The sequence below is a fragment of the Roseburia sp. 1XD42-69 genome (genome assembly GCF_003612565.1).
Classification (GTDB): Bacteria; Bacillota; Clostridia; order Lachnospirales; family Lachnospiraceae; genus Roseburia_B.
On the sequence record NZ_RAZG01000010.1, the window covers coordinates 1 to 110,439 of the forward strand.

Sequence of the window (110,439 nt, forward strand, 5' to 3'; positions counted from 1 at the left end):
TAATCGCCTCTCTGAGATATTGATATCCTTTTATATGGGCCGGAACACCTATCTCATGAATAATATTTGTCACATCCGCCTCTAAATTCCTGGGCTTTATCTCCTCTTTCACAAAAGTGTGGTCATAGGAGACAGATTTTTGGATTTCCTTTCCCTGAACTGCCTCACCGGGCCTTCTGCTCCTTTTAATCTGGTTGATAATTGCCGCATGGTCAAAGGGCTTCATAAAATAGTAATCCACACCTCTGGCAAAGGCATCTTCCGTAATTTTTTCGCTGCTGATGGCAGTGACTATAATAAAACTTGGATGCTTTTTCATAGTGGTGTCATGGTTAATTTTATCCACCACCCCCAGTCCGTCCAGTTTGGGCATAATAATATCCAAAAGTACTACATCCGGTTCCTTTGACTTAATCATCTGATATGCTTCTTCCCCGTCCATGGCAGTACCTACCACCTGTAATTCATTATCGCTTTGTATGATATCTCCCAACAATGCCAACGTACTTTCGTTATGGTCAGCTATGGCAACATTCAATTTTTCCATCCAATTTATCCTCCTAACTATTAAAATGATATATCATATTCCATTTTTCACATTGGCCTTTGCGACTAAAAAAGAAACTATTTGTATTATAACATCCCCTTTTCATGTTTCAACTCAAACATTTCGCAGGAATCGACAGCTAAAGGGCTTTCGACAGTAGCGCATGTTTTTCGCAAGTTTCTATTTCGACGATTTAACTTTAAAATGAAATGCCAAAAAATGGTAATTTTTTCCCAAATTAACCCCTAAAATCCTTCCCTGTTTTTCTATGTATCTTCATCCCGAATTTTGTCAAACCCAGTCGCAAAGTTTTCACAAATCGACAGGATTTTTAAATAATGTCGATTTTTGCTATCACAATATGTTGATAAAACGCCAAAATCAACCACAAGAATTCTTTTGGGGTAGATTTTTTTCGACACATTCCTTATACTTATTTTATAAAAATTTATAAAGAATCAGAAAGGAACAGCGTATGCCATTTTCCGTTTTCTACAGTTTGACACTTACCGCCGCTTTAACCACCTGGTCACCTGGCCCCAATAATATACTGCTGTTAAGCAACGCCAGCAAATATGGGTTAAAAAAGAATTTAAAATTTATGTGCGGCATCTGGACCGGCTCCTTTTCCCTGATGCTTCTCTGCGGCGTATGCACAAAAGCCCTCACTTCCATTGTCCCAGGCATCCGCTCTGCAATGACATGTATCGGAGCCGCTTACTTATTGTATTTATCCTACGCCACATTAAAAAGGCTTCCCCCGGGAGAAGAAAGGGACACCAAAGAACCCACCTACAAAATGGGGGTGTTTTTACAGTTAATAAATGTAAAAATAATTATTTACGGCCTTACCATGTTTTCCTCCTTTATCCTCCCCTATGAGGGCAGGCCCCTGATTTTACTTCTCTTTGCCTTCTACCTGATGTTTATGGGTGCTTTGGGCAACATACTCTGGGCCTTTGCAGGAAATGTCCTAAAACAAAGCTATGAGAGACATTACAGGGGAATGAACGCCTGCATGGCCCTGCTTTTGGTGTGGTGCGCCCTTCGGGTATTAGGGATTTTGTAAAAAAAAGAAGCTGCGAAACACAGCTTCTTTCCCACATTAACACTATAGAGACAACGGTATTTAATCTCGGAAGGCTTTTACCAGCTCTTCCCCGTCCTCATAATTCTGATTTTTCAATTCTTCAATGTACCACTCATCAATGCCCTCCACAGCATCCTTAAAGGAATTAATATCCAAGTCCTCATAGGATACAAAGCTGACACCGTTTTTCTCCTGCCAGCGCCTCATAATCTCATCATCTCCGGCACGGTTGATATAGCGCTGATACTCCACCGCTTTCTGCCCGCATTCGTCCACCACGGCCTTCTGCTCCTCTGTGAGGGCATCATAGATATCCTGGTTCATACAGAAAAACAGGCAGTCATAGTTGGCGTTCCACAGAGAACAGTAGGGCTGTACTTCCTGGACAGAAGCCGCATCAATGGCAGGAAGGGGATTTTCCTCTCCCTCCACGGTCTTTTGCTGCAAGGCAGTGTAAGTTTCCGACCAGTTCATATTTGTGGCATCTGCCCCCCAGCGCTTATAGCACTCCATTAAAAGATTGCTTCCCGCCACACGGATTTTTAAGTTTTTCATATCTGAGACGCTTTTGATTTCTTTTACATTATTGGTAAGCTGGCGGAAGCCGTTCTCTGCAATTCCCATGCAGTGGAGATTGTACTCCGATAGAACTTCCTTCAGCTTCTCCCCTCCTGCACCGTCCAAAATTTCATCTGCCTCCTCCACGGAATCAAAGAGATAGGGAAGGGACACCACATTAAACCTGGGGTCAAAGGCTGAGTAAATTAAGTTGCTGTGCATGGATACCTGCACCGGATCGCCGTCCATTAAAGCCTGAATACCCTCAGACTGGTTTCCGTTGGTAAGCTGGTCCGCCGCATACACATTTACCGTAACCTTTCCTCCCGTGGCCTGATTTATAAGCTCCGCAAACTTCCTGCCGCCTTTTGCCCAGGTGCTTGTCTCTGTGGTGGAACAGGTAAAGTTCCAGGTCTGCTCTTCCCAGCCAAGGCTTGTGTAATCTCCAATGTCACCAAAAGCGGAATCCTCCCCGCCTTCCCCGGCATCCAGGGTTTTCGCCTGGACATTTCCCGAGTAGGACTCCCCTGCAAATGCTTTGGGCAGGAAAGTGGATATGGAAGGAATATAGGTGACAAGCAAAAGCACCACAAGGCTTGCGGCAATCATAGGCATAACCGCTTTTGAAATCTGCTGTATGGTCACTTTTACGCCGTTTTTCAGCTTCACCGCAATGGCCACAAAAAGGTTTACCCCCACAGGAGGCGTTACCTGGCCAATGGCAAGGTTTACCGTAGCCACCACGCCAAAGGCCACAAGGTCGTACCCCAGGGCCTGACACACCGGAAGCATAATGGGAATAAATATGTACATAGCTGAGTTTGCGTCAATAAAACACCCTGCCACAAGGAATATCACATTTACAATCAGAAGGAATACAAACTGATTGTGGGCAATGCTGCCAAGTAAATCCGATGCCGCCTTTGCAATGCCGAATTTTGTACATACAAAGGAAAACAGGGAAGCGCTTGCCACAATCAGCATAATTCCACCGGTGGTTTTTGCAGAATCCACAAAGATTTCCCACAAATCTGTCACTTTTACTTCTTTATATATAACCATTCCCACAAAAAGGCCGTACACTACAGACACAGCCGCAGCTTCCGTGGGGGTAAAAATTCCGCCGTAAATTCCTCCAAGTATAATCACCGGCATTAAAAAACCCCAGAATGCATCTTTAAAGGCATCCCACCGCTCTTTTCCCGAAGCCCGTTTTTGGGTAGGCTTTATATCATGTTTTTTCGCTTCCAGGAGTACCACCACAACCAGCGCAGCCCCCATGAGAAGCCCGGGAACGATACCTGAGGTAAACATATCTGCAATGGACACCCCGGTAATGGAAGCATACACCACAAAGGCAATGCTTGGAGGGATGACAATGGCCACGGAACTGGAAGTTGCAAGGAGTGCCGTGGAAAAAGGCGCCGAAAAGCCTCCGTCTAAAATCATGGCAGGAATCAGCACCGCCCCAAGAGCCGCCACGGTGGCAGGGCCCGAACCGGAAATTGCTCCAAAAAAGCAGGAAACAATTACACACACAATAGCAATTCCCCCTCTTCTATGGCCCACACAGGTGTTTACAAATTTAATCAGCCGTTTGGAAATTCCTGCTTTTGCCATAATATTTCCTGAGAGCACAAAAAACGGAATAGCAAGGAGCAGAAATTTGCTGATGCCGGAATACATATTGGTTGCCACAATGGTAAGTTCCGTCCCGGAATATAAAATGGCGCAGACGGAAGAGAGCCCCAGACACATAGAAATGGGAATTCCCATCAAAAGAAAAATAAAAAATGTAATAAAAAGGATTGCGCTAATCATTGTCTTCGCCCTCCTTTGTTTCCTCTGCACAGTAAGTGATAAAATACTCAATAAAATGTAAAATCATACATGCCGCACCAATGGGCACAAAAGACCAGAAAATCCATTCCGGCCAGTTTAAAACAAATGTCCGTTTCCCGTTTGCCAACTGGGTTATCACTTTGTCCACCCCGCAGACGAACAATATCCCGGTAAATAAAACACACAGACAAGTGTTGAGAAACAGCATAGGTTTCTTTGCCTTTTCCGGAAGGCGGTCTGTGAGCAGTGAAAGATTCACCAACTCTCCCTTCCTGCAGGCTAATGCCGCCGCCATAAGGGTAATCAGCACAAACACCGCCACCACAAGCTCCTCTGTAAATGACCAGGACTGGTGGATTACTTTACGTGAAAACACGTTGCCTACCGTGAGCACTAAAATCAGGACAAATGCCGCTGCTAAAATCAGTTTTTCTACGGCAGCGACTCCATCCATGACTCTTTTGTAGATTTTCATAAACTTTTCCTCCTTAGAATAGTATAGCCAACTATACTATAGTAGTGCATTTCTATCCATTCGTCAATGGGATTTTCTTAGGTTTCCTTCAGCCCAAGCATTGCCTTCATAGGGTTTACCTTCCTGGCATGTTCCATAATTTCTGCCTGGCTCCCTTTTACATAGATTAAGAGCTGATTTAGTTCCTCCTCTGTAAATCCCTGACTTTTTTCTAATCTGCACTCCGGTAAAATATATTCAGCCACATCTTTTCCTCTCTGAAAAGACACATGGACAAATTTTTCTCCCTTTTTGCGAATAATGCCGGATACCATCATATTTACTTCCTGCATGACAAATTTCTCCTTTCCACTGGCCTCTTCTATGATTATATCCCTGCTTTTCCCATCTTACAATGAATAAATCCAAATTTTTTATATAATCCCCTGGAAATTTTCTGCAGACATACACAGGGTAAGCAACCCCGCCGCACTTCATCCTGCCCAAAGGATAAAAATCGCAGGCAGCCACTCCCAAGACAAAATTTTTTTATCTTGGCGCTGTTTTACCTCATTACCTCCGGCCGCCGCACCGGTAGGCACAAACCTCTGCTCCGTCCCCCAGGGCTGTATGAACTATGGGGACCTCCTGGCACGAAATGGGTTTCTGCCACCTTCAATATGTGCCCTGCACATAAAAAAGGCGAAAATAAAATCAGATGTATGTCTGTTTTATTCAGTTGTCAAAATTCAAGTGGTTTTTGAACCTGAAACTATCATAAAACATTACATCTGATTATTTTATGGCATAAAATGGCAGATAGCACGTCATAATGTGACAAAACCCTACAGGATTCTGCAAAATTATACAACTATCCTCAAATTTTCCGCTATTACTTTTAAAACTTTTACCAGATACCATCTCTGGACATCATTGGTCCCCTTAATTATATCCAGAATATCTGTCTCGTCTGTACTTTTCACCCCAAATAATAGAAAATCTGTACTCACATCCAGAATCTGAGATATTTCCATTAATTTGTCTACAGAACATGCTGTTGTTCCGTTTTCAATTCTCTGTAACTGTCTTTCATTTGCATAATCCAGGCATTCAGCTAACTGAAATTGCGTCAAATTACTTCTCTTCCTCATTTGCTGTATTCTGTCCCCAACAGCTTTCTTGTCATAGTATTGCAATTTGCCTCATCTCCAGTATATGATCCATGGGATTTTTTGTTACTAAAAGCATCTTACACCATATCTGCCCATTTGGACAGTGACTAAACCCGCTATTTTCTGGCTGGTTTTGTACACCATTTGGCTTCTGCACAAATTTCCTTATGTGATCCGCCCATAAAAAAATCAGCCGTCCTGTCTTTTACAGAACGACTGATACCTGGTGCTTGAAAAAGCAGGCCACCTACTCTTTTAAGAATTGGGCCTGCCCTTTCAAAAGCTTTTCAATCATGTACAACACAAACTCCACTTGGTTTTCATTGCAATTTTTCGTCATAAACAGAAACCTGTCTATAAAGCAAGAGGAACTCTCACTTTGCATCAGCCCAAAAGGCGTGGAGCCAAGAGCATAGACAATTTTCAGATATGTACCCAAACTCATGGTTCTTCTTCCACTTTCAATACTCTTTATGGTATCCAGCGAAACCTCTGCCTCCTCCGCCAAACGACTCTGTGACATTTTCAGGCGTTTCCTCTCTGTTTTTACATTTTCTGCAATGACTTCATATAAATTATCTTCCTCTTTCATAATCCCATCCTTTCCAAAAAGGCATTATAGCAGAATCTTCTGCTATTTTTTCCAACATGTAACTTTATTTCATTTAAGTGTAACATTTTGTCACGCCTGCCTGCTTATAAAATTTAAATGCTTTTCCTTTAACTCCTGTTTATGTGACCTGGACACAATAAAATGTTCCCCGTCATCCAATACCACCTCATTTCCCTGAATGGCCTGAATATGCTGTAGATTAATTATGTAGGATGCATGTATGTGGGAAAATACCCGGCGGTCCAACTGCTGCCACAATTCCTCTGTTGTCATATTGGTTTTGTAAGATTCATTGGGTGTGTAAATCATAGCCTGACGGCCTCTCTTTGCAATATACAAAATATCATCATAATTTACACTGAATTGATTTTTCCTGTATTTAAATACAAATTTCTGTTTCAACAAATCCAAATATTTCATGGCTTTTTCAATTACGCTTTCCAGCTTATCCACTGAAATTGGCTTTATCACGAAATCAAAAGTAGAAACTTCAAAGACATCCATGACATAATACATATAATTGGTAAGAAACACAATCAGTGCCCTGCTGCCTTCTTTCCGTATTTCCCTGGCCAGCTCCAGACCGTTTTTCCCCGGCATCTCAATATCCAAAATGTACATTTGGTAAGAATCGCCATTTTCCTTAATATGGGTTAAAAGTTCATCTGCGCTGAAATATATGTCGTATTCCACCCTTTTATTACCCAACTGGTCAAAGGCAGATTCCAATATCTCCACATCATAGGGGCTATCATCACATATTGCTATTTTTAACATATAATTCCTCCCTGAAAAACAAATAGAAAGTGAGTCCAAATTTATAACTGTATCTCGGCATATATGCAAAATTTAACCTTTACCGGTTATTTTTTGGCCTTGTCCCAAAAAGTAAAAACCGGATAACAAGCTGCCTTGCCATCCGACTTTTACGTCACTATAAACCATCTAACAAATTATTGAATACTTCCAAATTTAGCATTTTAGGAATCAGTGTTCTTTTTCACTTGAAAATGAGCCACTTTCTTTTTTGCAATTTCCATCAAAAGACCCGTTACCACTAGGGCCATAGACATAAACACCGTCTTTGCATACAAATGTTTCTCCCACAGAAGAAACAAGACAAAAAGACCTGTTTCCCCCACAGCGATACACACGGAATTCCTGTGATAGACTTTTTTTTCTGTATTATTCAATGGTTTGTTTTCGCTTTGAATCGGTGTCATCAAAAAAATGGTGCCGATAAACACAGCAATCAGGACAGCGTAAATATATTTTGTAATCGGCAGTATAAAGATGATTATCATACAGGCTAAGGTACTGCTGTACGTAAAACCCAAACATTTTTTGGGAGTAGATGCATGATACCCTCCTGCATAAATGCGCAACACCATATAACAAAACTCAAACAAAATACCCACCAGGAAATTTCCTAATATACATGACAAAATAGAAGCAAAAAGGAAATCCAATAACAAATTTTCCAGTCTGGTGATGCCGGTCTTCACAATCATATCGTTTGTTTCATTTACTAACCCGGCCTTCTCAAAGAGATTCATGAGAAATTTAGTCATGATATTTCTTTAAAGAATCCAATTGGGAATCCAGCTTTTCTTGGTAAAAACGTGAAATACAAGCGCTGTTTACAGCCAAACTGGCCAAAGCGATTACTACGCCGTATAAAACCACAAGCCATTTTTCACTTACCGTTTTTAAACTATTCATTATCCTGCACCTCCTTTTTCTAAACCATAGCACACTTATGAGGAATCGTGTCGAAAATGGCAAAAATTGTGCAGTAATTGACAAAACTAGTGGATTTACTCTTCATTCACAAACAAAATGATACTGACGTAGAACTTATTTCCGCCGGTATCTATAGTCTTCTTCCCGTTATACTTCTTTACAATATATTCCACATTGCGCAGCCCCATCCCGTGATTTATCTTGTCCGCTTTTCTTGTAAAAAACACTCCGCCCTTTTTATGTAAGGTTCCGTCATAAGTATTGCAGATGTGAATCAGCAAAATTCCTTTGTTATACGTTATCTCCACTGACAGGTCTTTTTTCCCTACATGCTCTAACGCCTCTATGGCATTGTCCAAAAGATTTCCAAGAATCATATTCAAATCAAAAGCCGGCATAAAAGAACAGTCCGGCACTTTCAGTTTCATATCTATTTTGCAGCCCATTTTTTCCGCTTTTCTCAGCCTGTAATTCAATATAGTGTCCACCTCATGGTTGCCGGAATTGACGAACTGCCCTGGCACATGTATGTAATCTTCAATATTTAAAATATACTTGGATGCACCCTCATAATCCCTATCCTGCAGAAAGGTATCCAGCAAAAGCAGGTGATTCTTCATGTCATGCCACAAGGAATGGATGTTCTCCTGGGATTGTTTCATTAATTCCAGTTGATTTTCATGCATAAGGATTTTCTCTTCCATAACCTGGCTCTCCACCTTTTCCCGAAACACCTCATTTACCTTGTCATATAGAAAAAAAGTGCTTATGTTAATAAGGCAGATTGCACTTAATCCAATAAGAATCCACTCATATTTTTCTTCTACACTGGCTAAAACTTCAACCAATACAATACTTCCTAAAAGAATCAAAACAAAGTTATAATAACTGCTTTTCGATATGTACTCTGCTTTTTCTACATAAAAAATACGTTCAATTAAAAGAATTAAAACAATATATAAAAAAGAAGAAAGTAAACTACCTGCCGCCTTATTTGGACTGCCATCGCCTAACCAAGATAGTAACCTCCAAACAAATTCTTCAATCACTATTCCAAATGCAATAGTTGTTATAGCCGCCAGCAATTTTCTAATCAAACTTCCATCATATAGAACAAAAATTGCGATAAGTAAAAGAAAAAACAGAGAAAGCGTTGTCAAATACATATTATCAAAACTAAAATGTACAATACAATTTATTAACCAAACCATTCCATAAGTTATAACCTGCAAAAATAATGGCGTATCTTTCTTGGATACAAACATTTTAGCGACGCGGAAAAAAATGTATATATTCAAAACATTAAAAACCGCATTAAACATAAGTTCTATTAAACTCATTTTTCTTTCTTCCCTATCTATTTTCCAACAGTTTCTTATTCAAATTATCTTTCATTGCCCTGCTGACAGGTATAACCTCCCCGTTTGCCATAACAACACAATCTCTTTTGTATTCTGTGGCATAGCGCATATTAATAATAAAAGATTTGTGTACCATACAAAAATTTTTATCTTTTAACCTTCGCATAATCTCCGATAATTTATCATAAAATTCTACTTGGTCGTTGCGCATATACATGTGAACCTTTTTCGCCTGGCTCTGGAAATACAGAATCACCTGTTCATTAACCTTGCAGACACTTTTTCCTATATGGTACTCAAAGTATGAATTGTTTAAACAAAATAATCTCTCATACTCATCCAATATAAATTTTGTTTTGTCATAATTGATGGGCTTAATCAGAAAATTCATCGGGCGAAGATCAAATAACTGCATGGCATAGTTTTTTATGGATGACACAAATACGATCTGAATTGTTTCATTTTCCAAATTCGATCGTATCTTTTTCCCTACTTCCACCCCAGAAATCTCCTTCAACTGAATATCCAGAAAGATAAGGTCTAAATTGACTCCTTTTTCGATATCTGAGAGCATATCCTTTGAATTGTTATATGGATATATCATAATTTCTACATTTTTCTCCATAGAATATTCCAACAAGTTTTTCCTTAATTCTAAGACAAATCCATTTTCATCATCACATATTCCGATATTTATCATTTTTCTCCCCTGTAAAAAACCCAAAATTTTCCAAGTCTCTGTTTTTAGTATACTATCAATGTAATTGGATTTCAAGGATGAAAAGAGGAAAAAGCAGTATGCATTTTGCTTATTCGTTACTTTTCACGGCATGAAAGGCCGCACAAAGTTATATTCTATTAAATTTTTTTAATACTAGTTCCATGTCAAATTTATTTTCTTTAATAAATTCATTTCTGTATTCTGCAGTGGTAATTCCCTAAAAATCCATGGATACAACAATATAACCACCAGAAACCCTTGAGCCTGGCACTGGCTCAATGCTTCAGCATCTTCTCAATAAATACCCCATACCCCTTTGACGCATCTGATATAAATACATGGGTTACAGCCCCCACCAGCCTGCCGTTTTGTATAATAGGGCTGCCGCTCATGCCCTGGACAATCCCCCCTGTCTCCTGCAAAAGAAGGCTGTCTGTCACGTGAAAGAGAATCCCTTTATTTTCCTCTTTGCTGTTGTAATCCACATCATCAATCTCTATTTCGTATTTCCTTAATGTTCCGTCTAAGGAAGATAATATATAGGCTTTCCCTTTTTTTATGTTCTGCTTCATAGCGATTTCCATATATTCCCCGGACATTTCCTGGGGTATTTTATTCACACTCCCGTAGATGCCGGTGCGGGTATTTTTCTTAATTTTTCCAATGCAGTACTCCTCTTTGTAATTTATTACCCCGGTAAGTTCTCCTGGGACTCCGTCCTCCCCCTTCACAATTCCCACGATATTGGTCTCATAAATTTTTCCATCCTTCGTCTCCAGCATACTCCCTGTATCGGCGTCGCTGATGGGATGCCCCAGGGCTCCAAAGGACAAATCCTCCCGGATATATGTCATGGTGCCAACCCCTGCCATATCATCCCGCACCCAGATGCCAAGTTTGTAATCCCCTTCCTTGTCCATCACCGGCGTGATTTTTAACTGAATGGGCCTGCCATCTCGGCAAATTCCCAGTACTAAAGGCTTCCCGCCGCAGGAGGCAATGCACTCCATCAACTCCTCTTTTTCCAGCACTTCTTTTCCGTTCACCTTTGTAATGTAGTCTCCCCCCTGGACCAACTGACGGGCAGGTTCATAATTCATGCCGTCTTTTGCTGGAACTTTTCCCGTTCCAATAATTAAAATCCCCTGGGTTTTTGTGTAAATCCCAATAGGCATCCCGGAAGGGAGAACGAAATCCGGTTCCACCACATGGACAGCCACTTCTTTTACCGGAATAAAATCAAGGAATTTACAATTTAGAGTGTAATCACCATTTAAACCGGCAGTTACTTTCCCTGCGGTGCTGAAGAATGCCTCCACGCTCTCTTCCTCTTTTTCCACACTTACAGGGACAGAGAAAAATATCTCGCTCTCCTCTCCCTCCACCACGTAAAGCTCATCGGGAATCGAATCGTACAAAAGATTTATGGAAAAAAAAAGCAGATATGCCATACCTGCCAGAAAAACCTGGTTTTTATAACGCCATAATTTATGATAAAACATATGTGAATTTGCTCCTTTCGTACCTGAAATATGCGCATTTAAGGAATTTTTCCTAGATGGGACAGCGCATAAAAAAAGAAGGATACCCTTCGTATCCCTCTTAGTATGTGCCATTTATTTTTCTTCACACAATGTTTTTTTTGTATTTGCTGCCAATTCTTTCATTTCCCTGGCGCTCTCTAATACCGTATCCGTTATTTTCACGCCTCCAAGCATACGGGCCAGTTCCTTTACGCTCTCCTCCTCAGTTAAGTTCCGGATTGTGGAAATGGTGGTCTGGTTATTTACAGATTTTTCAATTAGATAATGGCTGTCCGCCATTGCGGCAATCTGGGGCAGGTGGGTGATGCAGATTACCTGGTGGTTCCTCCCCAGCACACTCATTTTTTCCGATACCATCTGGGCGGTTCTGCCGCTGATTCCCGTGTCAATCTCATCAAAAATCAGGGTCTCAATGGAGTCTGTGTCCGCCAGCACTGTCTTAATAGCCAGCATAATCCGGGACAGTTCCCCTCCCGATGCAATTTTTTCCAAGGGCTTTAAGGGCTCCCCCGGATTGGTGGAAATCATAAATTCCCCTTCGTCATAGCCGTTTTGTGTATAGTGCTCCAGTTTCTTAAATTCCATGGAAAAGGACACGTCCAAAAAATTTAATTCCATCAAAGCTTTTCCCACCGCTTCTGTGAGAACTTTCGCCTCTTTTTTTCTGATTTTGGAAACCTTTTCACAGCATTTTTCTAATTTTTCCTGGGCAGAAGTAAAATTTTTTTTCAAATTTTCCAGATAGGAATCATAATCCGCCAATTTTTCCAACCGTTCTCTTTTTTCTCCGCAGTTTTCCAAAATTTCTTCCACGGTGCCGCCGTATTTGGATTTTAAATGATTTAAGGTGTCAAGGCGGGCTTCCACCTGGGCAAAACTTTCCTCGTCAAACTGGGCATCTGATATGTATTCTGCTATTTCGTGGTTAAAATCATTCAAAAGACTCTCAATTTCCATTAATTCTTTTTCCAGATTTTCCACATTTTTATCATAGGAAGAAACTGCGGATATTTCCTTTAATGCCTGTCCCACAAGTTCCGAGGCAGATTCAAAATCCTCCCCGGTTTTTCTGTATGCAGCACCCACAGATTCCATAATTTTTCTTCCATTGGAAAGACGCCTGTACTCCTGCTCTAACTCTAAATCCTCCCCAGGTTTTAAATCCGCTTCCTCTATCTCATGGACCTCATACTCTAAAAAAGAAATCTCCCTGGCGCGCTCCTCTTTATCCAGGCTTGCCGCCTCAAGTTCCGTTTTTAATTTTTTATACTCGCCGTAATATTTTTTTAAATCTTCTTTTTTCTCCTGCAATTCATTTTTTGCATATGCGTCCAAAATATTCATATGATTTTTTTTCACCAATAGAGACTGGTGTTCGTGCTGCCCGTGGATGTCAATGAGAAGCGCCGCCGCCTCCCTTATTTTTGACACAGGGAGAGTCTCGCCGTTGATTTTGGCCGTGCTCCTGCCCTTTACAATTTTTCTGGAAAGAATCACCGTATCCTCCTCAGGAAAAATATCAAGTTCCTCCAAAGCTTTTTTCTGCTTTTCGTCTTCCACGGTAAAGACAAGTTCCACCAGGCCGTAAGGGGCATTTTCCCGCACCATATCCTTTGGCACTTTTTCTCCCAGGGCCAAATTTACAGAGCCTATGATAATAGATTTCCCCGCTCCTGTCTCCCCGGAGAGAATATTTAACCCCGGCATAAATTCCACTTCCGCTTCGTCAATTAAAGCAAGATTTTTCACATGTAGATTTTGTAACATATATACTCCATTTCTTATAGCAAATCTTAATATAGCAATTCATAAAACTGTGGCTTTAGACTTCTTCCATAATTTTCCGCAGACGGTTCATCAAAAGTACTGTGTCCTCCACAGTGCGCACTGCGCACATAATGGTGTCATCCCCTGCGATACTGCCCACGATTTCCCTGCAGTCTAAGGCATCTAAAGCCGCCGCCCCCGCCATAGCCATGCCGGATACGGTTTTTATCACCAAAATATTTTGGGCCATATCCATAGATAAAAAGGCATCCTTAAAAATTCTGGTATATTTCTGCATCATATCCTGGGAATTCCCCGAAAGGGCCGCATATTTCTGTCTTCCGTTTGCCATTGACACTTTGGTGAGCTTAAGCTCCCTGATATCCCTGGACACGGTGGCCTGGGTAACCTGATACCCTTCCCGCTCCAGACATTCCGCCAGTTCCTCCTGGGTTTCAATTTCGTTTTTGCGAATCAGTTCCAAAATTTTTACATGTCTTTTGGATTTCATAGTAAATCACCTTCCCTTATGAATAAATCTGCATTTTCTTCCGCAGTATCTCTAAAAAGCTAATCTGGCTCAATTTTAAAATTTTTACCTTGCTTTTTGCCGTGCAGATGGAAATGCTGTCCCCCGGAACGAATTCTGCGGAATACTCCCCGTCAAAGTTTATCTCCGCCCTTTCCTGCCTCCCGGTCTGTCTGCCCCGCATCTCAATCATAATATCGTCTTTTTCCCCCAGGACAATACTTTTTGTGTTCAGATTGTGGGAATTAATGGGCGTGATTAAAATCATACTTGCCTTTGGATCTACAATGGGGCCCCCCGCCGACATGCTGTATCCCGTGGATCCGGTAGGGGTGGCAACGATAATTCCGTCTGCGCGAAAGGTATTTAAATATTCCCCGTTGATATACACAATCAACTCCAAAAGCTGCATGGCCCCCGTCCTCGAAATGACTATGTCATTTAAAGCCGTCCTGCCCGGCAGTTTTCCCTTTTTTTTTGTAATGGAACTGCCCATAAGCATCATGCGCTCCTCAATGACAAACTCATCTTTCATGATCTGGTCAATGGCGGCATACACATTTTCTTCCTCCAACTCACACAGATACCCCAAATGTCCCAGATTTACCCCGATACATGGAATATCCTTCGGGGACAACTCCCTGGCAGCCCGAATCAGCGTTCCGTCCCCCCCAAGGACAAAAACGCATTCCGCCTCCTCAGTGATTTCTTCCCCGTCTGTGACAATACCGCATTTTCCCCCCTTTAATTCCACATAATGTTTTATCTTTTTACCAAGACGCTGCTCTTTGTCTTTTTCCTGATTTGTTATAATATAAAACTTTTTCATAGGCTAATCTAACATGGAGTGGGCCGCCGTTACTACATCCTTTATACTGACAGTTTCCTCCACCAAACCTTTCCCATCCTTTTTTATGTAAACCAGATATTCAATGTTTCCCTCCGGCCCTTTAATCGGGGAAAAATCCAGGTTTAAGACGGAAAAACCAATCTCCCTGGCAAAAGAAATGACTTTCTCAATCACTTCCTCATGGACAGTGCTGTCTCTCACCACCCCCTTTTTCCCCACTTTTTCTCTCCCTGCCTCAAACTGGGGTTTTATGAGACATACCATCTCCCCCTCTTTCGATAAAAGTTCCTTTGCAGGGCCTAAGACTTTTGTCAGGGAAATAAAAGACACATCCACGGAGGCAAGGTCAATTTCCTCCCCGATATGCTCCGGCAGGACATACCGGATATTTGTCTTTTCCATACAGACTACTCTTTCGTCCTGGCGCAGTTTCCAGGCAAACTGGCCGTATCCCACATCCAAAGCATACACTTTTTTTGCACCGTTTTGCAGCATACAGTCTGTAAACCCTCCTGTGGAAGCCCCGATATCCATACAGATTTTACCCTCTGCTGCCACGCCGAATTTTTCCATGGCTTTTTCCAGTTTTAAACCGCCCCGGCTTACATATTTTAACGTGTTTCCCTTAACTTCTATGCTGCAGTCCTGGGGAAAAGCGCTTCCCGCCTTGTCCTCCCTCTCATTGTCCACAAAGACAACCCCTGACATAATCATGGCCTTTGCCTTTTCCCTGGAAGGGGCAAGTCCCCGGTTTACCAGCAAAACATCTAATCGCTCTTTCATTTTTTTCCCTTACCCTTACCAGAATCATACTTTTCTAAAATTCGTTTCACAATGGAATCCCCGTCTATGCCAACCTCCCGGCGGAGGATTTCCACATTGCCATGTTCCACATAATCATCCTTGATAGCTACATTTATAATAGGAAGCTTCTTTTTCATATTCTGGCTTAAAAATTCTGTCACATGCTCTCCAAACCCGCCGTTTATCACGTTTTCCTCCATGGTAACTAACAGCTTATGCTTTTTTGCCAGAGAGAGTAAAAGTTTCTCATCCAAGGGCTTTGCAAACCTGGCATTTACCAAAGTAACCGAATATCCCAGCTCTTTTAATTTCAGCCGCACTTCCTCCCCCGTCTTTACCATGCTCCCCAGGGCAAAAAGGGCAATTTCCGACTCCTCATAAATCATCTCGCTCACCCCGTACTCCACAGGGGCACGAAATTCCTTCAGCCCCTCATATGCCTCCCCCCTGGGATAACGGATCGCTATGGGAGTGGGAAAATTCACGGCAAATTTTACCATGTCGGAGAGCTCCCATTTATTCTTTGGGGCCAGAATTGTCATATTGGGAATGCTGGACAAAAAGGATATATCAAAAATTCCCTGGTGGGTTTCCCCGTCAGAGCCCACAAGCCCTGCCCGGTCCACGGCAAATACCACCGGAAGGTTCTGAATGCACACATCATGGAGAATCTGGTCATAGGCCCGCTGCAAAAAGGAAGAATACACGGCTACCACGGGTTTCAACCCTGCCGCCGCAAGACCTGCCGCAAAGGTAACGGCATGTTCCTCCGCAATGCCCACATCAAAAAAACGCTCCGGAAACATATTTTTAAAACGCTTTAACCCTGTGCCGTCCGCCATAGCCGCAGTCACCGCCACCACTTTTTCTTCCCGGTCCCCAAGTTTGCGCATCACTGTGGAAAAAATATCCGTGTAATTCGATTTCAGTCTCTTTTTTGTGGGCAGCCCTGTCTCTATGTCAAAGGGCTCCGTTCCGTGAAACCTTGCAGGATGCCGCTCCGCCGGGGCATACCCCCTGCCCTTTTGGGTTATCACATGAACCAGCACCGGCCCCTGGAGCCTCTGGGCCTCCTTTAAGACTTTTACCATTCCGGAAATATTGTGGCCGTCCACCGGCCCAAGATACAAAATTCCCATATTTTCAAAGAGCATCCCCGGCACAAAGAGCTGCTTAATGCCGCTTTTCGTTTTCCGGATGCGCTCTACCACCCGTTCCCCGTACACGGGAATCTGGCTCAGGGAATTGGCAATCCCGGTTTTTACTACCTGATAAGATTCCGCCGTCCTTAAGTTACTCAAGTGTTTGGAAAGCCCTCCCACATTTTCGGAGATAGACATATTGTTGTCATTTAGGACAATAATAAAATTGGAACGTATCCTTGAGGCATTATTTAATGCCTCATAGGCCATCCCCCCGGTGAGGGCGCCGTCCCCAATGACAGAGACCACCTTGTAATCCTCCCCCTTAATCTGCCTGGCCAGGGCATACCCAAGCCCTGCGGAGATGGAAGTGGAGCTGTGGCCTGTGTCAAAGCAGTCGCAGTCGCTTTCTTTCCGCTTGGGAAAACCGCTCATGCCCCCGTATTTTCTTAAGCCGTCAAACCCCTCCCGCCTTCCGGTAAGGATTTTGTGGGTGTAGGATTGGTGCCCCACATCCCAGACGATTTTATCCTCCGGAAGATAAAATGCCAGGTGCAGGGCCATGGTCAGCTCCACCACCCCCAGGTTGGAAGCCAAATGCCCCCCGGAAATGGAAATTTTTTCAATTAAAAACTGCCGGATTTCTTCTGCCAGAATAGGCCAGTCTTCCTTATTCAGTTTTTTGATATCATTTGCCTGTTGTATTTTCTCCAATACCATAAGAGTATCCTCTGTTTTATTTTTCCCGATGTATTAAATATAAAAGCAATTCCCCTAAAAATTCATTTTTAAGAGAAAGTCCCTGCAACTCCTCCATAGCTTTCAGCGTGAGCTTTGCCACCTCTTTTTGGGACGCCTCCAGGCCAAAGAGGGAAACGTAAGTGGACTTATTGTTCTTTTTATCGCTTCCGATTGGCTTTCCCAAAACTTCCAGGGTACTTGTCTCATCTAAAATATCATCCTGTATCTGAAAGGCCAGGCCCACAAGACCTGCCACAGATTCTATGACTCTCTGCTGGTTTTCATCCGCCCCTGCCAAAACCGCCCCAACCACCATAGCGCTCTCTAAAAGGGCGCTTGTCTTTAAGCGGTAGATAAAATAAAGTTTCCCGGCATCCACCTTTTCTCCTTCGGATTCCACATCCACAGTCTGTCCCCCTACCATGCCGTAAACTCCCGCCTTTTTTGTCAGAACCAAAAAAGCCTTTCCGATATTGGGATTTTGGGGCTCCAACAAAAAACTTGCCGCCGCCGTCTCATAGGCAAAATTTAAAAGGGCATCCCCGGCTAAGATTCCCATAGCCTCCCCGTACACGGCATGGGTGGTCTTTTTCCCCCGGCGGTAGAGGTCGTTGTCCATAGCCGGAAGGTCATCGTGGACAAGGGAGTAGGTGTGAATCATTTCAATGGCAGCCATAAAAGGTTCAATCGCTTTTGAATTTCCTCCAAAAAGCCTGTAAGTTTCCTGCATCAACATAGGACGAAGCCTTTTCCCCCCGGCTCTCACACTGTAATTCATGGCCTCAAAAATTGTTTTCTGATACCCTTCTTCCCTGGGGAGGTACTTCTCTAATATTTTTTCAATTTCAGAGATGCGTTTGTCTAATTCAGATTTTATTTCCATTCTGTTTCCTCTTGATTCTAAGTTTTGTGTCTTTATGCAAACTCTGCAGTGGAACCGTCGCTGTTTAATACCAGCATCTTTTTTTCTACGTAATCAATTTTTTCATTGCACTGCTTTAACTTTCTCATCCCTGTCTCATAGAGAAGAAAAGACTGCTCTAAGGAAACTTCCCTGTCCTCCATCCGGGCAATAATATCCTCAATTTCCAAAAAGAGCTCCTCCAAATCCGGCTCCCTGGTTTCCAATGTGTCTCCTGTATCTTTTGGCTTATTTTCCATATATTCCGCCTCTTCTCCAATCTTTATCCCATCAATTTTCCGAAATCAAAACATCCTGTGCCTTTGCCCTGACGCTGCCGTCTGCAAACCGAAGGCAGAGCACATCCCCAGGACTCACCTGGGATGCATTGCTGACACGCTTATTTTCTGTGTCAGATACAAAAGCCAATCCCTGTTTTAATTTTTTTGCCGGAGACAATCCCTCCAGCTCCCCCGCCAAAAGGCCAAGGCGGTATTTCTTGTCTGCAATTTTCCCCTGCATTTTCTGGGCCAATCGCTCTTCCAGATTCACAGCGTACTGCTTTTTTCCGTTTAACTGGGCCATAGGGCTTTTCTCCTGAATTTTCCGAAGCAAATCCTGGTAACGGTTCCTATTTACATTCCACTGATATTCCATGGCATGGTTTAAACCCTGCCTAATTCCTGACATTCTGCCCTGCAGTTCAAAAATATCGTACACTGCCAGTTCTGCCCCGGCGGATGGAGTTGGCGCCCGAAGATCCGCCACAAAGTCTGCAATGGTAAAATCCGTCTCATGGCCAACGGCGGAAATCACAGGAACCTGGCACTCAAAAATGGCCCTGGCCACAATTTCCTCGTTAAAAGCCCACAAATCTTCAATGGAGCCTCCGCCCCGTCCCACAATCATTGTATCCACGCCGTAGTGTTCCAGGGCCTGTATCCCTTTTACAATACTCGCAGCCGCCCCCTCTCCCTGGACCTGGGCCGGGTAGAGAATAACCTGGACATATGGGTTTCTCCTGGCTGAAATATTTCGGATATCCTGGACTGCCGCCCCTGTCTGGGCCGTTACCACCCCAAGGGTTTTTATATATTTAGGAATGGGCTTTTTGTATTCCTCCGCAAACATCCCCATTTCGGAAAGTTCCTGCTTTAATGCTTCAAATTTAAGAAATAAATCCCCCGCCCCGTCCTTCGTAATCTCTTTTGCGTAGAGCTGATACCGTCCATCCCTTTCGTAAACCTCCACGGATCCGGTAACGGCTACCTTATCCCCCTCCTGCATTTTAAATTTTAGGCCGCCGCGGTTACGGTTACCGGCAAACATCACGCCGCTTATGGCTGCCTTTTCATCTTTCAGGGTAAAATAAATATGCCCGGAGGGATGGTATTTGCAGTTTGACACTTCCCCTTTCACACAGATATTTTTCAACATAAAATCCTGTGCAAACATATTTTTAATGTAACCGTTCACCTGGGTGACGGAATAGGCGTTCTTATTCATGCAAACTTTGACAGCACACCGTTGATAAACGCCGGTGAATCATCGGTGCCGTATTTTTTTGCCAGTTCCACTGCCTCGTTTATGGCTACTCCAAGGGGAATATCCTCCTCAAACTGAATTTCATAAACCGCCAGGCGGAGGAGGGCCAAATCCACCTTCCCCATTCTGCTGGTTTTCCAGCCCTTTGCTTTTTCATTTATCATCTGGTCAATCTGCTCTAACCGCTCCGTGATATCCTCAGATTTCTTCCTGATATATAAAATATCACTCTCCGAAGTCTTCTCCTCCTCAATGGCCAGCCCCATCTGTTCCTCAAAGGCTTCCTTCTGGTGAAATTCCACCCGGAACAATATCTGAAAAATCTGTTCCCTGATTTGTCTTCTCGTCATTCTGCTTCCCTTTCTAACTAAATTCTGTGACAAAAACCGAAAAAAGGATGCCATGAGACACCCTTTACCTTTAGGGAAAGCACTATTTACTTTTTCCCATATCAACGGATGCAATCCTTACATTCACACCGGAGACCTCGAGCCCTGTCATGTTCTCAATTGCATTTTTTACCCGCTCCTGCACTTTGGAGGAAACCTGGGGAATGGCATAACCGTAGGCAATGTTTAAGGCCACTGCCACTTTCACCACGCCCTCCGCCACTTCCACACGGATTCCTTTGGAGAGATTTTTCATGCCCAGCTTGCTCACCAGCTCGTTTGTGATATTTCCAGCCATGGAGCTGACACCCTCCACTTCCGTAGCGGCAAGGCCGGCAATAATTGCAACCACTTCATCAGCAATTTTTACTTCTCCCAATTTATCGTCTTTGATTTTAAAACCTTTTCTGTCCTCAGCCATATAAAACCTGCCTCCTCATGAAATAATACCTTTATTATAACAGACTGTTTCCGATTTGAAAATACAAAGTTTTCCTATTCCTTAGTATATCTAATATTTGGGCTTTCTATCCTTCCAAAAGGTTATTCCATCTCCGGCCCTCTCATCAGATTGATTCCCTGCTGATAGGACATATGGGAGAGCACCATCATGGCTATTTTAAAGGTCATGGCATCGTCAAAACGGCGGATATCAAGGCCGATGGCTTTTTCTAAACGCTCCAGACGGTACACCAGGGTGTTTCTGTGGACATAAAGCTGCCTTGCCGTCTCAGAAATATTCAGATTGTTTTCAAAAAATTTCTGAATCGTCACTACATTTTCTTCCGTAAATATTTTGGGAATGTCTTCCCCGAAGACTTCCCGGATAAACATTTCACACAGGCTCATGGGTATCTGGTAAATCAGACGGCCGATTCCCAGCTTGCTGTAAGAGACTGTCTCCAAATCCGCATAAAAAATTTTCCCCACCTCAATGGCCATCTTCGCCTCCTGGTAGGAACGGCTGATATCCTGCAGGTTTACCACCCGGTTGCCGTATCCCACCCGCACCCGCACCATAGCCTCGCTGTGCATGTTGTCCGCCAGCATTTTTGCCACGGATTCCAAGGCCGCCTCACTGGACAAATCCCTCACATCTTTCACCAGTATAATATTCTGTTCATCTACCTCTGTAACAAAATCCTTGGTGGAGCTGCCAAACATCCCCCGGACAAATTCCATAATCCCGGCGTCTTTTTTCCCCTCCACTTCCACCACATACACAACCCGCTCCGTCTGCTCGATATGAAATTTTCTCGCCTTGTTGTACATATCCACAACCAGCATATTCCCCAAAAGAATATTCTGTATGAAATTGTTCCGGTCAAACTGCTCTCTGTAAGCTTCCGCCAAGTTCCGAATCTGGCATACCGCCAGCTTCCCAACCATATAGGCTTCCTCTGTGGAGGACTTAACTAAAAGAATGTAGGCCACTTCATCATCCACAAGGACTTTAAAAAAGTGGGAGCCCGCTAACATCTGGCTTTCCGCCATGGATTCCGCAAAGTTAATCACCGCCTCCTCCAAATCTTCTTTCTGGTCAAAAGTGGCGGCTACTAATTTTCCTCTCTCGTTGTAGAGAGCCATATCCAATCTGGAAATATCCTTCATTTCCTCTAATGTAACCTGAATTTTGTGAATTGACAGCAAAAACATCTCTCCTTTTCGTTTAAAAGGGCTGGGCGTAGATACGCCCAGCCCTGATAGATTGTCGATTTTTGACTAGTTTGTAATTGTCTGCTCTGTCTCTTTGTCAAATACATGGATTTTCTGAGTATCCATAGCTAATTTTACATGGTCGCCAAGACGAGCTGTGGTTCTGGAATCTACTTTTGCAGTCATGCTAACCCCTGCAACATTGAAGTATAACAATACTTCAGAACCTAATAACTCGTATCCGGTTACATCGGATTCGATAATGCTGTCTTTGTGTGTCTCGATTTCAATCTGGGAATCTCCCATATCGTCCGGTCTGATACCCAAAACAACAGTCTTTCCATTGTATCCGCCGTCTGCCAGTTTCTTAGCTTTTGCAGGAGGCAGGGTAACTGTAAATTTGTCGAAGGTCAAGGTAGCTTTCTCGCCCTCTACTTTGCACACAGCATCCACAAAGTTCATCTGAGGAGATCCGATGAATCCTGCAACGAATAAGTTGTTGGGCTCGTTGTACAGTTTGATTGGGGAGTCAACCTGCATGATGACACCGTCTTTTAATACAACGATTCTGGTTCCAAGGGTCATAGCCTCTGTCTGGTCATGTGTTACGTAGATGATGGTTGCACCAAGTCTCTGATGTAATCCGGAAATCTCGGAACGCATCTGAACCCTCAGTTTTGCATCCAGGTTGGATAAAGGCTCATCCATAAGGAATACCTTAGGATTACGCACGATAGCACGTCCCATAGCAACACGCTGTCTCTGTCCACCGGATAAAGCCTTTGGCTTACGGTCTAACAATTTCTCCAGGTCAAGGATTTTAGCTGCCTCTTCCACTTTCTGTTTGATTTCAGGCTTCGGCACTTTTCTTAATTTTAAACCGAATGCCATATTGTCAAATACTGTCATATGAGGATACAGAGCGTAGTTCTGGAATACCATTGCGATATCTCTGTCTTTCGGCTCCACATCATTTACAAGCTTTCCATCGATTTTCAGCTCGCCGGAAGAAATCTCCTCCAAACCTGCAATCATTCTAAGGGTAGTAGATTTACCACATCCTGAAGGGCCTACAAAGATGATAAATTCTTTGTCTTCTACTTCAAGGTTGAAATCCTTAACAGCTTCAAAGCCGTTGGGATATTTTTTACAAATATTTTTTAAAGATAAACTTGCCATTGGTCTAATCCTCCTAGAAATTTGTTTTCTTAATTTGATAGTATTACTTTATCAGAGATTTCCCTTTTCTTCTATTCGATAAATACACAAAATAAAATTTTGTTTCTTGTGGTTTCGACGAAATCATAGTACAATCTGTCACCCCTTCGTCAATATGACGAAAATTTCGTTTTTTACTATACAATGTGATGAATTTGAATTTCAATGCCTACAAGATTTTGTATTTTTTGCTTGAATTTTCCACACTTATCCTTTGCAAATTAGCTAAAATGTTATATAATAGGAGAAAGGCATTACTATAAGGAGGTAACATTATGGCAAAAGAAATAATTGCAATGCTTCTCGCCGGAGGACAGGGTTCCCGCCTCTACGCATTGACAGAGAAGCTGGCAAAGCCTGCAGTTCCTTTTGGAGGAAAATATCGAATTATAGACTTCCCCCTTTCAAACTGCGTCAACTCAGGAATTGATACGGTGGGTATTTTAACCCAGTATCAGCCCCTGGTATTAAATGAGTACATAGGAAACGGACAGCCCTGGGACTTAGACCGTCTTCACGGAGGTGTCCATGTTCTTCCCCCCTACCAGAAGGCAAGCGGCTCTGACTGGTACAAGGGCACTGCAAATGCGATTTATCAGAATATTTCATTTATTGAAAGATATGATCCCCAGTATGTGATTATCCTGTCAGGAGACCAGATCTGCAAACAGGACTACAGCGACTTCTTAAAATTCCACAAAGAAAAAGGTGCGGAGTTTTCCGTGGCCGTTATGGAAGTTCCCTGGGACGAGGCTTCCCGCTTCGGCCTGATGGTGGCAGACGAAAACGACAAAATCACGGAATTCCAGGAAAAGCCAAAGAACCCTAAGTCAAACCTGGCTTCCATGGGTATCTATATCTTTAACTGGGACATCTTAAAAAAGTATTTGGAGGAAGATGAGGCGAACCCTGAATCGGAGAACGACTTCGGAAACAATATCATCCCCAATCTCTTGAGGGACGGACGGGAAATGTACGCCTACCACTTTGACGGATACTGGAAGGACGTTGGAACCATATCTTCCCTCTGGGAAGCAAATATGGAAGTTTTAGACCCTGAACACAGCGGCATTAACCTTTTCGACGAAAACTGGAAAATCTACAGCCGAAACAGCGGTATGGCAGGCCACAAAATCAACAGCGGCGGCGTTGTGGAAAATTCTATGCTCACAGACGGCTGCCGGATTAAGGGCACCGTAAAACACTCTGTACTCTTCTCCGGGGTTAAAGTGGAGAAAGGCGCTGTGGTGGAGGACGCTGTGGTTATGGGCGGCACCACCATTAAGGCCGGGGCTGTGATTAAACACTGCATTATTGCAGAGAATGTAACCATAGAGGAAAATGCCATTGTGGGGGCAATGCCCACGGAGACGGAAAAAGGCGTTGCCACGGTTGGAGCAAACATTACCATTGGAGAAAATGCCACGGTTGGCCCAAATGCCATGGTGAGAGAAAATGTAAAAGGCGGTGAAGAACAATGTTAAATTCAAATATGAGCACACTTGGCATTATTTTCCCAAACACATATGACGCCCTGGTTCCCGAGCTGGTAAATGTGCGGCTGATGGCCTCCATCCCCTTTGCCAGCCGTTACCGTTTAATCGACTTTGTTTTGTCCAGCATGGCAAACTGCGATATTGACAATATCTGCGTAATGGTAAACAATAATTACCATTCCCTGATGGACCATCTGGGCTCCGGCCGTGAATGGGATCTGACAAGGAAAAACGGCGGGTTACATATCTATCCGCCCTTTGCGGAAAAGAGCGCAAAACCCTATACGGGACGTGTGGACGCCCTGGCAAGGCTTTTGAATTTCTTAAGAAGCCAGAAAGAAAACTATGTGCTTATGTCCGATGCAAATATTGCGGCAAACTTCGACTTTAACGCCATGATTCAGGCGCATATAGAAAGCGGTGCGGATGTGACTGCCGCCTACAATGAACAGGAACTCCCGGAAAGCCTGATTAATTCCCACTCCCATGACAAGGGATACTATTACACCTTCGGCATCAACGAGGAGGGACAGATTACAAAAATATTTGTGAATTCCAAGGAAACCGGGGTTCAGAATTTCAGCATGAATGTATACATCATTGAGCGGGAACTTCTGATAAACTTAATCGACGATGCCTTTATCCATGGACAGGAGTACTTTGAGCGGGATGTTCTTCTTCCTCAGCTGAACAAACTTCATGTACACGCTTACAAGTATGAGGACTATGTAGCCCGTATCACGGATATGAAGAGCTATTTTGATGAAAATATGAAGCTTTTGGACGATTATAATCTGGACGGCCTGTTTTCCGGCTCTCCCATTTACACAAAAATCAGGGACGATACTCCCACCAGGTACAAAGAGGGGGCAGTTGTCCAGAACGTGATGGTGGCAGACGGCTGCGTCATTGAGGGTGAAGTGGAAAACAGCGTGTTATTCAGAGGCGTCACGGTGGCAAAAGGTGCAAAGGTGAAAAACTGTATTCTCATGCAGGGGACAACCGTGGAGTCTGGCGCCGACATCCAGTACCTTATCACCGACAAGAACGTGAAAGTTTCCGCCGGCAAAGAGGTGAAGGGAACAGACAGTTTCCCCATCTATATCGGAAAATCACAAAAGATTTAAAAATTAATATATAAAAAACTGCCGCTCTCCTGCTAAAAACTGAGGCGGCAGCTTTTTTATCCTTTCGGCAGATTAACCGAGTATCTTATTTATCTCTGAGACCAACCTGTCTTTCACCGGAGGTTTTAAGAAATATCCCGCCGGTTTTAATTTCAGCACGGCTTCGATATTCGCCCTGTCATTGATAGCTGTTAAAAAAATCACGGGGATATCCTTCATATCCTCATCTGCACATATCATTTCAAGGGTCATTTTCCCGTCGCAAATAGGCATCTCATAGTCCAGCAGAATCAAATCCGGCCTGTTCTTGCCTATGGAAGTCATGGCCTGGGCTCCTGAAATCGCCAAATCCACCTCATACACATCCTGAAGCATGGCTTTCATGGTCCGAAGGGCCGTGCCGTTGTCATCCACTACCAGAATCCGTTTCTTTCCGCTGTCCTCTTTCCCTGTCTCTCTTTTCACATATTTCTCATTCAGTTTCAGCCTTCTGCAGACAGCCTCCATAATCACAGTATTTTCCACCGGGCGAATCAGGTTTTCAAATTGGGCGCCTTCATAATATTTAAAGAATTTACTGCTCTCCTCCTTTGTACCGATGGTGATAACCGGAATCTGCCCATACTGGTCGCTCAGAAGGAAAAAGACAGAAGTATCGATATCGTATGCGCCAATCAGACTAATCATCACAAGATCAGGATTTACGATTTTCATCATTCCCTCTAAAACCCCTGCGTTTTCCGAACAAAACTGTACATGGAAATACTGAGATAAAAATTTGTTTGTTTCATCCATCACAGTGTTAAACTTTCCGATTAAAAGTATTTTTTTCATTTCGTTCTCCCATCCCCGCTTTCATAATTATGGCCGGTCCGCCATCTGTGCTGTCAATAAAATTCCAAGGCGGTCTGATTCTTCTATGTCCAAATTTGTCACTGCCTCCCCAAGTTTTTGGATATTTTCTCTGATATCCTCCGGAAATTTATATGTACGCAGCTGCTCCATCAATCCATCTGCCTGGTCAATATCCATCTCCCGCATACTAACCCGCACCATTTCCACAAGAGCCTGCATCACGGAATAATCTGTGATTTCCTTTTCCTCCCCGGTTCCCAGTCCGAAAACACCCTGCAGTTTCTGCCGGTAGCTGCGCCACTCCTGTAAAAATACCGGGGTCATAGACATGATCACATCTATTTTACCATCTTTTGCCGCATATTCCAATACCCTTGCAACACCGGAGAGGGGAATGATTCCCACAGTGGCCGCAAGGCTCTTCATGGCATGTACCTGAATCCGGTATTCCTCCAGACAATCAGGGTCATGGATATGCTCATATTTCTCCATAAGGCTGTCCGCCCCGGAATCAATCTGACTGTAAAACTCTTTTACGGTATATTGAAGCAGATCCATTTCCGGCAGATGCATCCAGGCATAATTCCAATCAAGCCCGTCCACAAAAGGCAAATCCTCAAGGCTTTCCTGGGTTCCCTCCGTCTGTCCTTCACCCTCCTTAGTGCTTTCCGGTTCAAAATCCCCATAGGTCAAAAGCTCCTCCGGCAAAAATTTCTTTATCATATTTTCTAATTTTTCCGGCACAATGGGTTTTGATAAAAAATCGTCAAAACCTTCGTTTAAATACTTTTCCTTGGCCCCGGAAACCGCATTGGCCGTCAGCATTATGATCGGGGTTTTCTCACAGGGACACTCAGGCAGAGCTTTTATGTGATGAAGGGTTTCCACACCGTCCATCTCCGGCATCATATGGTCAAGAAAGATTAAATCGTAACGATTTTCCTTCACCAGATCCACACATTCCCTTCCCCCTCCGGCTTCCGACACCTGAATCTGTGTCTCTTTTAACAGATTCCTCAGGACTTTCCGGTTCACCGCATTGTCATCCACCACCAATATTTTTGCATCCTTGGCATGGAAGTTTGTGCTGTAACTATAATTTTGTGCAATCTGGTGAACTTTGGACTCAAAATCTCCGATGGGCGTACAATCTACGATTTTCTGTTCCAGCTCAAAAGAAAATTTTGACCCTTTCCCATAGACACTCTCCACATGAAGCCTGCTGCCTAACATGTTCAAAAGCAATATGGTAATATTCATGCCCAGTCCGCTTCCCTCAATGTTACGGTTTCTGTCCTCCTCAATCCTCTCAAATTCCGCCGATAATTTGGGCAAATCTTCTTCCTTAATTCCGATACCCGTATCTTCCACTTCAAAGTTCAGCACAGCTGTGTCACCTGTACGATCCCCACGAATCCGAAGCCACACCGTCCCCTCATGGGTATATTTCACAGCGTTGGTGAGGATGTTCGTCAACACCTGGCGGATGCGCACATCATCTCCATAGAGGCGGGAAGGGATTTCATGTTCTATTTCCACCACCAGGCTGAGATTTTTATCCATAGCCCGCTGGGATATCATATTCACCAAATCATGGAACATACTGCTCACATCATACTCTACCGGTACAATCTCCATTTTACCGGACTCAATTTTTGAAAAATCAAGAATATCATTTATCAGGGACAGCAAAGACTGGCCTGCCGTATGGATATCCATGGCATATTCCTTTATATTCTGTTCTTTGGACTCACGGAGAATCATCTCATCCATGCCAAGCACTGCATTGATAGGCGTGCGGATTTCATGGGACATATGGGCTAAGAACTTTCCCTTTGCCTCATTGGCGGCAAGGGCTTCCTGCCGCGCCGCATCTGCATCTCTCTTTGCCTGTGCCAGCAGTAAATTCTGCTCTTTGGCTTCCACCATTTTTTTCTCCGCATCTAACCTGTACTCCTTTGATATCTGAAAGACATGCATCACCGCCATAATCACACTAAAAGCGGTGATACTGTACTGGCGGGCCAGATACCCATAGCCGCTTAAAAAAAAGAAATCCAAAACCAGCGTTGCAATCTCCCCGGATATAAGAACCACCAGGGACGCCAATGAGAGAAAGGAGAGATACTGCCTGTCTCTGCCAAACATCTGCACCAGGCTCACAATGGCCACAAGGGACATACTGCTAAGCACAACTATGGAGAATTTTTCCATACCTTCTAAACTTTTCACACCTGATATCTGAAGCAGGATCTGGATGCCTGCATTGAGAATTACACAACAAAGGAGCAGGGCAAAACGGCGGGGATAAAGGGTGCGCAGGTTCCGCTCAAAATACAGCACAAAAAACAGCGGAATTAGCAGCATCAGATACCCTTGCATCACATGCGCCCCCTGCATATTGAAAAACAGACGCATCGTGCTTGTGCCCACAAAACAGTACACCCCGGCTGCAAATTCAAAGAGGCCCAAAAATATTTCTCCCCGGCTGGGCTGACTGGTGTACCACCGCATCAATACAAGGACGCACATAATAATAGCCACAATCTCTATCAGCAAAAAACAGACAATATCCACAAAATTGTTTCCCATCAACCCAATCACAAGTATACCCTGGCTTTCAAACAGGATTTCACCCAGGGTCGTGGAGGCTTTTTTATCCAGAACCGTCAGTTCCATACGCACTTCACCGATTTGAAAATTATTGGGAATATGTACCAAGTGCTCGCTGCGTTTTTCCGGACTGCCCGTTTCCTCGTAAATAACCTCACCGTCCAAAAGCACACGCACATCGGCATTTTCAGAGGAAAATTTCATGGAGAAACCTGCATAATCCGTTGGCAGTGAATTTGTAAAAAGGATGGTATCCCTCTCTTTATTTTTTTCTGTGTAGGGCAGGCTCACCGTTGATGTCTTACCGCCGTCAACAGAAGCCAAACGCCAGTCTTCATCCAACAAATATTCCAACTGGTTGGGTATGTACGATACCTCCTCATCCCTCTGATGCCCAAAGGAAGCGACGAGCATAAAGACAATAGTCAAAAAAATGGTAATCCCTGCAAACTTCCGTATATATTTCATCTGAACTCCCCTCTTATCCCTATTCAAAAATTACGGTATCCCGAATAAAATAGAGCTGTGCACCTATCAAGGGTGCAACAGCCCCATGTTTCCCTACTGTTTCCCGGTAGTCCCAAAACCTCCCCTGTCTTTATTTCCCAGGGAATCACATTCTACAAATTCAATCCGGGGCTGATTCTTCTCAATGCGGAACTGACAGATTCTGTCGTTTTTTTCTACGGTAATATCTCTTGTGGCGTACATGGGCACATGCCACATGTCCCTGTCCCCACAGTATGAGCCGTCTATCACCCCGCAACTGTTTGTCTGAATCAGGCCGTAATTTTTAAAAGTAGAACTCCTTGGCACCACATGGGCTTCATACCCTTTGGGCAGCTCCATGGCAATTCCTAAGGGAATCAGCTTAAACTCTCCCCTTTTAAAAGTGACCCTCTCTGATGCCCTAAGGTCTATCCAGTCAGACTTGCCGTCAATATAGCGAAGTCTCTCTATCTCATCCGAAAGGTATTTTATCCTGATGGTTTCCATTTTTTTACTCCCACTCCAAATCGTCATTTTCCGCTTTTTTATCCCGCATCATAAGCTCTGTCACCGCCTCTTTTGCCGGGCGGTTTTCAAAGAGCACCGCATTCACCTGTTCTATAATGGGCAAATCCACCTGGTATTTTTTCCCCAGGGCAATGGCCGCCTTGGCGGAATATACTCCTTCCACCACCATCTTCACCTCATCCATGGCCTCTTTCATAGTATAACCCTGTCCGATTAACATGCCGGCTTTCCGGTTTCTGGAATGTTTGCTGGCACAGGTGACAATCAAATCCCCGATGCCTGTAAGGCCGCTTATGGTCTCGAATTTTGCCCCCATGGCAAGGGCCAGCCTTCCGATTTCCGTAATCCCCCTGGTGATAAGGGCCGCTTTTGTATTGTCCCCAAGCCCTAAGCCGTCCGTCATCCCTGCCGCCAGTGCAATCACGTTTTTTAAAGCTCCCCCAAGCTCCATCCCCAGCATATCCGGGGTGGTATACACACGGAATACGTCGTTCATAAACACGCTCTGGACATACTCCGCCGTCTTTTTCGTCCTGGCTCCCGCCACTAAAGTTGTGGGCAGCCTTAATCCCACTTCCTCCGCATGGCTTGGGCCGCACATTACCGCCACGTCCGCTGCGGGAATCTCCTCCTCAATAATATCCGTAAGGGGCATCAGGGTCTTTTCCTCAATGCCCTTGGCAACGCTTACTATAATCTGGTTCTGCCTTACAAAGCCTGACATGGATTTTGCCGTGCTTCTGGTAAAGGGGGAGGGCACCGCCAAAACAAGAATGTCCATGCCGAATACTGCCTGTTCCAAATCTGTGGTAAATACCATGTCCTCGGAAAGTTTCACTCCCGGCAGTTTCTCTTTCTGTTCATGGCATTCTTTTAACATTTTTATCTCATCTTCAAGAACCGACCACAGGGTTACCTCATGGCCGTTGTCACAAAGTACCACGGAAAGAGCCGTTCCCCAGCTTCCCGCTCCGATAATTCCTACTCTTGCCATTTATTTTCCTTCTTTCTCACCGTCTTTTTGCTTTGAAAAACTAAATTTATTTTCTGTCCCGTTTAAGAGACGCCCGATATTTGCACGGTGGCGCACAATGGCCATGACCATAATGATGCCCGCCACTATGTAAATTTCTAACTTATACTGAGGGGACAAATTAATAATCCCCAGTTCCCCGAAGACCACGGTCTGGATAAAGAAACTGATAACTCCAAGGATAGAGCCCAAAGAGACATATTTTGTAATGGCCACGGTAAGCACGAAAATCCCCAGGCTTATGGGCACTTCAATGGGGCAAAAAGCAATCACAAGGCCCCCGGTGCAGGCAATCCCCTTCCCTCCCTTAAATTTCATGTAAAAGGGAAAATTATGTCCAAGGATACAACCGAACCCTGCATAAAACTCTAAGAGCCGCACAGACTCCCTCACCGTCTCATAGCTGCTGTTATGAAAAATCAGCCATGTGACAAGAATTGCCACAATAGGCTTTGACACATCCCCAATTAAAGTAATAAGCCCCCCCTTCCAGCCAAAAATCCGGAAGGTGTTTGTGGTGCCTGCATTTCCGCTCCCCATTTTGGTGATATCTTTTTTCTTTGACTTGCTGTAAGCATAACCGGATAAAAAAAGACCACAGGCATAGCCGATTAGCAGTGCAACGATACGGTTTACTATCATATTTTCCATCACTCATTTTCCTTTCTTTCCCTGGCAATAAATTTTAAAGAGGTTCCTTTAAATCCAAAGGTGTCCCGGATGCGGTTTTCCAGATAGCGGGTGTAGGAAAAATGCAGAAGTTCTTTATCATTCACAAAAATTACAAATGTGGGGGGTTTTACCGCCACCTGGGTAACATAATATATTTTTAACCGCTTTCCCTTGTCTGAGGGGGGCTGCTGCATGGCCACCGCCTCGGTGACAATCTCGTTTAACACACCTGTTGCAATGCGCATGGAATTATTCTCTATCACCATGTCAATCATTTCAAAGATTTTTCCAGTGCGCTGCCCTGTTTTTGCAGAGATAAACATAATTTCCGCATAGGACATAAAACTTAAAACCTGGCGGATTCTCTCCGTGTGCCTGTAGATGGTCTTGTCATCTTTTTCGATGGCATCCCACTTGTTTACCACAATGACAATTCCCTTTCCCCTGTCATGGGCAATCCCGGCAATTTTAGCGTCCTGCTCCGTAACCCCTTCTGTGGCGTCAATTACCAGAAGAACCACGTCTGCCCGCTCCACCGCAGTCACCGCCCGGATAATGCTGTAGCGCTCTAATTCTTCTTTTATCTTGTTTTTCCGCCTTAATCCCGCAGTGTCAATAAACACATATTCCTGGCCGTTATATTTTATTGCCGTGTCTATGGCATCCCTGGTAGTCCCTGCGATATCTGACACAATCACCCGGTTTTCCCCTAAGAGACGGTTTACCAGGGAAGATTTTCCCACGTTAGGTTTACCCACCACCGCAATTCTTGGGCGTTCGTCTTCCTCCCCGATATCATTTCCCTCCGGGAAGTGTTTGATTACCTCGTCAAGCATATCCCCGATGCCAAGTTTTCCTGCGGAGGAGACAGGCACCGGGTCCCCGATGCCAAGATTATAAAACTCATACACATCCGGCATAAATTTTTCAAAGCTGTCCACCTTATTTACCACTAAAACCACAGGCTTTCCCGAGCGGCGCAGCATATCCGCCACCTTGGAATCCGCATCGGTAAGGCCCTGCCTTACATCCACCAGAAAAATAATCACATCCGCCGTATCTATGGCAATACTTGCCTGTTCCCTCATCTGGGAGAGAATAATATCCTTTGTATCGGGTTCAATTCCCCCGGTGTCAATCAATGTAAAATTTTTATCAAGCCAAGAGACATCCGCATAAATCCTGTCCCTGGTCACCCCGGGGGTATCCTCCACAATGGAGATGCGCTCCCCTGCAAGCAGGTTAAAAAGGGTAGATTTGCCCACGTTGGGACGCCCTACCACTGCTACAACCGGTTTATCCATTTTCGTTTACTCCTTAATTTATCTTCCTATCACTGCGTGTACTAAGTCCTGACCGCTTGATTTTACAATATCCACGGGAACTTGTAAAGAATTTTTCAAATCCTGCACCGTCATATCATCCAAAAATACTTCCTCCCCGCTCCTTAACATGGAATGGGACAATAACAGTACGTCCCCCAAATCCCTGCCCTTTAGCTGGGCTAAAAGGTCCTGTCCCGTTAAAAGGCCGGAGACGGTAATCCTCTCCCCGAAAAAATCATTGCGGATAGGAATGACTTCAACCCCAAGGCCGGGAAATTTCTGGCAGAGCCTGTCAGTTAATTTTTTTATCAGGGGGGATGCCAGCTGTCCCGTGGCGATGGAAACCTTTCGCTTTATGGTTTCCCCTTTTCTATTGCTTAATTCTTCTAAAAATTCATTCTCCAATAGGCGCATCATTCCCACGCCGTTTTCAAGCTGTAAGTATCCGTCATAATTTTCCTCCGGCGGGATTTCCATATCCGCCAAAAGATACCACTCGTCCCCTGCCTGGACAAAATGGATTCCCCATTTTTCCACACAGTACCGCTGCCATTTGTGGATGATGGAGAGCACCTCTATGGCATCTTCTTTTTCAAATGGCGCTAAGGGATAAAGTCCCTCTCTGTATTTTGTCAGGCCGACAGGGACTACGGAGAGGCTTTGCATATAGGGGATGTACCCCGTGAGTTTCTCAATGGTATTGTCCAACTCCTCCCTATCGTTTATCCCCTTGCAGAGCACAACCTGGCCGTTCATCAACACGCCCCCTTGAAAGAGACGTTCCAGCTTAGAAAGGGCATCCCCGGCAAAACGGTTGTTTAACATTTTGCACCGAAGCTCTGGGTTCATGGTGTGCACCGACACATTCACCGGCTCTAAGTGATAACGGATAATCCTGTCCAAATCCTTCTCTTCCATATTGGTAAGGGTTATATAATTCCCCTGCAAAAAGGACAGCCTAGAATCATCATCTTTAAAGTACAGCGTATCCCGCATCCCCTTCGGCATCTGGTCGATAAAGCAGAACATGCACTTGTTCCTGCAGGATTTATATTCATCCATCAAACCGTTTTCAAAGACAATACCCAAATCCTCATTGTACTCTTTTTCAATCTCAAGCTCCCATTCTTCCCCGTCTTTTTTCCGAATCAGTACTACAATATATTCCTCACTGCACAGATAATGAAAGTCGAATATGTCTTCCATATCCGTGTCATTGATGGAGAGCAGCACGTCCCCCGGCTCTATTTCCATTTCCTCTGCAATGCTGCCGGGCAAAACCTGGCAGACAACATGTTCTTTTGGCATATCTTTCCCCTTTTCCCGTTTCACATAGTTTACACCAAAACGGAGAGAATAACAACTCTTCTCACAAAAATAGAAAGAACCGGCCAAAATATAACCTGGCCGGTTCTTCTCTCACATGATTTTTATTCTTCGGGCAGCGGGGTTTGTTCCATATCCCACCGGGTAATCAGTTCATCTGGGCTTTTTATCATTTCCATATCAATCAATGCCTGAATTATATTCTCACACTCTGTATTAAACTGGATATATGCATTCCCCGAATCCATGACATAAGCATAGTTCCTGCCGCTGTAAAATCTGTCCGAATACTCCTCATATCCCTTGCTGTTCGTGTAAGAAAAGCTTATGGTATTTTCAAAAACTAATTTATCATATTTCTCTGCCTCACCGGAATACCACTGATTTTTAAAGTTTCCGGCATCCACGTCTTTCATAAATGCCTCACATATCTTTTCGGACTGTTCCGCCGTAAACTCCCGGCTTGTGCTTGAGGTGATGGGATTGCCGTAATCATCTTTGGCAACTTTCTCCGGGAAATTTATATTTCCATATAAATACTTGTTATCTTTATAGTTAAGTCCCAGCACATTTTTCTTGTAAGTCTCACCCTCCCTCATATACGCTCTTGCCACTGAAACAGGGGAATTTTCATCCGAACGGGCACTCTCATCCTGAGCCACTACATAATAGCGGGTTAAGACAGACCCGTCTTTCATGTAATATTTCAGATTAATTCCATAACCGTCTTCCCAGGGACTCTCTATGTTTTGGTACAAAGCCTTATGGGAGAGAATATTTTCATGGAGAGCAATGATTTTTTCAATCATCTCTGTGTCCTCTCCCCCTGCAAAGTCCCCGGACTGAATATAAGCCTCTTTTACCTTCCCTGCCTCAGGCACTTTTCCCTCAATTCCAAGCACATCCATTTTCAGTAAAATGAGTACAAATGCCAGGGCAAGGGCAAACAATCCGCACTCCCGGAAACGTTTTTTTGCAAACACCCGGAAACTTTTCTGCAAAACCATCTCTGCGGCAAAGAAAAACAAAACGCCCACAACAATTCCTGCCATGAGAATCATCACAAATCTTTTCGTGCCTGAGTTTGATGAGAACATTATACTGCCTGCTGTCATAGCTCCCAGGCTGGCAAAACATGCACCCACGCCCCAGCGGAATAAGGGGGTAATCCATGAAAAAGCAATCAAGTTTCCCGCAGTCTCAAGATGGCGTCTCTGGTACAATACAAACGCCAGAACAAGAAACACCACTGCCGCCAGTGCATACCCCGCTACCATTTTTGCCCCGGTCATCCCGGTACACACTGCTTTACTCCATCCCCCGGAATACTGAATATTTACCCGGATATGGCTAGATATATAGTAGAGAGGGGAAAGCACATCCAACACGCCATTCTGGTACTCCCCGGAAATTCCATAGGCAAAACAGGAAAAAAGCTGCGTCAAAATATATTTGCTCCCCACAAACAGGAAATTTAGTATCAGTGAGAACACAGGCATGGCAATTAACTGTCCCACCAATATGCCTATAAATACATTGAAACTGTAAAAGAAAAGGCTGATTCCCATGGCACACAAAACCCCTTTAAAGAGAATTTCAATGTAGGAATACCCACATCCTGCCGCCACTAATATTCCCAAGAGCCCTCCGAGAAGCATAGGCCCCCACAAGAACAATAAACCGGATACATAGTTGGTAATAAAAAGGGATGTCCTTGTTACCGGAAAGGCATGCATCGTATAGGATGCCCTTGAAGTGTATAGATAAGAAAATACTGCACCAGCTGCAATCAGGGAAAAAATAAGCAATATCACCGGATTAAAAACAATTTGAATGGTTTCCGGGATTAAAATACTTTCTGCCATTTTCTCCGCAAGTGTCTTTCCCGTATCGTATCCTGCCTTTTCCCCAAGATATCCGATAAATTCTGAAAAGGGCATGATAAACAGGTAAAACAGTAAAAACAGGCACCAAATAGGCCAAAAATGGGTGATATTTTTACGAAATATTGTTTTGCTAAAACAGGATGTCTTTGACTTCATAATCTACCCCTCCTAATTCATAAATAAATATTTCCTCTAAGGTCAGCGGGAGAAGGTCGATAAGCATAGGATTCATCTTCTCAAGCTGTTCCTTGGCATCCTTTGGGTTTCCTTTTACAATGAGGGTGTACACCCTTCCGGTATTGGACATGTGAAGCACTTCAAAATTTTCCGGAAGCTTGGGCATCTCCGCTTGAAATGCCACCTGGATTTTGCACACACTTCCCTGTAATTCCGACAAGGAACGCTCAATCATAATTTTTCCCTGATGCATGATTCCCACATGGTCGCACACATCCTCCAGTTCCCTTAAATTGTGGGAGGATACTAAAACGGTGCTTCCTGTCTCCGCCACATCCGCCATAATAATGCTCCAGACCTGACGGCGCATGACAGGGTCCAATCCGTCTACCGGCTCATCTAAGATGAGAAGTTCCGGCCGGATGCACACAGCCAGCCAGAATGCCACCTGCTTCTGCATTCCCTTGCTTAAACTCCTGATATTTTTCTTGGGATCGATGGTGGGAAAAAATTCCATCAGCTTAAAAAACAGTTTATCGTCAAATTTGGGATACATCCCCTGATAAAACCGCTTCATCTCATACGTATTGGCAGAGACGAAATAGAAAAGGTCATCGGGGATATACCCGAACTTTTCTTTTACCGCCGGGTTTTCGTAAACGGTTTCCCCTGCGATTTTTACCTCCCCGGCGTCCTGCCGGTAAACCCCGGTCAAATGCCTGATCAAGGTGGATTTCCCTGCCCCGTTCGGCCCGACCAGGCCGTAGATGGCTCCCTTTTTCACATGCATATCCACACTGTCTAAAGCGCGGAATCCGTCAAATTGTTTTACCAGATTTTTTACTTCAATCATTCTGTCTCCCCTCCCTTAGAAAGTCTTTCCATCCTCTCTCCCAACTCTTCTTTCGTGACAGATAACACGAAAAGTTCAGTTACCACATCGTCAAATGTTACCAACAGCTCTTGTTTTCTTGTCTGGTTGATAAACACAGGGGATGAGGCAAATGTTCCCTTTCCCTGTTTGCTGTAAACATACCCCTCGGACTCTAATTCCCGATAAGCCCTTGATATGGTATTTGGATTGATTGCAAGAGATGATGCCAGTTCCCGAACGGAAGGCAGTTTTTCGTCCGGCTCAATGGCTTTCGACAAAAGCAGTTTCCGTATGCCGTCCTTTATCTGTTCATAGATAGGTTTTGCATCTCTGTAGTTTAGCTGCAGCAATTCTCATACCTCCTGTCTGTATGAATTCAAGTGTTTTATGTGTATTAATTCATTTAGTACAGTTAGAATACCACGAAAACACCACTGTTACAATAAAAATAAGCGAAGAAAATATTTAAGAATTTATTAAGAGAAGAAGTATCTCATTTTTTATTTGGAACAAGGCCGAATTTATTTATGACAATATCTGCCGCTTCATCGGGACTTAAATCGGAATTGTCTATTTTAATATGATTTTTAAACCAAACTTCGCCTGCTTCCGAATTAAGCCTATGGTTTTCCGCTTCCCTCAATAGGTCGGCTTTGCTCCATTCCACATCTCTTTTTGACGGTTTTCTTTCCATTCTGTGCAATGTTTCATTTCTATGCAGTCTCACACTAATATCTGCACTCAGTTCTACAAAATAAAAATTGCCGCCGCTGGATGTGAATTGATTTGCCAATGTTGTCAAATAATCTTTTTCCGTTTGCATTTCAAAGGCGCACACATATGTGAAAATCAAATCCACATTATGCTTTATTGCAATTTCAAATACTTTTTCCCTAAAGATACCATTGAACTCCTTTTGCGCAGGTGTATCAAAACCGAATACTTTATTCGACACCTCAATGCTGTCATGATTTATCATTAAATTGTATTTCAGTTTATCTCTTATGCTTTCCGCAACCGTCATTTTCCCCACCGCTTGTGGTCCGCAAACAATAATTAAGTTTGCCATTTACACCGCCCCCTTTCACTACGATTTGCCGGTTTCTGCTTTTAATGCCAAAACCGCAGCCAGATTCCCCCTTTTCCCCCTGCTTGCCCTGTGGGAAAATAAAAGCTTTGGATTACAGCAGGTACAGATATTGGTGACGGCCAAATGTTCTTTTAAAATCCCCGCTTCCAATAGGACAATCTCGTTGGCCCGCCACAAATCCAACTGGTACTTGCCCCCTCCTTTATCTATAAGAATTTCTTTTTCATGCCCCGCAAATTCCCCCAGAAACGCTTCCGCCACATCAGAACCCACCTCATAGCAGCCCTGGCAGATGGAGGGGCCAATGGCGCAGAAAATATCCTCCGGCTTACTGCCAAACTCCCGCCCCATGGCTTCTATGGTCACTTTTCCCATGCGGTTTACCGTTCCCCGCCACCCGGAATGGCTGAGGCCGATGGCAGGATGCTTTTTGTCCACAAAAAATAAAGGCACGCAGTCCGCATAAAAGGTTGTTAAAGTCACCCCCGGCTCGTCGGTGATAAGGCCATCAATATCTGTAAATGCCTTATCCCCCATCCCTGTGCCTGCATCCCTTTTCCCCACTCTCTTTACATTTGTAGTATGGGTCTGGTTGGAAAAGCAAAAACTGTCCTCTTTTACAGAAAGGGCCTGGGCAAGCCTTTTATAGTTTTCAAGGACGGCCTCCCTTTCATCCCCTCTGGTAAAACTTAAGTTTAAGGAGGAATAGATGCCGGAACTTACTCCCCCAAGCCTGGTGGTAAAACCATGGATAACCATGTCCGTCTCTTCTAGTAATGGGAAATGCAAAAGGGGCAGGTTTCCGGATTTTACAGGGTATCCGGCTATCCTTAACACATCTTTTTCTGATTTCTTTTTGAAATTTAGCTGGTTCATACAGAATATCTCCTATCTAAAAAATTCTTATGCTCCTAACCCTGAAATTCAAAAGCATTTTTTACATGGAAAATCTCTTCCCCCATAACAGCCACCACGTCGAACCTTACAGGCTGTTCCGGGGAAATCCGGTTTCTGGCAATGTAATAAAGGGCAGCCCTAGAGATTTTTTGCTGTTTTCTCACGTCCACCGCCTCTAAGGGATGCCCCCTTTTCCCGTCTTTCCGGTATTTTACCTCCGCAAAAACAAGGGTATCTTTGTCTTTTAAGATAAGGTCAATCTCCCCGAAGCGGGTGTAAAAATTCTGCCCTAAAATCTCATAGCCCTGCCCCTTTAAAAAATCACCCGCCAGTTTTTCCTTTTCCCCTCCGGTTTTTCTTTTGTTAATAAAATCCACACCTTTCCCATATTTGTATCTATCCCTACTGTAATTTTGACCGCAATTTGTCCATATCATCCACAAAAACTAAAATTTCCGCCACAACCTCATAGAGCTCCGGGGGTATGGTATCCCCGATTTCCAGTTTGGAAAGGGTTGCCGCAAGCTTGTTGTCCTTGTAGAGGGGCACGTCGCTCTCTTTCGCTTTTTCTATTATCTTTTCCGCCAACTCCCCTTTTCCCGTGGCAAGTATGGTGGGGGCCACATCCCCGGGATTATAGGCAAGGGCCACCGCAGTCTTTACACTGTCTTTTTCTTTTTTCCTGTTTTCCACTTTTTTCACGCCCTGACATCAAAAGAATATCTGTGGACCATGCCTCCCGCCTGGGGCTGGCCCTCTAAAATTTGGTCTACAAAACTTGGGGTCTCCTCCTGGGTATTGACCTGGATTTTTACCTGGTAGCCCTTTTTCGCCAGCCGCTCCTCAAGCTCATCCAAATGCTCCATAATCAAATTGTAGGAAGTGTCATCCGAGAGATAAAAATTTGTAGTAACTTTTTTCTGATGCATCCGAATGGATACGTCCGTGGAGCCCAAATGCTCCAAATCCAGATGGAGAAATGCCGTTAAGTCCTCATCTTCCTCCCCCCGCTTCTTTTTCCCCCTGTAAACGTACAAATCACTGTGGGCATTCTGCCCGGACAATTTTAAGGGTATCTGCACATAGGCATAGGTCTGGTTTAACTGATTCATAAACTGAATGTTATTGCGGATAGAAGATGCGGTATCCGACAGGTTCTGGGTGCTTTGACCAAAGTTTTTTAACACCTGCTCCATCTGTTCCATCTGCCTGTTTAGCCGCTGGTACAACTCGTTTACTTTATTATCCCCCTTTAAATCCTGGGGTTTTAAGAGCCATTGCTCTTCCATTGCATTCCGAAGGAGAGCGCGGTATTCCCTGGAGGATACCAGCTGGCTGAGGGCCTCCTTGGAAACGGCGTCTTTTCCTGGAAAAGCTTCCGAGAGGAGGGATAAAAGCTCCTTTGAGGTAAGGTTTGGATTTAATTTTCCCTCTTCAAACACCGCAGGATTCTGGGAAAATTCCGGTATGTTTAACAGACGGGAGGCAAGATTATTTAACTGCTTTGCGCTAAGCATTTCTGATAGGTGCGTTCCTCCCTCCAGGGCTTTTGCCGGATTTTTTACCTGCTCCTGATTTAGGGTCTCCTCACTGATTAGGATTTTCCCCTGGCTTTCTGCCGCCTTTTTAGGTTCTCCCACAGTATCCTTTATCCCATTTTCCCCGGCATTTTTTTCTCCGGAAACCATGTGTAAAATCTCTTCCGTTTTTCCCTGCTCCACCGTAAGTTTCACAGCGCCTTCCGGATTTTCCCCTGTTTTTCCCACGGCAATATTCTCAGGATTTGCGCTCTCCTGAGGTTTGCCGGAAGGATTTTCCCCGGAAATTTCTGTCTTATCCCCGGCTAAAATCTGGGCAATCTGTTTGTTTAATGCCAGCAGGGCGTCAGCGCTTAACTTTCCCTTGGACATCTGCTGAGATAACCCCTTCATCACAGATTCCAACTGGTCTAAAACCGCATACTGGTCTGATTTGTAGTTTTCAAACTGGGCGGCCATTTCCTCTGTAATGGGAATCCCCAGTTTGGCCATCTGCACAATGGTATTTACATCCATGGTATCGTTGCCTGCCACCAGCCTAGCCATTGCAAGAAGGCTCTGTTTATCTATGGGCATGGACTCTTCCATCATGGCATTTACCATGGTGAGCATTTTGGGATTTGCCGGCAGGCTTGCCGCGTCCAAGGCGGCAAGAAGGGTGGGGTTTCCGGCAAAACCATTGGAGAAAGGACGGATGGCAATCTGGGCTCCGTTATTGGATTTTACCTGGAAAAACATGGACTGCCCCACATTTACGGAGACCCCCGAATCCAGCCTTGCCTGGATGGTCTTGCCGTCCGGCAGGCCAAGGATAACCACACCGTTCTCCATGCTGTTCACATTTCCCTCAAACACATTGCCCACGGACATCTGCTGCAGGGATGACACCACCTGTTTTATCCCCTGGGTTCCCTGGGCAATCTCCGTGCCGCTTGCAATATTTCTGTTGTACTGGCCAAGCATATCTGAAATCTGCATTTCCTACCCCCGTTTTTTTTCATACACTTCTGCACCATAAGCGCAGAATTAAAACATCCGCTATATTATACAAAATTTCCGATAAAACTGTTTCGGTGAATCGGGGAAGGGCCGTATTTTTTCAGAGCTTCAATATGTTCCTTTGATCCGTATCCCTTATTGGAAGCAAAGCGGTATTCCGGCATCAAAGCGTCATATTCCATCATCAGCCTGTCCCTGGTGACTTTCGCCATAATACTTGCCGCCCCGATGGTGATGCTCTTTTCATCCCCTTTTATAATGGGCACCTGCTCTATGTCCACCCCGGGAATTTTCACCGCATCATTTAATAATATATCGGGTTTTATCCCCAGATTTTGAATAGCTTCCCTCATGGCTTCATAAGTGGCCTGCAAAATATTTATCTCGTCAATCCTTTTTGGACTTGCCATGCCAATGCCCACAGCAATGGCTTTTTCCATAATCACATCAAAAAGCTCCTCCCTCTTTTTGGGGGAAAGCTGTTTAGAATCGTTGATGTAGAGAATGTCGCAGTCCTTTGGAAGAATCACAGCCCCCGCCACCACAGGGCCGGCCAGTGGGCCTCTCCCCGCTTCATCAATGCCGCAGATATATGTCCTGTCACCATACCGGTTCTCATATGCCTTTAAAGCGGAAATACGCTCTCTTTCCTCCTGAAGCTTTTTTATCTCTTTCTCTGCCTTTGCCACAAGACTTTTCACCCCGGCCCTTTCATCTTCCCCGTATCTTTCCATAAAGGAAAAAAGTTCCGCCGTCTCTGTGCTTAAAAATTCTTCCTTAATCTCCCGGATTTTCTTTTGTGCATCCATGTCAAACTCCTTTTTCCTCCGGCTCCTCCAGTGTGATTCTCCCCAGTTTTCCCCCCCGAAACTCATCCATTAAAAGTTTTGCCGCCTTGCCGTAGTCCAGTTCATTTCCCCTGCTGCGGCAGTTTCTGTTTTCCCCGATAAAGGTTAAAACCTTAAGGGCGTCCTCAACCTCTTCAACATGATATCTTTGGGATAAAACCCCGGGATATTTTTTTAATAAAATTTTAATTAGCTCTAGGGAAAGTTCTTCCGTGTTTATAATTTCATCTTTGATAGAGCCGATAAGGGCCAGGGAAAGCCCCACCCTCTGGTCCTCAAATTTGGGCCAGAGTATCCCCGGGGTGTCTAAGAGCTCCACGCTTTTATTCAGCCTTATCCACTGTTTTCCCTTTGTCACCCCCGGCTTATTCCCTGTCTTTGCGCAGGCCCGCCCCGCATAAGTATTGATAAAGGTGGACTTGCCCACGTTGGGAATCCCCACCACCATGGCCCGCACCGGACGGTTTTTAATGCCCCTTTTTTGGTCCCTTTCAATTTTTTCCCTGCAGGCTTCTAAAATCTGGCCCTGGATGGCTTTTATCCCGGCCTTGCTCCTGGAATCCAGGGAAACCACAAAGCATCCCTTTTCTAAAAAATAGTCCCTCCAGGCTTTTGTGGCCCTCTCATCCGCCAAATCCGCCTTATTCATTAAAATCAGCCTGGCCTTATTTTTTCCCAGCTCATCAATGTCCGGATTCCTGCTGGAAATGGGAATCCTGGCATCCACAAGCTCAATAATCAAATCAATTAACTTTATATCTTCCTGCATCTGGCGTTTTGCTTTCGTCATATGCCCTGGATACCACTGAAACTGCATAACCTACCTCTCTTTACCTTACTTAATAAATCCCATACTGTCATAGGGAGATATAATAAACCAGGCTTTTCCTATAATATATTCCTTTTTCACATTTCCGATGTTGGCATAGCGGCTGTCCTCGCTGTTATTCCTGTTATCCCCCAATACAAAGTACTCGTCCTCCTCCAGTTTCACAGGCTCCGCCGCCAGCTCCGCATCCAGTATGGGGGCAAACTCATCCTCATCCTCAAAGAGTTCTCCGTTGACATAAACTTCCCCCTCTTTTATCTGCACCGTATCCCCAGGTATTCCAATGACACGTTTCACATAGTAATGTGATTTCTCATTGCCGTTGGGGAGAAATACCACAATATCACCGGGTTTTGGGTCGGACAGGAGATAGATAAACCGGTTTATCATAATTTCCTGCCTGTTTTCCAAGGTGGGGGCCATAGACTGGCCTAAAACGCTTGTGCGCAGCCCAATAAAGTACACAAATACAAATGCTATCACAAGTACAATCACGCACTCCAATGTCCAGGCCACCACTTCTTTTACAATAGGGACATTGACTTTCTTTTTTTCCTTTCCAAAATGCAATCCGCTTTTTCTTCTCATATTTTCCTCGTTCTGTACCCACTTTTCCGTTATGAAAAAAACGGTATTCAACACTACCATGAATACCGTTTTTCGGGATTATTTTACCAGCTCTTTTACCTTTGCAGCCTTGCCGGAGCGGCCTCTTAAGTAATTTAATTTTGCCCTTCTTACTTTACCGTAGCGGACAACCTCCACTTTCTCCACATTTGGAGAGTGCAGGGGCCATGTCTTCTCAACGCCTACGCCGTTGGAAAACTTCCGGACAGTGAAGGTCTCACGGTTGCTCCCGCCCTGTTTCTTTAACACAACGCCTTCAAATACCTGGATTCTCTCACGGTTTCCCTCTTTAATTTTACCGTAAACCTTTACCGTATCCCCTACGGAAAACTCCGGTACTTCTGCCTTTAACTGCTCTGCCTCAATGTTTTTGATAATTTCACTTGGGTTCATTTTGTTTCCTCCTATTTGTCCGATGTTCTTAATACTCTCCTATGTAGTAACAGAGGACCATCGCATACTATACACAACTATCAAACTATATCACAATATGAAAGCTTGTGCAAGTCTTTTTTCCTTAATTTTGTAAAATTAAAGAACAAATGTTTGATTTTTTGTGAAAAATATGGTATCCTTTTAGAAAGAAAAGAGGAAAACCTTATGCCAAACACTACCATATACCACATTGATGTGAACAGCGCCTTCTTGTCCTGGAGCGCTGACTATTTCCTAAGAGAACATATGACGGACACAGATATCCGCACCATTCCCGCCGTTATCGGCGGAGATGAATCCATGCGCCACGGCATTGTCTTAGCAAAATCTACCTCCGCAAAAAAATTTGGCGTAAAAACCGGGGAACCCTTAATCCGGGCCAGGGAAAAATGCCCCGGTTTAAAAGTATTCCCTCCAAATCACAAACTCTACACCCAACGTTCTCGGGAGTTTATCACTCTCCTTAAGAGTGTGGCGCCCAAAGTGGAACAGTACAGCATCGACGAGGCTTTCTGCGACATGTCTGGAACGGAAAATCTCTACGGGAACCTTGTGGACTACGCCGATTCCCTGCGGGAGAGAATTTACCGGGAACTTAGGTTTACGGTAAATATCGGCGTTTCTGTAAACAAACTCCTGGCAAAAATGGCCTCGGATTTTGAAAAACCTGACAAGACCCACACCTTATTCCCAGAGGAAATCCCTGCAAAAATGTGGCCCCTTCCTGTTAGGGAGCTGTTTTTCGTGGGAAAATCCACAGAGAAAAAACTCCGCACCTTGGGAATCCGCACCATCGGGGACTTAGCCGCCTGCGACCCGGCTCTCCTTTCCTCCCACTTCCACAAACAGGGGCTGACCATCTGGAACTATGCCAACGGCAGGGATTTGGAATCCGTCACAGGCCATGACAGCGCCAATAAAGGCTACAGCAGTGAGACTACCCTGGCCGCGGACATGACAGACCCGGAAACGGCAAAAATCATCCTCCTCTCCTTAGCGGAGACAGTAGCTGCCAGAATCCGGGCAGACAAGGCCTATATCAGCGTAGTTGGAGTCACATTGGTCACCTGCGAATTTGAAAAATACTCCCACCAGAAAAGCCTGTTTTCCCCCACTAATATTACAGAGGAAATATATCACACTGCTGTGGAACTCTTTGCCCAGATGTGGAAAAAAGAGCCAATCCGGCTTATCGGCCTTTCCACCAGCAAGGCTACCTCTGACCAGACCTACCAGTATGACCTGTTTCACAAAGACCAGTATGAACGGCTGTCCAAACTAAATTCCGCCCTAGATTCCATCCGGGATAAGTACGGCAGCGGCGCAGTAAAACGGGCCTGCTTTTTAAAGGAGGAGGATTGAACCTGACCTCCCCTAGAACTTCCGGATACTGATGGCATCGTCGTCCACCTGTTTTCCGATGCTTTTTATCTGTACAAAATAGCTGTAATCCTCGTCCACTTTCACTTCCACACGCTCTCCCGCTTTATGGCCAAATATCGCCTTTCCCAGGGGGGATTCCCGGCTGATTAACCCTTTCAGGGAATTTCCCCGGATGGTGGTGACAATGGTAAACTCCTCTGTCAAATCATCTTCCTCAAAGTAAACTTCCACCGTATTATTAAGGCCGACCTCGTCTTCCTCAGACTCTTCGGAGACTACTTTTGCAGTTTTTATCATCCGCTCTAAGTACCGGATTCTGCTCTCGTTCTGGTTTTTATCCTTTTTGGCGGCGTGGTACTCAAAATTTTCACTTAAATCCCCGTGGGATCTGGCCTCTTTTACCGCCTCAAGGGCTTCCTTCCGCACCACAAGCTTCCGGTACTCAATCTCCTCTTTCATTTTTTCAATATCTTTTTTTGTCAATTCATCATACATAATCTTTTACCATCTGATAGTTTTCCGCCCTGCCTCAAAGATTGCCACAGTGCGCTCTTTCACTTCCACTTCCACGGTGTCCACCGGCTCCCCGATACCGCAGATAAACTCTTCCCGGTAAGTATCCACCACCCGGTACCACCTCATATATTCCGGCAGCTCCGGCAGGGTGATTTTAAGGGGCTCCCAGTAAGTGTTGATTGCCATATAAATACAGTCGTCCCGCCCCTCGGTGCGCCCTGCATACATAATTCCAATATAGTGGGATTCCCCGCTGAAATCCGGCTCAAAGGGAACTACCCCATGTGCGCTCTGCTCCGGGAAACGGTAGCTGCACCGGGCCGTAAATTTCCGAATGGGGTCGTGGTTTTTCCGGAAAGAAATCATAAATTTAAAAAAGTCAAACAGATCCTTATTCTTCCTTAAAAGATTCCAGTCCAGCCAGGAGATAATATTGTCCTGACAATAGGGATTGTTGTTTCCAAACTGGGTATTGCCAAACTCATCCCCCGCTAAAAACATGGGAATACCCCTGCTGCAGAGCAGCACTGCCGTGGCGTTTTTCATCATGCGGAGCCGCAGCCTGTTTATCTCTGCATCCTCTGTCTCCCCCTCCACGCCGCAGTTCCAGCTTCTGTTGTCGTCTGCCCCGTCTGTGTTGTTCCAGCCGTTTGCCTCATTGTGTTTTTCGTTGTAAGAATACAAATCATGAAGGGTAAACCCGTCATGGCAGGTTAAAAAGTTTACGGAGGCGCCGCATCCCACACGCTCCTGATACAAATCCCCGGAACCGAAAATCCTTGTCACTGCCGCTTCCGCCTTACCGCAGTCCCCTTTTAAAAAGCTGCGCATATCATCTCTGTATTTTCCGTTCCACTCCACCCAGCGGTTCCAGGAAGGGAAAGTTCCAACCTGATACAATCCCCCTGCATCCCACGCCTCAGCAATAAGCTTTACATTGCCGAGAATAGGGTCAAAAGCCAGGGACTGTAAAAGGGGGGGTTTTGACATAGGGCTTCCGTCCTCATTTCTTCCCAGGATACTGGCAAGGTCGAAGCGGAAACCGTCCACCCGGTAAGTAATCACCCAGTAGCGCAGGCACTCCATAATCATCTGCTGCACAATGGGATGATTGCAGTTTAAGGTATTGCCGCAGCCGCTGAAATTAAAATAGTACCCCTCCGGGGTGAGCATATAGTAAATATTATTGTCGATTCCCTTAAAAGAAAAATAGGGGCCGTTTTCATTTCCCTCTGCCGTATGGTTAAACACCACATCCAGATACACTTCAATCCCATTGTCATTCATGGTTTTTACCAGATGTTTTAATTCATTTCCCTCATCATTGTGCTCCTGGTGGGAAATATAGCTGGTGTTTGGGGCAAAAAAGCTCACGGTGCTGTATCCCCAGTAATTTAAAAGCTTCTTGCCGTTAATTTCCCTTGCCTCTCTCAACTCATCAAATTCAAAAATAGGCATCAGCTCTATGGCCGTTATGCCAAGCTCTTTTAAATAGGGGAGTTTTTCTAAAATTCCCGCAAAAGTCCCCTTATATTTTACTCCGGAGGAACTGTCCTGGGTAAATCCCCGGACATGGAGCTCGTATATAATAATGTCCTCCATGGGGGTGACAAGTTCCTTGCTGTTGCCCCAGTCAAAGTCATCCTTCACCACCCTGGCATGATATGGGTTTTCCTCATCGTTCACCCGCTCTCCCCACATTCTCTGTCCTGTCACAGCCTTGGCGTAGGGGTCTAAAAGGACTTTATTTTTATCAAAAATAATCCCCTTCTCCGGCTGGTAAGGCCCATCCAGACGGTAGGCGTACTCAAATTCTTCAATCTGCAGACCGAATACAATCATGGAATACACATTCCCGATTCTGTAGTTTTCCGGAAATGGAATAATGGTATAGGGCTCCGTCTCCCGGTTATAATAAAGCAAAAGCTCGCACGCCGTTGCCTGGTTGGAGTGGATGGTAAAGTTCACCCCTCCCGGAATAGCCGTGGCCCCGTTTATCTCATAAAGCCCCGGCCTGACTTTATAACCTCCGATTTCATCCAATGGTATCAAATGGTATTTTTTTTCTGTCAACGCTGGTTTCATAACATGTATTCACCTCATCCTCTGTCTTCCTAACAATTTCAATGCCGAACCATTCCTGTCCCGCTGTACTTCTCTTTCATTTTACACGACTTTACAAGGAAAAGCCACAAATATTTATAATTTGGGCTGTCACATAAAATAAATTAACACCAGGATTCCCAGCACAATCCTGTACCAGCCGAATATTTTAAAGTCATGGTCCTTAATATAAGCCATGAGAAAACGTATCACAACAGCAGAAACAAAAAAAGCGGAGGCCATACCCACAAGGAGAATCCCAAACTCCCCTTCCTGGAAGGTAAATCCAAATTCCAAAAGCTTTATCAGGCTTGCGCCAAACATAACGGGGATAGCCAGAAAAAAAGTAAATTCCGCCGCCACGCTCCTGGATATCCCCAGTAAAATACCACCGAGAATCGTGGCTCCGGAACGGCTGGTTCCCGGGAAAGCCGCCGCAAGCAGCTGGAACATCCCTATCCCAAAGGCCATGGAAAAGGTTATCTCCGATATGGAATTCACCTTAGGCTCAGCCCTTTTGTTCCTGTTTTCAATCCAGATAAATGCCACTCCAAAAATAATCAGGGCCAGGGCTATCACAAAGGGATTGTAAAACTTTTCCTCCAGCACATCCCCAAACAATAGTTCCAGAATCACCGCAGGGATGCAGGCAAAGGCAATTTTCAGCCACATGAGAAAAATATCTTTTTTGATAAAATAAGGTTCCTTTTGGGAAAAAGGATAAATCTCTTTAAAATACAGCATCACTACAGCCAAAATAGCCCCAAATTGGATGACCACCTCAAACATGCCAAAAAACTTTTCTGACACATCCATTGTCACAAATTCATTCAGCAGAATCAAGTGCCCGGTGCTGCTGATGGGAAGCCACTCCGTAATCCCTTCCACAATTCCAAAAAACAATGCTTTTAACAGTTCCGCCATCGCGCCCTCCAATCTTTCCATCTGAAAAAAGAGATTTTAAGCTTTGCTTAAAATCTCTTATCCCTTGTCTCATTCCCGAAACCGGGTTTCATCCAGATATGCTACTGTAAATTCTGCCCAACTGTAGTTTGACATATACTCTCCTGTATAAGAATTGATGGCCATAAGGTCTCCTGCCAGAAAATTGTAATAGTCGCAGTTAAAACAGGCAGGATCCACGGCCAGATAATTCCATTTCCGGATGACACAGTGGTCTATCCCTGCATCCTTAAGATTCCGAATCATCTGGGAAATTACTGTCTGGGTCTGGTTTCTCAGATTTCTGTCGTACGCCTTATCCTCCCACAGCGCAGCGCTGATTTCCGCTGAATTTACCCCGGAACCCTTTCTGTCTATGAGAAAAGCAAATAGCTCCTTTGCCTTGCTTCTGGAAAAATAAACCGGCTTTCCCCCTGCAAATACGTCAAAGTTACCAAAAGTCTGCACCCGTATTCCGTTATTTTTTCTGTTCTCCCGCTCATCCTTGGAATACCCTTCTATATTATGCAGTTCCTCCTCCACTAATTCCTTTGTCACAGGCTTTAAAATATATCCTCTGGCATGAATTTTAAATGCCTCTAAAGCAAAATTGTCATAACCTGTCACAAATAATATTTTCGTGGCAGGACTCAAGGTCTTAAACTCCTTTGCCAACTCCAACCCTGACATTCCCTGCATCATAATATCAAAAAATGCATACTCTATCTCTTCATTTTTCTTTACCAGTTCACCGGCATAAATTAAGGCTTCCTCCTGTCCGGTAAACCCGTGAACATAATCCTGGGGAAATAATTCTTCCAGAATATGTATCAAGCCCTGCAGTACAGGCCTCTCATCATCTACAGCTATCAAATGCATAATTCACACCCCTTAAGACAACCCTTATCTTATGTCCTCATATTTCCGCAGCACAGGAATCAGTTTTTTGCTAATCAGCACAATACTTATGACCTGAGTCACGCTCATCACAAGGGTTTGATACATTCTTGTGGCAAATAATGCCCAAAACGGACTTCCATAGAGTATGGAAATAAAAAATGTATTCATCCCCTGGCTGATAAAAAGCTGAACTATGGCAACTGCCAGCAAAATATTTGGCAGATTCTGTTTCTTTTTCAACAGAACACCAAAAACAATCCCTGTAAGAAATGCCGAAAATGTGAACCCCGGGAAAAATGCCCCAACGGGAAACAGCACCGCACTTAAAATATCTCCGATTGCTCCCACAAGTCCTGCCGCCAAAGGTCCGTAAAAGATTGCCGCCACAACCACAGGCACAAAACTAAATCCAATTTTTAAGTTCCAGGTATGGATGGTAAACCGGGAAAGTACAATCTCCAATGCCACCAACACGCCAATCATGGAAATACAGCGGGCGTTTACTTTTGTATACATAGCCTCTCCTCCTTTCTCCCAAAATGCTTTCTCATTCTACCACACTATTTCCCCTGCTACAACCCTATGTTTTTGGAATATAGATATTAACCACAGTACCCTCCCCAGGGACACTGTTTACTTCCATGGTTCCATTGCACTGGCGGACTAAGCGCTCCCTCACATTCATCATTCCGATATGGGTCTTGTCATCCCCCGCCATTTCCTTCTGCTTCACATCAAACCCCACACCGGTATCCGAAACGGTTATAACAATGTTGTTTTTCTCCTCCCTGGTGGAAATAAAAACCGTTCCCCCCCCTGTTTTCCGGCGAATCCCATACCGCACCGCATTTTCCACAAGGGGCTGCAGCGTCAGGGCGGGTATGTAAAATTCTGTAATCTCCAGCTGGTAATCAACTTGGAGTAATTCTTCAAAACGAAGCTGCTCCAATGCCAGGTAATTTTTCACATGCCTTAATTCTCTTGTAAAAGGTATAGGGGCACTGCTGCTTAAAGAATCCATATTTCCCCTTAAGAAATGAGACAACTGTGCCAGGGCATCGTAAGCCTTTTCCGGATTGCTCAGACACAATTCCCTGATACAACTGATAGAATTGTACAGAAAATGGGGCTGAATCTGGCTTACCATCATTGCTATTTTATTCTCCGCCAGTTCCCGCTCCATGTGTTTTGCTTCCCTGGCTCTTTTGTAAGCCGCTTTTGCCCGCACCAGTACTACTCCATACTGGACAAAGATAAAAATACAAAACCCAAAATTAAATATATCCACGCTGTAATTTCCTGTGGACACATACCAGGAACGTCCGATTCCTGCAAAAAAGGTAAAAAGCAGGGCAGAACCCAAAACTGCCATTGTGATTTTATCCCTGCACAGACGAACCTCATAAAATAGTGCCGCTGCGGCAAAAACAAAGATAATGGGAAGCACAATGCGAAATCCCTCCTGAATCAATTCGCCGTCCAAAACCCCAAGGCCCTGGAGAACAATATATGCAATATCGATAAACAGCACTACATAGATAAAAAATTCCATCACTTTTTTCCCAGGCGTCACCATATAATCCCGAATATACAAAAGAGCCAGGACAGGCATGGCAATATACAGCAAAGACTCCAAGGCATCCCATGCAACAGGATTAAAAGAAATCAGGGAGATATAACAAAAATCAATTAATGTCCACAAACCGCAAACTGCCATAAGATGTCCAAAGCGCATCAGGGATTTCATCCCCGCCATCCCCATACACTGCATTGTGGTAGCCACAATGATAAGAACCATACCCATGAGAAAAATCATAATAGCTGCCGTTGTGGAAAAACTGTGAGCCTGGAGCATTTTTAAAAACAAGGTCATTTTATCCCCCACATACAGGCGGTTTAAAAAGAGGGAATAGACCTGCTTGGTATTGGCAGGATAGGGATTATAAAACCGGATTTTTATTTCATCTTCCGGTGAAATTCCCTGGGCATAAAAATCTATCCAGACATTCCCCCCGCTTTTTAGCAAGGGCACGGTAAGATTTTCCCTGCCATAAGAGCAAATCAAAAAATCGTTTTGAAATACTTCCACATCCACCCTTCTAAGATACATAAAAATCTGCTCATTCGCAGAAACCGCCCCGTCAAAATGACCGGTAAGAATCAACTCACGGCAGGCTCCCAATTTTCTTAAAGTGTTTTCATTTAAGGGCATTTCTTTCCCATTTTCCTCTGTCTGACAGACACCGGAAAAATGCACCTGCCTCAACCGGCTGGGACTATCCGTCCCCTCCTCATTGCCCAGCACAAAGAAAACCATCACAATACTTAAAATCAGCACAGCAATAAAGAAATACCCCACATCTCTGCTGCCCATCCATTTTTTTGTCCCATGCCTCATGCTTTTTCCTCCGCTTCCTCTACACACCAACTAGTAACACCACATGCAAATAAGTGCAGACACATGGCAAAAAACACAGCAAACGGAAAAAGAGGACTTCAAAGACTATTGTCTGAAATCCTCTTCATCACTATCATACTATACTATTATCCCTGGGTTTCCACCCTTTTGGTAATGAAATCTTCCACTTTTTCCTTTGGAATCTTCAATGCAATAGACAGTTCTCCATAGAGATTTTCTTCCGCTAAGTGCAGATACCTGGCATCGCTGCTGGTTATCTTCTTCCCCTCCGCTTGTCTGGATTTCCCCCTTAAATACAATGTCTTTATCATGCGTATCCACTCCTCACAGCTGCAGGTACGCATGGCTTCTTTGTACTTTTCTTCCCGCAGCTTTTCATCCCTGATCTGTAAAGTGTCAATCTCCTTTACCCTGTGAATCAGTTCATCTGCTTCCTTTGCCGTCACAATCTTTCTCATCAGTACCTTTTCATTGCTCACAGGGGTGTATACCCTGCGCCCCTTGTCATACGCCGGTTCCAGTTCATAATACAACTTGTCCGTCTTTGTTCCCGGCGGAGCCATCTTCTTAACCTCCAGAACTTTACATACCCCAATATTTCCGTAAATAATATATTCTCCTACTTCAAACATAAATCACCTCCAGTGTGTGACCGTAACAAAAAGGAATCTCCCCCGAGACTCCCTTCCCCATTGAACTGTTTTGATTATAACACACTCCCCATAGAATTGTCAGTATTTTTTTTGTTTTTCTTTAAATTTCGTAAACATTCCAACAATTTTCTTTCTGAATTTTGTGCAAATTTACAGAAAATTTATGCGATTTGTATATTTTTTTCAAATACAATAGGGCTGGCTCTTTGCCCCAGGGATTGGTATAATACTTACAAAAGACCAAGGAGGGTACATATGAAGCAAAAAATAGAAACCATTCCCTTAATCAAAGCTTTTGAGGAAAAAGACGAGTGTCCTTTCTGCTGTCTGGAGCGCCAGGCAGAACAGCACGCCCTGTCTTTCATCTTGGGTTCCGCCTACATGGAAGACGATATCAGGGAACAGACAGACAAGACAGGATTCTGCCGCCACCACTACAAAATGATGTACGACTACGGCAACCGTCTGGGAAGCGCCCTGATTTTAAGCACCCATATGAAAAAGCTGAATCAGGAGATGGCGGAGGAGTTTAAAAAATTTTCTCCGGGAAAAGCATCTTTAAAGTCAAAACTCCAGAAAACCGACGTGTCAAGAGAGCCAAAGACCGCCATCGGACAGTGGGCGGCACAAAAAGAACGCTCCTGCTATGTGTGCAGCCACTTTAATGATATTTATAACAGGTATCTTCTGACCTTTATAGATTTGTACAAAAAAGACGTAGACTTCCGCAGCCTTTTCTTTGAGAGCAAAGGCTTTTGCCTCCCCCATTTTAAAGACTTGGTGGAGACGGCAGAGGCAAAATTAAGTGATAAGGAAAAAGAGACATTTTTCCCAAAGGTTTTTTCCATTATGCTGGAAAATATGGAGCGTGTCCAGGAGGATGTGTCCTGGTTTGTCCAGAAAAATGATTATCTGAATAAAGACAAACCCTGGGGCAATTCCACAGACAGTATTCAAAGAGCCATGCAAAAATGCGCCGGAGGCTATCCGGCAGACCCGGTTTTCCAACAAAAACCTTAAAAAAACAGGGCAAAATCAGCCCTGTTTTTTCTTTTACAAATAGCGGTCTAATTTTGCCGCAGCCGTCAGAAGTTTGTTCATCAATTCTGCCGCCTGCTCCGCTTCTTGATTGCTGGAGGTCCCAATATCGTTTGCCTGTAATGTGCTTGCGGCAACTTCTTCACTCACCGCTGAAATCTGGTTGATACTGTCCACAATATGGTTATTGGCATCCAATATCTCGTCAATCCGGTCGCTGATGGTCTGTATGTTCACGCCGAGATTTGTCATTTTATCGTGAATGTCCGTAAACTGGTTTCCCGCAACGGCAATGCTTTCTTTTTCTTTGTTGGAGGCTGTTAATACCTGGGCCACACTTTCCATTGTCTGGTCCGTGTTGTTCTGCAGTTCCCCCACAATCCCCCGGATGCTCTCTGTAAGTGCCCTCGTCTGCTCCGCCAAAACACGAATCTGCTCCGCAACCACCGCAAAGCCTCTTCCTGCCTCCCCAGCCCTGGCGCTTTCTATAGAGGCATTTAAGGCCAGCATATTGGTCTGGTTTGATATATTTACAATCTGTTCCGTTATATTTCCCACTTCCTGGGCATTTTCCGACAGGGTCTGCATCAGCTCTTTCACATGCTCATTGGAATCCTCGATTAATTTGGACTGTTCCAACAATTCACCCATGGACTGCTGGCCTGCCTGAATCGCATTAAAGCTGTCCTGGGCATAGTGAATCATCTGGTCTGACAATTCCTTTGTATTTGCAATCATCTGCTGGATATTCCCTGTCATCAAGGTCTGCTCTTCGATGCTCTTGGCATTGGATGCGTTTCCCTGGGAAATATCCCCTATGGCGCTGGCGGTCTGCTCTGTGGCCGCCTTAAGGGAAGTAATGCTCTCCCCTGCCGCAGCAGAGTTTTCCTTTACCACAGCGGCAATCTCCAGCACATCTGAGAGCAGGATTTCACTCTGGTTTTTCTCTGCGTCCACCTGCCGCATTCTGTCCCCATTCACTTTATTGGAAATCTTTGTGACCTCATACATAGAAATCAAAAAGGCAGTCATTCCCGCAATCTGCAGTAAAACGTCAGACATATTTACCGGTACTCCAGAGGGCAGGTATCCAAGATGAATCCTGTACAACATATACACAACATTAATCAAAAGCACTCCTATCACCATATTGCGCATAAAACTTAAATCATAGTAAAGCATGTTGATTCCCACCAGGGGAACTGCCACGATAAACACAAGATCGCTTTTCGCCCCCATCATAATCACAGCATATAAAGTGCCGTAGGTTATGACAATGGTATGCCTTAATAGCTTGCTGTCCTTTTTCACCATGAAAAATACGATATTCACAACTGCCACGCAAAGTGACAGCACAGCTACCAAAATAGCATAGGGCCAGGTAATATTCCCGTCAAATGCATCTTTTGGATAACCAAACCCTAAAAACAGGGCAATCACCGACACAACAATTAAGGCCAGGCGGTTAATGGTAATCAGCCGCTGTCTTTCGTATTCCTCATTCCCCTTTTCTGAAACGCTTGTGGTATTTTCCGACATTTTTCTTCTCCTTTTGTAGTATTTTTAATCCCTTCTATTTCTTTCTCACCGTAACTTTAAGTTTTTTGCTCCAGGCCCCATTGGAAACCCTGCCGCTAACGGACTCCCTTTGATACATCCTTGCCTGTACATAATATGTCTTTCCCTTTTTTAAACCCAAAACCGTCTTTTCCCCGCCGGTGGTTTTTACTTTTTTTGCACCTGACATGGAAGATTTCAGAGAATAGCGTATCTCATATCCGCTTGCGTTTTTCTCTTTTTTCATTTTCACTGTAATTTTTCCCGGAGCGCTGCTTTTCAAAGAAGAAATCACCGCCTTTTTAGGCTTTACCTTTGTAAAGCGGGCGTAATAAGTTTTATTCCCCGTTATCTTTACAATCTGGGTATCTTCCACTTTGCTCCCGCCGCTTTTTTTGGTGTACCACCCAAGAAATACATAACCTTTCCTTTTTGCCTCCGGCTGTCTGCCGTATTTCTTATCATAAGTCACCCTGACCTTTTTGGAACTGACAGATTTTTTCCCGATATAGCCCCCGTTTGCCTTATATGTTACTTTATAGGTGTTGGCTTTCCACTTTGCGTAAAGGACAAGATCTTCTGTCACCCCTCTGGAAAAATCATAAAGCTCCCTGTAATCTTTAGAGGTATACCAGCCCTGAAAACTGTAACCCTTTCTCACCGGGGCCGGGGGCTGCACCTGACCCCCCTGTTTTATATTTTGCTCCCCCGGTACACTGCCTCCGCAGGAATCAAACATCAACTTATACACATTTTCCACTGGCGGCGGTGCCAAAACCTCCTGCTTAAGCCACCTGCCGTAAAGGGTCATACTGCCGCTTACCCCGTCAGCAAAGGAATAAGGCTCTGTACACCCCGGGTCTTTGTGCCACCCGGTAAAGGTATATCCCGCCCTGTCACCTATGGCAGGGGCTTTCATTTTTTCCCCGGAAAGAACCATCTGGGACGGGCTAAGAACTGTTCCATCCAGCACAAAATCCACCTGACAGACTTTTGTTTTCACCTGCCTGCTCTCAAAACATCCCTCCGCCGCTGTTACCGCTGTAATCCTGGTCCCGGAAATCCCAGGGAGAGGTGACGTATATTTTTCTGCTTTTTTCAGCCGGAAAGGTTCTTCACCTAACATGTAATAGATATCATTTCCATCTGAAGTCAGGACAACCCTGCCATTTTCCATTCGTACCCCAGGGGGCAAAGTCTGTTTCACCGGAGAATCTACGGTTAATTCCGGCAGGTAGCTGTCCAAAAACTCCTCTTCCCTATGGCTTGCCATATCCATCCTGTGCATCATTTCCCTGCTTCTGTTAAAATATGTATAAACCCAGCCGCCCGGCTGGTCATCCCAAGTCAAATCCACATACTGCCAGTTACCCTCCAGATAAATCAGGTTCCAGGCATGGGTAGGGCTGAAAGCCATGGCGCAGTCAAGGCCAGCAGCGTTCATAAGAAGCATCATGGTCTGGGAGTATCCGGCGCACACCGTGCTGTCTGTACAAAGCACGCTGTAGATGGTCTGGTTAAACCTGTTTTTCGCCATATTGTCAAAATTCTCATCGTAAACCACTTTATCACAGATTAAATCATGGGCCATTTTTTCTTTTTTCAATGGAGTGTCCTCCCCATTGATTTCTGTGAGCATTTCATCTATCTGGTATTTTATTTTTGCATTTGCGGCTGCCCGCTGGCTCCCTTTTGCGAAATCTGATAGGACTCCAAGCTGAAAAATGCATTTCTCCTCATTTTTACGAAAAGAATTGCTGAAAAAGTAATACTGGGGATTGGAATAGCGGAACATCTGGTATACCTGCTTGGCCTGTTCATAGGTGAGATTTTGGTATGTGACAAAGGGAAGCCAAAAGGAACCGTTATCTGCCGCCGCATCACTTGTCCCCCCAAGAAAAATGCTGCACTGCTCATCCAGAGTGTCCCAGAAAATTTTCTGGGCTTTAGACAGCTTTTCATAGTAGTAAGTGCTGGCATACTTTTTCCACTCATCCGTCTCTCTGGCCGAAGGCGCACTTCTCCTCGCAGAAACAGACTTTTCTATCTCTTTTTGGGCCTTTAAAACCTCCTGCGGCGTCAATTCAATTTCTTCAAAAACCGCCAGGCTTCCGGACAAAACCTGGGTTTTTCCCTCCTGGGCGGAATTTATAAGCTCAGCGCCAAAAATTTCTGTGCTGCAAAAAGGAATTTCCATAAAAACTTCAATGAAAATAGAAAAAAGCAGCAAAAATATTAGAAAATGGCCGGCCTTCCCTCCGCTGTTTCCTCTATTCCTCCGCCTTTTGCACTGAAACATGTTCATTCTCCTCATAAATCAGCAAAACCGCTGCTTTTGTCAGCTCCGATGTAAAATCCCCGGAAATGGTGATACTGCAGTTGAGAGTTTCCCCAACGCTTTCCCATTGCATCTCATGGATGGCAATTCCCGCTGTTCTCAAAGCGGTAAATGCTGCCAAAAGCTGTTCCGAATTAACATCGCAGGAAAATTTTAAAATAAATTTATCTTTGCCGCTGGATAATATATTAAGAGATTCCGGCAGGGCAAGGCAGGAATACTGATAAATGCGGCTAATGGCCATGACCTGCCTTACAAACATTTTGTACTCCGGCACATGTTCCTCCATCCCTTTTATCCGGCCCAAAATCACTTCCTCCTCCCGCTTTGGCACGTAGACTTTTGCCCCTGTGCGCTTTTTCTCTTCCACTACCTGACGGGATAAATCCATCCTTTTTAAAAACAATTCCCGCATCTTAACATCCACGGCATCTATATTTTTTCTGATCTCCTCTAAGCCCATAGTTTACTCCTATACCAACATAAATTTGCGGACTACCTCCGCAATTCCATCTTCATCATTTGACTTTGTAATGTAATCCGCCGCCTGTTTCACTTCCTCCTGGGCGTTTGCCATTGCAACCCCAAGCCCTGCCATCTGCACCATGGAGCGGTCATTGTACCCGTCCCCGCAGCAAATCATATGGGTGCGGTCCGTCCTCATATAGTCCAGCAAAATTCCAAGAGAATACGCCTTGTCAATATGCTGGGGCATCAGTTCTAAAAAGTAGGGCTCTGAGCGGAAAATATTTAAGACGTCCCCAAATTTTTCCTGCATATGCCCCTGTGCCATAAGAACTTTTTCCGGCTCCCCGGTGAGGAGAAATTTATTTACCGGGAAATCCACCACCTGGACAAAATTATCTACCTTGCGCATAGGCATATGGTTTACAAAAGATTCCAGATCCGTGTATTTATCCCCCTGGCTTCCTAAAATAATCTCGCTGTCGTTATAGGTGACAATCTGGAGCCCTAAGTCCATAGCCTCTTTATAAATAGAGGCTGTCAGCTCCACGGGAACCGTTTTATCGTACACCACAGAGCCGTCGGCATAATTGATAATATGCCCTCCGTTAAAGGATAGGATATATCCTCCAAATACGTCCAGGCGCAGCTCGTCAGCCAAATGCACCACCCCTCCTGTGGGCCTTCCGGAGGCAAGTGCAATTTTCTTTCCCAGGCACTGGGCCTGCATCAGGGCGTTTTTTGTCTTTGGGGTTATGACCTTTTTTGAATTTGTCAAAGTTCCGTCTAAATCCAATACAATAATATGATATGTGTCCACAGTTCTCACTCCGTTATTTCATTTTTATTATAAAATACAAAACAGGGCATGTCAATGCAGGCAGGGATGAAACGGGGTTTTTCCTGCCTACTTTCCCACAATCCTGGCCGTGTCAATAAACTCGTAGGGGGTCTGCTGGTATACATAGTAATTCAGCCAGTTGGAATACAGCGCATTTCCGTGGGAACGCCACAAAAGTTCCGGCCTAAGTTCCCAGTCGTCACCTGGATAATAATTTTTCGGCAGGGCGATGTCAAGCCCCTTTGCCTTATCTCTCTTATACTCTTTATCCAGGGTGAGCCTGTCATATTCCGGATGCCCCATGACAAAAATTTTCCTTCCCTCATCTGCAATGGCAAGAAAAACTCCCACCTCATCTGATTGTGCCAGAATTGTCAAATCTTTGACTTTTTCAATATCCTCCATGAACACCGCCGTATTCCTGGAGTGGGGGGCAAAAAACACATCGTCAAAGCCCCGTACCAAAGGCACCTTACGGTTTTTCACATGGTGGGAGAAAATCCCGAAAATCTTTTTGTCAAGAATATGTTTTTTTATCCCATAGTGATAGTAAAGCCCTGCCTGGGCTCCCCAGCACAGGTACAAGGTGGAGGTCACATGGGTTTTGCTCCACTCCATAATAGTGCAGACTTCTTCCCAGTAATCCACCTCCTCAAACTCCAAAAGCTCCACGGGAGCCCCAGTGATAATCAGCCCGTCAAAACGTTTCTCTTTCACATCCTCAAAGGTGAGGTAAAACTCATTTAAATGGCTCATGGAGGTGTTTTTTGACTCGTGGCTTGTCACAGTCAAAAAAGTGATATCCACCTGGAGGGGGGTGTTGGACAAGGAGCGGAGAAGCTGAAGCTCCGTATCCTCTTTTAAGGGCATCAAATTCAAAACTCCAATGCTGATGGGACGGATATCCTGATGCATGGCCCTATTCTCATCCATGGTAAATATATTTTCCTTTTCCAGTATCTCTTTTGCCGGCAAATCGCCTTGTACGCATATTGGCATGATTATCCCTCTTTCTCTTATTTTTCTTCTGTCATTTTTATCAAATCATCCTGGGAGATAACTTTGATCCCAAGCTCTTCTGCTTTTTTCAGCTTGCTCCCCGCGTTTTCCCCCGCTAAAAGATAGGTTGTCTTTTTGGAGACGGAGCCTGTGACTTTTCCCCCGTACTTTTCAATTAAGGCCGCCGCCTCTTTTCTGTCCATGCTGGGAAGGGTTCCCGTAATTACAAAGGTAAGTCCTGCAAAACGGCTGTCCTCCCCCTGCACTTCCAAACAATCCATATTCACTCCAGAGGCTTTTAAACTCTCATAAAGTTTCTGATTATCCCCGTCGTCAAAAAACGCCCGGATGCACTGTGCGGAGACTTCCCCCACATCATTGACCTTCTGAAGTTCTTCCATATCCGCTTCCCGAACCCCGTCTAATGTTTTAAAATGGCGCATAATGGTTCGGGCCAAAGCCTTACCCACATTGGGGATTCCAAATCCCGTCAAAAGTTTATATGCGTCATTCTCCTTGGATTTTTCAATGCGCTCTAATAATTTATCGGTATTTTTCTCTTTTCCAATTAAGCCCTGTTCAATGAGCTCTTCTCTGTGCTCCTTTAAGTGGTAGATATCTGCAATACTGCCGATATACCCTTTCCGCACCAGTTCCTCAATGTATACGGTGCCAAAGCCCTTAATATCCATGGCGTCCCTGCCCACAAAATTAATAATATGACGCTCTAACTGGGCGGGGCAGCTGCTTCCCGTACACCGGATATCCGCCGTATCCCCGTCCCGGACTGTGGCAGAGCCGCACACAGGGCACACCTCTGGAATTTGAAATTTTACCCAGCCCAAAGGACGTTTTTCTTTTATAACTTCTCTAATTTTGGGAATAATTTCCCCGGATTTATACACAAGAACCGTATCCCCGATACCGATATCCAAATCGTCAATAAAATCCTGGTTGTGGAGAGTCGCCCTGGAAACGGAAGTTCCGCAGAGACGCACCGGCTCAAACACTGCCGTAGGGGTAATCCGCCCGGTTCTCCCCACGGAGAGCTCAATGTCTTTTACCACGGACTCTTTTTCCTCCGGGGGATACTTGTAGGCAACAGCCCACCGGGGGACTTTGGATGTAGCCCCTAATTTTTCCCTGTCGCTGTAACTGTTTATTTTTACCACGGCGCCGTCAATATCGTAGCCCAGTTTTCCCCGGTTTTCCCCGATGGCCTCAATGGCCTCCCAGACTTCCTCCCCGGTTTTGCACACCCGGTAATCGTCAATTACCGGAATCCCCTGGCGCTTTAAATATGCATACCCCTCTGTGTGGCTCTCAATGGTTATGCCCCGTACCTGCTGGATATTAAAAATAAACATGGAAAGTTTTCTCTCTTTTGTAACGGAACTGTCTAATTGGCGCAGGGTGCCGGCGGCACAGTTTCTGGGATTGGCGAATGTCTTTTTCCCCAGAAGCTCCTGTTTTTCGTTCACCGCATCAAAATCCGCATTCTTCATGTATACTTCCCCCCGGACTTCCAAATACTCCGGCGTATCCTTAAGGCTCTGCTTCACATCGGAAATCACTCTGGCGTTTTCCGTCACATCCTCCCCAAAGTTTACCCCGTCTCCCCTGGTCTCCGCAAGCTTTAACTCACCATTTTCATATCGCAGGGCCATGGAGAGCCCGTCAATTTTATATTCTACCACAAATTCCGGCTCCTCTAACTGCTCTTTCATCTCCTCCACAAAATGCAGCACTTCCTCTTTGGAAAAAACATCCTGCAGGCTTAACATAGGCACATTGTGGCGCACCAAAACCCCGGCTTCCCTCTTAGCCTTTCCTCCTACCCGCTTTGTGGGGGAATCCTCCTTTGCAAGTTCTGGATTTTCCCTCTCTAACTTTTTTAACTCCTGCATCATCTGGTCAAATTCGTAGTCCGTTATCTCCGGGTTATCCTCATTATAATAGAGATTACTGTGGTACTCTATCTTCTTTTTTAATTCTTCTATTTTTGTTTTTGCCTCCGCTGCCATTCCCTTTCTCTCCTCTTTCATTTCCTTTTGGTATCACTGTGGTGCCGGAAGAATTCCGAATCATTTCCCTTAACTCCTTCCACTCCCCATCCGTAACCTTCCGGTATGTACCTTCCGGTAAATCTCCCAAAGTTATATTCATAATCCGTGTTCGTACCAGTTTTTCCACCCGGTATCCAAAATATTCACACATTCTCCGAATCTGTCTGTTATAACCCTGGGTGAGAATAATTTGAAACTCCCGCTTTCCCAAAGGTTTTACCTTGCATTTCCTAGTCATCACCCCAAGCTCTTTTAAGGGCACGCCTCCCCCCATCCCCCTGATAAACTCCTGGGTCAGGGGAAGGTTCACTGTAACCACATACTCTTTTTCATGCATGTTTCCTGCCCGCATGATTTTATTCACAATATCCCCGCAGTTTGTCATTAAAATCAGGCCGGAAGAATCCTTGTCCAGCCTGCCCACAGGGTAAATCCTTTTGGGATAGCGGATAAAATCCACAATATTGTCTTTCTCCCTTTTTTCAGCGGTACAGACAATTCCCGCCGGCTTATGCACCGCCAGAAGAATTGTTTCCTGCTCTTTTTTTACCTCACGTCCCCCAAAACACACCTTCTGGCCTTTTAATACCATGCTCCCCATTCCGGCGGTTTCCCCGTCAATGGTAACATTTCCCAATGCCACCTGGCGGTCTGCCTCCCTTCTGGAACAGACCCCAGCCTCGCTTAAAAATTTATTAATTCTGGTTCCCTCACCCATATGATTTCTCCTTTTGTAAGGTACATACCAAAAGACGGAGACTTTTCCCGTGGCAAAAGTCTCCGCAAATCTTTTGTGTTCTGCTGTCAAATATCTGTCTTATTTCAATAAATCTGTCTTAATATACCCTACTTTTTCACCGTAGGTAACTTTTGTCCATCCCTCTGCATAACTCATAACTACCGTTACTTTCTCACCGGCAAATGCAGTTGCTACTTTTGCAGAATCCGTACTCATGGATTCACGGATGTTCACAGTCTCTTTTAAGACTACTGTGCTCCACTCTGCCAGGCTGTTTCCGCCGCTGCTCTCCTGACCAGAATTGTCAGAAGTGTCTCCGGCATCCGCCGTATCCTGGGAAGGCACTGCACTTTTATCTGTGGTGAGATATTCGGATTTTACATACCCCTGGGTGCCGTTGTTGTAATCAATACGGCTCCATCCGTCCTTATCTTCCAATCTGGTGGTCTGTGCCCCAGTCTCCAATTTTCCTAAAATCTCTGCTGATTCGCTGGCCTCCGCCCGGACATTTACATTATCTGTGGCATACACGGCAACTGCTGCTGCCTGTTCAGCCGCTTTCTTCTCTTCCTCCGCTTTCTTTGCAGCTTCCTCTTCCGCTTTCTTCTTTTCTTCTTCTGCCTTCTTGGCAGCTTCCTCTTCTGCTTTCTGGGCAGCTGCTACCTGGTCTGCTTTCCACAGTTTAATGGCTGCGGGAAGGGTTGTTTTTGCCATCTCTTTTAACTTCTCATCAGTTGCAATGGCCTCTGCATATTTTGTCTCCACTTGGTTCTGCAACGCAATGACATCTTCCTGCTGTTTAAATTCCTCAATTAAAGTCTGAATCTCCGGCTCTAACTCCTGCTCCTCGTTTGCAAGGTTAAACTGGCTGTAGCGCTGGTCAATATATAAGCTTCCATCCTCCCTTGTGCGCACATAGAAAAAGTCTAAACCGGGAGCTGTTGTCTCAATATCTTTAAATTTCATTTCCAAGGATACGGATACGATATAGGAGGCATTGTCCAAACCGGCTTTTGTGTAGCAGGAAATATTCTCATACTGATCTACCTGCTCGCTGAACACGGTGATATAACTCTTTTCCGTCTCCGACATATTTTCTGTCAAAGCTGTGAGAGAATCCAAATCCCCGTTGGCATAGGCGGTATAGTAGTTGCTCACCAACTCGTTAATCTGAGGATAGGCGTCTTTTACATAATCCTTATTTTCCTCTGTCTCCGTCTCTGTGGGAGCTGCCTCTGTCGCCACCAGAGGTGTGTCATCCTTCGGGGCAGTGCCTGCATTGCCGGCAGAACTTTTCACCAGAAACACCACAACTGCCACAAACAAACCTGCCGCTGCAATATAGCGGACATTTTTGGCGCAAAAACTCAGTGCTCCGGAAAAATCATTCTGGTTATTTCCGCCGCTTTTTGTATCTTTTGCAGAAACATTGTTATTTACATTTGCATTACTTTTCGTCTCGTTTGAATTGTTGTTCTGATTACTCATTTTTTCCTCCTATAATCTCCTCAAAAACGTATCATTTATATCTCACTCTCAAGTTTCCTACATTATGTACTAGTTTTTTCTTTTGTAACAATTTTGTAACAACACACATTTTTTAGGATAGCAAACCATATAGAAATTGTCAACCCATATTTGAGAATTGAAATGTGAAAATAATATGTTGACATTCTTTCCAGAATATATTATTATAATTTGTGTTCTGCAACCGTAGTCTAATGGATAGAACGTTGGACTCCGACTCCAATGATGCGGGTTCGATTCCCGCCGGGTGCATCTTAAGGGCTATGGAATGTAAATTTCTATAGTCCTTTTTCATTATAACACAAAGGGGAAATAAAGCGTATGAGTTTTACATATTTGAAAAAATTACCAAGCCCTTCTGAGATTAAAGAACAACATCCCCTCTCAAAAGAGCTTACATCTCTAAAGACCCAGAGGGATGAGATGATATCCAATGTTCTCACAGGAAAAGACAACCGCTTTCTGGTTATCGTGGGCCCCTGCTCCGCCGACAATGAAGACGCCGTATGCGATTATGTCAGCCGTCTCACAGTGGTTTCCGAAAAGGTAAAGGATAAACTGATTCTCATTCCAAGAATCTACACCAACAAACCCCGCACCACAGGAGAAGGCTATAAGGGAATCGCCTCCCAGCCCGACCCGGAAAAGAAACCTGATATGCTGGCCGGTTTAATTGCCATGCGGAAAATGCATATCCATGCCATTGAGGTCAGCGGTCTTACCTGTGCCGACGAAATGCTGTACCCGGAAAACTGGGGGTATGTGGAAGACCTGCTGTCCTATGTGGCCATCGGCGCCCGGTCTGTGGAGGACCAGCAGCACCGTCTTACCGTCAGCGGCTTTGATGTGGCTTCCGGTATGAAAAATCCCACCAGCGGTGACTTTACTGTTATGCTGAATTCTGTATATGCCGCCCAGCATCCCCACCATTTTGTGCACCGGGGATTCGAGGTGGAGACCAGCGGAAATCCTCTCACCCACGTAATTCTGCGGGGAGCCGTATCCAAACACGGAAATTCTGTCCAGAATTACCACTACGAAGATATTATGCGGCTCATCCATAAATATAACCAGATGGATTTACAAAATCCCGCCGCAATTATCGATGCCAACCACTCAAATTCCAATAAACAGTACCATGAGCAGGTGCGCATTGTAAAAGAGGTTATGCACAACCGGAAACTTTCCGTGGAGATTAAAAATATGGTAAAAGGGGTTATGATTGAAAGCTATATTGAGCCAGGCTGCCAGAAAGTGACGGAGCATGTATATGGAAAATCCATTACAGACCCCTGCCTCGGCTGGGAAGAAACGGAACGCCTGATTTACGAAATGGCGGAAATGAATATTTAAACTGAAAAACAGAGTGGAAATTTCACTCTGTTTTTAAATGCCCCGGATGACGCTCCGCAATATATGGGGATTCACATAGCTCTCCAGAAAAATCCCGCAAATTAAAAGAACCATTCCCCCTGCCGCAAACACCAGCCATTCTGCCTTTTTTCCCATCTTTCTATCCCCGGCCAATTCCCGCCGTACCCTGCGCTTTTCCCCCAGAAAACCATACCACACAAAGAGTACCGGTATATAAAAAATCCATTGGGGAAAAAGAAAAGCAAACATAAGCAAAACGCCTTTTACCCCGTAGCTGATAATGGAGATAACAGAGAGTATCCCTATGGTAAGCCCAAGGTACAGCACATATCCGTATATCATCCAAATGCCAACCCCGGCACTTAAAAGAAACAAGAGAAACGCCCTTGGCACCCGCTCATAAAACAAGTACACAAAGAGTTCTCTCCCTGATATATCCGTATAGAGATACCGGTTCATATAGTATTCTCCCATTGCCCCGGTATCCCTTCCCAGGGCAATCCCCAGAAAATTCGCCGCCAGCACACCAGCTAAAAATGAAATAAAAAAGAGATAGGTTCCTTTTTTCATTCCCGCTCCAGACAACCCTTTCCTTACAGCTTATGCCTGTCACGGTTTGCATATGCCAAAATTCCTGCCACAGTTTTGGCATCCTGTATCTCTCCTTTATAAATCATGTCACAGAGTTCTCCCAAATCATAAGTCACAATATCTATAAACTCATCTTCGTCCAGTTTTTGTTTTCCAGGCGTGAGCTCCGTGGCCAGGTACACATCAATAAATTCATTGCAAAATGCCACAGTAGACTTTAATTCCAAAAGTTTTTCCAGCTTCCCGCAGGCGTATCCTGTCTCCTCTTCCAGTTCCCTTTTGGCGCAGATGGCGGTATCCTCTGTGACGCTGTCCCTGGCCCCTGCAGGTATCTCTATGGTAATTCTGTCTAAAGCATTCCTGTACTGTTTTACCAGAATCAGTTTCCCGTCAGGCAAAACAGCCACCACTGCGGCAGCCCCTTTTCTGTGGGCAATAAAATCCCATTTTGCTTCCCTTCCGTCAGGCATCTGGATATAATCCGTATACATATCCACAATCGCCCCTTGTCTCTCTAACACCCTTTTTGTGCGAACTAATTTCTGAACCATATTTTCCTCCTTTTATTCATTTCCAGCCTGTAATATATGAAGTTTCAAAAAGATATAGAAATACCGCTGTATGTTAAACATACAGCGGCTTTTTTACTTATTATTTCGCATAATCAATTACCCGTGACTCACGGATTACGTTTACCTTAATCTGGCCCGGATATTCCAATTCAGATTCAATCTGCTTGGAAATATTACGCGCTAACAACACCATATCAGCATCGTTAATCTGTTCTGGAACTACCATTACCCGAATCTCTCTACCTGCCTGGATTGCAAAGGACTTGTCAACTCCCTTGAATCCATTTGTAATATCTTCTAACTGTTTTAATCTGTTTGAATATGTCTCCAGAGTTTCCCTTCTCGCACCTGGCCTTGCCGCACTGATGGTATCGGCTGCCTGTACCAGACATGCAATCAAAGTCTCCGGCTCTACATCGCCATGATGCGCTTCCACTGCATTGATGATTAATGCGGATTCCTTGTACTTCCTGCACAGTTCCACACCAATCTGAATATGGGAACCTTCCACTTCATGGTCAACGGATTTACCAATGTCATGTAATAATCCTGCACGCTTTGCAGTGCGGACATCCACGCCCACCTCACCGGCTAAAAGCCCTGCAATCTGTGCAACTTCGATGGAATGTTTCAATGCATTCTGCCCGTAACTGGTTCTGAATTTCATACGTCCCAAGAGACGCAGCAGCTCCGGATGGATTCCATGGACGCCCACCTCCAGGGTAGCGGCTTCCCCTTCCTCCCGAATCATTGTCTCAACTTCCTTCTTCGCTTTTTCCACCATCTCTTCAATTCTGGCGGGATGGATACGTCCGTCCACAATGAGCTTCTCCAATGCAATTCTGGCAACTTCCCTGCGGATTGGGTCAAACCCGGAAAGAACCACTGCCTCCGGCGTATCGTCAATAATCAAATCCACACCGGTAAGAGTCTCTAATGTACGGATGTTTCTTCCCTCCCTTCCGATAATCCTTCCTTTCATCTCATCATTGGGAAGGGGAACTACGGAAATAGTGGTCTCGGCTACATGGTCAGCCGCACACTTCTGGATAGCTGTCACCACATAATCCTTTGCCTTTTTGGAAGCTTCCTCTTTTGCCTGATTTTCCATTTCTTTAATCATTTTGGCCGTATCAAGCTTTACATCATCTTCAACAGTTTTTAAAAGATATTCTTTTGCCTGCTCGGAGGTAAGTCCTGAGATTCGTTCTAGTTCCTGTACTCGCTCTTCATTCAGTTTAGCTACCACTGCTTTCTGCTTGTTTAACTCTTCTTCCCTTGCAGTAAAGCCGGCTTCCCGCTTCTCGATAGATTCCAACTTTTTATCCAAGTTTTCCTCTTTCTGCACGATACGCCGCTCATTGCGCTGGATTTCAGCACGCCGCTCTTTAATCTCTTTATCCAGGTCATTTTTTGCCTTAATCGTCTCTTCTTTTGCTTCCAGCAAGGCTTCTCTTTTCTTTGTCTCCGCAGTTTTTACCGCTTCGTCAATAATTCCTCTCGCCTTCTCTTCCGCACTGCCGATTTTCTGCTCTGCAACTTTTTTATTGTAGGCAGAAGTAGCAAAAAACGTAATTGGAACTGCTAAGATTAAAGCCACCGCCACAGCGATAACAACTATAATCTGCACTGGCACAGGAGCACCTCCTTTATTCAATTTTCATTGTACATATAACAAAACAAAGGTCTTATCTGTCATAATTAACAATAGTTAAATTTTATACTTATTTCCCGTTTATGTCAAGTACAAGCTTTGATATGTTTGTGCTAACCCATGCTTTTCATCACAGGCAGGATGTCACTGCCCTTAAATCCTCTGCGCAATAAAAACTGATAATTTTTCCGGAATTCTTTTTCATCCCCTGGGGCCTTAGGAAAACGGCGTTTTGAAAGCAATTCTTTTATCTGATCCCTCTCATCTGAGGAAAAGACCTCCTCCAACGCCCCCTCAATAATTTCCGGGGCGATGCCTCTTTTATATAAATCTGTTTTCAGACGTGCCCTGCTGCGTTTTTCCTGGTGAAACAGGATAAAGGTTTTTGCATAGCGCTCATCATCCAGATAGTGATACCGCTTCACATAATCAATGGCGTCCTCTATGGCCTCCGGGGGATAACTGTTTAATAGAAGTTTCTCCCTAAGCTGGCGCTCCGTTTTTTCCTGGCGCTCCAAAAGGTGCATGGCACGTTTTGTGGCACGTTTCCCAAGAACCATGTGCAAAATCTCCTGATAGGTTTCCTCCGGCACTTCAGAGCCAATTTCCAGTGCATATTTTCTCACTTCCCCTGGGTATAACTGCAGATGAATCCTGCCGTCCAAACAAAGGTTTCTCCGTCCCCTTTCCCCTTTTTCCAGAGATGTTACCATATAGCTCATGCTTTTGCTTCACTTTCCGCCGACGGGATGTCCCCCAAAGTCTCTGGAACCGCCCCGGACTTTTTCTCTTCCTTGCCCTTCTTTGCAGAGGGTTTCTCTTTCTCCGGCTTTTCTTTCTCCTGGCTCTCTTCCTGCTGTTCTTCCCCAGCCAGCTCATAGTGGGCCCGGACCTTCTTTTCAATCTCCTCCATCACTGCCGGGTTGTCCGCAAGATACTGCTTGGCGTTTTCCCGGCCCTGGCCGATTTTGCCCTCCTTATAGGCATACCATGCCCCGGATTTATTCACAACGCCGCAGTCGCTGGCCAAATCCAGAATATCCCCTTCCCTGGAAATGCCTTTTCCAAACATAATGTCAAACTCCGCCTCACGGAAGGGGGGCGCCACTTTATTTTTTACCACTTTAATCCTTGTGCGGTTTCCAATTACTTCCCCCGCCTGCTTTAAAGCCTCCACCCTGCGCACGTCAAGACGCACGGAGGAATAAAACTTAAGGGCCCGGCCTCCTGTGGTAGTCTCGGGATTTCCAAACATTACCCCCACCTTCTCACGGAGCTGGTTGATAAATATGACAATACAGTTGGATTTGCTGATAACTGCCGTAAGCTTCCTTAAAGCCTGGGACATAAGCCTCGCCTGAAGGCCCACATGAGAGTCTCCCATATCCCCGTCAATCTCCGCCTTTGGCACAAGAGCCGCCACGGAATCCACAATAATAATATCCACCGCACCGGAACGAACCATTGTCTCCGTAATCTCCAGGGCCTGTTCCCCGTTGTCCGGCTGGGATATGTAGAGATTATCAATGTCCACCCCAATGCTCTTGGCATACACCGGGTCTAAGGCGTGCTCCGCATCAATAAAACCTGCAATCCCCCCCAGTTTCTGCACTTCTGCCACTACGTGGAGGGCCACGGTGGTTTTACCGCTGGACTCAGGCCCGTACACCTCAATGACCCTGCCCTTGGGAAGCCCGCCGATGCCTAATGCGATATCCAGGCTCAAGGAGCCCGTGGGATATGCGTCAACATTCATTTTATTGGCGGAATCCCCCAGCTTCATAACCGAGCCCTTGCCATACTGTTTCTCAATCTGTGAAATCGCTGCATCCAATGCTTTCAATTTATCTTCTTTCGCCATGTCTTTCTCCTTTATGCGAACTAATGTTCGTTTTTTTCTTTTCTTATAGTAGTATATTTAGGGAAAAATGTCAATAAAAAACAAAAAGAATTTTCATACATAAAAAGACAGCCGGGAACCCAACTGCCTTAAGTATAGATGGAATAAGCGTTTCTTGTCAAGGTTTTCTTTATATCTGCCTTTAAACCCTGGCAATTAATTTTACCACCGCCGTATTTGCATAGGCCAGAGGTTCATTGTGCAGGAAAAAGACCCTCCGGTTACAGGGAGCGTAAAGGGTTTCTAAAATCTCCCCCTCATAGGGGTCTAATATATTTGCCAGAACCTGCCCTGTCACCACCTCTTCCCCCGCCCTTACCGCCGGTTCAAAAATACCGGACTTTGCAGTTTTTACAGAAATCATCTCATCATCCCTGACAATTTTGGAATCCACCCGCTCCGGCACGCTGTAGCGGATCATTCCCTCCCCGGAAAGGAAATTCATCACCGCAAGAACCGCCTGCCCGGCACTGCTTGGATCAATCCGCTCCGTGGCGGAGGTGTACAGGGAAAAGGCCTGGGTTTCCCATACCTGCCAGTTGTAATTTAAGGTAGTTGTATCATAAGGCCTTACCCTTCTTATAATCACATAGGGAAGTCCAAACTCTTTCGCCGTCTTTTCACTGGAAAATCCCTGGTCCATCATGCGCACATGGGGGACAAAATTTCCCGGCATATAAAATGAGGTAAACTGGATGCCAAACCGGTACTCCGATATTTCCCTGAAAACGCCCTGGGCAATTCTCTGGGTTGTTTCCCCCAAATCATACCCTGGAAACATGCGGTTGATATCCGTATTGTCCGTGGGCCAGAATTTTTTCTTGATATTCATAGAATAGGGATTGACAGAGGGGATAATTAAAATTTTATGCCCCTCTTGGATTCTACCCTCCTCCTCAAGCTGCTTCATTTTTTTCACCAGCCTTCCGCAGCAGTAAATCTGCTGCACCTCATTGCCCCTTAAATTTCCCACAATGCAGACGGACTTTTCCCCTGTGCCAAACTCGTATCCCGTAATGCGGAAATTATCCCGGTACAGGCCCTTTAATTCATAAACAATTTTCTTATTCACAGCCCCACACCTCCTTTTTTAAGATCCGCCCCATAAGGGAGCCTTCCAGAACAATGGGGTACTCTCTTATGGTAAAAAGCATCCCCTCCTCCTCTGCCTCCACGTTATCCAGTATTTTTCCGTTTAGCGGGTCTAAAATATATCCGATGAGTTCGCCTTTTTTTAATTTTGCCCCATGGCTTACTTTGGGAAGAAACACCCCTCCCACCCTGGCGTTTAAATAGCACACATCCTCCGGGTTTCTGGAAACCACAGGCTTTCTCACTGATTTCACTTCCCCTGTCCAGATGCCCATTTTTTTCATTAAATGAAAAATACCATCGGTAAGCTGATTCCCGTACTCCTGGGTAATGCGCATCCCAACCCCCATTTCCACCACCAGCACCGGCGTCCCTATATTATTTAAGCTGTACGCAAAAGTGGATTCCAGCACTGTGTTTGCCCCGTGCACCCAGATGAAATCCACATTGGATTCCTCTGCCATTGGAACCAGTTTTTCCTGGTGCAGCTCGTTGATGCGTATCTGGGGAATCTCCGTGAGATAAATATTGCTGGCATGGATGTCAAAGACACAGTCGGATCCCGCCACGTCCTCCATCATCCGGGCGACTACATACTCCATCATGCTCCCGTCAATATCCCCGGGAAACATCCGGTTTAAATCCAAATCAAAGGAGGGAATCCCCCGGGTGATAGAATCCATGCCAAGAGGGTTCATTGCGGGGTAAATATCTACGATTCCCTTTAAACATTCCCTGTTTTCCTCTATGCGGCGCTGGAGTTCATAGCAGACATACTGCCCCTCCAGCTCGTCCCCGTGGATTCCCGTCACAATGCTGATGCGTTTCATGTTTTCCCCAGGATTTTCCGGAAAAATCCTGTTCTTTCTAATTTCCAATGTTTCGTCTATGGGCAGGCCCACTGCCGCTATGGTGCTTACCATACAATCCCTCCCTCGTTTTACGTTACTGTTCCCGTTTTTCCACCAGGACAGAGATATCCTGGGACTGTGCCCCGCCGTTCCACATAAGCCCCCGGTTGATGGCACAATCCGCCGCATCCCTGCCGTGTCCCAGTTTTATGTAGTGGTCCCACACCAGACAGTCGTTTGTGGGGTCAAAGGGCACCCAGAAGCCGTCTATAAGCGCTTCCGCCCAGGCGTGGCTGGCCCCCTCCCCTATAATCAGGCCGCACACATACCTGGCGGGAATCCCTGCTAAGCGAAGGAGGGTCACATAAATATGGGCATAATCCTGGCAGACGCCCTTTCCCTGTTTCCATGCCTCCTCCGCCGTGGTGTTCACATCCGTTGTCCCCGGCACATAGGAAAAATCCTGGTGTAAACCATGCATTAATTTTTCGCACACCTGAAAGGAAGTTTCACATTCTTTAAAATCCAAGGAGTGAAAATAGTTTAAAAGTTCCCCGCCGGGGATACACTTTCCATGGGGCACCTGAAAAAGCCCTGTCACTTCCTGCCTGTTTTTCTCCTCATAATCCGTCTGTAAAATTTCCACATCCCCGGAAATCTGGAACACAAAAAGGTTGTGGTCCTCATGCTCACAGCCGTAAATCTGCCTGTTGCCAAAGGAATCCTCCCCAAAGGAATAGGTGGTCTTTGGCAGCACAAAAAGTTCCGTATTTAACACATGCTGCCTGTCATCTTCCCTTGGAAGGCATTTGATTGTAAAATAACACCTGCCGATATGTTTCTCATACTTCAATTCCATTCTGTACAAAAAATGCAGCACCGTCACAAAATCACTCCTAACAGTTTAAAATCATTGCCTCCACATTGGACACAATTTCATAATAATTTAAATCGGCGTTTTCCACAAGTTCCCTCACCTTATCCAAGTGCTGTCTGCTGTAGGAAAGTCCGCTTCTCTCCACCCTTGGCACCATGCGGTGGACTTCTCTTACCAATTCCTTCCCGGAGAGTTTTAACCTTGCATACAAATCCACCCGCTCCATGCGCTTTCCCGCCTTAATCATATTCCGCACCTGCTCTGAGTCAATCTCATCATCCGCAATCCCCCAGAAAGATAAAATATGGTCCAAGAGATACTGCATTTCGATCAGGGGGGATTGGCTGGCCGCAGCCTTGTTCATGTCATATATGGCAAGCTGGATGTAGGACAATGCCTCCGATCCGATACTCTCCCTTAAGACAATGGCGTTGTCGTAAGCCCTGTTTAGATTGCTGATAATAGAATCCGGGTTTGAATCATCAAAGGGATATCTTTTCAGAAAATCCTCCCTGGAAGTATAAATATTGGGAATATCTATGGAATCGCAGAATGCCTGGTAACTGTCCTCCGGTTCGTCAATCATGGTATCAAAACTCCTGAAATAAATCCGCAGGGTGGTGTACACCCGCTCCGTATACCTTCCCAGCCAAAATAAATGTTCCGCCTGCTCTACTGATATAATACCCATGTGTCTTTAAAACCTCCTCCCTGTGAAGAATTCACAATAAAAGAATCCGTGTTTCTGGAAAACCTTGTCAGCCCGCTTTTCCACACCATAGGCTCCTCTGCCATTAAGACGAAGGCCCGAAGGTCTGCTTTCCTGGGCACGATTTCCCCCTTGTCCAAAGTATCCAAATCCTGAAAGTCAATGACTTCCTGGGCGATAAACCGCCTGGGTTCCCTCTTTAACATTTGGATAAATTTCTCCTTTTCCTCCTTTGTCATGGAACTTCCGAATACCACCCCGTAGCCCCCGGCTTCCGCCACATCCTTTAATACAAGGTTGTCAAAATTTTCAAGGACATATTTCATATCCTCCTCATAAAAAGGCAGATAGGTGGGGGCATTTAAGAGAAGGGGTTCTTCATCCAGATAATACCGTATCATTTTAGGTACAAAATAGTATATGCCTTTATCGTCCGCCGCACCATTTCCCGGCGCATTGATAAGGGCTACATTCCCTTTCCGGTACACTTCAAACAGGTGGGGGATTCCGATTAAGGACTCCGGGTTAAAAACCATAGGGTCTAAATATTCGTCTGAAATCCTCCTGTAAACCACCCCTACCCTCTCTTTTTCCCCGTCAGAGGAAATGTAGTATAGTCTGTCGTTTTCCGCAATAAGCTCAGAGCCCGTGGCCAGGTGTGCCCCGGTTTTTTCCGCCAGGTAAGAGTGCTCAAAATAAGCCGCATTGTACCGCCCCGGAGTGAGAATCACAGAGTGCCCTCCCACATTCACATAATCCATGGCACGCCTTAACAAATCCGCATAATTTCGGTTATCTTCCAGCCTGTTGTTGTGGAAAGTATCCGGGGAACTCCGCCTGCAAAGTTCCCTGGCAATCATGGGGTAGGAAGCCCCGGAGGGAACCCTTAAATTATCCTCCAGTATGTACCAGTTTTCATCTTTCCCCTTCACCAAATCGATACCCGATATGTGGGAATATACGCTTTTTTCCGGGACAATCCCCTCACATTCCGCCAGATACCCGCTAGATGCAAAAATAAAATCTTCCGGGACAACCCCGTCTTTTACAATCTGTTTTTTGCTGTAAATATCTTTTAGAAATAAATTCAGAGCCATAACCCTCTGTTTCATCCCCTTTTCCAGGCCGGCAAATTCCTCATGGCCGATAATCCTTGGGATTGAGTCAAAGGGAAACAACTGCTCTTTAAACACATTGTTTTTATATATTCCAAATTTTACTCCATACCGTGCCAGCAATTCATTGATTTTTTCCGTGTGGTTTACCAGTTCCCTCTGCCGCATAACCATTCCTCCTCTCCCAATCCAGCAGGGAAGATTTTTGCCCCTACTCGCCGTGCGACCCGCCTACCGCGTCAGGCGGTAACTTCCATATGCGGGCCTGCACATAAAAAAGGCGCCCTGCTTCACGCAGAACGCCTTTGTTCCTAAACAAGACATAGTATAAACTTATTTCTGTTATCTGTCAAGTTCTTTCATCAACAGTTCTTTCACCTGCAAGGGCTGCTGTACCCCGGACACCCTGGCGACAAACACGCCCCGGTTCATTAAAATCAGGGTGGGGATACTCATAATCTGATATTTTAACGCCAGTGCAGCCTCCTCGTCCACATTGACTTTCCCTATTTTTACTTTATCCCCAAGCTCATCTGCCATCCCGTCTAAAATCTGTGACTGCATTTTGCAGGGCATGCACCACTCCGCCCAGAAATCCAAAAGCACCGGAACTTCTGATGCAAGAACCTCAGTCTCAAAATTGTCGTTGGTTATCGTTACAATCTCCATAAAAACCCTCCTTAATTCCTGCCAAATTCCGACAGTTCCAACCCTTCATTTCTGTCAAGGACCATTCCCACACTCCACTCATTCACAAAAATAAGCAGGGGATTCCCCTTTAAATCCTGAATTTTTTTCATGTCGGAAGTTCCCACCAGTTTATCCATATCCATATCTTTATTCTCAATCCACCGAATATATTCATGGGGCATATTTTCCAGGCGTATTTCCACATTATATTCATTTTCCAGACGGTATTTTAAAACGTCAAACTGCAGGACGCCCACCACCCCTACAATAATTTCTTCCATTCCCATATTGTATTCCTGGAAAATCTGGATGGCGCCTTCCTGGGCAATCTGGGTAATGCCTTTTACAAACTGCTTCCGCTTCATGGTATCCACCTGCCGCACCCTGGCGAAATGCTCCGGGGCAAAGGTGGGGATTCCCTCAAAGGCATAGGGTTTCGCCCCGTTTAAAATTGTATCTCCAATAGAGAATATTCCCGGGTCAAAAACCCCGATAATATCCCCTGCGTAGGCCTCCTCCACAATTTTTCTCTCCTGGGCCATCATCTGCTGGGGCTGGGACAATTTTATTTTTTTATTCCCTCCCTGGACATGGGTCACTTCCATTCCCGCCGTAAATTTCCCGGAACATATCCGCATAAAAGCAATTCTGTCCCTGTGGTTTTTATTCATATTTGCCTGAATCTTAAAGACAAAGGCGGAAAAATCCTCATCAAAGGGATTTTTCTCCCCCATATCCGCTTTTCTGGGCAGGGGAGAGGAAGTCATGGAAAGGAAATGCTTTAAAAAGGTCTCCACGCCAAAATTTGTCAGGGCGGAACCAAAAAATACCGGGGACAGCTCTCCTTTGGACACTAAATCCAAATCAAACTCCGGGCTGGCGCCGTCAAGAAGCTCGATTTCCTCCAATAGTTTTTCTTTTGCATCCTTTCCAATCACCGCTTCAAGTTCCGGGTCATCTATGGACAAATCCAGCTCCTCCCCCTCTTTTGTACCCTTCTGTGTGTCGCTGTAGAGCATTACCTGGCGCTTTTCTCTGTCGTACACCCCTTTAAACTCTTTTCCCGAGCCGATAGGCCAGTTAATCGGGCAGGTGCTTATCCCCAGCTCCTTTTCTATCTCATCCAGCAAATCAAAGGTATCATTGGCATCCCTGTCCATTTTATTGATAAAAGTAAAAATAGGGATATGCCGCATAACGCAGACCTTAAACAGCTTTCTCGTCTGGGCCTCCACTCCTTTGGAACCGTCGATTACCATCACGGCGGAATCCGCTGCCATCAAAGTGCGGTAAGTGTCCTCCGAGAAATCCTGATGCCCCGGAGTATCCAGAATATTAATGCAGTACCCTCCATAATTAAACTGCAGCACAGAAGAAGTGACAGAAATACCCCTCTCTTTTTCAATCTCCATCCAGTCGGACACCGCATGCCTTGCGGTAGCCTTTCCCTTTACGGAGCCTGCCAGGTTAATGGCCCCTCCGTATAACAGAAATTTTTCCGTCAAAGTGGTTTTCCCCGCATCCGGATGGGAAATAATCGCAAATGTTCTTCTTTTCTCTATTTCCTTTTTTAAATCAGCCAAAATATTTCCTCCACATAAATACAAAACATAAAAAAATAAAATCGTCTGGGCAAAGCCTGCAAACGATTTTATTTTATACCAGGGCCAAACTATTGTCAATTGTGAAAAATACTCTCTCCCTGGCATTTGGGCTTTAATCCAAACAGAGAGAGTACCGTGGCCGCAATATCGCAAAATCCTTCCCTTGTGCCAAAATCCTTCCCGGAGGGTATGGATTTTCCCACCATCAGAAGGGGGGTATATTCCCTGGAATGGTCTGTGGAAACCGTAGATGGGTCACAGCCATGGTCGGCAGTTATCATCAGCACGTCTTCTTCCCGCATCCTTGCAAGTAATTTTGGAACCTGCTGGTCAAAATAAGTCAATGCCTTTGCATATCCGTCCACGTCGTTTCTGTGTCCATAAAGCATGTCAAAATCCACTAAATTAATAAAGCAGAGTCCCTCAAAATCCTTTTCCATGTATTCTAAGGTCTTTTCCATCCCTTCCTCATTTCCCGCCGTGCGCACAAATTCCGTAATTCCCCGCTCTGCAAAAATGTCCACAATTTTCCCCACGGAAATCACATCGTATCCCTCTTCTTTTAACTGATCCAACATGGTAATTCCCGGGGGCTCCAAGGAAAAATCATGGCGGTTTTTTGTCCTGTAAAACCTCCCTGTCTCCCCGGCAAAAGGCCTTGCAATCACCCTGCCAACCCCATGTTCGCCCTTTAAAATCTCTCTTGCCGTACGGCAGTAATCATACAAGGTTTCCACCGGGACAATTTTTTCATGGGCGGCAATCTGAAATACGGAATCCGCCGAAGTGTACACAATCAAATCCCCGGTGTTCAGATGCTCTTCCCCATAGTCTTTGATAACCTCCGTGCCGGAATAAGGTTTGTTGCACAAAACCCCCCGCCCCGTTTTCTTTTTAAACTCCCCTATCACAGATTTTGGAAAACCTTGGGGATATGTGGGCAGAGGAGCGTCAGAAACCACCCCTGCAATCTCCCAATGCCCGATGGTAGTGTCTTTTCCCTTTGACAGTTCTTTCATACGGGCAAAGGAGCCGGCAGGCGCCGCCTCCCTCTCCCCGATATTTACCCCTTCTATGTTAAAAAAACCAAGTTTCCGCATATTCGACATGGAAAAATACATGCTCTTTGACGCAGCGGAAAGGGTATTGCTCCCTGCATCCCCGTAAAGAGCCGCATCCGGCATCTCTCCGATTCCCACGCTGTCTAACACAATTAAAAAAATTCTTTTCATAATATGCCTCCTTTTCACTGCGTTTTAGTCATTATAGCACAAATCCCAAAAAAGAGCCACAACATCACAAGTATGATTCAATATAACAGATAAAGGACACCCCCATGGGAGCGTCCTTTTCAAAACTTTTATTTTAGCACTTCCGTCTCTGTCCCTTCCGTGCCCTCCGCCGCCGGAGCTTTAGAGTCGCCGGCATTTGAGGCCGTGGTCTCTATGGGGGTGATAATAATATTTTCCCCGCTGATATTGGTTTTCCTCTTTACAATATCTTCAATCTGGGCTCTCTTTGCATCTGTCACATCCCCCATATTAAGCACCACGTCCGCCGCATTGTCCGTAATGCTTACCACAACATCTGTAAAGCCTTTGGCCTCCAGAAGCATTTCCGCCGCTGCCTCCCGCTCTGCAATATCCGTAAGGGTAATCATCTGGTCAACTGCCGACTGTTTCTGCTCATCCGTAAGATTTGCACTGTTTACAATGCCAAGGAGAGTCTCCTTATTTTTTGCCCGGACCTGCTCTCTGTTCAATTTCATCTCAGCCGCAAAATCCACATTGTTTATGGTGGAGCTTGTTAACACGGCTTCCCCGGGATTTTCCTCTCCCACGGCCTGGGCATCCGCCCCTGCGTCCACGGCTTCCCCGGCAGCTTCATTTTCTACCGTTCCTTCCAGATTTTCTCCCAGGGCTACATCACTTCCCGCCTCCGTGGACTGGGCTGTTTCCAGTCCGTCTCCCGTGTCGGTAAAAATATCCCCCTCCAAAATAGGGTCGTCGGAAATCTCAAAATTATCCTCCGACAAATCCATTGCTGTGTCTGTCTTTGCCGTGCCGTCAATGTTGCTTCTGGTATAACTCACATATCCCGCAACAGCAATCATAAGTGCCAGCGCCGTAATAATGACCTGGTTTTTCTTCCATCCTTTTTTCACTGTCTTTCCTCCTGAATATTCATCTTAACTACTTTAATTCTATTCACATCAATTTGGAATAATGCCATCACGGCATCAGAAATATTCTGTTTCACTGCCGTTTTGTCTGCTCCCTGGGCAACCACCAGGACTCCGGCGATTTTCGGAGTCTTTTCACTTCCCACAAAGGGCTCCTTCCCCCGGTCTGCGTCCTGGTATACTGTTTCCATATGTACCTCACGGGTTTCTTCTGTGGTATTTCTGCCCTCCGCCCCCTCCTGTACCCTTCGGGAGGTGCTGTCTGCATTGTCCTTTTCCACCACGCTCTCCCCGTAATTTTCCAATGTAATCATCACCTCCACCCGCCCCGCCCCCTCAATTTTGGACAGTTTGTTTTGAAGCCTTCTCTCTAAGCTTTCCGCATAGCTCTCCTCATTCAGAGAAACATTTTCCTCCCTCTCCTCCAAGGTTACTTCCCTGTCTCTTTTTTCCTCCGTTGGAATGGCAATTACCATAAGTAATATTCCTGCCAGAATCAAAATTGTCCACTGGGTCTTATCCCACTGTTTAAAGGAATGATTTTTAAAAAAACTTTTAAAGTCCACCTTTGCCCCCTAAGTCCAAATCTTAATATTTTCTATCTCTAACTGATAAAATTCCATTATTCTTTCCCTAAGCCTGTCAAGAGCCTCCTCCCTAGGCTCTCCCGCCAGGCTCCCCTGTATCACCGTAAAATCCTGATCCTTTTCCAGGTCAATACCTATACGCTCGATTTCAAAATCCTGGCTCAAATCCACCCTCACATCCAAAACCTCATATCCCGCATCCTCCGCCATGGCTTTTATGTCAGCTCCGATTACCTCCTCATAGCGTTCCCTGTATACCTCCTCCCCTAAAAAATCCAAGTTCTCCCTATCCGCCTTTATGCTGTCTAATTCCTGCCAGAAGGTGTCGTAGGCTATCTTGTCAAAAAAGTCGGTATCGCTGCCAACCAGCTTTAACACCGGCATCAAAAGAGTAATCACTAAAACAAATTCTACAAAAAGCGAAAGATACCTCCTGTACTCCTTTTTTGCCGCCAGGGAAGACAGCACCGTAAAAAACAGAAATACCATGCTGTAGTTTTTCACCCAGCTCACCAATCCCTCCATAAAACGCCCCCTTTTAAACATTGAGATTTGTGGCTGCGGAGCACAGGGCAATGGTGAGGAAAAACAGCATCATACAGGTGCTTATCACCTTTAAATACAATACGGCTCCCCCGGCAATGCCGCTCATCCCCCCGGCAATGCGCTTGTCCGCCACGGGCTCTAACACTGCAGCCAGCAATTTATATAAAAGAGCCATAACGCTCATTTTTAAGTAGGGCACAGCGCAGAGAAGCACTAAAACCACAAGGGCTGCCGCCCCCACGCAGTTTTTAATCACAATACCGGAACTGATAAAAATCTGCCCCATGCCGCTCATCACATTGCCGATTCCCGGCAGCATCTGTACCGTCTTTGCAATGCTGTTGCCGCTTAGCATATCTATAGCCGGAGCTACCATTCCCTGGATAATATTAATCCCCAGAATAAAGGAAGCGGAGACTTTCAGTAGCAGTTTCACCCCATCGTAGATTAACTCTGCAAGGCGTTTAAACCGCTCCTCTTCCGTGAGATGGTTTAAAAACTCCACCAGAACATAAATCTTTATCAGGGGCATCAAAAAATACCGCAAAATCCATTCCACCAGAAAAATCGCCCCAAAAATCATACTGTACACCGCCCCGGAGGAATTTAAGTTCAAAGTAAAAGATATTGCCAGGCAGTAGGTGGGAAGAAACACCTTCATAAATTCCAGCATATTTTCCACCGTGCGGACTACCGTCTGGTTCAGCTCAAAAAAGGACCTTAGCAACAGCGCCATAAAAAAACAGTATACAATCAGAAAACACACCTCTGAAATATAGGTGCCGGAAAAACTTTTGGCAAAATTCTTTAACACAGAAAAAGCCAGGGACAAAACAATAATCTCCAAAAACAGGGTCCTGTTTTCCTGAAATCCCTTTAACAAAATGTCCTTAAGCCAGTCCCCCACTTTTTCATAGGGCAGTTCTTCCCCGGATAACAGGGCTTTCACAAGCTCACCAAATGATATATTTTCCACTTCTTCCGTATTCTTTAAAAACTCCCCGATATCTGAAAAATCCAATTCTTCTATAGATTCCCCTGGGTCTGTCCCCCACTCCGGCTCTCCTCCCCATGCCGTGGTATTTTCCACAAACACCCATGTAAAACAAAGAATAAGAAACCAAACCAGTTTTTTCACAGCAGTTCCCCAATGGTTTCCATAAAGGCCAGAATCACCGGCATGCTGATAACCAAGATAGAAAGCTTTGCAAAAAGCTCAATCTGCCCCGCAATGGTCTGGCAGCCGGCGTCCTTGCACAGGTTTACTGCAAATTCCGCCACATAAGTAATCCCTATCATCTTTAAAATCATGGTGAGATACACCGGGTCCAAATGAATCATATCCTGGATTTGTTCCACGTAATCCAGCAAAAACGTAAGCTTGGACATCACATATAAAAATACGCAGATACACACTGCCAGATTGATATAGTACCCGTACTCCGGTTTATAGTTCTTTAACATCTGGGACAAAAGCACCGCAGTGATTCCCAAAATGCTGATTTTTATAATATCCATATCCATCCGTTCCTTATAATGTAAATAACTCCTGCATGGTTTCAAATAATTCCAATATGTAGGGAATCACCCACAAAAGCACGATAATAAGCCCTGCCAGGCTGGTTAAAAAAGCGTGTTCCTCCCGCCCGCTCTGTTTTAGGACCTGGCTCAGCACCGTAACTAAAATCCCCACCGCCGCTATTTTAAAAATCAAATTTACACTCATATGCACCTCAAATATCCTTATAGTAGCAGAATCACCAAAAACAGCCCGCTTAAAATACCCACACAGCGATACAGCTTCTGCTTCTCCTTTTTTTCTTCCACCACCTGGGCAATCTGCTTTTCCAGACGGAAAAAATAAATTTCACAGGCTTTGGTACTGCTGCTCTCCATGGACAGCGTCCTGGCAAGACTTATAAGGATTTCCCGCTCCTCCTGGGAAAACAAAAATTCCCCCTTCCTCTTAAGAAATCCCTTCTCCCAGAGATTGCCCACATCAATTTCATGGTTTTCTTCCATCTCCCCTGCGATACCTTCCAGTAATTCCCCATAGAGCCTGTCTCTCCCCCTGGCGCAGCGCCTTAACATCTCGCCGTAGGGGAGTTTTAGCGTTGTTTTCAAAAGCTCCATCTGAATAAAAATCCCCTGAAAATCCGAGAGCTGTTTTAAATGCCGGTTTAACAGCAGTTTCAGGGAATTGCCAAAGCCCGCCGTGCCTATCACTACCAAAAAAACTCCCGCTGCCTTTAACATATATTCTTTAACTCCTGGTCAAAGACCGAAAAACTTCTCCTGCCCCTGTCATCCTTTTTTAAAAATATGTAGCGCTTAAAAAGCTGTTCATTTATGCATGTCCGGATGGAGGGCTTTCTCTTAAGGTCCGCCAGTTCTCTCCCATGGACTGTGCCAAAAATCTGGCATCCCGACAGGGCTGCCTGGCGCAGCATAATTCCATCCTCCTCCCCCCCTAGCTCGTCTACCGCAATGATATCCGGGGACATGCTTCTTAAGGCCAAAAGCATCCCTTCCCCCTTGGGACAGCCGTCAATCACATCTGTGCGCCTTCCCAAATCATTCTGGGGGATGCCCAGATGGCAGGCGGCTATTTCTGAGCGCTCGTCTATGACGCAGACTTTTTTCCCCTCATCCCCTCCCCCGGAAATCTGCCGGATACAGTCTCTTAAGTAAGTAGTCTTTCCCACTCCCGGCGGAGATACCAAAAGGGTATTGTAAAACTCCCCGTCCCTGTAAATCCAGGGAATCAAAGCCCCGGCGCATCCCTTATTTTCTCTTGCCACCCGGATATTTAAAAAACGGATATTAACCATATGGGTAATTTTCCCCTCCAGGAGACGTACTTGTCCCGCAAATCCAATTCGGTGCCCCCCTTCAATGGTGAGAAATCCCTGGCGCATTTCCTCCTCGTAGGCATAAATGGAATATTTGCTGATAAATGTCAGCATTTCCTCAATGTCATCAGGCAAAATGCATTCTGAAAGCCACAGGTTTTCTTCCCTGCACCGAAGCTCGATTGGTTGTCCCACCCGGATTCTGATTTCCTCAATTACGGGATTCTTAAGAACAGGCGCCAGTTTATCCCGAAACCTGAGGGGCATTATCTGTGCTAAATTATCCATGTCCTCACCTCTTTGTCTAAATATATGTGGGAACTTTTAAAATAGACCAAAAAAAGAAGAAGTTCATAATGAACTTCTTCAGAATGGTTTTTAATTAATTACTTTTGCGTTTCCTTGCTGCCTCTGACTTTTTCTTACGGCGAACGCTGGGCTTTTCGTAATGCTCTCTCTTACGAATCTCCTGCTGAATCCCGGCTTTTGCACAGTTTCTTTTGAATCTGCGTAAAGCACTATCTAAAGTCTCATTTTCTTTTACGATAACATTTGACATAGTCTCACACCTAACCTCCCTCCAGTTGCTGATTGTGCATTTTCAACTGTTTGGGTATATTTTTTTGCACTAATAAAGATTATATCATAAATTTTCCATTCGTCAATATTTTTTTGAAAAAAATTTGATATTTCTGGGAAAAAAATGTATAAAGCTGTTTTTTTGCCATATTTAAGACAACTGTCCCTCCAATACGGAACTCACTTTCCCTAAGGCATCCTCTATCCCGGCTGGATTTTTTCCTCCCGCCTGGGCCATATTGGGACGGCCGCCGCCGCCTCCTCCTACAAGGGCAGCAATTCCCTTAATCAGGTTTCCGGCATGGGCTCCTCTCTTCATGGAATCTTCCGTGGCCATGGCAATGAGGTTTACCTTGCCCTCATTTTCCGATGCCAGGACTAATACGCCTTCCCCCAGCTTATCTTTTAACTGGTCGCCAAGTTCCCGGAGTCCGTTCATATCCACGCCGTCTGCCCGGGCAGCCAGAAGTTTTACCCCTTTTATCTCTACAACCTGATTCATCACATCCCCTAAGGCATCCTTTGCCGCCTTGCTCTTTAAGGATTCATTTTCACCCTGGAGAGCCTTAAGTTCCTTTAAGAGATGTTCCACTTTTTCCGGGACATCTGCCGGGCTCGTCTTTAACAGTTTTGCCGCCTGAGATAGTTCTTCCTCGATTTTGTCATAATATGCAAATACCCCTGCGGAAGTAATGGCCTCAATCCGGCGAACCCCTGCTGCAACACCGGATTCCGATATGATTTTAAAGGCAGAAATCTTTGAGGTATTGTCCACATGGGTACCGCCGCAGAGCTCTGTGGAAAAATCTCCCATGCGCACCACACGAACCCTGTCCCCGTACTTCTCACCGAAAAGCGCCATAGCCCCGGTCTTTTTTGCCTCCTCCAAAGTCATAACCTCTGTCACCACAGGAAGGGCTGACTCAATTTTTTCATTTACTATGATCTCGACTTTTTTCATCTCCTCCGGGGTCATAGCCGAAAAATGGGTAAAGTCAAACCTAAGCCTGTCCGCATTTACATCGGACCCTGCCTGCTCCACATGGGTTCCCAAAACTTCCCGAAGGGCTTTTTGAAGCAGATGGGTGGCGCTGTGGTTTTTTCCGATAAGTGCCCGCTTGTCAGCATCTACGGAAAGCTCAACTACATCCCCTGTTTTCACCATGCCCTTTGTGACTTTCCCGATGTGGCCCACTTTGCCCCCAAGCATTTTTACGGTGTCGCTGACAACAAACTCAAAGTCTTCTGTGCGGATCATACCCGTATCTGCATTCTGGCCTCCCATGGTGGCGTAAAAGGGCGTCTCCTCCACAAAGATGGTTCCCACATCACCCTCTGAAAGGGCTTCCGTAATCTCTGTCTCCGTGGTTAACACCGTCACTTTTGATTGATACACAAGATTATCATATCCCACAAATTCTGTGGTAACGGAAGGGTCAATGGACTCGTAAACCGTCACATCAGCTCCCATATAATTTGTGACTTTCCGCGCTTTTCTAGCCTTCGTCCGCTGCTCTTCCATCGCCGCCTTAAAACCGGCCTCATCTATGGTAAATCCTTTTTCCTCCAAAATCTCCGATGTCAAATCCACCGGGAACCCATAGGTATCGTAAAGCTTAAAGGCGTCCTCCCCGGATAAGACTTTCTCCCCTTTCTCCTCCATGGTTTTCTGCATGTCAGAGAGGATGGTAAGGCCCTGGTCAATGGTTTTATTAAACTTCTCTTCCTCCTGGGTTAAAACCCGGAAAATAAAGTCCTTTTTCTCCTCAAGTTCCGGATAGCCGTCCCTGCTCTCTTCAATTACCGTCTCGCTTAATTTTGCCAGGAAAGTCCCTTCTATCCCAAGCATTCTTCCGTGCCTTGCCGCCCGGCGGATAAGCCTGCGCAGCACATAGCCCCTTCCTTCGTTGCTGGGCATAATCCCATCGGAAACCATAAAGGTGGAAGAACGGATATGGTCTGTAATCAGCCGGATGGACACATCATCTATGGCGTCGGTTTGATACTTTTTATGGGACATCTCACAGACTTTATCCCGAATGGCTTTCATGGTGTCAATATCAAAAACGGAATCCACATCCTGCATCACCACCGCAAGACGCTCAAGTCCCATTCCCGTGTCAATATTTTTCTGGTCCAACTCTTCGTATCCACCTTTTCCGTCCCCGTCAAACTGGGTGAATACGTTGTTCCACACTTCCATAAAACGGTCGCAGTCACATCCCACCTTACAGTCCGGGCTGCCGCATCCGTATTTTTCCCCTCTGTCATAATAGATTTCAGAACAGGGGCCGCAGGGGCCGGCGCCGTGCTCCCAGAAATTGTCACATGCCCCGGTTTTTGGGTCGCGGTAAAACCGGGTAATCTTTTCCGCCGGGATGCCAATGTCCTTGTTCCAGATTTCAAAGGCCTCCTCATCCTCCCCGTAAATGGACGGGTACAGCCTGTCCGCAGAAAGCCCTAACACCTCCGTTAAAAATTCCCAGCTCCAGGCAATGGCCTCCTTTTTAAAATAATCCCCAAAAGAAAAATTCCCCAGCATCTCAAAAAATGTCAGATGCCTTGCGGTCTTCCCCACATTGTCAATATCTCCGGTACGGATACATTTCTGACAGGTGGTAACTCTCTTTTTCGGGGGAATCTCCTGCCCTGTAAAATAAGGCTTTAAAGGCGCCATCCCCGCATTAATCAACAATAAACTGTTATCATTGTGAGGCACCAGAGAAAAGCTCTTCATGGCAAGATGCTCCTTGCTCTCAAAAAAATCCAGATAAGTCCTGCGCAGTTTATTGACTCCAAACTTCTGTTCCACAACAAATTCCTCCAAAATCTATTAGTCTTGTGCCCTTGTACTTAATTCATCCGCTGTCTTTGCATCTTTGCGGTCCCTTAGTTTCTTCCCTGTAAACAGGCCTAATGCTGCCACAACTACCATGACTGCCAATGTAATTACATACCTTAATAACGTTGCGATGAATGCCATATATCTTCCTCCTTGTTTTCAAACTCATGTCAATACACTCTAGTATAGCATATCCTGAAATTTTTTACAACTTTTTGGAAATGAATGTTCATTTTTATTCCGATTGCCCTGTTCTTAACCGTCCATAGTAAAATTTTCATCCTCTAAAAGGCCATCCCCCTGGGCTGCCGCCGTAGCTAGGGCGTCACAGCGCTCGTTTTGTGGATGGCCGTCGTGTCCCTTCACCCAGTGGAATTTCACAGTATGGGGCTCTTTTGCCGCCAGGAGGCGCTTCCACAAATCCACGTTTTTTACCGGCTGCTTATCCGACTTTCTCCAGCCCTTTTTCACCCATCCCTCCAGCCAGTGCTGGTTAAAAGCGTCCACCACATATTTGGAATCGGAGTACAAATCGATTTCGCAGGGGCGGTTTAGGGCCTCAAGGGCAATAATCACCCCCATAAGCTCCATGCGGTTGTTGGTGGTGTTTTTGTATCCGCAGGAATATTCCCTGGTGTGTAAGATTCCCTTGCTGTCCACAAACTCCGCCACCGCCCCGTATCCTCCGGGTCCCGGATTCCCCCTTGCCGCCCCGTCTGTGTAAACCGTCACTTTTGTCATAGGTCAAACACCTCGTTTTCCCCTGTAATCTCAGCAATCCTCCCGGAAAACATGGGGTTGCTGATGCGGGACAAATAACTTTTCAATACAGAATAATCCTGCCACATATGCATGGGGAACACATATTTTGCATTGACATTTTTCAGGAAATAGTCGATGCCAAGGCAGGCGTGCTGCTCTAACCTTGGATCTAAAGGGACAAAGGCCGCATCAATATTGTAGGGTATGAGTTTCTTAATCTCATGCTGGTACGCCCTTGTCTCTTTTCCGTTGATTAAGTCTCCGGCCCCCTCCCATTTCCACAGATTCAAATCCCCGGCATGGTAAATATATTTCCCTTCGATAAAAACCAGGTATGCCACCCCTGCGTCTGTGGAGCGGAGGGTGGTAATTTCAGCCTCCCCGGCTTTGTATTTCTCACTGGGGCTTACAAAAGTTATTTTCTCCTTTATGCTGCCCTCAATGCCGTTTCTGGCCAGGTAATTTTTCCCCAGGCGGATATCTTTGGATAAGATATACCTTATATTCGGCTTTGCCCACCTTAAAATTTCCAGGTCAAAATGGTCTTTGTGGCTATGGCTCGCAAAGACGTAAATCTCTTTATCCTCCGGTAATTCCGGCAGATTCCCGGTAAAAACATAACCGCTAAACTCTCCCTTTTTCACATAGTCAAAAATCAGCACGCTCTTGTCAAGCTCCACCACAAAACAGCTGTGGTGCAAAAATGTCACTTTAAACATCTATTTCATCCTCCCAATAATTTCATTGGCTTTGGCGTAAACCTCCTTGGGGTCAATCCCTATGAAAAATTCTCCCTTTTCATACAAAATCCTTCCGTTTACCATGGTAAGGGCCACATTGCTCTTGCTGCCGGAATACACAATGTTTTTCACAAAGTCATTTTCCGGCTGCATATTCGGCTGGTTTAAATCGATTAAAATTAAATCCGCAAACTTCCCCTCCTCTAAGGAATCGCAGTCAGAGAGCTCCATAGCCCTGGCCCCCCCTGCCGTTGCCATATAAAGCACTTCCTCCGCCGGCACCGCAGCCGCATCCCTTTCCCTTACTTTTGCAAGGCCCGTTACCAAAAACATTTCCCGGAACATATCCAAAGCGTTATTGCTGGCAGGTCCGTCGGTGCCTATTGCCATGGAAATCCCTTCTTCTAAAAACCGGGCCGTGGGGGCGGTTCCGCTGGCAAGCTTTAGATTGGAGGAGGGGTTTGTCACCGCCGTCAATCCCCTATTTCTAAAAATTTCAAAATCTTTTTCCTCAAAGTAAATGCAGTGGTATCCGCCCCCGCCAAAGGCATACATGCCAAGAGCCTCCGTAATTTGGGTGGGGGTCATGCCGTAACGCCCCCTGCACTCCTTTACCTCTTTTTCTGTCTCGGAGTTGTGGAGCCACACCGGGGATTTTAATTTCTCCGCCAGCTTTGCCACCCCCTCCATAAGTTCCCGTCTGGTAGTATACTCCCCGTGAAAGCCTAAAAGGAAGGTGGTAAGCTCACTCATTTCATTTACTATGCGGTAATCCTCCTCCAAAAGGGATAAGGACCTGGTAAAATCGTTTAACCCACTGGTCTGCACGGTGCGGAACCCGCACTCCGCCGAAGCCTCTGCAATTTCCATGGGATTTAAGTACATATCAAAGTTGGCGGTAATCCCGCTGGTTAAATACTCCATAATCCCAAGCTTACAAAGATGGCGGATATCCCCCGGCATAAGCTTTGCCTCCCTGGGAAAAATCTGGTTATAAAGCCAGTCCTTAAGGGGCATATCGTCTGCAAAAGAACGCAAAAAAGTCATGGCGGAATGAGTGTGGGCATTTTTAAACCCGGGCATAATTACATATCCCCTGGCGTCTATCTCCCTGTCCCAGATGATAAAAGGCTCATCCAGTCTTTGATACACCCCGTCCAAATCCTTTCCGTCCCCCAGATAAACGATTTTATTCCCCTTTACCCAAAGCTCCCCCTCTGAAATCTCAAAACTGTGGTTTTCTTTTGTGCGGAGAATCTTTCCATTATAAAAACGTATATTCATAAAATCTCCCCCATGCGGCAGATAGACTCATACACCAGTTTCCGAAAATCCGGGGCCACCCTATCCGCCGTCTCCTGAATCTCTGTATGGGCCAGGGGGGTGGGGGTAATGCCTGCGGCCATATTTGCAATACAGGAAATCCCCACAATTTTCATTCCCATGTGATTTGCCGCAACGGCTTCACAGGCAGTGCTCATCCCAACGGCCCCAGCCCCTAATGTGCGGCACATAGCCACTTCCTCCGGGGATTCGTACTGAGGCCCTGTCATCTGGATATACACCCCCTGTTTTAAGGGAATGTTGTTTTCTAAAGCCGTCTTTTTTACAATGGTCTGCAAATCCTCATCATAGATATGGCTCATATCCGGAAACCTGGTTCCAAGCTCTTCTATATTCGCCCCCACTAAGGGAGAGGGGACAAAACTTGCAATCTGTCCCGTGATTAACATAAAATCCCCTGCTTTCATCCCCTGCAAAATCCCACCGGCAGCATTGGTCAAAAACAAAATCTCCGCCCCCAAAAGCTTCATCAGGCGGATGGGAAGCACCACATCCTCCATGGGATACCCCTCGTAATAGTGGACCCTGCCCTGCATACAAACCACAGGCACCTCCCCCACATATCCAAAGATAAATCGCCCGGCATGTCCCGCCACCGTGGACACGGGAAATCCCTCTATATCGTGATAGTTAAGAGTCGCCTCAATCTTCATCTCATTGGCAAAATCCCCCAGGCCGGAGCCTAAAACCAGCCCAATTTTAGGCGTAAAATTTATCTTGCGCCTTACGTCCTCTTTGCATCTTAACAGTTTTTCATATATTTTATTCATAAAACACCTCCCATACCATATCTATTTTAGCATATTACTTTTGAAAAGTCATTCATATTGACAAACCCTGATGAAATGGGTATCCTAAAGAAAGATACCGTTAATATGGAAAACAAAGGAGATTTCTATGAAGAACACAAAAAAAATACTGCTGCCCCTGCTTCTTGCAGTAACGCTTCTATTTGGAGGGTGCGGCAAAAAGTTTGACCCAGGCAATTATGTTAAAGCATTGTTGGACAACTCTTACAAAAATGATTCCACTGCATTTGTAGAGCAGGAAGTGGGCACCAAGGAACAGGCGGAGGAATTGTACAACGAGGGAATTAAAAACGAAGTGGACGCCATGTTATCCCAGACATCTGTCTCAGACGGCCTCGCAGAAGAATACACTTCCCTTATGAAAGACATTTTTAAAAGCGTAAAGTATACCATCGGCGAATCCAAAAAACAGGACGACGGCTCCTATGAAGTGGAAGTAACCTATGAGAAAATGAACATTTTTGCCCCTGCGGTAGAAATTTATATGGATAATTTAAATACTTACACGGAAGAAATTGCTGCGGCAACTGAGGATACGACAGAAATCCCTTCCGAAGAAGAAATCAATGAAAAAATATTTACCATTTTAAAAGATGCCTTAAAACAAAGCCTTGACAATGTTACATACGAAGGGGAAGCCACCATTACCATGCATGTGGAACTAAACGGCAATATGTACTCCGTAAATGAAGAGGACTTAAAAAATATGGAAATGGCTTTGTTCGACATTGACGCCTTTAACGACGCTTTGTCCCAGTAGAATTGTACAACCATTCCCTCCGCCGGGAACCCGGGGAGGGGATGGTTGTTTTTGTTTATTCCATATCCTTGCAGGGCAATTAATAAATTCCCAAAATCTGCCGATATACTTTTTATAGATATATAAAAGTCTGCATATTTGTTCAGGGAAGAACACCCTCCGGGTACAGGAAAATTCCGGGGCGGCGCAAAAAGGAGGAAAATCTATGTATATGAAACTTGGAGAAGCCCAGCAATTATACCGAAACCAGCGCCAGGCGCTGATTAACCAGCGAAAATTACTGATACAGCGCAGGGATGATTTAAAGAAAAAGAGCGTGACAGAAAGCGATAAGCAGCGTTACTCCGAAGAGGCCGCCACTTTAGAACTGTCCATCCGGGAGGTAAATAAACAGTTTGATGAAAATCAGGAAGTTTTAGACGGTCTGATCGAGCAGCATGCCGCTATATGGAATGCGGAAGTGGCAAGGCAGCAGGGAGATGCCATGCAGGAGGCGGCTGTGGATTTAGCCAAAATCATGGAAGTGGCAAGGCGGATTTCCAGGGGCGCCATAGTTCCCCTAAAGGATGAGCAGAAAGTCATGGACTACAGTATGGAACTGTATCTGGCATCCAAAAACATGGCCGTTATGAACGCCCAGAAAAAGAAGGAAGAATACGATTCCCTCTGGGAGGATGAAGATAAACCGAAAGAAGAATATGACCCCCAGGGCAAAGCAGATAATACAACTGTAAATATTGACATACCGGAATTATTTACTCCTGAATCATCCGGGGAAATATCTGGAGAATAACCAAACTTAACAAAAAATATAGTTTAATTGCCCTATCCGCTGTTTTATGGATAGGGCAATTTGGAGAAGTTACACTAGGGGATTGCGCATGGAAACAGGTATGCACAGTTCATCCCCAATGGTGAGATTATAAATATCCACATAGGGATTGGCATACATAATTTTCGTCACGCTGACATGGTATTTTTTACTCAACTGGTAAAGTGTATCCCCTTTTTGTATAATATGGATAATTCCCCTGCACTGCTGCATCATATTCATATCGCCCTGGTCCTGCAACTTTTACCTCCCGAGAAATTTGTGAAATCTATTCCTTTTATTATATTCCATTTCCTGTTTTCTGCCACAACCCCCTGATTATTTTATTAGACGGCTAAATGATTTTCTCTCGGTTTGATAAATTTTATCAATTCTTCCTGATTTCCAAAAAAATGTATTTGTAATTTGTCGCCTGCTGTCGTATAATACAACGTTGTAACTAGAATTTTCAGGCATATATTATAATAGGAAATCATAAAACAATAAAAGGTGAACTGATCATGGAAAAAAATCATGTAAACAAACTTGGTGTTGACATTGGAAGCACTACTGTAAAAGTTGCAGTTCTGGATGAAAAAAATAAGGTTCTGTTTTCTGATTATGAGCGTCATTTTGCCAATATCAGAGAGACCCTTTCCGGACTCATAACAAAAGCATTTGAAAAACTGGGGGATTTAAAACTTTCTCCCGTGATAACAGGCTCCGGTGGACTGACCCTTGCCAAACATCTTGAGATACCATTTGTTCAGGAAGTTGTGGCAGTCTCCACTGCCCTTTCCGACTATGCCCCCCAGACAGACGTAGCCATTGAGCTTGGGGGGGAGGATGCCAAAATTATTTATTTTGAAAACGGCAATGTGGAACAGCGTATGAACGGCATCTGTGCCGGAGGTACAGGATCCTTTATCGACCAGATGGCATCTCTGATTCAGACGGACGCAGCGGGGTTAAATGAATTTGCAAAGGATTACAAGGAAATCTACCCCATCGCAGCCAGATGCGGGGTATTTGCAAAGACAGATATCCAGCCTCTGATTAACGAGGGGGCCACCAGGGAAGATTTGTCCGCCTCCATATTCCAGGCGGTGGTAAATCAGACCATCAGCGGCCTTGCCTGCGGTAAACCCATCCGGGGGCATGTGGCATTTCTTGGAGGGCCTTTGCACTTCCTCTCCGAATTAAAAGCCGCATTTATCCGCACCTTAAAACTGGATGAGGAGCACACCATAGCCCCGGAACACTCCCATCTCTTTGCCGCCATTGGTTCCGCCTTAAATTGTAAACCGGAATCCATAACAAGCCTTGGAGAATTAAAAGAAAAATTATCCCATGAACTCCACATGGAATTTGAGGTTGCAAGAATGGAACCCCTCTTTGCCCACCAGGAGGAGTATGACGCATTTTTAAAGCGCCATCAGGGGAAAAATGTAAAGACAGGGGATATTTCTACATACCAGGGAAATTGTTATCTGGGAATTGACGCCGGAAGCACTACCACAAAAATTGCTTTAATCGGCGAGGACGGCTCTCTTTTATATTCCAATTACCAGAACAATAATGGCAGTCCCTTAACCGCCGCCATCGGATTTATAAAAGAAATATACAGCAAACTTCCCCAGGGGGCAAAAATTGCCCATTCCTGCTCCACCGGATACGGTGAAGCCTTGTTAAAGTCTGCTTTAATCTTAGACGAAGGAGAAGTGGAAACTGTTGCCCACTATTATGCCGCCGCATTTTTTAACCCAAAGGTAGACTGCATCTTAGATATCGGCGGACAGGATATGAAATGCATCAAAATCAAAAATCAGACCATAGACAGCGTACAGTTAAATGAGGCATGTTCCAGCGGATGCGGTTCTTTTATTGAAACCTTTGCCAAATCCTTAAATTATTCTGTGCAGGATTTCGCAAAAGAGGCTTTGTTTGCCCAAAATCCCATTGACCTTGGGACCCGCTGTACCGTATTTATGAACAGCAAAGTAAAGCAGGCCCAAAAAGAGGGGGCAAGCGTGGCGGATATCTCCTCCGGCCTTGCCTACTCAGTCATCAAAAATGCCCTTTTTAAAGTGATTAAGCTCTCAGACGCCAAGGATTTGGGAGAGCATATCGTTGTCCAGGGAGGTACTTTTTACAACGACGCTGTTTTGCGGAGTTTTGAACAGATTTCCGGCTGTCAGGTCATCCGCCCGGATATTGCAGGGATTATGGGGGCATTTGGCGCAGCCTTAATCGCAAAGGAGCGCTATGAGGAGAACCCTGAAAGCCATATGCTTTCCATTGATGAGATTAACAGCCTCACCTTTGAGACGGAGCTTACCAGATGCCAAAAATGTACCAATCACTGTCTCCTTACCATCAACCATTTTTCCGGGGACAGAAAATATATTACGGGAAACCGCTGTGAACGGGGTCTTGGGGAAGAGGTGAAAAAAGAGGAGCTTCCGAATCTCTTTGCATTTAAAAATCACAGAATATTTGCCTACCCGCCCCTGGCCAAAGAAGAAGCTGTCCGGGGAACCGTGGGAATTCCAAGGGTACTTAATATGTACGAAAACTATCCCTTCTGGGCCGTATTTTTTAAAGAGTTGAAGTTCCGCGTCCTTCTCTCCCCCCAGTCCACAAGGAAGGTTTATGAGATGGGCATCGACTCCATTCCCAGCGAATCGGAGTGCTATCCGGCCAAACTTGCCCACGGGCATATTTCCTGGCTGATAGGGAAAAAACCGGACTTTATTTTTTACCCCTGCATTCCCTTTGAGCGGAACGAATTCCCTGACTCCAACAACCACTACAACTGCCCCATTGTAACTTCCTATTCGGAAAATATTAAAAACAATGTGGATGAAATCTCTTCCGGGCAGATGCGTTTCTTAAATCCTTTCTACACTTTTGGAAACAAGGAAGCCCTTACAGAAGAGCTGATAAAAACCTTTACGGAAGAATTTTCCATTCCAAAAGAGGAAATCTCCGCCGCCGCTGCCGCCGGGTGGGGGGAAATGGCAGCCGTAAGGAAAGAGATGCAAAAGAAAGGGGAAGAGGTTTTAGCCTACTTAAAGGAAACCGGAAAACGGGGCATTGTCTTAGCCGGCCGGCCCTACCATGTGGATTCTGAAATTAACCATGGCATCCCGGAACTGATTACCTCCTACGGCATGGCAGTGCTCACTGAGGACGCCGTATCACATTTACATAAGGTGGAACGCCCTTTAATCGTCATGGACCAGTGGATGTACCACTCCAGGCTTTATGCCGCCGCTAACTTTGTAAAAACCCAGAACAACCTGGATTTAATACAGTTAAATTCCTTTGGCTGCGGATTAGACGCCGTGACAACAGACTGTGTCAGCGACATTTTAAGCAAATCCGGCAAAATATATACCTGCTTAAAAATTGATGAGGTAAACAACTTAGGGGCGGCAAGAATCCGAATCCGCTCCCTCTTAGCCGCTATACGGGTGAGGGAAAAGAAGGAACGGGAAGAAAACAGAAAAATTCTTCCCTCCAATTTTAACCGGGTGGTATTTACGGAGGAAATGCGGAAAAACTACACCATCCTCTGTCCCCAGATGTCCCCCATACACTTTGAGCTTTTAGAGCCGGCTTTCCGTTCCGCAGGATACAACCTGGTTGTCCTGGGGAATGACACCCGCTCTGCGGTGGACGTGGGGTTAAAATATGTAAACAATGACGCATGCTACCCCTCCCTTATGGTGGTGGGACAGATTATGGACGCGGTTTTGTCCGGGAAATATGACATGGAAAAAACCGCCGTGCTTATCTCCCAGACAGGGGGAGGATGCCGGGCCTCAAACTATATCGGATTTATCCGCCGGGCCCTGGAAAAAGCCGGATACGCCCATGTACCGGTAATCTCCATTAACTTAAGCGGCTTAGAAAAAAATCCCGGCTTTAAGCTCACGCTTCCGCTGATTCAGCACGGACTTTACGCCCTGGAATTTGGAGATATTTTTATGCGGTGCCTCTACCGCACCAGGCCCTATGAGGAGGTAAAAGGCTCCGCCAACGCCCTCCATGAAAAGTGGAAGAAAAAAGTAATTGCATTTATCTCCCAGAAAAAAATCCTGTCCCACAAGAAATTTAACCGCATGTGCCGGGAGATTATCAGGGACTTTGACACCTTGCCCATAAAAAATGAGAAAAAGCCAAAGGTGGGTGTGGTAGGTGAAATTTTGGTAAAATTCCTCCCTGCGGCAAACAACTACCTGGTGGAGCTTTTGGAGTCGGAAGGGGCGGAAGCCGTTGTTCCGGACTTAACGGACTTTCTGCTCTACTGCTTTTATAACCAGATTTTCCAGACGGAGCACCTGGGCAAAAACAAAAAGGCTGCAAAAATTGCACGCCTTGGCATCCGTTTCCTGGAGTGGGAAAGAAGCGCCGCCAGGGCCGCCTTTGAGGAGAGCAGGCATTTTGACCCCCCTGCCAGAATAGAAACCCTGGCAGGATACGCCTCCCACATTGTCTCCCTGGGGAACCAAACCGGGGAAGGCTGGTTTTTAACGGGAGAAATGTTGGAGCTGATTGAAAGCGGCACAAACAATATTGTGTGCACACAGCCCTTCGGCTGCCTGCCAAACCATGTGGTGGGCAAGGGGGTAATTAAAGAGCTTCGGAAGGAACATCCCCTGGCCAACATTGTAGCCATAGACTATGACCCGGGAGCCAGTGAGGTAAACCAGTTAAACCGTATTAAACTTATGCTCTCCACCGCCCAGAAAAACTTAAATCTTCAGAGCAATTCAAAAACCATGAAGGTGATGCAGCAGGCGGAAACAGGAAAAGTGGGAGCGCACAGTTACCAGTAAATTTCCATATGCGGGTCTGCCCATAAAAACAGCCGGATATCTTCCTGTGGGAAGGTATCCGGCCGTTTTTTCAAGTCTTTTTGATACTGCCGTCAAAGATTGTATTTAACTAAAAAATCCGATGGTATGACTGCAGGTATGTTTGAGTTTGAAAAATCGTCAGTATTCCGGGTGATGATATAGTCTGCGTGGTTTTGTGCAGCACATTCATCCTGCAGGCAATCCTCAAAATCAGAGAAGCCATTTCTTTCTAAGGCATGTCGCACATTTTCATGACTGACATCTGCCACCCGAAGAAATTTCAATATTCCAAGAAGTAAACGTCTTCGGTTTTCAGCGGAATAAATTTTCCGGAGAATATAAAATATATTTGAAATGGAGTGTAATGCAATACATCCGCTTATCTTTTTGGATGCACAAAGAGATAACACATGATTGGATGATTCATAAAATGCTTCACGTTTTTCCAGCACATCCAAAATAACATTGGTATCAATTAAAACGAGCATGCTTTTCCTCCCTCATTTCCTCTAGTTCTTTTTTATAATCGAAATCAGCAGGCAATGTACCTGCAAAAGACTGTAATACACGGAATCCCTCCATACTTTCAGAAGTATCAACGGAATTTTCCGAATGCTCTGTTTTTCCGTCTTGATGAATCCATATGGAACGAATGAAATCATATAAGGATTCAAGGGATTGTTCTGGCATTTGCCGGAGCAGGATGATGGTTTTCTCTAAAGTTGACATAAAAAATCCTCCTTCTATTTTTTATTATACGGATTTTGGTTAATTGTATGATTTTCTAAAGCATATCACGAACAAAAATGAGAATCAATAAAATATCATCCTAATTTTAATATGTTCAAAATTCTCTAAATATCCCCCTCCCTCAATTGTTCCACAACACTGCTTTTATACATCCTCCCATATACCGCCCCCGGCACAAGTACGCACACTGCCATCACCCCGGCAAAGAGCAAAAGATTACTGCCCCAGGGCAAAGCGCAGGAGGTTCTGTACATGTTGGCATTGGTAAAAACAAGATAGCTTAATATAAGCCCAAAGGGCAGGGCAAGGAGAATAGAAATCAGGCCGTATCCCACCCCTTCTATCCGAAGCACCTTTTTGATCTGGCCTGTGGTCATCCCAATACTTTCCAGTATCCCAAACTCTTTGGAACGGTTTAACACACTTGCAGCCATCATATTCAGGTAATTGCATATGGAAAGCAGCCCTACAATGCCGCCTAACGTGTAGCCCAAAACTTTTGCCTGGCTCTCCGACTCCCGCATCTCTTCATAGTTTTCTATTTTGGAGTCAAAAGAAACTCTGTTTTCCCCGTGAAAAATTTCTTTTACCTCTTTTTCCGTCTCTTTATCATAGGACTTTTCATATTTCACCTTCAATTTTTCCACATAAGGCTCCTGAATAAGCTTTTTTGCCAGATTTTCACTTACGATAATGCTTGGGGCCTCCCCTCTGGTAAAATATGCCGGATTGTAACTTCCCTCCGTATCTACCCCGGCGATTGTAATGCTGTATACCTCCTTTGGGTTCTTTCCCTGGGGAAGGTAAAAATCCACGGTCTTTCCCGTCATGCCGTCATCCCCCTCCGTGAGGATTTTTGTAGCCACTGCCGCTTTTCCCTGGAAAAACTCTTCCTCATCCACCTTCTGGTTTACATGCTTATTTAATTCCAGGAATTCTTCTTCCCCGATCGCCACAAATCCTGCATCCCCCAGGAAAGACCCTTCCGGATTTTCTCTGTACTTTTCCATATCTTCCTCATAATTTCCCGGCGCATACCTTGTGCCGTAAAGCTCCTTAAAATATTCCCCGAAGACCTCCTCCCCCTTAGGGACTTTTGCCAGGGCTGTAGATACCTTTTCCACGGATTTTACCCCGGGAAGGGCCGATATCTCAGATATCATATCCTCTGTAAAAATCTGCCGCTCCTCTTCCAGGATGGTCTGGTTTACAATCTCCATATCCCAGGCACTTGTGCCTTCCAGAATAAATTTACCGTCGTTTATAAGAATATACTCATTCATCATGCAAAAAACGCAGATACCGGTAACAAAGGATAAAAATATAACCACCGCCTGCTTTTTATCCCGGAACATATTTGAAAATGCCATGGAATACAGGGAAGTCCCCTCTCTGGGTCTCCTTTTACCGGCAATTCCTCCGGCAAAATGGCGCATAGCCTCTACGGGAGAACAGTCCCCTGCGATTTTTGCAGGCGTCCCCACGCTGATGAAACTTGTTGCCAGGGCAAAGAGCCCGGCTATAAAAAACACCCCCGGCCAAACTGTAACCCCATTTGAAACATCCAGTACGGGATTTATGAGGGAAAGGACCTTGGGGATTCCCTGTTTTGTCACAATTCCTGCCAAGAGAAGCCCTGCCGGAATTCCCAGAACCGAATGAATAAACGCCTGGGTGTACACGATTTTTTTTAACTGCCGGGAGGTCATCCCCATGGTCTTTAACTGGCCGTAATACCGGATATCTTTTGAGATGGAAATATACATGGTGTTAAAGATAAAAAGATATCCGCTGGCAAAAATCATAACAAGCATTCCGGCAAGAATCCCCGTCATCCGTAAGAATTCCTCTATAAACTCAGGATTTCCTATCAGTATCTGCTTGGAATGGAATTTAAGTGCACGGCTCATTTCATCCATTTCCTTTGCAGTGTACAGCTTATCTTTTAGTTTAATTTTTAAGGCGCCCTGGGTGAAATCCGTCTGTTTTACCCCTGTAGTCTCAAAAAATGCCTTTGACACATATCCCCGGTTTTTCCCGGTATAGTCGCTGTAAAATCCGCAGAGGGTAAATTCTTTTGCATACTCTTTCTCATCATTTGTTTTTAGGGTAAAATAGGAAAGTGGGAGGGACATGCCGATTTGGGGCTTTTCTATCCCCATGGCTTTTAAAAGGTGCAGGGAAAGCATAATTTCATCCTCCTTTTCCGGATATTTTCCCTCACAATGCTCCAATGCAGGCATCACCTGTTTTTCAAAACAGATATCATCCACCCAGTAAAGCCTTGCCTTATCCAGCATTTTTCCCTGGTACTCCTCAACAATGGCACATTTCACAGACAATCCTGCATATTTTACCTCCTCCATATCCCGGACAAGTTCCACCTGATTTTCCCTTGGCTCAGTTAATTCCACATCATAGTCCATTCCCTCCATGCGAAGCTGCCTTTTTTGAATAGTGTCCCAGTAACTGACCCCTAAAGCTATCACCGTAGTAATCATAAAAGTGGTTAAAACCAGGGCAAATACAGAGAGAACATTTCTTTTTCTGTTTCCCCGGTAGGTAATCAGTGCAACCTCCCTTACCACCTGGTTATTTTTCACCTGAATCATGATCTTCCCCCCTCTCTGATTTTCCCGTCCTCAATGCGGATAATTCTCCCCGCCATCTGGGCCGCTTCATCATTGTGGGTGATCATAACAATGGTCTGGCCAAACCGCTCTCCTGTGGTTTTTAAAAGGCCCAAAACATCCTGCCCTGTCCGGGAATCCAGATTTCCCGTAGGCTCATCCGCAAGGATGATTGCAGGTTTCGCCGCCAACGCCCTGGCCAGCGCCACCCTCTGCTGCTGACCCCCGGAGAGCTGGTTTGGCATAGCATATTTTTTCTCCCCAAGGCCCAGGATGGAAATAATATTCTCCACATAGGTTTTGTCCGGGACAATTCCGTCCAGCCGTATGGGCAGCACGATATTCTGGTAAACATTCATCAGGGGAAGGAGATTGTAATTCTGAAAGACAAATCCGATATTCCTTCTTCTGAAAATGGTAAGTTCATCCTTTTTCATCCGGGAAATATCCCTTCCCCCCACAATTACCCTGCCGGAGGTTGGGATATCCAGTCCTCCAAGCATATGCAAAAGGGTAGATTTCCCGCTTCCCGATGTTCCCACCACAGATAAAAATTCTCCTTTTTCCACAGAGAGGTCTACCCCGTCCAGGGCTTTTACCGTAACCTCCCCTGTGTCATAGTACTTCTTCAAATTTTCTGTTTTTAAAATACTCATATCTTCACCTGCTTTCTTTGACTTCCCACATAGGATAACAGATGATTCTTTCTCAAATCTTTCTCAAAAATGACAGATTTGACACAATCGGAAACTTTTCATCCCACCGAAACCGGGAAACGGGACAGATACACCTGCACAATGGTTCCTCCCTCCGGGTTTTCTTTGATTTTCACATATCCTCCCTCCCCGGATATAATTTCCCGCACCAAATAAAGCCCGATTCCAAAACCGGGCAGGTCTTTCACATCTTCGGAGCGGTAAAACCGGCCAAAAACCAGACCCCGCTCCTCCTCTTTGATCCCGATTCCAAAATCTTTTACCTCTATTAAGACAAAAGACTCATAGGGAATGGTTTTCACTTCTATCCTGGAATTTTCGGGAGAGTACTTCACTGCATTTTCAACCACATTGGCAACCGCCTCAATGGTCCACTTTTTATCTGCAAAGCACATATCCTCCGTTACTTCTCTCACAAAGACAATATTCTTTTTCATGGCGGAAAGTTCCTGGGCCTGGCAGGCCATCCCCACAATTTCACCTGCCTTCGTAAGCTTTGGGGAAAGGGCAATCATTTCCCGCTCTGCACAGGAGGATTTTACTAACTGCCGCATAAAAAAATCAAGCCGAAGGGACGCCTGGCTGATTTTTTCAATCAAAACCGCCGTCTCCCCGTCTTTCTCTTTTTCCTGTAAAAGCCCGGTGTAGAGCATAATGTTCGTCAATGGGGTGCGCACCTGATGGGTGATGTCTGAAATCAGAGACTGCACCATGTCACGTTCCTTCTGGGCCTTCTCTTTGTGCATTCCCGAAATCTCCAAAATCCTTCTGAGACGCTCACAGACTGCGGCGTCCATAGATTCGTCGTAGGAAACCTCCCCCGCCCCAAGGGTAATGGCCCTGTCTAATTTTAAAAGGAGGCCCTGATAAACGGCCTCCATCTCCCGTTTGTAGTGCTGCTGCACCAAAAGGCAGAAAAGTATGCAAAGTAAAATAAGCACCGACATACAGATTTCCATATTTTTCTCCTGTAAATTTGTGATTGCACTAATCCCACACATATCCTTTCCCGTAAAGGGTCCTGATATATTTTGGCTCCCCGGGAACATCCTCCAGTTTATCCCGGAGGCGACGGATTCCAACGGACAGAGCATTGTCCTCCACATACTCCGTCCCCTCCGGCCACACCCACTCTAAAAGCTGCTCCCTGGTTAAGATCTGTCCGGGATGCATCACAAGGAGATACAAAATCCTCTGCTCTGTCTTGCTCAGACTTATCTCCTCTCCATTCTTGTAAAAGTTCATGGTGTCAAAAGAAAAATAGAACGTCCCGTCTCTGTACTCCGATTTTTTCTCCGGGATACCCCGGCGGAGAAGGGCCCGAATCCTGGCCCGAAGCACCATAAGGCTGAAAGGTTTCGTAATATAGTCATCTGCCCCGCACTCTAAGCCCGCCACAACATCTATTTCCATATCCTTTGCCGTCAAGAGGGCAATGGGAATCCTGCTAATCTTTCGGATCTCCCGGCAAAAAGAAAGGCCGCTTCCATCCGGCAGGTTGATATCCAAAATAAGCAGATCAAAAGCTCCTTTGGCAAAGGCTTCCTCCGCCTCCTTTACAGTCCTGCAGCAGAAAAACTCCAGGCCGTCACCGGAAAGGGACAGGCAGATACCCTGGGCCAGATCTTCGTCATCCTCTAACATTAGAATTCTCTGTTTTTCCTTTGTCTCTGCCATCTGCACTTGATTCCTTCCTCCGCCAAATCCACAACTGCCGCCTACAGCAATTCCGCTCTGAGTTCTTCCCCGCTCTTTGGACTTAAATAAGCCGGGGCAATGTCAAACGCCGTCTTGCACCCGCTCTGCCCTTCTTCTGCCATGCGGCATGCCGCCCTGGCGTAAGCCACTAACACGCAGGAGGTAAACTCCGGGTTGGAATCCAGTTTTAAACTGTACTCAATGAGATGACGGTTTTCTTTTTCCCATCCTGTAGCGCCGCTCCTCAGCACAAAACCCCCGTGGGGAATTCCGCTGTGGTCTCTTAAGAGTTCCTCCTCGCTGATAAAATGCACCGTGGTGTCATAGTCCGCAAAATAGTTGGGCATAGTCTTAATTTTCTCTTCCACTTTAGCGGCATCTGCCCCTTCCTCTAAAACCACAAAGCACTCTCTGGTATGCTTCTCTCTTGTGGAAAGTTCTGGGTTTTCCCCCTTTCGCACAGCATTAAGTGCCTCTTCCACCGGAATCGTGTACTGTTTTGCATTTTTCACCCCGGCAATGCGGCGGATGGCATCGGAGTGTCCTTGGCTCACACCCTTGCCCCAGAAGGTATAATCCTTCCCCTCCGGCAGAATTGCATTGGCGTAAAGGCGGTTTAAAGAAAACATTCCCGGGTCCCATCCAATAGAAATGATTGCAGTCTTTCCCCCCTCTTTTGCCCTTTTGTCCACATTTTTATAATGCTCCGGTATTTTCGCATGAGTGTCAAAGCTGTCCACAATGTTAAACATGGAAGCCATTTCCGGGGACTGCTTTGGCAAATCCGTTGCGCTGCCTCCGCAGAGAATCATCACGTCCAGTTTTTCCTTCCAGCCTTTTACCTCACTTACCGGGCAGACCTTTGCCGTTTCTGTCAAAATCTTTACATCCTCTGGATTTCTCCTAGTAAAAACCGCCAAAAGCTCCAAATCCGGGTTCTGTTTGATGGCGCACTCCACCCCCCGGCCTAAATTTCCGTAACCTAAAATTCCCACTCTATACTTCTTTTCCATCTGATTTTCCTTTCTACTCAAAAACCTTGCGGCAGCCGTCAAATGTCTGCAAACAGCCGACTAGCTCGCTGCCCTCTGAAATAAACAGGCATCTATGCACCAGTTCCCAATCCATCTGCCAAAAACAATTCATCTCAATTGTCCTCCTTGGGACGCAGGTTAAAATAGGTAAATTCCGCCGTATTGTACAGATTCCCCGCCCCATCCCTGATATCCACATGAACGGAAGATATGGTTTTTCCCGCCTTAATTACCCTGGCCTCACAGAAAATTTCCTCCACATTGCGCACAGCCTTAAGATATTGGATACTCCCGTTTACCGTGGTGACATAGTACCCATAACTTGCCGCCGCAATCCCCGCCAGGTTATCCGCAATGGAATAAATGGCGCCTCCATGCATATCCCCGTAAATATTGTGAAGCATCTCCCTGTTATCAATCCGGGCATAGACAAGCCCTTCCTCCACCTTTAAAAGCTCAATTCCAAGATAAACCGCAAAGGGGTTTTCCTTTAAACTCCTTCTGCACTCCTCTATTTCTGTCAATTTTTAAGTGCCTCCAAAGCCTTCTCTAAATAGGGATTTTCCGTTTTATAAAACTCTCCAGCATCCGCCGCTTTTGCCATTTCAGGCTCCACAGGGATTTTTCCCAAAACAGGGATGGAAAGTTCTGCCGCCGCTTCCTCCACATGGCTCTCCCCGAAGATTTTTATCTCCCTGCCGCAGTCCGGGCATTTTACAAAGCTGAAATTTTCCACAATGCCAAGAACAGGAATATCCATGGCTGCCGCCATATTGTAAGCTTTTTTCACAATAAGCTGCACCAGCTCCTGGGGGGAGGTGACGATGATAATGCCGTCCACGGGAATGGACTGGAACACGGTAAGGGGCACGTCCCCGGTTCCAGGGGGCATATCCACAAACATATAGTCCAAATCTCCCCAGATCACATCTGTCCAAAACTGCTTTACCGTTCCCCCAATCACAGGCCCTCTCCAGATCACAGGGGCCTCCTCATCTTCCATTAAGAGGTTGATGGACATAATCTTTGTCCCGTCCTCCGCCTCCATGGCGTAAAGGCTGTCCTCCGTGCCGTACACCGGGCCGTGGACACCAAACATTTTGGGGATGGAAGGCCCTGTGATATCTCCGTCTAAAATTCCCACGGAAAATCCTGCCTTTGTCATAGCCGCCGCAAGGGATGCGGTGACAAAAGATTTGCCCACTCCCCCTTTTCCGCTGACAATTCCAATTACTTTCTTTACGGAGGAATACTGGTTGAAAGCCTCCTGCTCAATCCCGGAACCGGAAGCCTTATTGCTCTTACATCCCTCACAGCTTTCCCTGTTACAGCTTGATGCGCTTGCGCATGAACTATTTTCTGGCATAATAAAATCTCCTTTTTATTTCTATATTTATTTTTCTTGTTCAAGTGAGAAAATTCTTGGTTCCGATTACCTATTCTTCGCCTGAAAGATTAGAAGAAGTTCATCTAAGAGCCGGCTGGCACAGTCCTCTTTGCTTAACATTCCCAGGTCTGTCTCCCCCTCCGCCGTAATCAATACAAGATGGTTGGTACTTGTCCCAAATCCTGCCCCCTCTTCCCGCAGGCTGTTGGCGGCAATCATATCCACGTTTTTCTTTACCAGTTTTTCCCTGGAATTGGAAATCACATGCTCCGTCTCCATAGAAAATCCGCAGATGCACTGTCCTTTTTTCTTCTTTTCCCCAAGTTCTTTTAAAATATCCCTTGTCCGCTCCAATTCCAAAACAAGGTTTCCCTCTTTTTTCTTTGTCTTTTCCTGATTGATTTCTTTCGGACGGTAATCCGCCACGGCAGCCGCCTTAATAATCATATCCTGGCTTTCCGCCTCCGCCACCACTGCCTCATACATCTCCTGTGCCGTGGTAACGGAAAGGGTTCTTACTCCCCCTGGGGGTGAAAGCTCCACCGGACCTGTCACAAGGGTTACTATGGCCCCCCGCTTTGCCGCTTCCCCGGCAATGGCATATCCCATTTTTCCCGTGGAGTGGTTGGTGAGATAGCGCACAGGGTCAATGCTCTCCCTGGTAGGCCCCGCCGTAACCAGGACTTTTTTCCCGGCAAAGTCCTGCTCTTTTGGCGTTTCGGTAAGCCTGCCTACAATGGCATCCACCAAAACCGATTCCTCCGGCAGTTTCCCTATCCCCTCCACATTGCAGGCCAAATGCCCCACGGCAGGCTCTATAAAAGTATAGCCAAAGCTTTTTAACCGTTTTATATTTTCCTGGACAATGGGATTTAAATACATATGGGAATTCATAGCCGGAGATACAAGGACAGGGCAGGTTGCCGCCACAATGGTGGAGGTAAGCAGATCGTCTGCAATTCCGTGGGCCATTTTCCCCAGGATATCCGCCGACGCCGGGGCCACCAGAATCAAATCCGAAGTCTGTCCCAGGGTAATGTGGTGTATTTTAGGGGGATTGCTCCGCTCAAAGCTGTCGGTAAGGCATGGATGTTTCGTCAGCGCCTCAAAGGTGTCCGGTGTGATAAATTTTGCCCCCGCCTCTGTGAGGATTACATGGATGTCACAGTGGAGTTTCACCAGCATACTCGCCACATTTGCCATCTTGTAGGCGGCAATGCTGCCGCTAACGCCAAGAACTACTTTTTTTCCCGTAAGCATAATCAGACCTCTTTTAATGCGCCGTGTTTTTCATACCGGGTCACGGAAGTAATTTTATTCTCCTCATCCACAAAGACAACTTTGGGCGGGTTGTCTTTTACTTCCTCCGGTGTCATCCGGGCATAGCTCATAATAATCACCTTATCCCCGGTGGAAACCATGCGGGCTGCGGCTCCGTTTAAACAGATAATTCCGCTGCCCTCCTCCCCGGCAATCACATAGGTCTCAAACCTAGCCCCGTTGTCCACGTCTGCAATCTGCACTTTCTCGTACTCCACAATACCGGAGGCCTTCATCAAAGCCTCGTCCACGGTAATGCTTCCCACATAGTTAAGCTCCGCCTGGGTTACCGTTGCCCGGTGTATTTTGCTTTTCAATATCTCCAGTGTCATATTTTCCCTCCAAATCCTCCTATTTATGAACAGGTAAATATAAAATTATCAATTAACCTTGTGGTGCCGATGTACACTGCCATTGCAGTTAAGACTCTGCCCTGGGCCACACTTATGGGTTTAATGGAATCAGCATCCACCATCTCCACATAGTCGATTTTTGCCAAAGGCTCTGCTTCGATGATAGATTTCATATGGGAGACAATCTCTGCTGCATCCCTCTCCCCCTGCTCCATCATCTCTTTTCCCGCAAAAACCGCTTTTGACAGCACCAGCGCAGCTTTCCGCTCCTCACTGCTTAAATACGTGTTTCTGGAGCTTTTGGCAAGCCCGTCCCCTTCCCTTACAATGGGGCATCCCACAATCTCAATATCCATATTTAAATCCCGCACCATGCGCCTTATCACCGCAAGCTGCTGGGCATCTTTTTCCCCGAAATAAGCCTTATCCGGCATAACGATATGAAACAGCTTGCTCACCACCGTACACACCCCCCGGAAATGGGTGGGCCTTGTCTTTCCGCATAGCCCTGCAGAAACCCCTTCCGTCTCCACAAAAGTGGAAAAATCCGGGGCATACATCTCCTCCGGTGCGGGGTGGAAGATCAAATCAGCCCCCGCCGATTCACAGAGTTTTTTGTCCGCCTCAATATCCCTGGGGTAGGTGGATAAATCCTCGTTTACTCCAAACTGGATGGGGTTTACAAAATCGCTGACCACCACTTTATCATTTTCCTTTACTGCCCGGTCAATTAAACTTTTATGGCCTTCATGGAGATATCCCATGGTGGGCACGAGTCCCACGGACAATCCCTCTTTCCTCCAGGCTTTCACCTGTTTTCTGACCTCTTCTATGCTTCCTGTAAGTTCCATGCTAAAGTCTCCTTTTTCATAACATTGAAAAAAGGGCCAAAACGGCCCAATTATACAGTGAATAGTGTCTGTTATAATGTATAAATGGTACAGTTTCTATATAAAGAAGAATACCGTCCGCTCACATAGTACCACAGATTAATTCACAATGCAAATATAATTTTTTTCAGTTCTTTATAAGTTCAACCTTTATGAAAAATTGATGCTTTCACAGAGCAGAAATATTTTATCAGCGTACACACCTGAAACGTACCGTATAGCACCATCCCATCGAAAAAGTCTACTTCCGTCATAAAAAAATGCCAGTAAAATGTACCCTGCCAATAATCCAGGTCAAAATTCTCCATGGAATCAAAAAAACCATTTTCAACCATCCACGAAAAGAAGGGATGCAGAATTTTTACCTCCATCCATTCATTTACTATATCATATGGAAAAAAACATAACCCTATGAATAATAACACAAATCCCAAAAAAACTCTAGCAAAAAACTTCCCTAGGCTTTTGTTTTCCCTTGTTATATAACAATCTGCCACAAAAATAACTATTCCTAAAAAAGCCGCAAAGCCAAAGCCATAGTAAAACATCAAAAAATCAGCCGCTTTTTTATATCCTCCGGCAATTAAAAAATAATGTACCACTCTCTGAACAATAACTGACAGCAAAGCAAAACAAAAATAAGTAAGCACTCTAAACCTGGGATTCACAATTTTCATAACATCTCCTCATTCTCAATCTAAAGCAGACGTGCGAACCTGAAGCGATAAGGTATTCCCTTTTGCAGTAGGTGTTGAAACATTCAGATGGAAAATCAGATTCACCGCTCCCCAATTATCCTGGTCTGTAAAACCACTGCCAGAAAAAGTACCGCTTTTTAATATTTGATTGTTTCCTCCGTAAGAATATGTACCTGTTCCGGTGTATGAACCAAGCCTAGTTGCAGAAACACTTGTTAAAATATTTTGTGTTCCTGGCTTATCTAACCAATTAATCACACCTGTCAATGTTACCCCGTCTTTTTCTTTAGAGCCTGTTGACTTCTTCGCTTCCGCAGATAATACATACATACATACATACTACTTTCTGCATTTTCAAGGTGAATTTTTTCCAGAGAAACAGAAGACTTTATATCATCAGATTCTTTTCCATCCATCAAAACAGAAACTACAGAATCCAACTTATCTTCTGATAAAGGTATAGTTTCAATATCAACTTTCCCATCATACTTCTGCTCTAATTCTTTTGCGGTGATATCTGCTGACAAATATTGTTCTGCCAATCTTTCATATCTCAGTACTTCTAATTCGTCATTTGGGTTTCTGCTTTCCTGGGCAAACACTGCTATACTGGAAAAACTCCCCCAAATGATAGCAGCTGCCAATACACACATTTTCACATTTTTCATACAATGGCCCCCAGTTCATAATATTCTTTATAAGGTTTTATCACAAATTTTATTTAATGTCAATTCTTCAGCTTATCATCCAGTCGAAAAAACAAGCGGCTTTCCTCTATGCCCCTTACATCATCTACCCCTGCAATCTTACATTAGCGGCGCAAACAGCCTTAAAATACAGTCAATCCCGGGAGTTTGACAGTTTCATATTTCAAAAAATCCTTACAGGCCTTATAAAGCCTGACTTTTTTATGTCAAA

At 45.2% G+C, this 110,439-nt stretch carries 111 protein-coding genes and 1 tRNA gene; 10 read left to right on the plus strand and 102 right to left on the minus strand.

What is annotated here, in order from left to right; translation table 11 throughout:
• Nucleotides 1-547: response regulator (locus D7Y06_RS06925; protein WP_120407080.1), on the minus strand; the 547-nt coding region annotated here is incomplete at its 3' end.
• 475 nt (nucleotides 548-1,022) lie between these two features.
• On the opposite strand from D7Y06_RS06925, the gene D7Y06_RS06930 reads away from it, so the two are divergent.
• The gene (locus D7Y06_RS06930; protein ID WP_120407081.1) at nucleotides 1,023-1,616 is read left to right on the plus strand and encodes a LysE family transporter; all 594 of its coding nucleotides are present in this window, start codon (nucleotides 1,023-1,025) and stop codon (nucleotides 1,614-1,616) included.
• A 60-nt stretch (nucleotides 1,617-1,676) separates the two neighbouring features.
• Here the strand turns inward: D7Y06_RS06930 and D7Y06_RS27925 are convergent, their stop codons facing one another.
• The 23 genes from D7Y06_RS27925 to D7Y06_RS07040 all read right to left on the minus strand — a co-directional run bounded on the left by D7Y06_RS27925 (nucleotide 1,677) and on the right by D7Y06_RS07040 (nucleotide 23,148).
• The gene (locus D7Y06_RS27925; protein ID WP_330566406.1) at nucleotides 1,677-4,016 is read right to left on the minus strand and encodes a TRAP transporter large permease subunit; all 2,340 of its coding nucleotides are present in this window, start codon (nucleotides 4,014-4,016) and stop codon (nucleotides 1,677-1,679) included.
• Nucleotides 4,009-4,512, minus strand: a complete 504-nt coding sequence (locus D7Y06_RS06940; protein ID WP_120407082.1) for a TRAP transporter small permease — start codon at nucleotides 4,510-4,512, stop codon at nucleotides 4,009-4,011. Before D7Y06_RS06940 ends, D7Y06_RS27925 begins: the two co-directional genes overlap by 8 nt.
• A 77-nt stretch (nucleotides 4,513-4,589) precedes the next feature.
• Nucleotides 4,590-4,844: a hypothetical protein gene (locus D7Y06_RS06945; RefSeq protein WP_120407083.1), complete on the minus strand. Its 255-nt coding sequence runs from the start codon at nucleotides 4,842-4,844 to the stop codon at nucleotides 4,590-4,592.
• A 510-nt stretch (nucleotides 4,845-5,354) separates the two neighbouring features.
• On the minus strand, nucleotides 5,355-5,642 hold the full coding sequence (locus D7Y06_RS06950) for a helix-turn-helix domain-containing protein (protein WP_256387215.1): 288 nt from the start codon (nucleotides 5,640-5,642) through the stop codon (nucleotides 5,355-5,357).
• A gap of 268 nt (nucleotides 5,643-5,910) precedes the next feature.
• Nucleotides 5,911-6,255: a helix-turn-helix domain-containing protein gene (locus D7Y06_RS06955; RefSeq protein WP_120407085.1), complete on the minus strand. Its 345-nt coding sequence runs from the start codon at nucleotides 6,253-6,255 to the stop codon at nucleotides 5,911-5,913.
• Nucleotides 6,256-6,345: 90 nt separating this feature from the next.
• On the minus strand, nucleotides 6,346-7,053 hold the full coding sequence (locus tag D7Y06_RS06960; RefSeq protein ID WP_120407086.1) for a LytR/AlgR family response regulator transcription factor: 708 nt from the start codon (nucleotides 7,051-7,053) through the stop codon (nucleotides 6,346-6,348).
• 203 nt (nucleotides 7,054-7,256) lie between these two features.
• Nucleotides 7,257-7,847, minus strand: coding sequence for an accessory gene regulator B family protein (locus tag D7Y06_RS06965; protein WP_120407087.1), 591 nt, complete (start codon nucleotides 7,845-7,847; stop codon nucleotides 7,257-7,259).
• Nucleotides 7,840-7,998 (minus strand): hypothetical protein, encoded by a 159-nt coding sequence (locus D7Y06_RS25895; RefSeq protein WP_158591301.1) that lies wholly within the window; start codon nucleotides 7,996-7,998, stop codon nucleotides 7,840-7,842. The genes D7Y06_RS06965 and D7Y06_RS25895 overlap by 8 nt, the downstream gene beginning before the upstream one ends.
• Nucleotides 7,999-8,093: 95 nt before the next feature.
• Nucleotides 8,094-9,116, minus strand: coding sequence for a sensor histidine kinase (locus tag D7Y06_RS06970; RefSeq protein ID WP_158591303.1), 1,023 nt, complete (start codon nucleotides 9,114-9,116; stop codon nucleotides 8,094-8,096).
• 256 nt (nucleotides 9,117-9,372) lie between these two features.
• Nucleotides 9,373-10,080, minus strand: coding sequence for a LytR/AlgR family response regulator transcription factor (locus tag D7Y06_RS06975; RefSeq protein ID WP_120407089.1), 708 nt, complete (start codon nucleotides 10,078-10,080; stop codon nucleotides 9,373-9,375).
• A 296-nt stretch (nucleotides 10,081-10,376) separates the two neighbouring features.
• Nucleotides 10,377-11,603, minus strand: coding sequence for a SpoIVB peptidase (gene spoIVB / locus D7Y06_RS06980; protein ID WP_158591304.1), 1,227 nt, complete (start codon nucleotides 11,601-11,603; stop codon nucleotides 10,377-10,379).
• 114 nt (nucleotides 11,604-11,717) lie between these two features.
• Nucleotides 11,718-13,412 (minus strand): DNA repair protein RecN, encoded by a 1,695-nt coding sequence (gene recN / locus D7Y06_RS06985; RefSeq protein ID WP_120407091.1) that lies wholly within the window; start codon nucleotides 13,410-13,412, stop codon nucleotides 11,718-11,720.
• Nucleotides 13,413-13,467: 55 nt separating this feature from the next.
• Complete coding sequence (gene argR / locus D7Y06_RS06990; RefSeq protein WP_120407092.1) at nucleotides 13,468-13,923, minus strand: arginine repressor; 456 nt, start codon at nucleotides 13,921-13,923, stop codon at nucleotides 13,468-13,470.
• Nucleotides 13,924-13,939: 16 nt separating this feature from the next.
• On the minus strand, nucleotides 13,940-14,770 hold the full coding sequence (locus D7Y06_RS06995; protein WP_120407093.1) for an NAD(+)/NADH kinase: 831 nt from the start codon (nucleotides 14,768-14,770) through the stop codon (nucleotides 13,940-13,942).
• A 3-nt stretch (nucleotides 14,771-14,773) separates the two neighbouring features.
• A complete protein-coding gene (locus D7Y06_RS07000; protein WP_120407094.1) occupies nucleotides 14,774-15,574 on the minus strand; it encodes a TlyA family RNA methyltransferase in 801 nt (266 codons plus the stop codon).
• Nucleotides 15,571-17,457, minus strand: coding sequence for a 1-deoxy-D-xylulose-5-phosphate synthase (dxs, locus tag D7Y06_RS07005; protein ID WP_120407095.1), 1,887 nt, complete (start codon nucleotides 17,455-17,457; stop codon nucleotides 15,571-15,573). The genes D7Y06_RS07000 and dxs overlap by 4 nt, the downstream gene beginning before the upstream one ends.
• Before the next feature lie 16 nt (nucleotides 17,458-17,473).
• Nucleotides 17,474-18,361: a polyprenyl synthetase family protein gene (locus tag D7Y06_RS07010; RefSeq protein ID WP_120407096.1), complete on the minus strand. Its 888-nt coding sequence runs from the start codon at nucleotides 18,359-18,361 to the stop codon at nucleotides 17,474-17,476.
• Between the two features lie 32 nt (nucleotides 18,362-18,393).
• Nucleotides 18,394-18,639 carry an exodeoxyribonuclease VII small subunit gene (gene xseB, locus D7Y06_RS07015; RefSeq protein WP_120407097.1) on the minus strand — a complete coding sequence of 82 codons (246 nt, stop codon included), beginning with the start codon at nucleotides 18,637-18,639 and terminating at the stop codon, nucleotides 18,394-18,396.
• A 31-nt stretch (nucleotides 18,640-18,670) separates the two neighbouring features.
• The gene (gene xseA / locus D7Y06_RS07020; protein ID WP_120407098.1) at nucleotides 18,671-19,885 is read right to left on the minus strand and encodes an exodeoxyribonuclease VII large subunit; all 1,215 of its coding nucleotides are present in this window, start codon (nucleotides 19,883-19,885) and stop codon (nucleotides 18,671-18,673) included.
• A complete protein-coding gene (gene nusB, locus D7Y06_RS07025; RefSeq protein WP_120407099.1) occupies nucleotides 19,882-20,274 on the minus strand; it encodes a transcription antitermination factor NusB in 393 nt (130 codons plus the stop codon). The genes xseA and nusB overlap by 4 nt, the downstream gene beginning before the upstream one ends.
• A gap of 82 nt (nucleotides 20,275-20,356) precedes the next feature.
• Complete coding sequence (locus D7Y06_RS07030) at nucleotides 20,357-20,734, minus strand: Asp23/Gls24 family envelope stress response protein (RefSeq protein ID WP_120407100.1); 378 nt, start codon at nucleotides 20,732-20,734, stop codon at nucleotides 20,357-20,359.
• Between the two features lie 122 nt (nucleotides 20,735-20,856).
• A complete protein-coding gene (locus D7Y06_RS07035; protein ID WP_120407179.1) occupies nucleotides 20,857-21,963 on the minus strand; it encodes a PucR family transcriptional regulator in 1,107 nt (368 codons plus the stop codon).
• A 72-nt stretch (nucleotides 21,964-22,035) separates the two neighbouring features.
• Nucleotides 22,036-23,148 carry an ABC transporter ATP-binding protein gene (locus D7Y06_RS07040; protein WP_120407101.1) on the minus strand — a complete coding sequence of 371 codons (1,113 nt, stop codon included), beginning with the start codon at nucleotides 23,146-23,148 and terminating at the stop codon, nucleotides 22,036-22,038.
• Between the two features lie 314 nt (nucleotides 23,149-23,462).
• Here D7Y06_RS07040 and D7Y06_RS07045 point away from each other — a divergent pair, with 314 nt between their 5' ends.
• Nucleotides 23,463-24,671 carry a glucose-1-phosphate adenylyltransferase gene (locus tag D7Y06_RS07045; RefSeq protein ID WP_120407102.1) on the plus strand — a complete coding sequence of 403 codons (1,209 nt, stop codon included), beginning with the start codon at nucleotides 23,463-23,465 and terminating at the stop codon, nucleotides 24,669-24,671.
• Complete coding sequence (glgD, locus tag D7Y06_RS07050; RefSeq protein ID WP_120407103.1) at nucleotides 24,665-25,810, plus strand: glucose-1-phosphate adenylyltransferase subunit GlgD; 1,146 nt, start codon at nucleotides 24,665-24,667, stop codon at nucleotides 25,808-25,810. Before D7Y06_RS07045 ends, glgD begins: the two co-directional genes overlap by 7 nt.
• A 72-nt stretch (nucleotides 25,811-25,882) precedes the next feature.
• On the opposite strand, the gene D7Y06_RS07055 is transcribed toward glgD, so the two are convergent.
• The 19 genes from D7Y06_RS07055 to rplS form a co-directional block, all read right to left on the minus strand.
• Complete coding sequence (locus D7Y06_RS07055) at nucleotides 25,883-26,644, minus strand: response regulator (protein ID WP_120407104.1); 762 nt, start codon at nucleotides 26,642-26,644, stop codon at nucleotides 25,883-25,885.
• A gap of 27 nt (nucleotides 26,645-26,671) precedes the next feature.
• Entirely contained in the window at nucleotides 26,672-29,746 is a 3,075-nt protein-coding gene (locus tag D7Y06_RS07060) for a response regulator (RefSeq protein ID WP_120407105.1), read from the minus strand.
• A gap of 93 nt (nucleotides 29,747-29,839) precedes the next feature.
• Nucleotides 29,840-30,274: a dUTP diphosphatase gene (locus tag D7Y06_RS07065; protein ID WP_120407106.1), complete on the minus strand. Its 435-nt coding sequence runs from the start codon at nucleotides 30,272-30,274 to the stop codon at nucleotides 29,840-29,842.
• Between the two features lie 4 nt (nucleotides 30,275-30,278).
• Nucleotides 30,279-31,289: an NAD(P)H-dependent glycerol-3-phosphate dehydrogenase gene (locus D7Y06_RS07070; protein ID WP_120407107.1), complete on the minus strand. Its 1,011-nt coding sequence runs from the start codon at nucleotides 31,287-31,289 to the stop codon at nucleotides 30,279-30,281.
• The gene (gene plsY, locus D7Y06_RS07075) at nucleotides 31,290-31,979 is read right to left on the minus strand and encodes a glycerol-3-phosphate 1-O-acyltransferase PlsY (protein WP_120407108.1); all 690 of its coding nucleotides are present in this window, start codon (nucleotides 31,977-31,979) and stop codon (nucleotides 31,290-31,292) included.
• Entirely contained in the window at nucleotides 31,979-33,304 is a 1,326-nt protein-coding gene (gene der, locus D7Y06_RS07080) for a ribosome biogenesis GTPase Der (RefSeq protein WP_120407109.1), read from the minus strand. Before der ends, plsY begins: the two co-directional genes overlap by 1 nt.
• 18 nt (nucleotides 33,305-33,322) lie before the next feature.
• The gene (locus D7Y06_RS07085) at nucleotides 33,323-34,720 is read right to left on the minus strand and encodes a DUF512 domain-containing protein (protein WP_330566407.1); all 1,398 of its coding nucleotides are present in this window, start codon (nucleotides 34,718-34,720) and stop codon (nucleotides 33,323-33,325) included.
• Between the two features lie 35 nt (nucleotides 34,721-34,755).
• Nucleotides 34,756-36,693, minus strand: a complete 1,938-nt coding sequence (locus D7Y06_RS07090) for a hypothetical protein (RefSeq protein WP_120407111.1) — start codon at nucleotides 36,691-36,693, stop codon at nucleotides 34,756-34,758.
• A complete protein-coding gene (locus tag D7Y06_RS07095) occupies nucleotides 36,668-37,567 on the minus strand; it encodes an ABC transporter ATP-binding protein (RefSeq protein WP_120407112.1) in 900 nt (299 codons plus the stop codon). The genes D7Y06_RS07090 and D7Y06_RS07095 overlap by 26 nt, the downstream gene beginning before the upstream one ends.
• Nucleotides 37,564-37,938, minus strand: a complete 375-nt coding sequence (locus tag D7Y06_RS07100; RefSeq protein ID WP_199714654.1) for a GntR family transcriptional regulator — start codon at nucleotides 37,936-37,938, stop codon at nucleotides 37,564-37,566. The genes D7Y06_RS07095 and D7Y06_RS07100 overlap by 4 nt, the downstream gene beginning before the upstream one ends.
• A gap of 143 nt (nucleotides 37,939-38,081) precedes the next feature.
• Entirely contained in the window at nucleotides 38,082-38,657 is a 576-nt protein-coding gene (locus D7Y06_RS07105) for an AAA family ATPase (RefSeq protein WP_120407113.1), read from the minus strand.
• Nucleotides 38,658-38,675: 18 nt separating this feature from the next.
• A complete protein-coding gene (gene pgeF / locus D7Y06_RS07110) occupies nucleotides 38,676-39,554 on the minus strand; it encodes a peptidoglycan editing factor PgeF (protein WP_120407114.1) in 879 nt (292 codons plus the stop codon).
• Nucleotides 39,555-39,589: 35 nt separating this feature from the next.
• Nucleotides 39,590-39,952 carry a YraN family protein gene (locus D7Y06_RS07115; RefSeq protein WP_330566408.1) on the minus strand — a complete coding sequence of 121 codons (363 nt, stop codon included), beginning with the start codon at nucleotides 39,950-39,952 and terminating at the stop codon, nucleotides 39,590-39,592.
• Between the two features lie 25 nt (nucleotides 39,953-39,977).
• A complete protein-coding gene (locus D7Y06_RS07120) occupies nucleotides 39,978-40,268 on the minus strand; it encodes an EscU/YscU/HrcU family type III secretion system export apparatus switch protein (RefSeq protein WP_199714656.1) in 291 nt (96 codons plus the stop codon).
• A 5-nt stretch (nucleotides 40,269-40,273) separates the two neighbouring features.
• On the minus strand, nucleotides 40,274-42,091 hold the full coding sequence (gene fliK, locus D7Y06_RS07125) for a flagellar hook-length control protein FliK (RefSeq protein ID WP_120407117.1): 1,818 nt from the start codon (nucleotides 42,089-42,091) through the stop codon (nucleotides 40,274-40,276).
• A gap of 65 nt (nucleotides 42,092-42,156) precedes the next feature.
• Complete coding sequence (locus tag D7Y06_RS07130; protein ID WP_120407118.1) at nucleotides 42,157-42,921, minus strand: ribonuclease HII; 765 nt, start codon at nucleotides 42,919-42,921, stop codon at nucleotides 42,157-42,159.
• 1 nt (nucleotide 42,922) lies between these two features.
• A complete protein-coding gene (ylqF, locus tag D7Y06_RS07135; RefSeq protein WP_120407119.1) occupies nucleotides 42,923-43,777 on the minus strand; it encodes a ribosome biogenesis GTPase YlqF in 855 nt (284 codons plus the stop codon).
• 18 nt (nucleotides 43,778-43,795) lie between these two features.
• Nucleotides 43,796-44,377 carry a signal peptidase I gene (gene lepB / locus D7Y06_RS07140; RefSeq protein ID WP_120407181.1) on the minus strand — a complete coding sequence of 194 codons (582 nt, stop codon included), beginning with the start codon at nucleotides 44,375-44,377 and terminating at the stop codon, nucleotides 43,796-43,798.
• Nucleotides 44,378-44,455: 78 nt separating this feature from the next.
• Nucleotides 44,456-44,809, minus strand: coding sequence for a 50S ribosomal protein L19 (rplS, locus tag D7Y06_RS07145; RefSeq protein ID WP_120407120.1), 354 nt, complete (start codon nucleotides 44,807-44,809; stop codon nucleotides 44,456-44,458).
• A gap of 207 nt (nucleotides 44,810-45,016) precedes the next feature.
• On the opposite strand from rplS, the gene D7Y06_RS07150 reads away from it, so the two are divergent.
• On the plus strand, nucleotides 45,017-46,213 hold the full coding sequence (locus tag D7Y06_RS07150; RefSeq protein WP_120407182.1) for a DNA polymerase Y family protein: 1,197 nt from the start codon (nucleotides 45,017-45,019) through the stop codon (nucleotides 46,211-46,213).
• 12 nt (nucleotides 46,214-46,225) lie between these two features.
• Here D7Y06_RS07150 and greA read toward each other — a convergent pair whose 3' ends face one another.
• The 7 genes from greA to D7Y06_RS07185 form a co-directional block, all read right to left on the minus strand.
• Nucleotides 46,226-46,729 (minus strand): transcription elongation factor GreA, encoded by a 504-nt coding sequence (gene greA, locus D7Y06_RS07155; RefSeq protein ID WP_120407121.1) that lies wholly within the window; start codon nucleotides 46,727-46,729, stop codon nucleotides 46,226-46,228.
• Nucleotides 46,730-46,735: 6 nt separating this feature from the next.
• Nucleotides 46,736-48,835, minus strand: coding sequence for a glycogen debranching protein GlgX (gene glgX / locus D7Y06_RS07160; protein WP_120407122.1), 2,100 nt, complete (start codon nucleotides 48,833-48,835; stop codon nucleotides 46,736-46,738).
• Nucleotides 48,836-48,964: 129 nt separating this feature from the next.
• Nucleotides 48,965-49,777 (minus strand): undecaprenyl-diphosphate phosphatase, encoded by an 813-nt coding sequence (locus tag D7Y06_RS07165; protein ID WP_120407123.1) that lies wholly within the window; start codon nucleotides 49,775-49,777, stop codon nucleotides 48,965-48,967.
• Nucleotides 49,778-49,846: 69 nt separating this feature from the next.
• A complete protein-coding gene (locus D7Y06_RS07170; protein ID WP_120407124.1) occupies nucleotides 49,847-50,674 on the minus strand; it encodes a response regulator in 828 nt (275 codons plus the stop codon).
• 24 nt (nucleotides 50,675-50,698) lie between these two features.
• Nucleotides 50,699-51,211: a folate family ECF transporter S component gene (locus tag D7Y06_RS07175; protein ID WP_120407125.1), complete on the minus strand. Its 513-nt coding sequence runs from the start codon at nucleotides 51,209-51,211 to the stop codon at nucleotides 50,699-50,701.
• A gap of 64 nt (nucleotides 51,212-51,275) precedes the next feature.
• Entirely contained in the window at nucleotides 51,276-53,093 is a 1,818-nt protein-coding gene (locus tag D7Y06_RS07180; RefSeq protein ID WP_120407126.1) for a sensor histidine kinase, read from the minus strand.
• Between the two features lie 146 nt (nucleotides 53,094-53,239).
• Nucleotides 53,240-53,746 carry a CarD family transcriptional regulator gene (locus D7Y06_RS07185; protein WP_120407127.1) on the minus strand — a complete coding sequence of 169 codons (507 nt, stop codon included), beginning with the start codon at nucleotides 53,744-53,746 and terminating at the stop codon, nucleotides 53,240-53,242.
• A 276-nt stretch (nucleotides 53,747-54,022) separates the two neighbouring features.
• Between D7Y06_RS07185 and D7Y06_RS07190 the strand changes: the two genes are divergently transcribed.
• Complete coding sequence (locus tag D7Y06_RS07190; RefSeq protein ID WP_120407128.1) at nucleotides 54,023-54,787, plus strand: DUF6062 family protein; 765 nt, start codon at nucleotides 54,023-54,025, stop codon at nucleotides 54,785-54,787.
• Between the two features lie 33 nt (nucleotides 54,788-54,820).
• Here the strand turns inward: D7Y06_RS07190 and D7Y06_RS07195 are convergent, their stop codons facing one another.
• From D7Y06_RS07195 to D7Y06_RS07230, 8 genes are all read right to left on the minus strand, one after another.
• Nucleotides 54,821-56,344: a methyl-accepting chemotaxis protein gene (locus tag D7Y06_RS07195; RefSeq protein WP_120407129.1), complete on the minus strand. Its 1,524-nt coding sequence runs from the start codon at nucleotides 56,342-56,344 to the stop codon at nucleotides 54,821-54,823.
• Between the two features lie 34 nt (nucleotides 56,345-56,378).
• Nucleotides 56,379-58,661 carry an InlB B-repeat-containing protein gene (locus tag D7Y06_RS07200; protein WP_158591306.1) on the minus strand — a complete coding sequence of 761 codons (2,283 nt, stop codon included), beginning with the start codon at nucleotides 58,659-58,661 and terminating at the stop codon, nucleotides 56,379-56,381.
• Nucleotides 58,633-59,163, minus strand: coding sequence for a chorismate mutase (locus D7Y06_RS07205; protein ID WP_120407131.1), 531 nt, complete (start codon nucleotides 59,161-59,163; stop codon nucleotides 58,633-58,635). Before D7Y06_RS07205 ends, D7Y06_RS07200 begins: the two co-directional genes overlap by 29 nt.
• A gap of 9 nt (nucleotides 59,164-59,172) precedes the next feature.
• The gene (locus D7Y06_RS07210; protein WP_120407132.1) at nucleotides 59,173-59,985 is read right to left on the minus strand and encodes a Cof-type HAD-IIB family hydrolase; all 813 of its coding nucleotides are present in this window, start codon (nucleotides 59,983-59,985) and stop codon (nucleotides 59,173-59,175) included.
• A gap of 87 nt (nucleotides 59,986-60,072) precedes the next feature.
• Nucleotides 60,073-61,005 (minus strand): homoserine O-acetyltransferase MetA, encoded by a 933-nt coding sequence (gene metA, locus D7Y06_RS07215; protein ID WP_120407133.1) that lies wholly within the window; start codon nucleotides 61,003-61,005, stop codon nucleotides 60,073-60,075.
• Nucleotides 61,006-61,022: 17 nt separating this feature from the next.
• Nucleotides 61,023-63,029, minus strand: a complete 2,007-nt coding sequence (gene ligA, locus D7Y06_RS07220) for an NAD-dependent DNA ligase LigA (protein ID WP_120407134.1) — start codon at nucleotides 63,027-63,029, stop codon at nucleotides 61,023-61,025.
• Nucleotides 62,968-63,789 carry a 23S rRNA pseudouridine(2604) synthase RluF gene (rluF, locus tag D7Y06_RS07225; protein ID WP_120407135.1) on the minus strand — a complete coding sequence of 274 codons (822 nt, stop codon included), beginning with the start codon at nucleotides 63,787-63,789 and terminating at the stop codon, nucleotides 62,968-62,970. Before rluF ends, ligA begins: the two co-directional genes overlap by 62 nt.
• 99 nt (nucleotides 63,790-63,888) lie before the next feature.
• Nucleotides 63,889-65,298 carry an SH3 domain-containing protein gene (locus tag D7Y06_RS07230; RefSeq protein ID WP_120407136.1) on the minus strand — a complete coding sequence of 470 codons (1,410 nt, stop codon included), beginning with the start codon at nucleotides 65,296-65,298 and terminating at the stop codon, nucleotides 63,889-63,891.
• 219 nt (nucleotides 65,299-65,517) lie between these two features.
• Between D7Y06_RS07230 and D7Y06_RS07235 the strand changes: the two genes are divergently transcribed.
• Nucleotides 65,518-65,589 (plus strand) — tRNA-Arg (locus tag D7Y06_RS07235).
• A 69-nt stretch (nucleotides 65,590-65,658) separates the two neighbouring features.
• Entirely contained in the window at nucleotides 65,659-66,690 is a 1,032-nt protein-coding gene (locus D7Y06_RS07240) for a 3-deoxy-7-phosphoheptulonate synthase (protein ID WP_120407137.1), read from the plus strand.
• Between the two features lie 33 nt (nucleotides 66,691-66,723).
• On the opposite strand, the gene D7Y06_RS07245 is transcribed toward D7Y06_RS07240, so the two are convergent.
• The 28 genes from D7Y06_RS07245 to D7Y06_RS07380 form a co-directional block, all read right to left on the minus strand.
• Nucleotides 66,724-67,281 (minus strand): stage II sporulation protein M, encoded by a 558-nt coding sequence (locus D7Y06_RS07245; RefSeq protein ID WP_120407138.1) that lies wholly within the window; start codon nucleotides 67,279-67,281, stop codon nucleotides 66,724-66,726.
• Between the two features lie 23 nt (nucleotides 67,282-67,304).
• A complete protein-coding gene (locus tag D7Y06_RS07250) occupies nucleotides 67,305-67,853 on the minus strand; it encodes an NUDIX hydrolase (protein ID WP_120407139.1) in 549 nt (182 codons plus the stop codon).
• Between the two features lie 100 nt (nucleotides 67,854-67,953).
• Nucleotides 67,954-69,498 carry a ribonuclease Y gene (rny, locus tag D7Y06_RS07255; RefSeq protein WP_199714662.1) on the minus strand — a complete coding sequence of 515 codons (1,545 nt, stop codon included), beginning with the start codon at nucleotides 69,496-69,498 and terminating at the stop codon, nucleotides 67,954-67,956.
• Between the two features lie 143 nt (nucleotides 69,499-69,641).
• Nucleotides 69,642-70,250 carry a regulatory protein RecX gene (locus tag D7Y06_RS07260; protein ID WP_120407141.1) on the minus strand — a complete coding sequence of 203 codons (609 nt, stop codon included), beginning with the start codon at nucleotides 70,248-70,250 and terminating at the stop codon, nucleotides 69,642-69,644.
• Entirely contained in the window at nucleotides 70,247-71,389 is a 1,143-nt protein-coding gene (gene recA, locus D7Y06_RS07265) for a recombinase RecA (RefSeq protein ID WP_120407142.1), read from the minus strand. The genes D7Y06_RS07260 and recA overlap by 4 nt, the downstream gene beginning before the upstream one ends.
• A gap of 181 nt (nucleotides 71,390-71,570) precedes the next feature.
• Complete coding sequence (locus tag D7Y06_RS07270; protein WP_120407143.1) at nucleotides 71,571-72,500, minus strand: M14 family metallopeptidase; 930 nt, start codon at nucleotides 72,498-72,500, stop codon at nucleotides 71,571-71,573.
• Nucleotides 72,493-73,443, minus strand: a complete 951-nt coding sequence (locus D7Y06_RS07275) for a M14 family metallopeptidase (RefSeq protein ID WP_120407144.1) — start codon at nucleotides 73,441-73,443, stop codon at nucleotides 72,493-72,495. Before D7Y06_RS07275 ends, D7Y06_RS07270 begins: the two co-directional genes overlap by 8 nt.
• A gap of 22 nt (nucleotides 73,444-73,465) precedes the next feature.
• Complete coding sequence (locus D7Y06_RS07280; RefSeq protein ID WP_120407145.1) at nucleotides 73,466-74,257, minus strand: transglutaminase family protein; 792 nt, start codon at nucleotides 74,255-74,257, stop codon at nucleotides 73,466-73,468.
• A gap of 10 nt (nucleotides 74,258-74,267) precedes the next feature.
• Complete coding sequence (locus D7Y06_RS07285; protein WP_120407146.1) at nucleotides 74,268-74,939, minus strand: alpha-E domain-containing protein; 672 nt, start codon at nucleotides 74,937-74,939, stop codon at nucleotides 74,268-74,270.
• Nucleotides 74,921-76,240, minus strand: a complete 1,320-nt coding sequence (locus tag D7Y06_RS07290) for a circularly permuted type 2 ATP-grasp protein (RefSeq protein ID WP_120407147.1) — start codon at nucleotides 76,238-76,240, stop codon at nucleotides 74,921-74,923. Before D7Y06_RS07290 ends, D7Y06_RS07285 begins: the two co-directional genes overlap by 19 nt.
• 174 nt (nucleotides 76,241-76,414) lie before the next feature.
• On the minus strand, nucleotides 76,415-76,741 hold the full coding sequence (gene trxA, locus D7Y06_RS07295; protein ID WP_120407148.1) for a thioredoxin: 327 nt from the start codon (nucleotides 76,739-76,741) through the stop codon (nucleotides 76,415-76,417).
• 11 nt (nucleotides 76,742-76,752) lie between these two features.
• Nucleotides 76,753-78,345, minus strand: coding sequence for a peptide chain release factor 3 (locus tag D7Y06_RS07300; protein WP_120407183.1), 1,593 nt, complete (start codon nucleotides 78,343-78,345; stop codon nucleotides 76,753-76,755).
• Nucleotides 78,346-78,440: 95 nt separating this feature from the next.
• Nucleotides 78,441-79,598, minus strand: a complete 1,158-nt coding sequence (locus D7Y06_RS07305) for a phosphopentomutase (protein WP_120407149.1) — start codon at nucleotides 79,596-79,598, stop codon at nucleotides 78,441-78,443.
• A gap of 128 nt (nucleotides 79,599-79,726) precedes the next feature.
• The gene (locus D7Y06_RS07310) at nucleotides 79,727-80,530 is read right to left on the minus strand and encodes a SpoIIIAH-like family protein (RefSeq protein WP_120407150.1); all 804 of its coding nucleotides are present in this window, start codon (nucleotides 80,528-80,530) and stop codon (nucleotides 79,727-79,729) included.
• Nucleotides 80,527-81,114, minus strand: a complete 588-nt coding sequence (locus D7Y06_RS07315; protein ID WP_120407151.1) for a stage III sporulation protein AG — start codon at nucleotides 81,112-81,114, stop codon at nucleotides 80,527-80,529. The genes D7Y06_RS07310 and D7Y06_RS07315 overlap by 4 nt, the downstream gene beginning before the upstream one ends.
• Nucleotides 81,115-81,123: 9 nt before the next feature.
• Entirely contained in the window at nucleotides 81,124-81,660 is a 537-nt protein-coding gene (locus D7Y06_RS07320) for a stage III sporulation protein AF (protein ID WP_158591308.1), read from the minus strand.
• 13 nt (nucleotides 81,661-81,673) lie between these two features.
• Nucleotides 81,674-82,819: a stage III sporulation protein AE gene (locus D7Y06_RS07325; RefSeq protein WP_120407153.1), complete on the minus strand. Its 1,146-nt coding sequence runs from the start codon at nucleotides 82,817-82,819 to the stop codon at nucleotides 81,674-81,676.
• Nucleotides 82,816-83,199: a stage III sporulation AC/AD family protein gene (locus D7Y06_RS07330; protein ID WP_120407184.1), complete on the minus strand. Its 384-nt coding sequence runs from the start codon at nucleotides 83,197-83,199 to the stop codon at nucleotides 82,816-82,818. The genes D7Y06_RS07325 and D7Y06_RS07330 overlap by 4 nt, the downstream gene beginning before the upstream one ends.
• Nucleotides 83,200-83,212: 13 nt before the next feature.
• Nucleotides 83,213-83,407: a stage III sporulation protein AC gene (gene spoIIIAC, locus D7Y06_RS07335; protein ID WP_120407154.1), complete on the minus strand. Its 195-nt coding sequence runs from the start codon at nucleotides 83,405-83,407 to the stop codon at nucleotides 83,213-83,215.
• A 17-nt stretch (nucleotides 83,408-83,424) separates the two neighbouring features.
• Nucleotides 83,425-83,937, minus strand: a complete 513-nt coding sequence (locus tag D7Y06_RS07340; RefSeq protein WP_120407155.1) for a stage III sporulation protein AB — start codon at nucleotides 83,935-83,937, stop codon at nucleotides 83,425-83,427.
• Nucleotides 83,931-84,821 carry a stage III sporulation protein AA gene (gene spoIIIAA, locus D7Y06_RS07345; RefSeq protein ID WP_120407156.1) on the minus strand — a complete coding sequence of 297 codons (891 nt, stop codon included), beginning with the start codon at nucleotides 84,819-84,821 and terminating at the stop codon, nucleotides 83,931-83,933. Before spoIIIAA ends, D7Y06_RS07340 begins: the two co-directional genes overlap by 7 nt.
• A 94-nt stretch (nucleotides 84,822-84,915) precedes the next feature.
• Nucleotides 84,916-85,092: a 30S ribosomal protein S21 gene (gene rpsU, locus D7Y06_RS07350; RefSeq protein WP_120407157.1), complete on the minus strand. Its 177-nt coding sequence runs from the start codon at nucleotides 85,090-85,092 to the stop codon at nucleotides 84,916-84,918.
• Nucleotides 85,093-85,263: 171 nt separating this feature from the next.
• Entirely contained in the window at nucleotides 85,264-87,924 is a 2,661-nt protein-coding gene (gene alaS, locus D7Y06_RS07355; protein WP_120407158.1) for an alanine--tRNA ligase, read from the minus strand.
• Nucleotides 87,925-87,945: 21 nt separating this feature from the next.
• Nucleotides 87,946-88,095 (minus strand): vanadium nitrogenase, encoded by a 150-nt coding sequence (locus D7Y06_RS07360; RefSeq protein WP_120407159.1) that lies wholly within the window; start codon nucleotides 88,093-88,095, stop codon nucleotides 87,946-87,948.
• 114 nt (nucleotides 88,096-88,209) lie between these two features.
• On the minus strand, nucleotides 88,210-88,695 hold the full coding sequence (gene rnhA, locus D7Y06_RS07365) for a ribonuclease HI (RefSeq protein ID WP_120407160.1): 486 nt from the start codon (nucleotides 88,693-88,695) through the stop codon (nucleotides 88,210-88,212).
• Nucleotides 88,692-89,435 carry an MBL fold metallo-hydrolase gene (locus D7Y06_RS07370; protein ID WP_120407161.1) on the minus strand — a complete coding sequence of 248 codons (744 nt, stop codon included), beginning with the start codon at nucleotides 89,433-89,435 and terminating at the stop codon, nucleotides 88,692-88,694. Before D7Y06_RS07370 ends, rnhA begins: the two co-directional genes overlap by 4 nt.
• Nucleotides 89,436-90,740 (minus strand): amidohydrolase, encoded by a 1,305-nt coding sequence (locus tag D7Y06_RS07375; RefSeq protein WP_120407162.1) that lies wholly within the window; start codon nucleotides 90,738-90,740, stop codon nucleotides 89,436-89,438.
• A complete protein-coding gene (locus D7Y06_RS07380; protein ID WP_120407163.1) occupies nucleotides 90,737-91,570 on the minus strand; it encodes a purine-nucleoside phosphorylase in 834 nt (277 codons plus the stop codon). Before D7Y06_RS07380 ends, D7Y06_RS07375 begins: the two co-directional genes overlap by 4 nt.
• 127 nt (nucleotides 91,571-91,697) lie before the next feature.
• Here D7Y06_RS07380 and D7Y06_RS07385 point away from each other — a divergent pair, with 127 nt between their 5' ends.
• Complete coding sequence (locus D7Y06_RS07385) at nucleotides 91,698-92,369, plus strand: hypothetical protein (RefSeq protein ID WP_120407164.1); 672 nt, start codon at nucleotides 91,698-91,700, stop codon at nucleotides 92,367-92,369.
• Nucleotides 92,370-92,574: 205 nt separating this feature from the next.
• Nucleotides 92,575-93,162, plus strand: coding sequence for a hypothetical protein (locus D7Y06_RS07390; RefSeq protein WP_120407165.1), 588 nt, complete (start codon nucleotides 92,575-92,577; stop codon nucleotides 93,160-93,162).
• 69 nt (nucleotides 93,163-93,231) lie between these two features.
• Here D7Y06_RS07390 and D7Y06_RS07395 read toward each other — a convergent pair whose 3' ends face one another.
• Complete coding sequence (locus tag D7Y06_RS07395) at nucleotides 93,232-93,441, minus strand: LysM peptidoglycan-binding domain-containing protein (RefSeq protein WP_243119152.1); 210 nt, start codon at nucleotides 93,439-93,441, stop codon at nucleotides 93,232-93,234.
• 260 nt (nucleotides 93,442-93,701) lie between these two features.
• Here D7Y06_RS07395 and D7Y06_RS07405 point away from each other — a divergent pair, with 260 nt between their 5' ends.
• Nucleotides 93,702-98,024 (plus strand): 2-hydroxyacyl-CoA dehydratase, encoded by a 4,323-nt coding sequence (locus D7Y06_RS07405; RefSeq protein WP_120407166.1) that lies wholly within the window; start codon nucleotides 93,702-93,704, stop codon nucleotides 98,022-98,024.
• 92 nt (nucleotides 98,025-98,116) lie between these two features.
• Here the strand turns inward: D7Y06_RS07405 and D7Y06_RS07410 are convergent, their stop codons facing one another.
• The 15 genes from D7Y06_RS07410 to D7Y06_RS07475 form a co-directional block, all read right to left on the minus strand.
• Nucleotides 98,117-98,533 carry a PIN domain-containing protein gene (locus D7Y06_RS07410; protein ID WP_120407167.1) on the minus strand — a complete coding sequence of 139 codons (417 nt, stop codon included), beginning with the start codon at nucleotides 98,531-98,533 and terminating at the stop codon, nucleotides 98,117-98,119.
• Nucleotides 98,517-98,774, minus strand: a complete 258-nt coding sequence (locus D7Y06_RS07415) for a hypothetical protein (RefSeq protein WP_120407168.1) — start codon at nucleotides 98,772-98,774, stop codon at nucleotides 98,517-98,519. Before D7Y06_RS07415 ends, D7Y06_RS07410 begins: the two co-directional genes overlap by 17 nt.
• Nucleotides 98,775-98,899: 125 nt before the next feature.
• The gene (locus D7Y06_RS07420) at nucleotides 98,900-101,407 is read right to left on the minus strand and encodes an ABC transporter permease (protein ID WP_120407169.1); all 2,508 of its coding nucleotides are present in this window, start codon (nucleotides 101,405-101,407) and stop codon (nucleotides 98,900-98,902) included.
• A complete protein-coding gene (locus D7Y06_RS07425) occupies nucleotides 101,404-102,081 on the minus strand; it encodes an ABC transporter ATP-binding protein (protein ID WP_120407170.1) in 678 nt (225 codons plus the stop codon). The genes D7Y06_RS07420 and D7Y06_RS07425 overlap by 4 nt, the downstream gene beginning before the upstream one ends.
• A gap of 98 nt (nucleotides 102,082-102,179) precedes the next feature.
• Nucleotides 102,180-103,100, minus strand: a complete 921-nt coding sequence (locus D7Y06_RS07430; RefSeq protein ID WP_120407187.1) for a sensor histidine kinase — start codon at nucleotides 103,098-103,100, stop codon at nucleotides 102,180-102,182.
• A gap of 28 nt (nucleotides 103,101-103,128) precedes the next feature.
• Nucleotides 103,129-103,818, minus strand: coding sequence for a response regulator transcription factor (locus D7Y06_RS07435; protein WP_120407188.1), 690 nt, complete (start codon nucleotides 103,816-103,818; stop codon nucleotides 103,129-103,131).
• A 41-nt stretch (nucleotides 103,819-103,859) separates the two neighbouring features.
• Nucleotides 103,860-104,852 (minus strand): diaminopimelate dehydrogenase, encoded by a 993-nt coding sequence (locus tag D7Y06_RS07440; protein ID WP_120407171.1) that lies wholly within the window; start codon nucleotides 104,850-104,852, stop codon nucleotides 103,860-103,862.
• A 134-nt stretch (nucleotides 104,853-104,986) separates the two neighbouring features.
• Entirely contained in the window at nucleotides 104,987-105,397 is a 411-nt protein-coding gene (locus D7Y06_RS07445) for a PaaI family thioesterase (RefSeq protein WP_120407172.1), read from the minus strand.
• A complete protein-coding gene (locus D7Y06_RS07450; protein WP_120407173.1) occupies nucleotides 105,394-106,239 on the minus strand; it encodes an Mrp/NBP35 family ATP-binding protein in 846 nt (281 codons plus the stop codon). The genes D7Y06_RS07445 and D7Y06_RS07450 overlap by 4 nt, the downstream gene beginning before the upstream one ends.
• A 66-nt stretch (nucleotides 106,240-106,305) precedes the next feature.
• Nucleotides 106,306-107,520, minus strand: coding sequence for a bifunctional phosphopantothenoylcysteine decarboxylase/phosphopantothenate--cysteine ligase CoaBC (coaBC, locus tag D7Y06_RS07455; protein WP_120407174.1), 1,215 nt, complete (start codon nucleotides 107,518-107,520; stop codon nucleotides 106,306-106,308).
• A 2-nt stretch (nucleotides 107,521-107,522) separates the two neighbouring features.
• Entirely contained in the window at nucleotides 107,523-107,912 is a 390-nt protein-coding gene (gene panD, locus D7Y06_RS07460; protein ID WP_120407175.1) for an aspartate 1-decarboxylase, read from the minus strand.
• 23 nt (nucleotides 107,913-107,935) lie between these two features.
• Nucleotides 107,936-108,784, minus strand: a complete 849-nt coding sequence (gene panC / locus D7Y06_RS07465) for a pantoate--beta-alanine ligase (RefSeq protein ID WP_120407176.1) — start codon at nucleotides 108,782-108,784, stop codon at nucleotides 107,936-107,938.
• A gap of 182 nt (nucleotides 108,785-108,966) precedes the next feature.
• The gene (locus tag D7Y06_RS07470; protein WP_120407177.1) at nucleotides 108,967-109,500 is read right to left on the minus strand and encodes a hypothetical protein; all 534 of its coding nucleotides are present in this window, start codon (nucleotides 109,498-109,500) and stop codon (nucleotides 108,967-108,969) included.
• Nucleotides 109,501-109,515: 15 nt separating this feature from the next.
• Nucleotides 109,516-109,851 (minus strand): hypothetical protein, encoded by a 336-nt coding sequence (locus D7Y06_RS25630; RefSeq protein WP_147415602.1) that lies wholly within the window; start codon nucleotides 109,849-109,851, stop codon nucleotides 109,516-109,518.
• The gene (locus tag D7Y06_RS07475; RefSeq protein WP_120407178.1) at nucleotides 109,791-110,189 is read right to left on the minus strand and encodes a hypothetical protein; all 399 of its coding nucleotides are present in this window, start codon (nucleotides 110,187-110,189) and stop codon (nucleotides 109,791-109,793) included. Before D7Y06_RS07475 ends, D7Y06_RS25630 begins: the two co-directional genes overlap by 61 nt.
• Between the last annotated feature and the right edge of the window lie 250 nt (nucleotides 110,190-110,439).

Excerpts from the sequence above, each read along its gene's own strand:
- D7Y06_RS06930 (WP_120407081.1), top strand. The coding sequence starts at position 1,023 with ATGCCATTTTCCGTTTTCTACAGTTTGACACTTACCGCCGCTTTAACC.
- D7Y06_RS27925 (WP_330566406.1), bottom strand. The coding sequence starts at position 4,016 with ATGATTAGCGCAATCCTTTTTATTACATTTTTTATTTTTCTTTTGATG.
- D7Y06_RS06940 (WP_120407082.1), bottom strand. The coding sequence starts at position 4,512 with ATGAAAATCTACAAAAGAGTCATGGATGGAGTCGCTGCCGTAGAAAAA.
- D7Y06_RS06945 (WP_120407083.1), bottom strand. The coding sequence starts at position 4,844 with ATGCAGGAAGTAAATATGATGGTATCCGGCATTATTCGCAAAAAGGGA.
- D7Y06_RS06950 (WP_256387215.1), bottom strand. The coding sequence starts at position 5,642 with ATGAGGAAGAGAAGTAATTTGACGCAATTTCAGTTAGCTGAATGCCTG.
- D7Y06_RS06955 (WP_120407085.1), bottom strand. The coding sequence starts at position 6,255 with ATGAAAGAGGAAGATAATTTATATGAAGTCATTGCAGAAAATGTAAAA.
- D7Y06_RS06960 (WP_120407086.1), bottom strand. The coding sequence starts at position 7,053 with ATGTTAAAAATAGCAATATGTGATGATAGCCCCTATGATGTGGAGATA.
- D7Y06_RS06965 (WP_120407087.1), bottom strand. The coding sequence starts at position 7,847 with ATGACTAAATTTCTCATGAATCTCTTTGAGAAGGCCGGGTTAGTAAAT.
- D7Y06_RS25895 (WP_158591301.1), bottom strand. The coding sequence starts at position 7,998 with ATGAATAGTTTAAAAACGGTAAGTGAAAAATGGCTTGTGGTTTTATAC.
- D7Y06_RS06975 (WP_120407089.1), bottom strand. The coding sequence starts at position 10,080 with ATGATAAATATCGGAATATGTGATGATGAAAATGGATTTGTCTTAGAA.
- spoIVB (WP_158591304.1), bottom strand. The coding sequence starts at position 11,603 with ATGTTTTATCATAAATTATGGCGTTATAAAAACCAGGTTTTTCTGGCA.
- recN (WP_120407091.1), bottom strand. The coding sequence starts at position 13,412 with ATGTTACAAAATCTACATGTGAAAAATCTTGCTTTAATTGACGAAGCG.
- argR (WP_120407092.1), bottom strand. The coding sequence starts at position 13,923 with ATGAAATCCAAAAGACATGTAAAAATTTTGGAACTGATTCGCAAAAAC.
- D7Y06_RS06995 (WP_120407093.1), bottom strand. The coding sequence starts at position 14,770 with ATGAAAAAGTTTTATATTATAACAAATCAGGAAAAAGACAAAGAGCAG.
- D7Y06_RS07000 (WP_120407094.1), bottom strand. The coding sequence starts at position 15,574 with ATGAAAGAGCGATTAGATGTTTTGCTGGTAAACCGGGGACTTGCCCCT.
- dxs (WP_120407095.1), bottom strand. The coding sequence starts at position 17,457 with ATGGTATTGGAGAAAATACAACAGGCAAATGATATCAAAAAACTGAAT.
- D7Y06_RS07010 (WP_120407096.1), bottom strand. The coding sequence starts at position 18,361 with ATGGAAATAAAATCTGAATTAGACAAACGCATCTCTGAAATTGAAAAA.
- xseB (WP_120407097.1), bottom strand. The coding sequence starts at position 18,639 with ATGGAAAATAAGCCAAAAGATACAGGAGACACATTGGAAACCAGGGAG.
- xseA (WP_120407098.1), bottom strand. The coding sequence starts at position 19,885 with ATGAATAAGAACGCCTATTCCGTCACCCAGGTGAACGGTTACATTAAA.
- nusB (WP_120407099.1), bottom strand. The coding sequence starts at position 20,274 with ATGACGAGAAGACAAATCAGGGAACAGATTTTTCAGATATTGTTCCGG.
- D7Y06_RS07030 (WP_120407100.1), bottom strand. The coding sequence starts at position 20,734 with ATGGCTGAGGACAGAAAAGGTTTTAAAATCAAAGACGATAAATTGGGA.
- D7Y06_RS07040 (WP_120407101.1), bottom strand. The coding sequence starts at position 23,148 with ATGGCAAGTTTATCTTTAAAAAATATTTGTAAAAAATATCCCAACGGC.
- D7Y06_RS07045 (WP_120407102.1), top strand. The coding sequence starts at position 23,463 with ATGGCAAAAGAAATAATTGCAATGCTTCTCGCCGGAGGACAGGGTTCC.
- glgD (WP_120407103.1), top strand. The coding sequence starts at position 24,665 with ATGTTAAATTCAAATATGAGCACACTTGGCATTATTTTCCCAAACACA.
- D7Y06_RS07055 (WP_120407104.1), bottom strand. The coding sequence starts at position 26,644 with ATGAAAAAAATACTTTTAATCGGAAAGTTTAACACTGTGATGGATGAA.
- D7Y06_RS07060 (WP_120407105.1), bottom strand. The coding sequence starts at position 29,746 with ATGAAATATATACGGAAGTTTGCAGGGATTACCATTTTTTTGACTATT.
- D7Y06_RS07065 (WP_120407106.1), bottom strand. The coding sequence starts at position 30,274 with ATGGAAACCATCAGGATAAAATACCTTTCGGATGAGATAGAGAGACTT.
- D7Y06_RS07070 (WP_120407107.1), bottom strand. The coding sequence starts at position 31,289 with ATGGCAAGAGTAGGAATTATCGGAGCGGGAAGCTGGGGAACGGCTCTT.
- plsY (WP_120407108.1), bottom strand. The coding sequence starts at position 31,979 with ATGGAAAATATGATAGTAAACCGTATCGTTGCACTGCTAATCGGCTAT.
- der (WP_120407109.1), bottom strand. The coding sequence starts at position 33,304 with ATGGATAAACCGGTTGTAGCAGTGGTAGGGCGTCCCAACGTGGGCAAA.
- D7Y06_RS07090 (WP_120407111.1), bottom strand. The coding sequence starts at position 36,693 with ATGAAGTCAAAGACATCCTGTTTTAGCAAAACAATATTTCGTAAAAAT.
- D7Y06_RS07095 (WP_120407112.1), bottom strand. The coding sequence starts at position 37,567 with ATGATTGAAGTAAAAAATCTGGTAAAACAATTTGACGGATTCCGCGCT.
- D7Y06_RS07105 (WP_120407113.1), bottom strand. The coding sequence starts at position 38,657 with ATGGCAAACTTAATTATTGTTTGCGGACCACAAGCGGTGGGGAAAATG.
- pgeF (WP_120407114.1), bottom strand. The coding sequence starts at position 39,554 with ATGAACCAGCTAAATTTCAAAAAGAAATCAGAAAAAGATGTGTTAAGG.
- fliK (WP_120407117.1), bottom strand. The coding sequence starts at position 42,091 with ATGCAGATTTCAGATATGCTTGGCCAGTACAACAGAAATATTGCAAGC.
- D7Y06_RS07130 (WP_120407118.1), bottom strand. The coding sequence starts at position 42,921 with ATGGATGCACAAAAGAAAATCCGGGAGATTAAGGAAGAATTTTTAAGC.
- ylqF (WP_120407119.1), bottom strand. The coding sequence starts at position 43,777 with ATGCAGTTTCAGTGGTATCCAGGGCATATGACGAAAGCAAAACGCCAG.
- lepB (WP_120407181.1), bottom strand. The coding sequence starts at position 44,377 with ATGAGAAGAAAAAGCGGATTGCATTTTGGAAAGGAAAAAAAGAAAGTC.
- rplS (WP_120407120.1), bottom strand. The coding sequence starts at position 44,809 with ATGAACCCAAGTGAAATTATCAAAAACATTGAGGCAGAGCAGTTAAAG.
- D7Y06_RS07150 (WP_120407182.1), top strand. The coding sequence starts at position 45,017 with ATGCCAAACACTACCATATACCACATTGATGTGAACAGCGCCTTCTTG.
- greA (WP_120407121.1), bottom strand. The coding sequence starts at position 46,729 with ATGTATGATGAATTGACAAAAAAAGATATTGAAAAAATGAAAGAGGAG.
- glgX (WP_120407122.1), bottom strand. The coding sequence starts at position 48,835 with ATGAAACCAGCGTTGACAGAAAAAAAATACCATTTGATACCATTGGAT.
- D7Y06_RS07165 (WP_120407123.1), bottom strand. The coding sequence starts at position 49,777 with ATGGCGGAACTGTTAAAAGCATTGTTTTTTGGAATTGTGGAAGGGATT.
- D7Y06_RS07170 (WP_120407124.1), bottom strand. The coding sequence starts at position 50,674 with ATGCATTTGATAGCTGTAGATGATGAGAGGCCTGTACTGCAGGGCTTG.
- D7Y06_RS07175 (WP_120407125.1), bottom strand. The coding sequence starts at position 51,211 with ATGTATACAAAAGTAAACGCCCGCTGTATTTCCATGATTGGCGTGTTG.
- D7Y06_RS07180 (WP_120407126.1), bottom strand. The coding sequence starts at position 53,093 with ATGAGGCATGGGACAAAAAAATGGATGGGCAGCAGAGATGTGGGGTAT.
- D7Y06_RS07185 (WP_120407127.1), bottom strand. The coding sequence starts at position 53,746 with ATGTTTGAAGTAGGAGAATATATTATTTACGGAAATATTGGGGTATGT.
- D7Y06_RS07190 (WP_120407128.1), top strand. The coding sequence starts at position 54,023 with ATGAAGCAAAAAATAGAAACCATTCCCTTAATCAAAGCTTTTGAGGAA.
- D7Y06_RS07195 (WP_120407129.1), bottom strand. The coding sequence starts at position 56,344 with ATGTCGGAAAATACCACAAGCGTTTCAGAAAAGGGGAATGAGGAATAC.
- D7Y06_RS07200 (WP_158591306.1), bottom strand. The coding sequence starts at position 58,661 with ATGTTTCAGTGCAAAAGGCGGAGGAATAGAGGAAACAGCGGAGGGAAG.
- D7Y06_RS07205 (WP_120407131.1), bottom strand. The coding sequence starts at position 59,163 with ATGGGCTTAGAGGAGATCAGAAAAAATATAGATGCCGTGGATGTTAAG.
- metA (WP_120407133.1), bottom strand. The coding sequence starts at position 61,005 with ATGCCAATATGCGTACAAGGCGATTTGCCGGCAAAAGAGATACTGGAA.
- ligA (WP_120407134.1), bottom strand. The coding sequence starts at position 63,029 with ATGGCAGCGGAGGCAAAAACAAAAATAGAAGAATTAAAAAAGAAGATA.
- rluF (WP_120407135.1), bottom strand. The coding sequence starts at position 63,789 with ATGGGTGAGGGAACCAGAATTAATAAATTTTTAAGCGAGGCTGGGGTC.
- D7Y06_RS07230 (WP_120407136.1), bottom strand. The coding sequence starts at position 65,298 with ATGAGTAATCAGAACAACAATTCAAACGAGACGAAAAGTAATGCAAAT.
- D7Y06_RS07240 (WP_120407137.1), top strand. The coding sequence starts at position 65,659 with ATGAGTTTTACATATTTGAAAAAATTACCAAGCCCTTCTGAGATTAAA.
- D7Y06_RS07245 (WP_120407138.1), bottom strand. The coding sequence starts at position 67,281 with ATGAAAAAAGGAACCTATCTCTTTTTTATTTCATTTTTAGCTGGTGTG.
- D7Y06_RS07250 (WP_120407139.1), bottom strand. The coding sequence starts at position 67,853 with ATGGTTCAGAAATTAGTTCGCACAAAAAGGGTGTTAGAGAGACAAGGG.
- D7Y06_RS07260 (WP_120407141.1), bottom strand. The coding sequence starts at position 70,250 with ATGAGCTATATGGTAACATCTCTGGAAAAAGGGGAAAGGGGACGGAGA.
- recA (WP_120407142.1), bottom strand. The coding sequence starts at position 71,389 with ATGGCGAAAGAAGATAAATTGAAAGCATTGGATGCAGCGATTTCACAG.
- D7Y06_RS07275 (WP_120407144.1), bottom strand. The coding sequence starts at position 73,443 with ATGGTAAGCACCATAGCGGCAGTGGGCCTGCCCATAGACGAAACATTG.
- D7Y06_RS07285 (WP_120407146.1), bottom strand. The coding sequence starts at position 74,939 with ATGGGTATTATATCAGTAGAGCAGGCGGAACATTTATTTTGGCTGGGA.
- D7Y06_RS07290 (WP_120407147.1), bottom strand. The coding sequence starts at position 76,240 with ATGCGGCAGAGGGAACTGGTAAACCACACGGAAAAAATCAATGAATTG.
- trxA (WP_120407148.1), bottom strand. The coding sequence starts at position 76,741 with ATGGAGATTGTAACGATAACCAACGACAATTTTGAGACTGAGGTTCTT.
- D7Y06_RS07305 (WP_120407149.1), bottom strand. The coding sequence starts at position 79,598 with ATGAAAAGAATTTTTTTAATTGTGTTAGACAGCGTGGGAATCGGAGAG.
- D7Y06_RS07320 (WP_158591308.1), bottom strand. The coding sequence starts at position 81,660 with ATGGAGGGATTGGTGAGCTGGGTGAAAAACTACAGCATGGTATTTCTG.
- D7Y06_RS07330 (WP_120407184.1), bottom strand. The coding sequence starts at position 83,199 with ATGGATATTATAAAAATCAGCATTTTGGGAATCACTGCGGTGCTTTTG.
- spoIIIAC (WP_120407154.1), bottom strand. The coding sequence starts at position 83,407 with ATGAGTGTAAATTTGATTTTTAAAATAGCGGCGGTGGGGATTTTAGTT.
- D7Y06_RS07340 (WP_120407155.1), bottom strand. The coding sequence starts at position 83,937 with ATGTTAAAGGCAGCGGGAGTTTTTTTGGTAGTGATAGGCACGGCGGGC.
- spoIIIAA (WP_120407156.1), bottom strand. The coding sequence starts at position 84,821 with ATGGATAATTTAGCACAGATAATGCCCCTCAGGTTTCGGGATAAACTG.
- rpsU (WP_120407157.1), bottom strand. The coding sequence starts at position 85,092 with ATGTCAAATGTTATCGTAAAAGAAAATGAGACTTTAGATAGTGCTTTA.
- D7Y06_RS07360 (WP_120407159.1), bottom strand. The coding sequence starts at position 88,095 with ATGGCATTCATCGCAACGTTATTAAGGTATGTAATTACATTGGCAGTC.
- rnhA (WP_120407160.1), bottom strand. The coding sequence starts at position 88,695 with ATGACAAAAGTGACGGTTTACACAGACGGGGCGGCAAGGGGGAATCCG.
- D7Y06_RS07370 (WP_120407161.1), bottom strand. The coding sequence starts at position 89,435 with ATGTTTAAAGTGACATTTTTGCACCACAGCTGTTTTGTGGTGGAGCTT.
- D7Y06_RS07375 (WP_120407162.1), bottom strand. The coding sequence starts at position 90,740 with ATGAATATACGTTTTTATAATGGAAAGATTCTCCGCACAAAAGAAAAC.
- D7Y06_RS07380 (WP_120407163.1), bottom strand. The coding sequence starts at position 91,570 with ATGAATAAAATATATGAAAAACTGTTAAGATGCAAAGAGGACGTAAGG.
- D7Y06_RS07385 (WP_120407164.1), top strand. The coding sequence starts at position 91,698 with ATGAAGAACACAAAAAAAATACTGCTGCCCCTGCTTCTTGCAGTAACG.
- D7Y06_RS07390 (WP_120407165.1), top strand. The coding sequence starts at position 92,575 with ATGTATATGAAACTTGGAGAAGCCCAGCAATTATACCGAAACCAGCGC.
- D7Y06_RS07405 (WP_120407166.1), top strand. The coding sequence starts at position 93,702 with ATGGAAAAAAATCATGTAAACAAACTTGGTGTTGACATTGGAAGCACT.
- D7Y06_RS07410 (WP_120407167.1), bottom strand. The coding sequence starts at position 98,533 with ATGCTCGTTTTAATTGATACCAATGTTATTTTGGATGTGCTGGAAAAA.
- D7Y06_RS07415 (WP_120407168.1), bottom strand. The coding sequence starts at position 98,774 with ATGTCAACTTTAGAGAAAACCATCATCCTGCTCCGGCAAATGCCAGAA.
- D7Y06_RS07420 (WP_120407169.1), bottom strand. The coding sequence starts at position 101,407 with ATGATTCAGGTGAAAAATAACCAGGTGGTAAGGGAGGTTGCACTGATT.
- D7Y06_RS07425 (WP_120407170.1), bottom strand. The coding sequence starts at position 102,081 with ATGAGTATTTTAAAAACAGAAAATTTGAAGAAGTACTATGACACAGGG.
- D7Y06_RS07430 (WP_120407187.1), bottom strand. The coding sequence starts at position 103,100 with ATGGAAATCTGTATGTCGGTGCTTATTTTACTTTGCATACTTTTCTGC.
- D7Y06_RS07435 (WP_120407188.1), bottom strand. The coding sequence starts at position 103,818 with ATGGCAGAGACAAAGGAAAAACAGAGAATTCTAATGTTAGAGGATGAC.
- D7Y06_RS07440 (WP_120407171.1), bottom strand. The coding sequence starts at position 104,852 with ATGGAAAAGAAGTATAGAGTGGGAATTTTAGGTTACGGAAATTTAGGC.
- D7Y06_RS07450 (WP_120407173.1), bottom strand. The coding sequence starts at position 106,239 with ATGCCAGAAAATAGTTCATGCGCAAGCGCATCAAGCTGTAACAGGGAA.
- coaBC (WP_120407174.1), bottom strand. The coding sequence starts at position 107,520 with ATGCTTACGGGAAAAAAAGTAGTTCTTGGCGTTAGCGGCAGCATTGCC.
- panD (WP_120407175.1), bottom strand. The coding sequence starts at position 107,912 with ATGACACTGGAGATATTGAAAAGCAAAATACACCGGGCAACGGTAACC.
- panC (WP_120407176.1), bottom strand. The coding sequence starts at position 108,784 with ATGGAACTTACAGGAAGCATAGAAGAGGTCAGAAAACAGGTGAAAGCC.
- D7Y06_RS07470 (WP_120407177.1), bottom strand. The coding sequence starts at position 109,500 with ATGAAAATTGTGAATCCCAGGTTTAGAGTGCTTACTTATTTTTGTTTT.
- D7Y06_RS25630 (WP_147415602.1), bottom strand. The coding sequence starts at position 109,851 with ATGTATGTATTATCTGCGGAAGCGAAGAAGTCAACAGGCTCTAAAGAA.
- D7Y06_RS07475 (WP_120407178.1), bottom strand. The coding sequence starts at position 110,189 with ATGAAAAATGTGAAAATGTGTGTATTGGCAGCTGCTATCATTTGGGGG.